General features: G+C 60.3%; 103 protein-coding genes and 2 tRNA genes (1 of these 105 only partly in view). 50 read left to right on the forward strand and 55 right to left on the reverse strand.

Annotated features, from left to right (window positions below):
• A protein-coding gene (locus tag NW822_RS06640) for an ABC transporter ATP-binding protein (protein WP_414360343.1) crosses the window boundary here: on the forward strand, positions 1-309 show its 3' portion. It extends 531 nt beyond the left edge of the window; the window shows 309 of its 840 coding nt (coding positions 532-840); its start codon lies beyond the left edge, outside the window; its stop codon occupies positions 307-309.
• Between the two features lie 42 nt (positions 310-351).
• Here the strand turns inward: NW822_RS06640 and NW822_RS06645 are convergent, their stop codons facing one another.
• From NW822_RS06645 to NW822_RS06660, 4 genes are all read right to left on the reverse strand, one after another.
• The gene (locus NW822_RS06645; protein WP_414403927.1) at positions 352-1,800 is read right to left on the reverse strand and encodes a hypothetical protein; all 1,449 of its coding nucleotides are present in this window, start codon (positions 1,798-1,800) and stop codon (positions 352-354) included.
• A gap of 30 nt (positions 1,801-1,830) precedes the next feature.
• Positions 1,831-2,937, reverse strand: a complete 1,107-nt coding sequence (gene argC / locus NW822_RS06650) for an N-acetyl-gamma-glutamyl-phosphate reductase (protein ID WP_414360349.1) — start codon at positions 2,935-2,937, stop codon at positions 1,831-1,833.
• A 240-nt stretch (positions 2,938-3,177) separates the two neighbouring features.
• On the reverse strand, positions 3,178-3,906 hold the full coding sequence (locus NW822_RS06655; RefSeq protein WP_414360352.1) for a 2-phosphosulfolactate phosphatase family protein: 729 nt from the start codon (positions 3,904-3,906) through the stop codon (positions 3,178-3,180).
• Positions 3,906-4,679, reverse strand: a complete 774-nt coding sequence (locus NW822_RS06660) for an ABC transporter permease (RefSeq protein ID WP_414403928.1) — start codon at positions 4,677-4,679, stop codon at positions 3,906-3,908. Before NW822_RS06660 ends, NW822_RS06655 begins: the two co-directional genes overlap by 1 nt.
• A gap of 62 nt (positions 4,680-4,741) precedes the next feature.
• Here NW822_RS06660 and purS point away from each other — a divergent pair, with 62 nt between their 5' ends.
• Entirely contained in the window at positions 4,742-4,993 is a 252-nt protein-coding gene (purS, locus tag NW822_RS06665) for a phosphoribosylformylglycinamidine synthase subunit PurS (RefSeq protein ID WP_414360356.1), read from the forward strand.
• Positions 4,994-5,072: 79 nt separating this feature from the next.
• The gene (purQ, locus tag NW822_RS06670) at positions 5,073-5,750 is read left to right on the forward strand and encodes a phosphoribosylformylglycinamidine synthase subunit PurQ (protein ID WP_414403929.1); all 678 of its coding nucleotides are present in this window, start codon (positions 5,073-5,075) and stop codon (positions 5,748-5,750) included.
• On the opposite strand, the gene NW822_RS06675 is transcribed toward purQ, so the two are convergent.
• The 3 genes from NW822_RS06675 to psbB all read right to left on the reverse strand — a co-directional run bounded on the left by NW822_RS06675 (position 5,751) and on the right by psbB (position 8,031).
• Positions 5,751-6,158 (reverse strand): response regulator, encoded by a 408-nt coding sequence (locus tag NW822_RS06675; protein ID WP_414403930.1) that lies wholly within the window; start codon positions 6,156-6,158, stop codon positions 5,751-5,753.
• Between the two features lie 146 nt (positions 6,159-6,304).
• A complete protein-coding gene (locus NW822_RS06680; protein WP_414360364.1) occupies positions 6,305-6,403 on the reverse strand; it encodes a photosystem II reaction center protein T in 99 nt (32 codons plus the stop codon).
• A 95-nt stretch (positions 6,404-6,498) separates the two neighbouring features.
• The gene (gene psbB / locus NW822_RS06685; protein WP_414360366.1) at positions 6,499-8,031 is read right to left on the reverse strand and encodes a photosystem II chlorophyll-binding protein CP47; all 1,533 of its coding nucleotides are present in this window, start codon (positions 8,029-8,031) and stop codon (positions 6,499-6,501) included.
• A 353-nt stretch (positions 8,032-8,384) separates the two neighbouring features.
• Here psbB and NW822_RS06690 point away from each other — a divergent pair, with 353 nt between their 5' ends.
• The 3 genes from NW822_RS06690 (at position 8,385) to NW822_RS06700 (ending at position 10,976) form a co-directional block, all read left to right on the forward strand.
• The gene (locus tag NW822_RS06690; protein WP_414403931.1) at positions 8,385-8,681 is read left to right on the forward strand and encodes a 2Fe-2S iron-sulfur cluster-binding protein; all 297 of its coding nucleotides are present in this window, start codon (positions 8,385-8,387) and stop codon (positions 8,679-8,681) included.
• Between the two features lie 78 nt (positions 8,682-8,759).
• Positions 8,760-8,867, forward strand: a complete 108-nt coding sequence (gene psbM, locus NW822_RS06695; protein ID WP_414403932.1) for a photosystem II reaction center protein PsbM — start codon at positions 8,760-8,762, stop codon at positions 8,865-8,867.
• Positions 8,868-9,140: 273 nt separating this feature from the next.
• On the forward strand, positions 9,141-10,976 hold the full coding sequence (locus tag NW822_RS06700) for an NAD(P)H-quinone oxidoreductase subunit F (RefSeq protein WP_414403933.1): 1,836 nt from the start codon (positions 9,141-9,143) through the stop codon (positions 10,974-10,976).
• A gap of 3 nt (positions 10,977-10,979) precedes the next feature.
• Here the strand turns inward: NW822_RS06700 and metH are convergent, their stop codons facing one another.
• Entirely contained in the window at positions 10,980-14,630 is a 3,651-nt protein-coding gene (metH, locus tag NW822_RS06705; protein WP_414403934.1) for a methionine synthase, read from the reverse strand.
• A 591-nt stretch (positions 14,631-15,221) separates the two neighbouring features.
• Here metH and rpoD point away from each other — a divergent pair.
• Positions 15,222-16,427: an RNA polymerase sigma factor RpoD gene (gene rpoD / locus NW822_RS06710; protein ID WP_414360378.1), complete on the forward strand. Its 1,206-nt coding sequence runs from the start codon at positions 15,222-15,224 to the stop codon at positions 16,425-16,427.
• Between the two features lie 64 nt (positions 16,428-16,491).
• A complete protein-coding gene (gene cobS / locus NW822_RS06715; protein WP_414360381.1) occupies positions 16,492-17,265 on the forward strand; it encodes an adenosylcobinamide-GDP ribazoletransferase in 774 nt (257 codons plus the stop codon).
• 31 nt (positions 17,266-17,296) lie between these two features.
• Here cobS and NW822_RS06720 read toward each other — a convergent pair whose 3' ends face one another.
• Positions 17,297-18,229: a bifunctional riboflavin kinase/FAD synthetase gene (locus NW822_RS06720; RefSeq protein ID WP_414403935.1), complete on the reverse strand. Its 933-nt coding sequence runs from the start codon at positions 18,227-18,229 to the stop codon at positions 17,297-17,299.
• Between the two features lie 20 nt (positions 18,230-18,249).
• Positions 18,250-18,735, reverse strand: coding sequence for a CGLD27 family protein (locus NW822_RS06725; RefSeq protein ID WP_414403936.1), 486 nt, complete (start codon positions 18,733-18,735; stop codon positions 18,250-18,252).
• 132 nt (positions 18,736-18,867) lie between these two features.
• On the opposite strand from NW822_RS06725, the gene NW822_RS06730 reads away from it, so the two are divergent.
• Positions 18,868-19,878 carry an FHA domain-containing protein gene (locus NW822_RS06730; protein ID WP_414403937.1) on the forward strand — a complete coding sequence of 337 codons (1,011 nt, stop codon included), beginning with the start codon at positions 18,868-18,870 and terminating at the stop codon, positions 19,876-19,878.
• A 221-nt stretch (positions 19,879-20,099) separates the two neighbouring features.
• Here the strand turns inward: NW822_RS06730 and NW822_RS06735 are convergent, their stop codons facing one another.
• Complete coding sequence (locus NW822_RS06735; protein WP_414360390.1) at positions 20,100-20,321, reverse strand: hypothetical protein; 222 nt, start codon at positions 20,319-20,321, stop codon at positions 20,100-20,102.
• Entirely contained in the window at positions 20,321-22,177 is a 1,857-nt protein-coding gene (locus NW822_RS06740; protein ID WP_414403938.1) for a S8 family serine peptidase, read from the reverse strand. Before NW822_RS06740 ends, NW822_RS06735 begins: the two co-directional genes overlap by 1 nt.
• A 219-nt stretch (positions 22,178-22,396) precedes the next feature.
• Between NW822_RS06740 and NW822_RS06745 the strand changes: the two genes are divergently transcribed.
• The 3 genes from NW822_RS06745 to NW822_RS06755 all read left to right on the forward strand — a co-directional run bounded on the left by NW822_RS06745 (position 22,397) and on the right by NW822_RS06755 (position 25,159).
• Positions 22,397-23,209, forward strand: a complete 813-nt coding sequence (locus tag NW822_RS06745; protein WP_414403939.1) for a TPM domain-containing protein — start codon at positions 22,397-22,399, stop codon at positions 23,207-23,209.
• A 95-nt stretch (positions 23,210-23,304) separates the two neighbouring features.
• Positions 23,305-23,377: transfer RNA gene (locus NW822_RS06750), tRNA-Thr, on the forward strand.
• 168 nt (positions 23,378-23,545) lie between these two features.
• Positions 23,546-25,159: a DUF6930 domain-containing protein gene (locus tag NW822_RS06755; RefSeq protein ID WP_414403940.1), complete on the forward strand. Its 1,614-nt coding sequence runs from the start codon at positions 23,546-23,548 to the stop codon at positions 25,157-25,159.
• A gap of 204 nt (positions 25,160-25,363) precedes the next feature.
• Here NW822_RS06755 and fni read toward each other — a convergent pair whose 3' ends face one another.
• The 3 genes from fni to atpC form a co-directional block, all read right to left on the reverse strand.
• Entirely contained in the window at positions 25,364-26,434 is a 1,071-nt protein-coding gene (fni, locus tag NW822_RS06760; RefSeq protein WP_414403941.1) for a type 2 isopentenyl-diphosphate Delta-isomerase, read from the reverse strand.
• 92 nt (positions 26,435-26,526) lie between these two features.
• Complete coding sequence (gene thiL / locus NW822_RS06765; protein WP_414403942.1) at positions 26,527-27,546, reverse strand: thiamine-phosphate kinase; 1,020 nt, start codon at positions 27,544-27,546, stop codon at positions 26,527-26,529.
• 101 nt (positions 27,547-27,647) lie between these two features.
• Positions 27,648-28,055 carry an ATP synthase F1 subunit epsilon gene (gene atpC, locus NW822_RS06770; RefSeq protein ID WP_414403943.1) on the reverse strand — a complete coding sequence of 136 codons (408 nt, stop codon included), beginning with the start codon at positions 28,053-28,055 and terminating at the stop codon, positions 27,648-27,650.
• A gap of 243 nt (positions 28,056-28,298) precedes the next feature.
• Here atpC and NW822_RS06775 point away from each other — a divergent pair, with 243 nt between their 5' ends.
• The gene (locus tag NW822_RS06775) at positions 28,299-28,928 is read left to right on the forward strand and encodes a Crp/Fnr family transcriptional regulator (RefSeq protein WP_414403944.1); all 630 of its coding nucleotides are present in this window, start codon (positions 28,299-28,301) and stop codon (positions 28,926-28,928) included.
• Between the two features lie 5 nt (positions 28,929-28,933).
• Here NW822_RS06775 and NW822_RS06780 read toward each other — a convergent pair whose 3' ends face one another.
• Positions 28,934-29,596 carry a Uma2 family endonuclease gene (locus NW822_RS06780; RefSeq protein ID WP_414403945.1) on the reverse strand — a complete coding sequence of 221 codons (663 nt, stop codon included), beginning with the start codon at positions 29,594-29,596 and terminating at the stop codon, positions 28,934-28,936.
• 132 nt (positions 29,597-29,728) lie between these two features.
• Complete coding sequence (locus NW822_RS06785) at positions 29,729-30,553, reverse strand: creatininase family protein (protein ID WP_414360801.1); 825 nt, start codon at positions 30,551-30,553, stop codon at positions 29,729-29,731.
• 141 nt (positions 30,554-30,694) lie between these two features.
• Between NW822_RS06785 and NW822_RS06790 the strand changes: the two genes are divergently transcribed.
• A complete protein-coding gene (locus tag NW822_RS06790; RefSeq protein ID WP_414403946.1) occupies positions 30,695-31,105 on the forward strand; it encodes a hypothetical protein in 411 nt (136 codons plus the stop codon).
• On the opposite strand, the gene NW822_RS06795 is transcribed toward NW822_RS06790, so the two are convergent.
• A complete protein-coding gene (locus NW822_RS06795) occupies positions 31,102-32,364 on the reverse strand; it encodes an aspartate aminotransferase family protein (protein ID WP_414403947.1) in 1,263 nt (420 codons plus the stop codon). The two genes, NW822_RS06790 and NW822_RS06795, sit on opposite strands and share 4 nt — an antisense overlap.
• A gap of 77 nt (positions 32,365-32,441) precedes the next feature.
• Here NW822_RS06795 and cysC point away from each other — a divergent pair, with 77 nt between their 5' ends.
• The 3 genes from cysC (at position 32,442) to lspA (ending at position 33,899) form a co-directional block, all read left to right on the forward strand.
• Positions 32,442-32,972, forward strand: a complete 531-nt coding sequence (gene cysC, locus NW822_RS06800) for an adenylyl-sulfate kinase (RefSeq protein WP_414360414.1) — start codon at positions 32,442-32,444, stop codon at positions 32,970-32,972.
• Between the two features lie 97 nt (positions 32,973-33,069).
• Complete coding sequence (locus NW822_RS06805; RefSeq protein WP_414403948.1) at positions 33,070-33,294, forward strand: hypothetical protein; 225 nt, start codon at positions 33,070-33,072, stop codon at positions 33,292-33,294.
• 113 nt (positions 33,295-33,407) lie between these two features.
• The gene (lspA, locus tag NW822_RS06810) at positions 33,408-33,899 is read left to right on the forward strand and encodes a signal peptidase II (RefSeq protein WP_414403991.1); all 492 of its coding nucleotides are present in this window, start codon (positions 33,408-33,410) and stop codon (positions 33,897-33,899) included.
• 9 nt (positions 33,900-33,908) lie between these two features.
• Here lspA and NW822_RS06815 read toward each other — a convergent pair whose 3' ends face one another.
• A complete protein-coding gene (locus tag NW822_RS06815) occupies positions 33,909-34,748 on the reverse strand; it encodes a carotenoid biosynthesis protein (protein ID WP_414403949.1) in 840 nt (279 codons plus the stop codon).
• 340 nt (positions 34,749-35,088) lie between these two features.
• Here NW822_RS06815 and NW822_RS06820 point away from each other — a divergent pair, with 340 nt between their 5' ends.
• Entirely contained in the window at positions 35,089-35,937 is an 849-nt protein-coding gene (locus NW822_RS06820; RefSeq protein ID WP_414360421.1) for a M23 family metallopeptidase, read from the forward strand.
• Between the two features lie 288 nt (positions 35,938-36,225).
• Here the strand turns inward: NW822_RS06820 and NW822_RS06825 are convergent, their stop codons facing one another.
• The 3 genes from NW822_RS06825 to NW822_RS06835 all read right to left on the reverse strand — a co-directional run bounded on the left by NW822_RS06825 (position 36,226) and on the right by NW822_RS06835 (position 39,122).
• Entirely contained in the window at positions 36,226-36,843 is a 618-nt protein-coding gene (locus NW822_RS06825; RefSeq protein WP_414360424.1) for a hypothetical protein, read from the reverse strand.
• A gap of 119 nt (positions 36,844-36,962) precedes the next feature.
• A complete protein-coding gene (locus NW822_RS06830) occupies positions 36,963-38,051 on the reverse strand; it encodes a polysaccharide deacetylase family protein (protein WP_414403950.1) in 1,089 nt (362 codons plus the stop codon).
• Between the two features lie 78 nt (positions 38,052-38,129).
• Entirely contained in the window at positions 38,130-39,122 is a 993-nt protein-coding gene (locus NW822_RS06835) for an NAD(P)/FAD-dependent oxidoreductase (protein WP_414403951.1), read from the reverse strand.
• A gap of 185 nt (positions 39,123-39,307) precedes the next feature.
• On the opposite strand from NW822_RS06835, the gene NW822_RS06840 reads away from it, so the two are divergent.
• The 3 genes from NW822_RS06840 (at position 39,308) to gyrB (ending at position 42,943) form a co-directional block, all read left to right on the forward strand.
• Positions 39,308-40,282, forward strand: a complete 975-nt coding sequence (locus tag NW822_RS06840; protein WP_414360429.1) for an SPFH domain-containing protein — start codon at positions 39,308-39,310, stop codon at positions 40,280-40,282.
• Between the two features lie 11 nt (positions 40,283-40,293).
• The gene (gene rimM, locus NW822_RS06845) at positions 40,294-40,839 is read left to right on the forward strand and encodes a ribosome maturation factor RimM (protein WP_414360432.1); all 546 of its coding nucleotides are present in this window, start codon (positions 40,294-40,296) and stop codon (positions 40,837-40,839) included.
• A gap of 175 nt (positions 40,840-41,014) precedes the next feature.
• The gene (gene gyrB, locus NW822_RS06850; RefSeq protein ID WP_414403952.1) at positions 41,015-42,943 is read left to right on the forward strand and encodes a DNA topoisomerase (ATP-hydrolyzing) subunit B; all 1,929 of its coding nucleotides are present in this window, start codon (positions 41,015-41,017) and stop codon (positions 42,941-42,943) included.
• A gap of 6 nt (positions 42,944-42,949) precedes the next feature.
• Here the strand turns inward: gyrB and NW822_RS06855 are convergent, their stop codons facing one another.
• Together NW822_RS06855 and NW822_RS06860 are read right to left on the reverse strand one after the other, a co-directional pair.
• Positions 42,950-44,179: an ATP phosphoribosyltransferase regulatory subunit gene (locus NW822_RS06855; protein WP_414403953.1), complete on the reverse strand. Its 1,230-nt coding sequence runs from the start codon at positions 44,177-44,179 to the stop codon at positions 42,950-42,952.
• A 48-nt stretch (positions 44,180-44,227) separates the two neighbouring features.
• Complete coding sequence (locus NW822_RS06860) at positions 44,228-45,313, reverse strand: isochorismatase (RefSeq protein ID WP_414403954.1); 1,086 nt, start codon at positions 45,311-45,313, stop codon at positions 44,228-44,230.
• A gap of 146 nt (positions 45,314-45,459) precedes the next feature.
• Between NW822_RS06860 and NW822_RS06865 the strand changes: the two genes are divergently transcribed.
• The 3 genes from NW822_RS06865 (at position 45,460) to rpsD (ending at position 48,797) form a co-directional block, all read left to right on the forward strand.
• Positions 45,460-46,821 carry a nicotinate phosphoribosyltransferase gene (locus tag NW822_RS06865; RefSeq protein ID WP_414403955.1) on the forward strand — a complete coding sequence of 454 codons (1,362 nt, stop codon included), beginning with the start codon at positions 45,460-45,462 and terminating at the stop codon, positions 46,819-46,821.
• A gap of 108 nt (positions 46,822-46,929) precedes the next feature.
• On the forward strand, positions 46,930-48,066 hold the full coding sequence (gene gmd, locus NW822_RS06870) for a GDP-mannose 4,6-dehydratase (protein WP_414403956.1): 1,137 nt from the start codon (positions 46,930-46,932) through the stop codon (positions 48,064-48,066).
• 119 nt (positions 48,067-48,185) lie between these two features.
• Positions 48,186-48,797 carry a 30S ribosomal protein S4 gene (gene rpsD, locus NW822_RS06875; RefSeq protein ID WP_414360444.1) on the forward strand — a complete coding sequence of 204 codons (612 nt, stop codon included), beginning with the start codon at positions 48,186-48,188 and terminating at the stop codon, positions 48,795-48,797.
• Between the two features lie 39 nt (positions 48,798-48,836).
• On the opposite strand, the gene NW822_RS06880 is transcribed toward rpsD, so the two are convergent.
• The 3 genes from NW822_RS06880 to NW822_RS06890 form a co-directional block, all read right to left on the reverse strand.
• On the reverse strand, positions 48,837-50,312 hold the full coding sequence (locus NW822_RS06880) for a TolC family protein (RefSeq protein ID WP_414403957.1): 1,476 nt from the start codon (positions 50,310-50,312) through the stop codon (positions 48,837-48,839).
• Between the two features lie 121 nt (positions 50,313-50,433).
• Entirely contained in the window at positions 50,434-51,426 is a 993-nt protein-coding gene (locus NW822_RS06885; RefSeq protein ID WP_414403992.1) for a heme o synthase, read from the reverse strand.
• Between the two features lie 52 nt (positions 51,427-51,478).
• Positions 51,479-52,471 carry a COX15/CtaA family protein gene (locus NW822_RS06890; protein WP_414403958.1) on the reverse strand — a complete coding sequence of 331 codons (993 nt, stop codon included), beginning with the start codon at positions 52,469-52,471 and terminating at the stop codon, positions 51,479-51,481.
• 389 nt (positions 52,472-52,860) lie between these two features.
• On the opposite strand from NW822_RS06890, the gene NW822_RS06895 reads away from it, so the two are divergent.
• The 3 genes from NW822_RS06895 (at position 52,861) to NW822_RS06905 (ending at position 56,327) form a co-directional block, all read left to right on the forward strand.
• The gene (locus NW822_RS06895) at positions 52,861-53,856 is read left to right on the forward strand and encodes a cytochrome c oxidase subunit II (RefSeq protein ID WP_414403959.1); all 996 of its coding nucleotides are present in this window, start codon (positions 52,861-52,863) and stop codon (positions 53,854-53,856) included.
• A 56-nt stretch (positions 53,857-53,912) separates the two neighbouring features.
• On the forward strand, positions 53,913-55,619 hold the full coding sequence (gene ctaD, locus NW822_RS06900; protein WP_414403960.1) for a cytochrome c oxidase subunit I: 1,707 nt from the start codon (positions 53,913-53,915) through the stop codon (positions 55,617-55,619).
• Positions 55,620-55,715: 96 nt separating this feature from the next.
• The gene (locus tag NW822_RS06905) at positions 55,716-56,327 is read left to right on the forward strand and encodes a cytochrome c oxidase subunit 3 (protein WP_414403961.1); all 612 of its coding nucleotides are present in this window, start codon (positions 55,716-55,718) and stop codon (positions 56,325-56,327) included.
• A gap of 100 nt (positions 56,328-56,427) precedes the next feature.
• Here the strand turns inward: NW822_RS06905 and holA are convergent, their stop codons facing one another.
• Positions 56,428-57,405 (reverse strand): DNA polymerase III subunit delta, encoded by a 978-nt coding sequence (gene holA, locus NW822_RS06910; RefSeq protein WP_414403962.1) that lies wholly within the window; start codon positions 57,403-57,405, stop codon positions 56,428-56,430.
• Between the two features lie 630 nt (positions 57,406-58,035).
• On the opposite strand from holA, the gene NW822_RS06915 reads away from it, so the two are divergent.
• The 9 genes from NW822_RS06915 (at position 58,036) to NW822_RS06955 (ending at position 68,807) form a co-directional block, all read left to right on the forward strand.
• Positions 58,036-59,412 (forward strand): IctB family putative bicarbonate transporter, encoded by a 1,377-nt coding sequence (locus NW822_RS06915; protein ID WP_414403963.1) that lies wholly within the window; start codon positions 58,036-58,038, stop codon positions 59,410-59,412.
• A 107-nt stretch (positions 59,413-59,519) separates the two neighbouring features.
• Positions 59,520-59,858, forward strand: a complete 339-nt coding sequence (locus NW822_RS06920) for a P-II family nitrogen regulator (protein WP_414360465.1) — start codon at positions 59,520-59,522, stop codon at positions 59,856-59,858.
• 129 nt (positions 59,859-59,987) lie between these two features.
• Positions 59,988-61,394: an ammonium transporter gene (locus NW822_RS06925; RefSeq protein ID WP_414403964.1), complete on the forward strand. Its 1,407-nt coding sequence runs from the start codon at positions 59,988-59,990 to the stop codon at positions 61,392-61,394.
• 96 nt (positions 61,395-61,490) lie between these two features.
• Positions 61,491-62,198: a 2-C-methyl-D-erythritol 4-phosphate cytidylyltransferase gene (gene ispD / locus NW822_RS06930; RefSeq protein WP_414360469.1), complete on the forward strand. Its 708-nt coding sequence runs from the start codon at positions 61,491-61,493 to the stop codon at positions 62,196-62,198.
• Positions 62,199-62,253: 55 nt separating this feature from the next.
• Positions 62,254-63,048, forward strand: a complete 795-nt coding sequence (gene cobM / locus NW822_RS06935) for a precorrin-4 C(11)-methyltransferase (protein WP_414403965.1) — start codon at positions 62,254-62,256, stop codon at positions 63,046-63,048.
• A gap of 73 nt (positions 63,049-63,121) precedes the next feature.
• The gene (locus tag NW822_RS06940) at positions 63,122-64,852 is read left to right on the forward strand and encodes an ABC transporter permease (RefSeq protein ID WP_414403966.1); all 1,731 of its coding nucleotides are present in this window, start codon (positions 63,122-63,124) and stop codon (positions 64,850-64,852) included.
• An 18-nt stretch (positions 64,853-64,870) separates the two neighbouring features.
• Positions 64,871-66,214, forward strand: a complete 1,344-nt coding sequence (locus NW822_RS06945) for a nitrate/sulfonate/bicarbonate ABC transporter ATP-binding protein (RefSeq protein ID WP_414360475.1) — start codon at positions 64,871-64,873, stop codon at positions 66,212-66,214.
• Positions 66,215-66,939: 725 nt separating this feature from the next.
• The gene (thiC, locus tag NW822_RS06950) at positions 66,940-68,307 is read left to right on the forward strand and encodes a phosphomethylpyrimidine synthase ThiC (protein ID WP_414360478.1); all 1,368 of its coding nucleotides are present in this window, start codon (positions 66,940-66,942) and stop codon (positions 68,305-68,307) included.
• A gap of 107 nt (positions 68,308-68,414) precedes the next feature.
• Positions 68,415-68,807, forward strand: a complete 393-nt coding sequence (locus NW822_RS06955) for a VOC family protein (RefSeq protein ID WP_414360481.1) — start codon at positions 68,415-68,417, stop codon at positions 68,805-68,807.
• 45 nt (positions 68,808-68,852) lie between these two features.
• Here NW822_RS06955 and NW822_RS06960 read toward each other — a convergent pair whose 3' ends face one another.
• The 9 genes from NW822_RS06960 to trpB all read right to left on the reverse strand — a co-directional run bounded on the left by NW822_RS06960 (position 68,853) and on the right by trpB (position 79,165).
• The gene (locus NW822_RS06960) at positions 68,853-70,256 is read right to left on the reverse strand and encodes a phosphoglucomutase/phosphomannomutase family protein (RefSeq protein WP_414403967.1); all 1,404 of its coding nucleotides are present in this window, start codon (positions 70,254-70,256) and stop codon (positions 68,853-68,855) included.
• 125 nt (positions 70,257-70,381) lie between these two features.
• Entirely contained in the window at positions 70,382-71,281 is a 900-nt protein-coding gene (gene fabD / locus NW822_RS06965) for an ACP S-malonyltransferase (protein ID WP_414403968.1), read from the reverse strand.
• Between the two features lie 18 nt (positions 71,282-71,299).
• Positions 71,300-72,307, reverse strand: coding sequence for a beta-ketoacyl-ACP synthase III (locus NW822_RS06970; protein ID WP_414403969.1), 1,008 nt, complete (start codon positions 72,305-72,307; stop codon positions 71,300-71,302).
• 5 nt (positions 72,308-72,312) lie between these two features.
• Positions 72,313-73,395 carry a phosphate acyltransferase PlsX gene (gene plsX, locus NW822_RS06975; protein ID WP_414403970.1) on the reverse strand — a complete coding sequence of 361 codons (1,083 nt, stop codon included), beginning with the start codon at positions 73,393-73,395 and terminating at the stop codon, positions 72,313-72,315.
• A 513-nt stretch (positions 73,396-73,908) separates the two neighbouring features.
• Positions 73,909-75,312, reverse strand: a complete 1,404-nt coding sequence (gene radA / locus NW822_RS06980; protein WP_414403971.1) for a DNA repair protein RadA — start codon at positions 75,310-75,312, stop codon at positions 73,909-73,911.
• 89 nt (positions 75,313-75,401) lie between these two features.
• A complete protein-coding gene (gene aroC / locus NW822_RS06985; protein ID WP_414360494.1) occupies positions 75,402-76,538 on the reverse strand; it encodes a chorismate synthase in 1,137 nt (378 codons plus the stop codon).
• Between the two features lie 71 nt (positions 76,539-76,609).
• On the reverse strand, positions 76,610-77,350 hold the full coding sequence (locus tag NW822_RS06990; RefSeq protein WP_414403972.1) for a pantothenate kinase: 741 nt from the start codon (positions 77,348-77,350) through the stop codon (positions 76,610-76,612).
• A complete protein-coding gene (locus NW822_RS06995) occupies positions 77,340-77,543 on the reverse strand; it encodes a hypothetical protein (protein WP_414403973.1) in 204 nt (67 codons plus the stop codon). The genes NW822_RS06990 and NW822_RS06995 overlap by 11 nt, the downstream gene beginning before the upstream one ends.
• 362 nt (positions 77,544-77,905) lie before the next feature.
• Entirely contained in the window at positions 77,906-79,165 is a 1,260-nt protein-coding gene (trpB, locus tag NW822_RS07000) for a tryptophan synthase subunit beta (protein ID WP_414403974.1), read from the reverse strand.
• 1,013 nt (positions 79,166-80,178) lie between these two features.
• On the opposite strand from trpB, the gene NW822_RS07005 reads away from it, so the two are divergent.
• From NW822_RS07005 to NW822_RS07015, 3 genes are all read left to right on the forward strand, one after another.
• A complete protein-coding gene (locus NW822_RS07005) occupies positions 80,179-80,727 on the forward strand; it encodes a hypothetical protein (RefSeq protein WP_414403975.1) in 549 nt (182 codons plus the stop codon).
• The gene (locus NW822_RS07010) at positions 80,727-82,274 is read left to right on the forward strand and encodes an Hsp70 family protein (RefSeq protein WP_414403976.1); all 1,548 of its coding nucleotides are present in this window, start codon (positions 80,727-80,729) and stop codon (positions 82,272-82,274) included. Before NW822_RS07005 ends, NW822_RS07010 begins: the two co-directional genes overlap by 1 nt.
• Positions 82,275-82,467: 193 nt before the next feature.
• Positions 82,468-83,844: a 1-acyl-sn-glycerol-3-phosphate acyltransferase gene (locus NW822_RS07015; RefSeq protein WP_414360507.1), complete on the forward strand. Its 1,377-nt coding sequence runs from the start codon at positions 82,468-82,470 to the stop codon at positions 83,842-83,844.
• A 430-nt stretch (positions 83,845-84,274) separates the two neighbouring features.
• Here NW822_RS07015 and NW822_RS07020 read toward each other — a convergent pair whose 3' ends face one another.
• The 6 genes from NW822_RS07020 to psbE all read right to left on the reverse strand — a co-directional run bounded on the left by NW822_RS07020 (position 84,275) and on the right by psbE (position 86,044).
• Positions 84,275-84,388, reverse strand: a complete 114-nt coding sequence (locus NW822_RS07020) for a photosystem I reaction center subunit VIII (protein ID WP_414360509.1) — start codon at positions 84,386-84,388, stop codon at positions 84,275-84,277.
• A 38-nt stretch (positions 84,389-84,426) separates the two neighbouring features.
• Positions 84,427-84,897 (reverse strand): photosystem I reaction center protein subunit XI, encoded by a 471-nt coding sequence (locus NW822_RS07025; RefSeq protein WP_414360511.1) that lies wholly within the window; start codon positions 84,895-84,897, stop codon positions 84,427-84,429.
• Between the two features lie 312 nt (positions 84,898-85,209).
• A complete protein-coding gene (locus tag NW822_RS07030; RefSeq protein ID WP_414360513.1) occupies positions 85,210-85,329 on the reverse strand; it encodes a photosystem II reaction center protein J in 120 nt (39 codons plus the stop codon).
• Between the two features lie 125 nt (positions 85,330-85,454).
• Positions 85,455-85,580, reverse strand: coding sequence for a photosystem II reaction center protein L (locus NW822_RS07035; protein WP_414360515.1), 126 nt, complete (start codon positions 85,578-85,580; stop codon positions 85,455-85,457).
• Between the two features lie 6 nt (positions 85,581-85,586).
• A complete protein-coding gene (psbF, locus tag NW822_RS07040) occupies positions 85,587-85,730 on the reverse strand; it encodes a cytochrome b559 subunit beta (protein ID WP_414360516.1) in 144 nt (47 codons plus the stop codon).
• A gap of 68 nt (positions 85,731-85,798) precedes the next feature.
• On the reverse strand, positions 85,799-86,044 hold the full coding sequence (gene psbE / locus NW822_RS07045) for a cytochrome b559 subunit alpha (protein ID WP_414360519.1): 246 nt from the start codon (positions 86,042-86,044) through the stop codon (positions 85,799-85,801).
• 318 nt (positions 86,045-86,362) lie between these two features.
• Between psbE and aroB the strand changes: the two genes are divergently transcribed.
• Both aroB and NW822_RS07055 read left to right on the forward strand, forming a co-directional pair.
• Positions 86,363-87,487: a 3-dehydroquinate synthase gene (aroB, locus tag NW822_RS07050; RefSeq protein ID WP_414360522.1), complete on the forward strand. Its 1,125-nt coding sequence runs from the start codon at positions 86,363-86,365 to the stop codon at positions 87,485-87,487.
• Positions 87,488-87,532: 45 nt separating this feature from the next.
• Entirely contained in the window at positions 87,533-88,540 is a 1,008-nt protein-coding gene (locus NW822_RS07055; RefSeq protein WP_414403977.1) for an aspartate-semialdehyde dehydrogenase, read from the forward strand.
• On the opposite strand, the gene NW822_RS07060 is transcribed toward NW822_RS07055, so the two are convergent.
• Both NW822_RS07060 and NW822_RS07065 read right to left on the reverse strand, forming a co-directional pair.
• Complete coding sequence (locus NW822_RS07060) at positions 88,537-89,316, reverse strand: hypothetical protein (RefSeq protein WP_414403978.1); 780 nt, start codon at positions 89,314-89,316, stop codon at positions 88,537-88,539. The genes NW822_RS07055 and NW822_RS07060 overlap by 4 nt on opposite strands.
• Before the next feature lie 10 nt (positions 89,317-89,326).
• Positions 89,327-89,449, reverse strand: a complete 123-nt coding sequence (locus NW822_RS07065) for a hypothetical protein (protein WP_414403979.1) — start codon at positions 89,447-89,449, stop codon at positions 89,327-89,329.
• A 285-nt stretch (positions 89,450-89,734) separates the two neighbouring features.
• On the opposite strand from NW822_RS07065, the gene NW822_RS07070 reads away from it, so the two are divergent.
• Both NW822_RS07070 and NW822_RS07075 read left to right on the forward strand, forming a co-directional pair.
• Entirely contained in the window at positions 89,735-90,508 is a 774-nt protein-coding gene (locus tag NW822_RS07070) for a ZIP family metal transporter (RefSeq protein WP_414403980.1), read from the forward strand.
• Between the two features lie 47 nt (positions 90,509-90,555).
• The gene (locus tag NW822_RS07075; RefSeq protein WP_414403981.1) at positions 90,556-91,338 is read left to right on the forward strand and encodes an alpha/beta hydrolase; all 783 of its coding nucleotides are present in this window, start codon (positions 90,556-90,558) and stop codon (positions 91,336-91,338) included.
• Here the strand turns inward: NW822_RS07075 and NW822_RS07080 are convergent.
• The 3 genes from NW822_RS07080 to murC form a co-directional block, all read right to left on the reverse strand.
• Complete coding sequence (locus tag NW822_RS07080) at positions 91,304-92,083, reverse strand: DUF3598 family protein (protein WP_414403982.1); 780 nt, start codon at positions 92,081-92,083, stop codon at positions 91,304-91,306. The genes NW822_RS07075 and NW822_RS07080 overlap by 35 nt on opposite strands.
• 139 nt (positions 92,084-92,222) lie before the next feature.
• Complete coding sequence (murB, locus tag NW822_RS07085) at positions 92,223-93,203, reverse strand: UDP-N-acetylmuramate dehydrogenase (RefSeq protein WP_414403983.1); 981 nt, start codon at positions 93,201-93,203, stop codon at positions 92,223-92,225.
• Positions 93,204-93,267: 64 nt separating this feature from the next.
• Complete coding sequence (gene murC, locus NW822_RS07090; protein WP_414403993.1) at positions 93,268-94,665, reverse strand: UDP-N-acetylmuramate--L-alanine ligase; 1,398 nt, start codon at positions 94,663-94,665, stop codon at positions 93,268-93,270.
• Positions 94,666-94,970: 305 nt separating this feature from the next.
• Here murC and NW822_RS07095 point away from each other — a divergent pair, with 305 nt between their 5' ends.
• The 3 genes from NW822_RS07095 (at position 94,971) to NW822_RS07105 (ending at position 98,131) form a co-directional block, all read left to right on the forward strand.
• Positions 94,971-96,119, forward strand: a complete 1,149-nt coding sequence (locus tag NW822_RS07095; RefSeq protein WP_414403984.1) for an ABC exporter membrane fusion protein — start codon at positions 94,971-94,973, stop codon at positions 96,117-96,119.
• Between the two features lie 8 nt (positions 96,120-96,127).
• Positions 96,128-97,306 (forward strand): ABC transporter permease DevC, encoded by a 1,179-nt coding sequence (devC, locus tag NW822_RS07100; protein ID WP_414360542.1) that lies wholly within the window; start codon positions 96,128-96,130, stop codon positions 97,304-97,306.
• 87 nt (positions 97,307-97,393) lie between these two features.
• Positions 97,394-98,131 (forward strand): DevA family ABC transporter ATP-binding protein, encoded by a 738-nt coding sequence (locus NW822_RS07105; protein ID WP_414403985.1) that lies wholly within the window; start codon positions 97,394-97,396, stop codon positions 98,129-98,131.
• Here NW822_RS07105 and NW822_RS07110 read toward each other — a convergent pair.
• Both NW822_RS07110 and alaS read right to left on the reverse strand, forming a co-directional pair.
• Complete coding sequence (locus NW822_RS07110) at positions 98,128-99,102, reverse strand: GDP-L-fucose synthase family protein (protein ID WP_414360548.1); 975 nt, start codon at positions 99,100-99,102, stop codon at positions 98,128-98,130. The two genes, NW822_RS07105 and NW822_RS07110, sit on opposite strands and share 4 nt — an antisense overlap.
• 55 nt (positions 99,103-99,157) lie before the next feature.
• The gene (gene alaS, locus NW822_RS07115; protein ID WP_414403986.1) at positions 99,158-101,827 is read right to left on the reverse strand and encodes an alanine--tRNA ligase; all 2,670 of its coding nucleotides are present in this window, start codon (positions 101,825-101,827) and stop codon (positions 99,158-99,160) included.
• Positions 101,828-102,086: 259 nt separating this feature from the next.
• Between alaS and NW822_RS07120 the strand changes: the two genes are divergently transcribed.
• Positions 102,087-103,730 (forward strand): protein kinase domain-containing protein, encoded by a 1,644-nt coding sequence (locus tag NW822_RS07120; RefSeq protein ID WP_414360553.1) that lies wholly within the window; start codon positions 102,087-102,089, stop codon positions 103,728-103,730.
• Between the two features lie 9 nt (positions 103,731-103,739).
• Here the strand turns inward: NW822_RS07120 and NW822_RS07125 are convergent, their stop codons facing one another.
• Positions 103,740-104,216 (reverse strand): hypothetical protein, encoded by a 477-nt coding sequence (locus tag NW822_RS07125; RefSeq protein ID WP_414360556.1) that lies wholly within the window; start codon positions 104,214-104,216, stop codon positions 103,740-103,742.
• A gap of 48 nt (positions 104,217-104,264) precedes the next feature.
• On the opposite strand from NW822_RS07125, the gene NW822_RS07130 reads away from it, so the two are divergent.
• The 3 genes from NW822_RS07130 (at position 104,265) to NW822_RS07140 (ending at position 106,080) form a co-directional block, all read left to right on the forward strand.
• Positions 104,265-104,338 (forward strand) — tRNA-Asp (locus NW822_RS07130).
• 85 nt (positions 104,339-104,423) lie between these two features.
• Positions 104,424-105,485 carry a histidinol-phosphate transaminase gene (locus NW822_RS07135; protein ID WP_414360558.1) on the forward strand — a complete coding sequence of 354 codons (1,062 nt, stop codon included), beginning with the start codon at positions 104,424-104,426 and terminating at the stop codon, positions 105,483-105,485.
• Positions 105,486-105,591: 106 nt separating this feature from the next.
• The gene (locus NW822_RS07140; RefSeq protein ID WP_414360561.1) at positions 105,592-106,080 is read left to right on the forward strand and encodes an Hsp20/alpha crystallin family protein; all 489 of its coding nucleotides are present in this window, start codon (positions 105,592-105,594) and stop codon (positions 106,078-106,080) included.
• A 34-nt stretch (positions 106,081-106,114) separates the two neighbouring features.
• Here the strand turns inward: NW822_RS07140 and NW822_RS07145 are convergent, their stop codons facing one another.
• The 4 genes from NW822_RS07145 to NW822_RS07160 form a co-directional block, all read right to left on the reverse strand.
• On the reverse strand, positions 106,115-106,897 hold the full coding sequence (locus NW822_RS07145) for an S-adenosyl-l-methionine hydroxide adenosyltransferase family protein (RefSeq protein ID WP_414403987.1): 783 nt from the start codon (positions 106,895-106,897) through the stop codon (positions 106,115-106,117).
• 63 nt (positions 106,898-106,960) lie between these two features.
• Positions 106,961-107,713, reverse strand: a complete 753-nt coding sequence (locus tag NW822_RS07150; protein WP_414360566.1) for a response regulator transcription factor — start codon at positions 107,711-107,713, stop codon at positions 106,961-106,963.
• Positions 107,714-107,883: 170 nt separating this feature from the next.
• Positions 107,884-109,254: an FIST N-terminal domain-containing protein gene (locus NW822_RS07155; RefSeq protein WP_414360568.1), complete on the reverse strand. Its 1,371-nt coding sequence runs from the start codon at positions 109,252-109,254 to the stop codon at positions 107,884-107,886.
• A gap of 87 nt (positions 109,255-109,341) precedes the next feature.
• Positions 109,342-109,754 (reverse strand): M23 family metallopeptidase (locus NW822_RS07160; protein ID WP_414403988.1); only part of this gene is annotated, 413 nt, incomplete at its 5' end.

The raw sequence follows: 109,754 nt of genomic DNA on the forward strand, positions 1-109,754 counted from the left end.
CCCTTTGGGGCTTTGGATGCCATCACCAAAGAAGAACTTCAGGAGGAGCTGCTGCGCATTTGGGAGGAACATCGCTGCACAGTTTTGATGATCACCCATGACATTGACGAGGCACTGTTTTTGGCCGACCGTTTGGTCTTGATGACCAGTGGCCCTGCGGCTACCATCGGGCAAATTATCTCTATTCCCTTCCCGCGTCCTCGCGACCGCGAGCGAATGCTTGAGGATCCCCAGTACTATCGCCTGCGCAACTCCGTCCTCAGCTACCTCTACGGGCACGAGGCCAACCCTGAGGCGGCCCACCTGTGACTATGCCCTCAGGTAGAGGCTCTTTGGCCAAGAGGGTAGGGATCAGTCGTCTAGGGGCTCTATCTTGGGATCCAAGCTCTTGGCAGTCAGGCGCAAGGCTTCCGCCTGATCCATCACCCGCGGCGCTTGCACTGCCGTCTCAACCCCCTGGCGATAGCTCTCCCACAGAGGCATTTCCGGGTAGGTCTGCTGCAATTCCTTGATTTCATCTAGCAGAGCCTCCAGCCAGCCAGCCGTGCCCCAGGTGAGCAAAAACTGCAAGGGATTCCAGAGGTTGAGTTGCCGCCCCAATTCGTTGAGGCTTTCGTTGCGAAGGGGCGGATCGAAGATGTCGGCCACCGTCATCAACTGGCGCCCCAGCAGTGGCCTGAGGGTTGTCTCAGCAGCCTCTACGACGGCGGGAAGGGCGGCTTGGATGCGCTCGGGACTAGGAATGTGCCGGGCCTGGGGCAAAGCTTGCAGCAGCAATTCCAGTCGTCGTTCGGCTTCTGCTGACTCCAAAGCCGCTTCTAGGGTGGTGCCCACGCTGAGAAACACTTCTCCCGTCAACAGCCGCACTGCATCGATAACCAAGTGGTACAGCGGGGGGATCACCAGCTTGATCCACTCGCTCTGGAACAACTCCCGCAGCCGCCGCGCCAGATACTCCCCCACCTGCGTGGTTTGGATCCCCACTTGGGTGAGGGAGAGGTACCAGTCGGGCGGGGATCCCTTGGGATCCAGCCACTGGCGCAGGGTTTGCCATTCCTCTTCGGTGAGGGCAGTTCGCCCCTGTTTTAAGATGCTGCGCCGCAGCTTGCCCTCGGCATTCAAGAGCTTGCGCAACTCTGGTGTACCCAGCAACGAGAGGGCGCCTGCGGATCCCACGCTGCCGACCTCGACGGCAATGAGGGCGGCCAAGAGGGCGGCCGAGGCTTTCACGTGGATCTCGCCGCTTTTGTCCATGACCAAAGGTAGGCGGCTGTTGCCATAGGCCCGCAGGCTCATTGCCACCAGGGCGGAGCGCTGCTCAGCAGTCAACACCCCTGCCCAGGCAGGGATGCCGTTGGTTTCTGCCCTGGGATGGGTTGGCTCCTGCAGGCTGTGATAGAGCAGGCTGGCCACCCAGGCTCGGTCGGCGGCCCGTTCCAGAGAGCCGATGACCACCTCCCATTGGCTGGGGTTGAGCAGAGGCAAAAGCGCCTGCAGTTCTTGCTGGAGGGGCTCTGGAGAGGTTGTGGCTCTGGCTTTGTCCAGAGTTGCCTGTAGCCGATCCCTTGCTTCGCGGCACAAGCCACCCCACTCCAGTTGCAAACGAGCTAGGGTCTGCTGCACTGTTTCTTCGGAGCGTCGGGGCAGCTCCTGCCAGCCCGCCTCCAGTTGCCGCCACAGCTCCTCCCAGTTTAGATCCCCAGCTCTGGCCCACGAAGGTGGAGAGTTCGCCGGCGCAGCGGATGGGGCAGCGCTGGGATCGAGATTGGGGGAGAAGACGGGATCCGAAAGCTCAGGCATGGGCACCTCAGGGAATTACCGGCATTATAGCTAGGGGTAGAAGGCAAGCCGCGGCAAACCCAAGGTTTCCGGCCACCCCATCATCAGGTTGAGGCATTGCACCGCTTGCCCGGCTTGCCCTTTCATGAGGTTGTCGATGACCGACAGGACAATCACCCGGTTGGTGCGAGTATCCACCTCCACCCCAATCATGCAGGTGTTGGTGCCAGCCACCCACTTGGTTTGCGGATAAACGCCGTGGGGCAGTACCTTAACCCAGGGGGATTGGCGGTAGAAGGCGTTGTAAATGGTGATGAGATCCTCGCCCACCAGACCAGGATCCCGCAGGTTGGCGTACAAGGTCACGTGGATGCCCCGCACCATTGGCACCAGGTGGGGCGTAAATTGCACAGTGATGGGGGTGTGGGTGAGGTCGGAGCAGGCCTGCTCGATCTCGGGTGTGTGGCGGTGTTGGGCCACGCCATAGGCACCCAGCGAGCTGTCCACCTCGGCAAAGAGGGATCCCAGCTTGGGGGTGCGGCCCGCCCCGGAGACGCCGGACTTGGCATCGAAAATCAAGCTGTCCAGCTCCACCAACCCTTGCCGCAGCAAGGGGGCAACTGCCAGAAGGGAGGCCGTGGGGTAGCAGCCGGGGCAGGCTACCAGTTGGGCTTGGGCAATAGCCTCCCGGTAGAGTTCCGGCAGCCCGTAAACCGCCTGCTCGTTGGCCTGGCGGTAGGCAGGGCTAGGCCAGTTGGGATCCGTCTGCCCCAGGCGATACCAGGATTGGTAGGTGGCCAGGTTGCGAAAGCGGTAATCCGCCGAGAGATCTAGGACTTTGCACCCCTTGGCCAGCAAAGGCGGCGCTAGGTCTGCCGCCAGGCCATTGGGCAGAGATAGAAAGACAACGTCGCTGCTAGCGGCAATGGCCTCCACATCCACTGGCTGAATGGTCAGATCAACCGCCTGCGCTAGGTGGGGGTAGAGATCCCCGTAGCGCTTGCCGGCGCTGTCTTGACCGGCCAGGTAGGTAATCTGCACGCCGGGGTGTTCGCTAAGCAGCCGCACCAGCTGCACCCCTCCATACCCGGAGGCCCCGACGATGGCAACGCGGACGGGATCAGTGGGAGGAAGAGAACGAGGCGCCGTAGTGGCCATGGGGGCTGCCTGCACAAAATTGACGGCTTGCCTTACTATTTATCGCATTTGTCTATCCCAGTTGCCGCTGCATTGCTTGAACCCGCCTGGGGGTCACTCGACTCCGAAGGCCCTTATTCGACCGCCGCTAAAACCAGGAGGAGAGGTTTGTCTTTGGAGAGGCGTTTCACGGTTGACCCCGGGAGTAGGGCAGGAGGGGCCGCCGGCTTCGACTATTGCTGCCGAGACACCCCAGGCCAGCTAGCCGGCGAGGGTCAAAACGCCAGGCTGAACCTGCCGGGGCACCACTGAGAGCCGATCCAACTCGGCACAGTAGGCCAGATCGCTGTCGTTTTCGGGGCTAATTGCCAGTAGCCGCTGTCCATGGCTGGAGCGCCGCAGCAACCCCAACAGGTCGTCCTGCCAGGTTTGGTACACAGCCAGGGCGGCCACTGCTTCGTCGTTGCCCAACTGCTCCCACGAGCAGCCCAGGCAGTGCAGAATGGCCCCCGCACAGGCAGTGTCTTCCAAAGCAAAAGCCCCTTCCCAGCCGGATCCCACCAGCCACACCTCGGCAAAAGCTCCTCGCCTGAGGAACTCCACCACCGCTCCCACGTTCACCAGGGCCGCTGTGAGCACCACCGGGATCCCTTCCAAGCGCTGAAGGGTGCGGGTGCCGTTGGTGGTACTCATCAAGATGCGCCTGTTCCGCACACGCTCAGGGGTGTATTCGCGGGGGGAGTTGCCCAGATCGAACCCTGCCACTGCTTTGCCGCCTCGTTCCCCCGCCAAGAGCCGCTTGGAGGCTGGCCAGCTCTGGCTGGCCGCTTGCAAGGACTGCAAATCGGCAAACACTTGAACGGCCTCTGCCCCTGCAGCTAGGGCTGTGGCGATGGTGGTGGTGGCCCGCAGCACATCGATGGCTACCGCACAGGCTGGGATCCCTGACGGCGGCACTTGCTCAGGGGTATGGAAGTGGAAGAATCGCATTAGAACTCACGCCGGGCAAACACCACCACCGTCAAAATGAGCAGCAAGACGGTGTAGATCAGGCTGTAGAGCGCATCACCAAGGAGCTGGGTGGGCGGGGGGATTTGGCCGTAGACGGCGGCATCCCTTAGATTGAGGCGCTCCAGATCGGGCAAGACCAAGTAAATGACCTCAAACACCTTGCCAAAACCTGCCTCTTCCACCAGCTTGCTTAACTGCAGCAGGGCGCGGCTGGCGTGGCCCATGATGAACAGGGCAATTGTGTAGAGGGTGGCCAAAATCGGAGAGGTAAAAACTCCAAACAGCAGCGCTGCCGCCACAATCAGCACCAGTTCCAGAAAGGTGAAGACGGTTGCCCAGAGAACCGCCCAGGGGGAAATGGGGGCCTGCACCACCAGCAGGCTCAGCAAAAAGATGGCCGTCATCATTACTAGCAGCACCGACAGCAGCACCGACAGACCCAGGTGCTTGCCGACGATGAACTCCGCCCGGCTCATAGGCTTGGCAATCAGCACATAGACCGTGCGCCTTTCGATTTCTTTGTGAACCATTCCCGTGCCAACGAAAATAGCCACCACCAGCGCCAGAAAGTGAATGGCAGCTAGGCCCAAATCGGCAATGATTTTGTGGTGGGCTTGGTTGGCTACCTGGGGGATGAAAACGATGGCCCCCAGCATGGCCACCGCAAACACCATCACCAGATAGAGAATGCGATCCCGAATCGTTTCCCGGAAAGCGTTGTGGGCAATGGCCAGCACTCGCGCCACATCCATAGACTTAGCCCGAAGGCAGGGACAATCAACTGTACACTTGTAGCAAATCCAGCCCTTATTCTATGCAGTTCCAGGCCCAGATCCAGATTCACCTCCGCCCCTCGGTCCTTGATCCTGCCGGGGCTGCTCTCCAGGCTAGCTTGCACCAGTTGGGGCACACCCAGGTGCAGGGGGTGCGCATTGGCAAACACATCCAACTGCGGCTAGAGGCCCCTGACGCCGAGAGTGCCCGAGAGCAGGTGCACCAGCTGTGCCATCAACTGCTGGTCAATCCGGTAATCGAGACCTATCAAATCCAAATAGATCCTGTTTGAGAGGTCCAGCCTCTTCTGGAGGAGCTCTCTAGCGTTGCTCTCACCACCTTTTTGTCTCTTCTGCCAGCAAGGGATCCCCATGACCAAGGTAAGGTTTGGCATTGTCGTTTTCCCCGGCTCCAATTGCGACCGAGATGTAGCTTGGGTAACCCGCGGCCTCTTGGGCTGTCCGACGCGACTCATCTGGCATCGGGAAGCCGATTTGTCAGGGCTGGATGTGGTGGTGCTGCCAGGGGGCTTCAGCTACGGGGATTATCTACGAGCCGGGGCGCTGGCCCGTTTTGCGCCAGTGATGGGATCCCTGGCCGAGCACGTAGCTCGGGGGGGCTATGTCCTGGGCATTTGCAACGGCTTTCAGATCTTGACGGAGGCGCGCCTGCTGCCGGGGGCGCTGGTGCGCAACGCCAACCTGCACTTTATCTGCGACCGGGTAGGGATCCGCGTGGAGCGGCAAGATCTGGCCTGGACAAAGGCTTACCCCTGCGGAGCCACCCTAACCTTGCCCATTGCCCATGGAGAAGGCCGCTACGTTTGCGATGGCGATACCCTGAAGCAGCTGCAAGACCGGGGCCAGATTGTCTTCCGCTACCATCCCATCGCCCCCAACGGCTCGGTGGACAACATCGCCGGTATCTGCGACCCCAGCGGCCGCATCCTTGGCCTGATGCCCCACCCGGAGCGAGCAGCAGATCCCGATTTGCCAGGGCGGGACGGGATCCCTTTTTGGCAGTCCATCGTAACCAGTCTTGCCAGTTGACTAGGACTGCTGGGCCTGAGCCAACACCTGGCGCACTTGGTTGACCATCCCCTCGTGATCCACCACTGGCTTAGCAATATAGCCATCCGCTCCGCTCTGGGCCAAAAAGGCCTCGCGGTCGCCGCGCATGGCATGGGCCGTTACCAAGAGGATGGGGATGGAGCTTGTTCGGGGATCCCCCTTCAACAGTTGGGCAATGCGGATCCCATCCACTGCCTCGCCACGAAAGGTGCTCTGGGAGAGGGAGACATCCAGCAAGATGACGTCTACTTCCCGGGCTTGGGCCAGCTGCAGGATCTGCTCTACGTCCTGGCTGTGAAGAACCTCAAACCCGCCCCGCCGCCGCAGCACCTTCTCGAAAACACGGGCATTGGCTGGATCATCCTCCACCAGCAGCACCTTCGCCATTTTGGATCCCAGCTTGCACCACCCCAAACGAAGTGTAGCAATCCCCCGCTCCCTGTCGAGGCAACTGCCCTCGCCCAGGGATTTGAGCGGCCCCCTCCCCTACCCTTAGACCCTAGGGAAAAGCTGGAGAAATCCCTCCAGCAGGTTTACTTCTTAGGGATCTTGGGGGTCTCTCGGAAAGCAACAGCAAAAAACAGAAGGCCTAACGTCAAAAACAGGATAGCAGTGTAGGTGATAGTCTCCATACAGCCTCCAAGCGACTTTCTCCCTACTCTTTTGGAGCCGCCAGCACCCCCTCCCCAAAGGGAAGCAGAGTGCTGGCGGCTACGTTGGGAAAGCTTTAGGCTTCTTGCACTTTGCGAGTGGTGGGATCCCCCACTTTTTGGAAGACGCCGAATTCCACCATCTCCTCGCTCATGTTCGGGTCAATACCAGCGAACACATCCCGGAAGAGGGTGCGGGCACCGTGCCAGATGTGGCCGAAGAAAAACAGCAGGGCAAAAACTGCATGGGCAAAGGTAAACCACCCGCGGGGACTGGTGTGGAAGGTGCCGTCGGCCTTAGGCGTTTCTCGGTCAAACTCAAAGAGCTGACCCAACTGGGCCATACGGGCGTACTTCTTAACCGTTGGCGGGTCGGTAAACACCTGGCCATCCAGCTTGCCGCCGTAGAACTCCACAGTTACGCCCACCTGCTCAAAGCTGTAGCGCGATTCGGCCTGGCGGAAGGGAATGTCGGCCCGCACCACACCATCGGCATCTCGCAGGATTACAGGGAAAGTCTCGAAGAAGGTGGGCATGCGCTGCACAGTCAGCTCCCGCCCCTCGCGATCCCGGAACACTGGATGGCCTAGCCACGCAATGGCAATGCCATCCCCTTTGTTCATGGGGCCAGCCCGGAACAGGCCACCCTTGGCTGGGTTGTTGCCTATGTAGTCATAGAAAAGCAGCGACTTAGGCAGAGAGTTGTAGGCCTCGCTAAGGGTCATCCCAGCTTCCACGGCGGCATTGACGCGCCGGTTAATTTCCTGGTTGAAGTAGCCGGAATCCCATTGGTAGCGGGTGGGGCCAAACAACTCGACAGGAGTGGTGGCACTGCCGTACCACATGGTCCCCGCCACTACAAAGCCAGCAAAGAATACCGCTGCCAGCGAGCTGGAGAGCACGCTCTCAATGTTCCCCATGCGCAGAGCCTTGTAGAGGCGTTGGGGTGGGCGTACTGTAATGTGGAACAGACCGGCAATAATGCCCACGATCCCTGCGGCAATGTGGTGGGCTACTACCCCGCCAGCGTTGTAGGGGTTAAACCCTGCCGGCCCCCACTCCGGCGCCACCGGCTGCACATGCCCTGTTGTGGCATAGGGGTCGCTTACCCACATTCCTGGGCCAAAGACCCCCGTCAAGTGAAACGCGCCAAAGCCAAAGCAGAGGATCCCGGCCAGGAGCAGGTGGATCCCAAAAATTTTTGGCAAGTCCAGAGCTGGCTCGCCGGTACGGGGATCCCGGAACAGCTCCAGATCCCAGTACACCCAGTGCCAGCAGGCAGCCAAAAAGAGTAACCCGGAAAGAACAATGTGGGCAGTGGCTACTCCCTCAAATGTCCAGAAGCCCGGGTTGGCAACGCTCTCGCCATAGATGTTCCATCCACCCCACGAGTTAACCACCCCCAGCCGCACCATAAACGGCATGACGAACATGCCCTGACGCCACATTGGATTCAGGACCGGATCTGAGGGGTCGAAGATGGCCGTCTCGTACAGCGCCATCGAGCCCGCCCAGCCCGCTACCAGGGCAGTGTGCATTAGGTGTACCGCAATTAGGCGGCCTGGATCATTCAGTACAACAGTGTGGACCCGATACCACGGTAGTCCCATAAAACTTGCTCCTCCACGTTTTCAACACCTGGGCGATATCCCGTCCAAAAACGAAGTCAACTCTCCAGCTGGGTCCTGACCTGAGCAGTCCCTTGCACTTTGAGGGGTGCCATGCCCAACTCTCCTAGGGGCGCACCCACTGAGAGTATCACTTGCGGAGTTTCCCTCCTGGAGTCTAACAGTATAGAACGCAACCAACCTGAGGGGCCTCAGGCAGGATGCCCCTTTATTTGGCACCATCTTCGCCGATCTCTCGCCAAAGATTAAAAACTTGACTTAAGATGTAACAATACTTAGCAACATCGCTCCGCCTCGGTTAACCTGAGGAAGGCGTTGGGGTTTTTGGCAAGGCTATGGCAACGATCCGCTTTGTTAACGAGAACCGGGAGATTGTCGTCGCGGAAGGGTCGAACCTCCGCCTGAAGGCGCTGGAGAACCAGATCGACCTCTATAAGATGGTGGCCAAGCTGCTTAACTGCGGCGGCAACGGCCAGTGTGGCACCTGTGTGGTGGAGATTGTCGAGGGGGCGGAAAACCTCTCGCCCCGGACAGAGGCAGAAAAGCGCAAGCTCAAGCGCAAACCCGAGACCTATCGCCTTGCCTGCCAGACGAAGGTCTTGGGGAACGTTGCAGTAAAGACCAAGCCCTAGAGCCAGCTGGCCCCCTTGGGCAGGGCGTACCGGAGGATGGTATGCTAGCTGCCAGTTGGGTTTGCAGCGTGGGCAGCGATGGAGACAAACTACCTAGGTCTCTTGGCCACTATTTTGCTCATTTTGGTACCTTCCATCTTCCTGGTGATCCTGTACGTACAGACTTCTAGCAAGTCGGAAAACTAATCAGGCAAGCTTTGGCCACCTGGCTGGGGTAGCCGAGGCTAGGTAAGCTTGGCCTACTAAGCCCCCAAAAAGCTACTTGACAACAACCGACTAGGAAAGGTCCTCAAAGGCAGAGGCAGGGAGTTTTCTAAGCTCATTGGAAGTCTTTTTCTATCGAGTTCATCGGTAAGCTTAATTTTCATCCCTCCTAGTTTGCCGCTAGGATGCTTTTAAAGATTTGGCAAAGCCCAGCCAACCCTGGGTTGAGGCAAGGTCCCTACTGGAAGGAGGGCTATGAGTTTGGACGGGCTGGTCACAACTGCATGGTTAATTCCCCTTTATGGGTTGTTGGGGTGGTCAGGAGCACTAATTTGGTCCCCCGGGATTACCCGCCGTACGGGGCCGCGTCCAGCAGGGTATCTCAACGCGCTGCTGACGCTGGTGGCCTTCCTGCACAGTGTGGGAGCCCTCGTGGCGATTTGGGATCAGCCGGCCCAGGTGATTCGGCTGCCCTGGCTGAAGGTGGGGGATCTGGTGTTGGAGCTCCCCCTACAGGTGTCGTCGGTAACGCTGGGGGCTTGCGTAGTAGTGACAGGGCTAAACCTGGCGGCTCAGATTTATGCCTTTGGATACCTGGAAATGGACTGGGGCTGGGCGCGGTTTTTCTCCTTGCTGGGTTTTTTTGAAGGGGGGATGTGCGCCCTGGCCCTCTGTGACTCCCTATTCTTTAGCTACGTCCTTCTGGAGATTTTAACCCTGGCTACTTACCTGTTGGTGGGCTTTTGGTATAACCAACCGCTAGTGGTGACGGGGGCTCGGGATGCTTTTTTAACTAAGCGCATCGGCGACCTGCTGCTTTTGATGGGGGTGATTGCCCTCTACCCCCTGACAGGCTCCTGGGAGTTTAAGGACTTAACAGCTTGGGCAGAGGCGGTGAAAGCAGGAGCTGTTCCTGTGGATCCGACCCTGATTACCCTAGTGGGGCTGGGGCTGCTGGCTGGCCCTGTGGGCAAATGCGCCCAGTTCCCTTTGCACCTATGGCTGGATGAGGCGATGGAGGGGCCGATCCCAGCCTCAATCTTGCGCAATGCAGTGGTGGTGGGCACGGGAGCTTGGGTGTTGATTCGCTTGCAACCCCTCTATGAGCTTTCTCCAACGGTGTTGCAAGTGATGCTAGCAATCGGCGGGCTAACAGCGGTAGGCGGAGCCTTCGTGGCGCTGGCCCAAATTGACGCTAAGCGAGCCTTGTCCTACCTGGTGAGCGCCTACATGGGCCTAGTCTTTGTAGCAGTGGGCACTGGCCATATCCAGCAAGCCTATGAGCTGCTGCTAACCTATGCGCCAGCAATGGCCTTGCTGGTGATGGGGCTGGGTATGGTGATCTGGAACAGCATTACCCAAGATCTGCGCTACCTGGGAGGCCTGTGGTCGCGGCGGCCCATTTCTGGTCTGTGCTTTTTGACAGGGATGGCCGGTATGGTGGCCCTGCCGCCTTTTGGCTGCTTCTGGGTGTTGACAGATCTGTGGCAGCAGTTGGCCCAAGCGGGGCAAGCCCTGTGGGCAGCAGTAGTGCTGGTTACCAACGCGGTGACAGCGCTGGGCCTAACCCGGGTATTTGGCCTGGTTTGGGGGGGAAAGCCGCAGCAGATGAGCGAGCGTTCCCCGGAGGTGCACTGGCCGATGATGTTGCCCAGCACGGTCACCATGGGAGTGACCCTCCACATCCCGATGATCCTCGCGGCTCTGGATCTCATCCCTACCCTAGAAGGGATCCCCGTGGGAGTAATGACAGGATCCAGCTTGGTGGGCATCACCTTAGGCGCTTGGCTGTACCTACCGCGGGAGCGGCAGCCAGTGAACTGGGCTTTCTTGGCCGATTGGCAGGATTTGTTGGCCAACGATTTCTACACCCCCAAGCTCTACCGCGCCAGCGTGGTGTTTGTGGTGGGCCTCATCTCTAATGTCACGGCTCTCTTCGATCGCTACGTAGTAGACGGCTTGGTGAACTTGACCAGCTTGGCCGTGCTGGCGGGCGGACAAGTCTTGAAATACACCACTTCCGGTCAGTTGCAGGCGTATGTGCTGACCATTGTGGTGGGGGTGGCGCTGCTGAGTTGGCTGGTTCTCTAGGGCCTAGGTACTGAAGTAGCGGGCTGCCGGGTGGTAGGCGACGATGGCGGTGGTGGACTGCTCGGGATCCAACTGCTCGCTTTCGTCCATCCTTAGGCCAATGCGCTCAGCCTGGAGCAGCTGCAACAAAACCCGTTGGTCGGCGAGGTTGGGGCAGGCAGGATAGCCGAAGCTGTAGCGAGAGCCGCGGTAGCCTTGACGGAGGATCTGGCGAATGTCAGGGCTGTCCTCGTGGCCGAACCCTAGCTCCCGTCGGATACGGGCGTGGCACCACTCTGCCAAGGCTTCTGCCAGGGTGACGGTCAGGCCGTGGAAGTAGAGGTAGTCCGTATACTGGCCTTCAGCAAAAAGGCGCTGGGCGTGGGCCGTGGCCTCTGGTCCTAGGGTAACTGCCTGCATGGGGAAAACATCCACCAGACCGGTGGAGCAATCGGCGAAGAAGTCGGCAATGCAGAGGCGCTGGCCGCCCTTTTGGCGGGGGAAGGTGAAGCGGGCCAGCTCCCGTACCTGGGGAGAAAGCTGGGGGCGCTCGACGGTTGGCAGTTGGAAGTAGGTGGTAGAGTCGGTCTCTAGGGCAAACAGCTCGGGGAAGCTGGCCGGGTCGAAGAGGATTAACGTATTCCCTTGCGCCTGCGCCGGGAAGTAGCCATAGACCACCTGTGGGTGCAGCAGGTCTTCGCTTAGGATCCGCTCCTTCCAACGCTCGATCACCGGCTCCACCTGGGTAGCAAGAAACTGGGCAAATTCCTCAGCTGACTGGTCGCGCGGCTTGCGGATCTGCCACTGACCGGCCACCAGGGCCTGCTTGTCGATATAGAAGAAGACCTCTGGCCAAGGGATCTGGTCGGAGGCAAGAACTTTGGATCCCCAGAAAGGCGGGATGGGCCGCTCGGTATCGAGAGTAACCGCTTCGGAGCGACGGGTGTCTGCCCCGCCATCGCCAGCTGAGACCGCAAGGGCAGGAGCAGCGCCCACAGGGGTCTCCTGGGGAGGTGGGGTGGGATCCATTTCCTCTGGGGCAGGAGCAGCCCCTTTCTGGCCGTCGACTGGCTGCTCCAAGTTATCCAGAAAACCCAGCCGGTCATCCCAGCGCCCGGCCGCCTTAGCCTGCATCAGCCGATCCATAAAGTGCAAGTCGGTAAAGGCATCGCGGCCATAGATGACCTGGCCCTTGTAGGTTTGGCGGCAGTCTTCTTCCACAAAGCGGCGGGTGAGGGCAGCTCCCCCCAAAATGACAGGCACAGTGATGCCCCGCTCGTTAAAAACTTCCAGGTTTTCTTTCATGAACGCAGTTGATTTGACCAAGAGGCCGCTCATGGCAATGCAGTCAGGCTTGTACTTTTCATAGGCCTCGATGATGTTTTCCACCGGCTGCTTGATGCCCAGGTTAATCACCCTGTAGCCGTTGTTGGTGAGGATGATGTCCACTAGGTTTTTGCCGATATCGTGGACATCCCCCTTGACAGTGGCAATCAAAAGGGTACCCTTGCACACCTCCCCGCCCACCTTTTCCATGAAGGGCTCTAGGTATTTCACCGCCGCCTTCATGGTTTCTGCCGACTGCAGCACAAAAGGCAGTTGCATTTTGCCGGCGCCAAAAAGCTCCCCCACCTCCTTCATGCCGTCGAGCAGGAAGGTGTTGATGATTTCCAGCGGGGAGTACTTCTGCAGCGCCTCTGCCAGCGTTTCCTCCAGGCCCATGCGCTCCCCGTCGATGATGTGCCGCCGCAGGCGCTCTTCCAGCGGCAGCTTGGCCAGGGATCCGGCAGCGTGCAGCTCCTGGCTAGAGACCCCTGCAAACAGCTCCGTCAGCCGCGCCAGGGGATCGTAGGTGCAGAGGCCCTCAGCGTCAAACTGCCGCCGATCCCAAATGAGATCCCGGCACACCTGCTGCTGTTCTTCCGGGATCTTGCTTAGGGGCAGGATCTTGGCGGCGCTGACGATGGCAGTGTCCAGCCCGGCCTGGCGGCACTCGTGTAAAAACACAGAGTTCAAGACCACGCGGGCTGCTGGCGAGAGCCCAAAGGAAATGTTGGAGATACCCAAGAGAATGTGGGCTTCGGGGAAAGCCTGGCGGATGCGGCGGATGGCCTCCAGGGTAGCTGCCCCGTTGGCCCGGTCCTCCTCCATCCCCGTGGAAATGGGCAAGGCCAGCGGGTCAAAGAAAATCTCGTAGGGCGGGATCCCGTACTCAAGCGCCTGGCGATAGGCCCGCTCGGCAATCTGAAACTTCTTCTCGGCGGTGCGGGCCATGCCCTCCTCGTCGATGGTGCCGATAACTACACCGGCGCCGTAGGTCTTGGCCAGCTCCAACACCTTGAGAAAGCGCTCTTCCCCATCCTCGTAGTTGGTGGAGTTGAGCAGGCACTTGCCTCCGGCCACCTTGAGGCCGGCCTCCATCTTCTGCCAGTCGGTGGAATCCAACATCAGGGGAAGCGGGATCTGGGTCACCAGCCGCGAGACCAGCTCCCGCATATCCCGCACCCCATCCCGGCCTACGTAGTCCACGTTCACGTCGAGGATGTGGGCTCCCTCCCGCACCTGCTCACGGGCTATGGCCACTAAGCCCTCCCAATCTTCGGCGGTGAGCAACTCCCGCACCTTCTTGGAGCCGCTGGCATTGAGGCGCTCGCCGATGATTAAAAACGAGTTGTCCTGGAGGTAGGGCTGGGGGGAGTAGATCGAGGCGGCAGCCGGGAGGCGCTCAACGGCACGGCGTTTGGGCCGCAACCCCTGAACGGCTGTCACCAGGGCGGCAATGTGCTCTGGGCGGGTGCCGCAGCAGCCCCCCACCACCGCCACCCCCAGATCCCGCACAAAGTGCTCCAGGTGGAAGCGCAGCTGCTCCGGCGTTAGCTTGTAGTGGGCCTTGCCGCCGATGTTTTCCGGCAGGCCAGCGTTGGGGATGCAGGAGATGGGAAAGGGGGAATGGCGGGAGAGGTAGCGGATGTGCTCGGCCATTTTGTCCGGCCCGGTGGCGCAGTTGAGGCCCAGCACATCGATGGGGTAGGGCTCCAGGATGGCCAGCGCTGCCCCAATCTCGGTGCCCACCAACATCGTCCCCTGCACCTCAAAGGTCAGGGACACCACCACCGGCAGGCGGATCCCGCGCCGGGCAAACTCCTGACCCGCGGCCACCAGCGCCGCCTTGGTCTGCAGAATGTCTTGACAGGTCTCGATGATGAGCAGATCCACCCCGCCGTCGAGGAGCCCCCGCACCTGCTCCTTGTAGGCAGCCCGCATTTCGTCAAAGCTGATGTGCCCCAGGGTGGGCAGCTTGGTGGTGGGGCCAATGGAGCCGGCCACAAAGCGAGGCTTTTCCGGCGTCGAGAACTCGGTGGCTACCCGCTTGGCCAGCCGCGCTGCCGCCACGTTGAGCTCGTAGGCTTTTTCCGGGATCCCGTACTCGGCCAAGACAATCGAGGTGGCGCCAAAGGTATTGGTTTCGATGACGTCAGCCCCCACCTCTAGAAAGCTCCGGTGGACATGCTCCACCGCCTCCGGCTTGCTCAGCACCAGGATCTCGTTACAGCCCTCTAGCTCCGGCCCGCCAAAATCAGCTGCCGTCAGGTTCTGGGCCTGCAGGGAGGACCCCATCGCCCCGTCGAAGACAATCACGCGTTCCTGGAGGTGCTGTAGGAAGGGATGGGTCATAGGCCTCACGGCTTAGCCAGGGATCAAGGTGGATTAAAGCCTGATTTAAGGTAGCATTGAGCCACTTCCCTGGACTAGCAGGGATCCCTTTGGAAGCGGCGGGACAAAGTTTAGATTTTCTTCACCTGCCCCGTTGCTGTTTCCCCAAGGGCGGGCTAATTTAGGGAAGACATTTTGGTGTGAACGGCTACAGTTGCCTGCAGGGACTGCCAGCAAGGTCTCTTGCCGGTTGCTGTAGAAGGCTCCTTCCTCTAGGCGTTGGGAGGGCTCTCGCCCTCTCAGGAAGTACCCTGCCCTGCGCCAGGAAGAGCAAAAGCACGCCTCCCCCATTTCGAGGCGGCCGCCTATTGAGGGAGTTTTGCGCCAGTTTCGTTAGACCCCATGAGCCCCAGCTGTTGCGAGCCTGACCCAAGCCCTCGGCTGTCTAGAAGCGGGCCAGCTTGCCTAGTGCAAGCGGGGCCTAGGGCTGCGGAACTCGACGCCCTTGACCTGGCGTCCTGGGCTGCAGAGGAGCGGGGATTTTTTGCCTTGGCGTCTAGAATCTCTTAGTCGCCTCCACTGGTCTGTGATTAGCGTCACGAGGAACTCAGCATGGTTCAAGCAAAGGAGTTGGTGAAGTCTGGTCAGACGGCTCTTCTCGACCCGGATCTGGAAAGCTCTGCTTCCATCCCTCTGGATGCAGACAATGGAGCAGATCCCCTCGAGTTTGAACTGGATGCCAGTGACCCTGAGGCTTTTGATGAGGAGGAGGGCGACGAAGAATCCCTCGAAGAAGAGGATGAAGCTATTGCTGCCAAGGGCCACGCAAGACGCAGATCGGCCAGCAAGAAAAAGCTCTACACCGACGACTCGGTTCGCGTCTATTTGCAAGAGATTGGGCGCATTCGCCTACTGCGGCCCGACGAAGAAATTGAGCTAGCGCGAAAAATTGCCGATCTGCTGGAGTTAGAGCGGGCCCGGGAAGCGGTTTTCGAGCGGATGGGCCTCTGGTCCAGCCCCGAGGAGGTGCCGGAAACCCTGTGGGCAGAGGAAGTCAAAATGTCCTTGCCAGAATTTCGGCGGCGCCTCCACCAGGGGCGGCGGGCTAAAGAAAAGATGGTGCAGTCCAACCTGCGGCTGGTAGTTTCCATTGCCAAAAAATACATGAACCGGGGCCTGTCCTTTCAGGACCTGATCCAAGAGGGATCCCTAGGCCTGATCCGGGCAGCCGAGAAGTTTGATCACGAAAAGGGCTACAAGTTTTCCACCTACGCCACCTGGTGGATCCGCCAGGCCATCACCCGCGCCATTGCTGATCAATCCCGCACCATTCGCCTGCCGGTCCACCTCTACGAGACCATCTCGCGCATCAAGAAGGTTACCAAGCAGCTTTCCCAGGAGTTGGGCCGCAAGCCTACCGAAGAGGAGATTGCCACTCGCATGGAAATCACCATCGAGAAGCTGCGCTTCATTGCGAAGTCGGCTCAGCTGCCTATTTCCTTGGAGACGCCTATTGGCAAAGAGGAGGACTCGCGGCTGGGAGACTTTATCGAGTCCGAGGGAGAAACTCCTGAGGAGCGGGTGGCCAAGATGTTATTGCGGGAAGATCTAGAAAGCGTCTTGGCAACCCTCACCCCTCGTGAGCGGGATGTGTTGAGGCTGCGCTATGGGCTGGATGATGGCCGCATGAAAACCCTGGAGGAGATTGGCCAAATCTTTAACGTCACCCGGGAGCGAATCCGGCAGATTGAGGCCAAGGCTCTGCGCAAGCTGCGCCATCCCAATCGCAACAGTGTATTGAGGGAGTACATCCGCTAGCTGGGTCTAGTGGAACTGCTTTCCCGAAAATCCTCGGAGGCTAAACTTCACTAAGGACAAGCCAGTGCGGCGCTTCTGGGCAGCTCTCCTTTTCTACACCGCCTTGCCCCTGGGACAGACAGGGGAGCTTCAGTTTGAGGGCATTGCCGCCTGGCTGCCGGCGGTGGGTTTGCTCCTGGGTGGGATCCTCTTGTTGGCCTCCCTCCTGCTCCAGGTGTTTCCGCCTGGGGTACGGGCAGCTTTACTGGTAGCGCTGTGGGTGGTGCTAACCGGGGGGCTGCACTTGGATGGGGTGGCTGATACCGCCGATGGCTTGGCGGTCAATATCCACAAAAGCTCGGCCAACCCAGAGCAGTTCACCCGCAATGCCCACCGCCTACAGGTAATGAGCGACAGCCACACAGGAGCCTACGGAGTGCTGGCTCTGGGGCTGGTGCTGCTCCTGAAGTTTGCTGCCCTAAGCAGCCTGCAAGTCTGGCCCCTCCTACTCGTGGTGCCAGCCTGGGGTCGCTGGGGCCAGTTACTGGCCATCGCTTTCTACCCCTATTTGCGGGAGCAGGGATCCGCCCGCTTCCTTAAGGACTCCACCTCTTGGCCGCGATCCCTCTGGCCAGGCACCCTCCTCCTCTTGGTTACTACGGCAGCTCTGGGGGGAACTGGGATCTTGGCCTGGCGGCCCCTCCTCCTCTGGACCCTGGGCTCTGCTCTGGGAGCCCTGGCGGTGGGCCATTGGCTCTACCGCCAATTGGGGGGACACACGGGGGATACCTACGGGGCCACCGTGGAGTGGTCGGAGACAATAGCCCTGCTGTGGGGATCCCTGCTCCCGCCCTCCTAGTCCCCCTTTCTTTGGGGCCGGGGGGAAGGCCTTAGAGCAGACCCACCTGCTCAGCCAAGCCCAATTGTTGGCGGGCCACTTGGCAATCCTGCTGGATTTGGTGGATCAAGTCCGCCACACTGGGGAAGCGCTGCTCTGGACGGATAAAGCCCCGCAGCGCCACCCGCACCTCCTGCCCGTAGAGATCGCCCGTCCAATTCAACAGGTGCACCTCAACCGTGTGCCGCCACCCCCCAAAGGTGGGACGATAGCCAATGTTCATCACTCCCGGCAGGTCTCCTGCGGCAGCGGGCACCTTCACCCAAACGCTGTACACGCCGTTGCGGGGCAAGAACTTCTCGGGTGGCAAGCGCAGATTGGCGGTGGGAAAACCCAGCTCTCGCCCCCGGCGATCCCCTGGCACCACCTCTCCAATGAGCTGATAGGGGCGACCCAAGAGTTCTGCGGCGACTGCCACTTCCCCTGTAGCCAGGGCAGCACGAATGCGGGAGCTGCTTACCCGCTCCCCGTTGAGTTGCACCTCCGGGATCACCTCTACTGGAATACAGCACTTGGATCCCCAGGCCTGCAGGGTTTGGGCGTTGCCGGCGCGGCGGTGGCCAAAGCAAAAGTCCCAGCCCACGCTGAGGTGGCGAACGTGCAACCCTTGTTCAAGAATTGTCTGGATGAAGTCGGCGGGAGTCTGGCGAGCCAAGGCAGGGGTGAAGGGAAGCAACACCACCTGCTCAAAGCCCAGCTGGGCCAATAGAGCCAGCTTCTCCGCCGGCGGCGTGAGCAGTAGGTGCTTTCGGCCTGTCAGCACCTCTTGGGGGTGAGGATGAAAGGTAAGGACGGTGCGCACCCCCCGTCGGGACGCTCGAATTGGCTGCAGTACCCTTTGATGGCCCAGGTGCAAGCCATCGAAGTTCCCAATAGCAACGGCAGTGGGCCGCAAGGTTTGAGCCAAATCAGAAGTTACATGCACCGGGCTCCCCCTGGCTCTTCCTACCAGAGTGGCCAAAGCAAGGCCGCCAGTCCACTTAGCCCAACCACACTCCACAAGCTGCGTCGTAGGCGCTGCAGCACCGGCTCAATTTGATAGTGGACGATTAGCCGGTGCTGAGCTAGCTCCTCTTCCGATTTGACGTACATTGCCCCGTCGTACCAGCCGCTTTCTTCGTAAGGGATCCGCGCCTGCGCCAAGCGCCGCCGCACGTACGCCCAGCCCAAGTAGAGGTGGAGCAGCAGTAGGCCCAGCAAGGCATTAGCTCCCAGCACCCCTGCCAAGGTGAAGTGGCCCCAATCGCCTGCAAAGCTGCCCCAAACCAGGGGCCCAACCCCTACTGCCAGCGCTCCCCACACTGCTAGGAGCCGCTGCAAGTAAGGGATCCAGGCCAGGGTTGGCCAACGAAAAAGAACAGCTTCCCTCAGCTCGGCATATTGCCGCAGGGGCTGCTGCTCAGCAGGAATGGGATGGGAAGGAGCCGCCATAGGGCCTTAACGTATCTACACAACATGATACTCCTCGGCCTGAGGCCCGCCAAGCCCAGCCTGGCTGCGGTTTAGCCGCAGGGGAAAGGAGTATCGTATTAGAGTGTGGTTGCCTTTCTTGCCTCTCCTACCATGAGCCTCCCAGGCGAACCTGCTGCTACCTCTGCTCCCTATGTGATCCTAAGAGAGCCAGACGGCAGTCAGAGGAAGTACATCCTTGCCGGAGCCACAGCTTGGACGCTGGGGCGCGATGAAGGCAACGCCATTGTCCTTAACGATCCCAGTGTCTCCCGCCAGCATGCCCTGCTGCAGTACTTAGATGACCACAGCATTTATCTCATCGATCTGGGCAGCCGCAATGGCTCGTTTGTCAACAATCGCCGCATCAGCATTCCCACGCTGCTGCAAGACGGGGATCGCCTGACCCTGGGCCAATCCCAGCTTGAGTTTCACAGCGGATCCCTGGCCAGCCCAGAACCCGGCACTGCTGGCAAGCCCTCCGACACCCTGGTGCTGCAGACCCGCTGGCTAATTTCGGTGGCCGTAGTTGACGTGCGCGGTTACGGACAACTAACCCAGCAACTGGACGAGCGGCTACTTTCCCAGGTGATGGGCGAGTGGTTCCGGCAGGGCGGCGACATCATCCAGCAGCATGGAGGTAGCGTCGATAAATACATTGGCGACGCCATCATGGCTGTCTGGTTCCATGCACCCCATGCGGATCCCTTGCCAGCTGACCAGGTGGAGCTCAAGCTCGACGTGAAGTCGGTCTTGCAGGCCCTGGTGAAGCTGTTCCAGATGACCGAACAACTGAACAGCGAGTTCCCCCTGCCCTCTCCCCTGCGTCTGGGAGCAGGGGTCAACACCGGCCCAGCCATCGTGCGCCAGGTAGGCAACACCAGTCGCCAGGAGTACACGGCTTTGGGCGATACCGTCAACCTGGCCTTTCGTCTGGAAAGTGCCACCCGCACCCTCAACACTGACCTGGCCATCAGCCAGAACACTTATGCCTACTTGACCCAACAGCTGGCTCAGGTGGCCACTTGCTTTTCCCAGGAGGTAGTGGAGCTAAAAGGGTATGCCCACCCGCATCAGGTGTACTGCTGTGATGTCCGCTCTCTGCAAGCGCTTCTTGCTCCCTAGACCTAGGGGGAAAGCCGCTGTCAAGCTCCTGAGCGCGGAGCTAACTAGCTACCGGTCTGGAGAGGGCCGCTAGGAAGATTCGGCAGCGCAGGATCTGCAGGGCAGGCCCGTCGCCTTACTCCAATTGGCAGGGGGCCAGCCTGGAGGGAGCCGCCCAGTAACTCAAAGGCAGAGGCTGCCTTGCGGGGGATCCCTGGGACATTTGCTCGGGGCTGTAACGGCTAAGGCTGGGTCCGGAAGCTCTTTACCTCCAGGACCGGCCCCACCTGGGCCAGCGTCACCACCTCCTCCTTAACCTGCCCTTGAATGGTGACCTGCAGTCCTTCCTGCAGCAGCTCCTTGGGGGCGCGGAAGAGAGCGTAATGCTGGCCGGAAGGGAGTGTCAGCACCCACACCCCTCCTTCGATATCCAGGAACTGGATGGTACCGCTGTACTCTTGCATCACTTCCTCAGGGCCAAACCGCTGCTGCTGGGCTGCGACTCCAGGATGGCTTGCGCTCCTAAATAGGCCAAGCCCAGGCAGAGCAAACCATTGAGGAGCAAGAAGGAGCGCCCCAACCAGGCAGAGGATCCAAGCCATAGTACCCCCTCATAGAACAGGGAGCTGGACAGGAGCAGATGGGAAGCCATGCCAATGGAGAGGCCGACGACTGCCCAGCGCCAGCGCCGATGTCCCAGGAGGAGCACCATCAACAGGCCAGGGATCACCACGCTGGCAAACAAGGGGTTCAGGGCGTTGGTCTGGGCCAAGGCGGTGCCCAGCTCTGGCAGGGAGCTGCCCAGCAGTTGTAAGGGCCAGCGGGGGAAACCGACGATGGCCAACCCTTGCAGGGGGAAGAGGCCAGCGCTGCCCAGGAGGATCCCTGCTACCAGCGGCACCGTCGCCGGTACAGGCTTGGGAGCCAGCCACCAGCGAATCAGCACTAGGATGATGTAGCCGCCCACCACCATCACCAGCTTAGGCACCAAGGCAATGGGGCCGCCGTCAAACCAGAAGCGCGGGTTGAGGTAGCCATTGTTGTTTAGGTACTGGAGGAAGTCTTTTAGCCACAGCACCAGGGGGTTTTCCTCCTGCTGACCCCTGGCTCGGGCCAGGGCTCTGGCTGCGTCCAGAAGGCCAGCGCCGTAGAAGTTCTGTTTGTCCCCGGGCACGGGGGCAGCCGACATCTTGAGGATGGCCTCCACCTTGTCCGGGTCTTTAATGCCCTGCGCCTGGATCAGGGCCGCTACGCCAGCCACATGGGGGGCAGCCATGCTGGTGCCTTGGAAGTAGGCAAAGATGGGCTCGTCGGGGTTGCGGCGGTTGATGGTCTGCTGCAGGATGCCGTACTCAGGGTGCTCGGGAGTCTTAGCCCCACCAGGAGCGGCAATATCCACGCCAACCCCGTAGTTGGAGTAGGGAGCTTTGCTGCCATCAGGGCCGGTGGCGGAAACGGCAATGACATGGGGATAGCGAGCCGGGTAGCTTACCTGGTTGGAGTTTTCGTTACCAGCAGCTGCAACTAGGGTCACTCCCTTGCTGTGGGCGTAAGCTACCGCCTCTTCCATCAGTTGGGCGGAGGCACGACTACCCAAGCTGAGGTTGATGACGGTAGCGCCATGGTCAACCGCATAGCGGATCCCTTCCACCACATCCGAGAGGGAGCCAAAGCCGTTGGCATCCAGCACCCGCACCGGCATGATCTTGGCCTTGAAGGCGACCCCGGCCACGCCTAGGGCGTTGTCGGTGGATTGGGCGATGGTGCCCGCCACGTGAGTGCCGTGGCCATTGAGGTCGCTGGGATCCTCATCGTCATCCACAAAGTCGTAGCCCTGCACAAATTCGGTTTGGGCCAGATCTGGCACCCGTGTTACCCCGGTATCCACCACGGCTACCGTCACCCCTTCTCCCTGGGAAACGTCCCAGGCTGCGGGCATGCGGATGGCCCGCAGGTTCCACTGCTGGGAATAGAGGGGATCGTTGGGCACAAAAGCGGCCTGGAACTGGTAGTTGGGGTGGGCATACTCAACCAGGGCTTCCCGCTGAAGCCGCTGGATTAGCCGTCGTGTAGCTCTGGGGTGAGTGGCATCCCCATTGGCTAGGTAGATAACCTCTTGGCGGGCAAAGGCACTGTTGCTGCTGGGTTGCAGCGTTAAGTTGTACGCCTTGGCAAGGGCAGCAATCTCACTGGGAGTGGCTGTGTTGACAAAATTAATCACGATGCTGTCGTAGGGAGGGGATCCCTCGCCGCAGGCCGTCAACAGCAGGGCCATGAGGCCAGCGCAGCAGAGACCCAACCAGCGTCTAAGTTTCATCATGCACGCCCTCGGGATCCAAAAAAGTTGTTGCCACCAGTATGCCCTCTAGGTGGGCAATTGACCAGGAAGGCGCCTGCTGATCCTCTTCCCTGCAGCTGCCTAGAAAGACCTCCCTCTGGCTGAATGTTGGCTTCCAGGGCATGATGGATCTGTAAGAGCTTGAAACACTTCTTAATATCAGTTTTCAGGATCTCGGCATTTGTAAAGAGAGGGAGCAGCATGAACATCCAGTGGCAAAGGATACTTTGCATCGGTGTGAGCTTTTGCCTGGGGCTGTGGATTGGGCTGGGTGGGGGATCCCCGCTCTGGGCCCAGCCTGCGCCGGCAGTAGTGCCGATGGAGTTGCCTCAGCCGCCTGTGCCGGTCTTGGATTTGGCGGATCAGTTGACCAGCAGTCAGGAGGCCCAATTGGCCGAGCATCTAAACCAGCTGGAGAAGGAAACCGGCTGGAAGCTGCGCGTGCTAACCCAGTTTGACCAAACCCCAGGCCGCCAAGTGAAGGAGTACTGGGGCCTAAATGAGCGCAGCGTTTTGATGGTGGCCGATCCCAGGGGAGGCAACTTGCTGGCCTTTAACGTGGGGGATGCGGTGCGGGAGATCCTGCCGCGCACCTTTTGGATCGAGCTGCAGTCTCGCTTCGGCAACCAGTTCTATGTGCAGGAGCACGGCGCCCAGCAGGCCATTCTGGAAGCGGTTGATGTTTTGGAGCGCTGTTTTCGCCAAGGCGGTTGCCGGGTAGTGCCTGGGCTGCCGCAGGAGCAGTGGATCCTGACGCTGATTACCTCTATCCTGGGTGGGATCGTCTTTGGGTTCGCCGGCAAGCCCCGCCACGCGGAGGAGGTGTTTAACTGGCGTTGGGCTTTGCTGATTTCTCCCCTCTGGTTTATTTTGTTTGGGGCCTTTGGCCTCGGCCCCGTGGTTACCCGCACTCGGGATTGGCTGCCGGTGGTGCGCAATATCTTGGGCTTCCTGGCAGGAGCTTTGGTCATTTACCTAGCTCCCATTGCCCAGCCGGCGCCAGATCGCCAGTAACTTCCCTTCCCTCTTCCTGCTCTCCGCTAAATCCCCCCTGCTGGCAGGCAGGGGGCAATCTGCCAGAAAAGTGCTACTATGGGTAACTGAAGCTTGCTGATGTAGCTCAGTTGGTAGAGCACTCGACTTGTAATCGAGCGGTCGTCAGTTCGAATCTGACCATCAGCTTGGTGTTTCTGCTCTTTACCCAAGTCTGTTTGGCCCCTCTCCCTAGGGGGAGCCCAGCCTCTCTAGGGTCGGTTAGATTGGCTGGAGGGGTACCCCTGTCGAAGGAGAGGGTCAGCCCCACCCAGGGCAGCCACCTAGCCTTTGGGTTGTTGTTGTCTCGGGAGGTCTATGTCGGGTCTGCCAGCTGCTACGGTTCGTCGATTGCAAAAGCTACCCCAGATTCCTTCCGTGTGGGAAGGGGATCGCCACCGCCTGCCAGGCTCGCTAGTCGTTGGCTCCCAGACTTTTTCCAGCTTGGCCGAGGGGGAATGCATTCTCTGGGTGGACGGCGTCCAGGGGGTGGTGAGAGCTATGGAGGTGGTGCCTGCCGGCTCTGGCATGGAACCCATAGTGCGGGCCTTGATCGCGGCCATGGAGCGGCCCAATGGGGCCTTGCCGGCCCGTCCCCAGAAAATCGTCGTGCGCGACCGCGAGGTGCAGTTTTTCCTGCGCGGCATTCTGCACGAGCTGAATATCAAAGTGGAATACCAGCCAGAACTGCCGCTGATCGAGGAGATCCTGCAGAGTTTTGCTGAGGCTCAGGGGCAGATCCCACCACCTCTTCCAGAAGACTACGCAGAACTCGTGGCTGGCAAAGCCCTTGCCATCTGGCAGGATGCTCCCTGGGAGTATCTAGAGGATCACCAAATTCTGGCTATCGAGCTGCATCACTGGGACATCGAAACCCTCTACGTCTCGGTCTTGGGGCGCTCAGGAAGGGAGTATGGAGTGCTTTTTTATCGCTCCCTGTCCTCCCTCAAACAGTTTCGCCAGCAGGCCGGCCAAGTGCCCACTCCTGAGATGGAGGAAGCCTTTCTGAGGCAGGACTGTCTCTACCTCACCTTTCAACCTCGCCATCCCGAACTAGAAGACCTGCCAGACTTGGACTTGGCAGAACTGGATCCCGAGGAAATTGAGCCGAATTTCGGCACTATTCACCCGCTAGAGGGCTTGCGCGTTACTTTACAGGAAGAGGAGGCAGCGACCTTGGCGGTGGCCCTGGAGGCCTTGCATCGCTTTTTAAAGCAGTACCGCCGCAAGCTGGAAAAGGGCTTTCAGCCGTGTCAGGGGCAGTATTGCCTTCCCAATCCCCAAAGGGAGGGGGAAACCCTGCCCGTGCAGGTGCGCACCCTACCCGACGTAGCGGCAGAGCTGCTGGCGCTAGAAGCGGAGGACGAGAAACCCACCCAAGCCCTGCTCCGAGATGATCTGTTGCCTGAGGGAGCACAGCTGGGTCTGGGGCTGCTGCCGTGGGCCACGGTGGAGGTATTGCGCCGCGCAGGGCAAGTGCATCCCTTGCCGCAGAGCAAGCTGGTGCAGAGGGGGGAAGGGCTGCCGGTAGTGATTGTGCGCACCTCCCGCTCCAAGGCCAAGCAATTGATTGAAAATCTGCGCAGTGAGGGGGGCCCCCAGGGGGTGTGTTTCAATACGGGAGTGGATCCCTTCGATGGCCATCGCTACGAGCTGGAAATTGTCCAAACAGGCAACTGCGACCTGCACTTGTTTGGTGAATTTCCCGAAGACGATCCCGCCCACTCGATGGCTCGCAAGCGCTGGGAGCGGCGTTGTCGCGATACGGGAGGTTGCTGCGGGCTGGTGATAGCCATGGGGGCCAATTCCCAGCAGGCAGAGCTGCCAGTGCACCACATTTTGGCCCTGTTTGAGATGCAGGTCCTCAGCCCCAAGCGGTTAGGACTAGGTCCAATGGTGCGCGTTAGCCGACACAGCGGAGTAGCTTGGTAGCCCTCCGTCCCGCTAGCGCGAGCAGTGCGGGGCGGAAAAGCCTTCGAGCCACTTGAGTTGCTTGGTTACTAAGCAAGCACCTACCCTGGTAAAGACTCGGACAGGGCTGTAAGGAACAAGTAAGCGGAACCTCAAGGCTTTGCCTCTAGGAAGCGCCCTTGCAAGTCCGTCCGTGGACTAAGAAACGCTTGGCAGCGGGAGGGGTTAGGGAGTTATCGGGGGCAGCAGATCCCAGGTATCCTGCCGGCGGAGGGGGGCTTTTCGGAGCTGGGCCAAGTTGGCGGAGCCAGTGCAAAAAGCAGCAATCCTCAGCTCTTCAATCACGGCGCGGAAACTCTCCACCACCGCCCGTGCTTGCCCTTGGGAGACAGCTTGCAGGGCAGGGGCGCCTATGCCTACCACATCGGCGCCTAGGCGGATGGCCTTGGCCACCTCGATGCCAGTACGGATGCCGCCGCTGGCCACCAGAGGCAAGTTGGGGAGAAGGCGGCGGATCTCCAGCAGGGCCAAGGCGGTGGGGATCCCCCAGTCCCGAAAGCTGTGAGCAATGCGTTTCTTAAAGGGATCAGTCTGGCGATAAGCCTCCACTTCGCTCCAACTGGTGCCGCCTGCCCCCGCTACGTCCAAAGCGGCCACGCCACACTCGGCCAGCCGTTGCGCTACTTGGGCACTGAGGCCATTGCCAACTTCCTTGACCAGCACCGGCACCGGCAATTGGGCCACCAACTGCTCGATGCGGCGGTAGAGATTGCGCCAGTCGGGATCCCCCTGAGGCTGGACCGCTTCCTGGAGCGGGTTGAGGTGCAAAATAAGCCCATCTGCCTCAATCATCTCCACAGCCCGGCGGGCCTGCTCCAGACCATAGCCGTAATTCAGCTGCACAGCGCCTAGGTTGGCTAGCAGCAGAATATCCGGGGCCACCTGGCGCACCTGGTAAGTCCGGGCCAGCTCTGGGTGTTCCAAGGCTGCCCGCTGGGATCCCACCCCCATGGCAATGCCCAGCTCTTGAGCGGCAGCCGCCAGGTATAGGTTCAGCTCCCGGGCAGTATCTGTCCCCCCGGTCATGCTGCTAATGAGCAGCGGGGCCTGGAGGCGCTTCCCCAGAAATTGGCAACTGAGATCGATCTCCGGCAGCAGCAGCTCCGGCAGGGCCACGTGCTCGAAGAAAAACCGCTCAAATCCGGTGCGGATCCCTTTGGCCGTTACATCCTGCCGCAAGACAATGTCCAGGTGATCCTGCTTACGCTCAGAGATGGAAAGGGAAGCCTCGCTCATGGTTGAAAATCCCTACTGACGCAGCTGGTTTACTTGTTGATTGTGAACGCAGAGCGGCCCAGCTGCGCCAGCTTGCAACTTCTCCGACCCACTCAAAAATGCTGGAAGGCCTGCTGGCGGCCGAGGATCTGGCCGTTATCTAGCCACACCGTCCCCTGCGGATCCCAGCCGGTGACTTCCCCAATCCAGGCTGCCCCTGGCAACTTTTCCAGCAGGTACTGAGCTAGGGAGGGCTCGGCGCTGAGGAGCAGCTGGAAGTCTTCCCCACCGTAGAGGGCCCACTCGAGGGCTTGGGCCGGAAAGGCCTGCCGCAGAGCCTCTGAAATGGGGATCCGCTCCGCCTCGATCCTCGCCGCTACCCCACTGGCCTGACACACCTGCACTAGAGCATCGGCTAAGCCATCGCTAGTATCCATGCCGGCAATGCGCATAGGGTCAGGGATCGCTTCTAGAACTGGCAACAGGTCCAGGCGGGGGCGGGGGTATTGGTGGGCCGCAATCAACTGCTGCCGCTGGGCTGCCGGGGCTGCGGATCCCTGCTCAGGGTGAAGCAGCAACTCCAGGCCAGCCCGTGCATCGCCATGGGGCCCGGTGACGATAAGCCAATCGCCCGGCTGAGCCCGCTTGCGCTCAACAGCCCGCCCTGGCTGCACCGAGCCCAGCGCCGTAATGGCCACAAACCGCTGTGGGGAGCGGCACAAATCCCCTCCCACCACTTGGCATCCCCAGGAGGTGCAACAAGCCTGTATCCCCTGGTAGAGCTCCTCCACCCAGGCCACGGGTGTAGAGGCTGGCAAGCCCAGGCCTACAACCAACGCGTGGGGGCGAGCTCCCATCGCCGCTAAGTCCGACAAATTGGCGGTTACCGAGCGCCAGCCCACGGCATGGGGCGGGGTGGTCAAGTTGCTGAAGTGAACTCCTTCCACCAAGACATCGGTGGTTACCACCAACTGGCCTTTGGGAAAAGCCAACACTGCTGCATCGTCCCCCACCACTTGCTCGGGACAGTAGCGCTGCACCACCTGCAATAGCCCCGCTTCGCCAATGGCTGAGATTGGAAGGGGAGAGGGACGGGGAAACTCCTCAGAGGAATCAAGCCTTTGCGGATACACTTAGCTGGAAGAGTCTTGAAGACCCTACTTTGCAGACATCCAGACAGGCGGCTTTACTGAAAGCCAACTCTTGCCAAGGGGTAGCTTTTCGGCGCCATCCCCTAGCTTTTGTGACCCATTTCGGCAGCTTGGAGTAAAGCCCTGGCCCGTTGCTGCTCCAACTTAGCCTGCAGGAGCTCCTGCTTGTCAGTGCTAGTGTTCAAAACTTGGTTGGCCTTCTCCAAAAGAGCTTGGGCCGCAGCCTTGTCGACTTGTTCTCCCCGCTCGGCCCGGTTGACCAGAACCGTTACCTCATTGTTTTCCACTTCTGCAAAGCCACCCATCACAGCAATGGCCACCCACCTGCCGTCGGCCTTAATCCGCATCACGCCGTTGCCGATGGCTGTTAGCAGGGGAGCGTGGTTGGTCAGAATACCCAGTTGGCCTGAGGTGGCAGGGAGGATCACTTCCTCAGCGGGGGCATCCCAGACAATGCGGTCGGGAGTGAGCACGCGAACCATCAGCGTCACGGCAAGTCTCCTGCAGCTAGCTGTTCCCATCCTACTGGATTGCGGTTGCACCCAGCTCTGCTCTTAGCCGAGCGCAAGACTTAACCCAAGCATAACCTCCTCTTTACTTCATCTGGAAAGGCAAGCAGTAAAGTGTAGTCGAGAACACGGATTGGCTCTAAGGCCAACCTCTTGCCCTCCCTCAGCAGGGGAAAGGCCGCTAGCCAAAGTCAGAGTTTGCCCTAGCAGCAGCGAGGCTAGCCCATGAGACCTGAAACGACGCCCAACCCCTGGGTCAAACAAGAGCGTCAGCTTCTGGAAGACCTCTACCGAGGCCGCAGCCTCTCTTCCTACAGCCCTCGCCAAATCATTCCTCTGCCGCCCGAAGAGTGGGTGGTTGTGTGTCGAGGCGTGGTGCAGCTGAGTACTGTCTATACCAATGGAAGTGAGGCCATTTTGGGCTTTGCTGGCCCCTCCATGCCCCTGGGATCCCCGCTGACGAGGTTGGATCCCTACCAGGCCAAGGCCTTGACTGCAGTCGATGTCTTGCGGCTGTCGTCAGCCGAGGTGGAAGCCTCAGAAACCCTGAGCCAGGGGCTGCTCAAGCAGTTGGTGCGGCGACTGCGCCAAACCGAAGCGCTGCTGGCTCTGGCTGGGCGGCGGCGGGTGGAGGAGCGGCTGCGCCAGTTGCTGGTTCTGCTGGCGGTGGAGTTGGGATCGCCGCTTTCAACAGGGGTGCGCCTGCAGGTGCGCCTTGCCCACCAAGACTTGGCCAACACCATCGGCACTACCCGCGTTACCATCACCCGTCTTTTGAACCGTTTCCGCCAGCAGGGCTGGATCGCGGTGGACAAAAACCGTCATCTCATCATCAAGCTGGCCCAAACACCCTGATGGCTTTAAGCCTGGCGTTGGAGCTGTTGCAGGAGCCAGTTGGCGGCAGCAGTGTTAGTCTGGCTGGCCAGGCGTTCCAGAGCCTGTTCAAGCAGGGCTATCGGCAAGCCTGCCAGCACCTGTGACTGGGCAATGGCCCGATAGCGCCCATCCTCGGCCAGGGCAAAGGCAAAAACACGCCGCCCCTTGACGTCAATGACCCAGTACTCAGGAATGCCCAGACTGGCATAAAGCTGCTTCTGCTCGTCCAGGTCGAGAGCAAGGGTAGTGTCGGCAATCTCGCCCACCAGGTCAGGGGGTCTTTGGAAACGCAAATCAATCCGCCGCGGCTCGCCAGCTTGGTACCTGGGGATGTTCTCCCCTTTGTAGAGCACTAGGTCAGGGGCACAGGCATGGGTTTCTGGGTACTCAATCAGACAGCGACCGTAGGACTGCAGGGGCACATCCGGGTGGAGAAAGGCCCAAAACCCAAAAATGATGGTGATGAAATCGCTGACGGAGGCGTGCTCTGGCCCTTCTTTGCCCATGTTGACCCACAGCCAGCCCTGGTAAAAAGAAATCTTCTGCCAGTCCAGGGTGGGATGGTTGCAAATGGTCAGGTAGTCCTGCCAAGTGGCGTCGTGCCGCTCGAGGATAGGGGGGGTGGCTGGCTTTGAGGCAAGAACCATCGCTCTCCCCTCACAGGGCAGGGGAACTTCCCCTCAAGCCTATCACCCGTCCTGGCAAAGTCGCTGCTTCCGCTCCTACAGAAGCAGGCTGGGCTGGCCAGAAGCCTCACAAGGAGACATCAGCTGGGATCCCTACCTTGGCAGCGGGTCTTTGCGCCAAGCCTGGGGCTGTTGGAACTTGTACAGATCCCGGATCAGCCGCACCCAGCCATCAGCCATAGACTCCACCAAAAGTTTGCCTTTTTCCGGCGTGGCGGCCGTGGCATCCCCCAGGACACCACTCCGGCTGAGGTCGCGAGTTGTCCAGGCAAAAGAGATCCGCCCTTCCAGACTAATCAGGCTGTCTTCCGGCAGATCCTGAGGGTACTCGCAGACCAAGCGGTCAGTTCGCACTGTCTCGGGCAACAGGTACATCAGCATGCTGGTCTCGCCATCGCCAGCGTGAATGCCCAATTCCCGCTCTTTTTCCGTCATCAGCTCCTGGCCTTGGTGGGGAACGCGCCAGACGGAGATGGGGAAAAGGAGGAAATCTTCGTACTTCTGGTGCAGGTCGCGGGCCACAATCTGCAGCACCTCAGGTTGGCCACCGTGGGAGTTGAGGAACACCAGCTTGCGAAACCCGGCCCGGTAAATGCTTTCAGCCACTTCGGTTAGCAGGGCCATCAGGGTTTGGGCTGAGAGGGTGATGGTGCCTGGGAAATGCCAGTGCTCGTTGGCCTTGCCATAGCACTGGGTGGGCAGAACGTAAGCGGGGATCTCCGGTTCCAGTTTTTCCATAGCCCGCCCGATGATTGCCGTGCCGATGCAGGCATCCACCACCAAGGGCAGGTGGGGCCCATGCTGCTCGATCGAGGCTACGGGCTGGATGATCACCACCTTCTCTTTGTTGGGCATGGCCTGGATCTCCGTCCAGGTCAGGTAGGGAAAAAAGCGGTGGGGCGGGATAAAGGTGTGCATCATGGCGGGATCCGTCCAAGTCTGCTAAAGAAGCTACCTGCCACCATGCCACAAGATTGGCGATCCCCTCGCAGAACCCGAGAAGACGTAAGATCCGGTGGAGTTTGTCTCGTTCGTTCCTCAGGGAAAGCCTGCCGTCCCATGACGCTATGGCCCTGTCTGCCTGCTCAATGTGGCTCCAGTGAGGAGCCCCCCCTTAGAGGACGTCCTCTGCCGGCTGGGACAGAAGTAGAGAGTGCCCCCACCTCGCCCCGCCGCCTTCTAGCTCTGCCGGGGCCGCAAGCCACGCTCTATGGGGAGCTGATTCAGGTTTCTCGTCACCCTCTTAAGGCGGGATCCCCAGCCCTCCTCTGGGTACGGCCCCTATTGCTCCAGCAGGGATCCCAAGTGTGGAACCTGCGATCCACCTCGGACTTGCTCTGGCCGGCTGACGGCTTTGTTGCGGCCTACGCCGAGGAGGTACTGCCCCTGCTCGAGCAGGCCAGGGATCCCTTGCCCCATGAGGCCCGCCAGTGGCTGCAGATCTTCTTGCAGCAGGTCTGGCAGAGCTAGGCTTTCAGGGACTCCGTTCCGCTGTCGCCAACGGCTAAGCTCTGCAGAGCCGATTCCAACCGCACCAGCGCCTCGTCAATCTCCTTTGGCGTGACGATCAAGGGGGGCACAAAGCGCACCACCTGGGATCCTGCTGGCACCAGCAGTAGTCCCTGCTCCAGGGCCGCCCTGACCACCTCAGCCGCCGGGATCCGCAGAACCAGGCCCTGGATCAGGCCCCAGCCGCGCACCTCCTGCACAAGCTGAGGGAACTGCTCCGCCAAGCGGGATAGACCCTGGCGCAGATAGTCCCCCGTCTGCTGGGCATTCCACACCAAGCTCTCCGCCATTAGGGTGTGGCAAACCGCCAAGCCCACCGCACAGGCTAAAGGATTGCCGCCAAAGGTGCTGGCGTGATCCCCCGGCTGAAACACGGCACAAAACTCTTTGGCCAAGAGGGCGCCAATCGGGATCCCACCCGCCAAGCCCTTGGCCAGGGTAAACACATCCGGCTCGATTCCCAGGTTGCAGTAGCCCCAGAGCCTGCCGGTGCGGCCCATCCCCACCTGCACCTCATCCAACATCAGCAGAATGCCCCGCTCACTGCAAACCCGGCGCAGCCACTGGAAGTAGGCGGGATCCCCTGGCACAACCCCTCCCTCCCCCTGCAGCGGCTCCAGGAGCACGGCACACACCCGCTCGCCCCAGCGCTCCAGCACCGCCGCCGTACCCTCGATATCGTTGTAGGGAACGTAATCAAAGCCGGGCACCAAGGGAGCAAAGTCTTTCTGGTACTTGGGCTGGCCGGTGGCCGTGAGGGCAGCCAGGGTGCGTCCATGAAAGCTGGCCTGGGCGGTGAGGATCACCGGATCTTGGATCCCGCGCACCGTATGGGCGTATTTGCGGGCCAGCTTGATGGCGCCTTCATTGGCTTCTGCCCCCGAGTTGCAGAAAAACACCTTGTCAGCACAGGAGTGCTGGGTCAGCCATTGGGCCAGTTGCGCCTGGGGTCGGTTGTAGTAGAGGTTGGAAACATGGTGCAACTGTTGTGCCTGCTGGGTGAGGGCCTGAATCCAAGCAGGGTGGGCATGTCCCAGGGTGCAGGTAGCAATGCCTGCCACAAAATCCAGGTACTCCCGCCCCTCCTCATCCCAAACCCGGCAGCCTTCCCCCCGCACCAAGGTCAAAGGGTAGCGAGCATAGGTGGACATCACATGCCGATTGAACAGCTCGGCGGTTGTCGCGGATCCCAAGGTGGCATCAACGCTTAGCGGCGGCATGGCAGAGGGACAATAGGCAGTGCTTTGAGTGTATCACTCTGGCCGGGGATGATATTCTGGCAAGGAGATCCACACCCATGGGGCGACGGGGGGTAACAGTCTGGTTTACGGGGCTAAGTGGGGCAGGCAAAACCACCCTCAGCTGCGGCGTGGCCCAGCAGTTGCAGGCTCTGGGGCTGCCGGTGGAAGTGCTCGACGGCGACCTGGTGCGGCAACACCTCACCAAAGGGCTGGGGTTTAGCAAAGAAGATCGGGATGAGAATGTTCGCCGCATTGGCTTTGTGGCCGAGATGCTGACCCGCCACGGGGTAATCGTGCTGGTGTCAGCCATCTCCCCCTACCGGGCCACCCGGCAAGAGGTGCGGCAGCGCATCGGCAACTTCATCGAGGTCTTTGTAGATGCCCCCCTGGAGGTGTGCGAGCAGCGCGATGTCAAGGGCCTCTACCGCAAAGCGCGGGCAGGGCTCATCCAGCACTTTACCGGCATCGACGATCCCTACGAGCCGCCGGAATGCCCGGAGGTGGTGTGCAAAACCGCTGAGCAAAGCATCTCTGAGTGTATTGAGCTGGTGATGCACAGCCTAAAAAGCCGCGGCTATCTCCCTTAGAGCTCTCGCTTCTTGGGGCAAGCGTGAACCTGGCGGATCGGGGATCCCTTGTGGGAAGATGTAAACAAGCATTTCGTTGCTAAGAAGCAAGGTAGCTATGGCAGTTATTCGTGGCGGACGAACCTCTGTGCTGCGGGGCAGTAGCGAAGGAAACCCTGCCAAGTTTCTGGAAATGGCCAGCTCTCTAATCAACCTCCGCACCCGCCAAGGCAGTGGCAAAAAGGTTCAAGATCGCTCCTCCTACGGCAAAGCAGGCAACCCCCAAGAGTTTCTGCAGATGGCCATCGAGTTGCGTCAATCCCTAGAGCAACGGGGACGGTAGCCATTTCCCTAGGCTAGGGATCCCCGTCCGGCTAACCTGGCCGGGCGCTTTTGTTTTTGCTCTTTGACTTCAGGCTCTGCAGCTCCTTAGCCACGGGGAAGAATAAGCAGCCAATCTTGGGGGGTGCAAGCAACATGCAGAACAAAGGCTTTTGGCTGGTCGGGATCCTGGGGGTAACCCTGGATCAGGTGACCAAGCGCTGGGCGGCGGAGCGGCTGCTGCCGGGCCCGGAAATCCAGCTATGGCCAGGGGTATTTCACCTCACCTACGTAGAAAACACCGGCGCTGCCTGGAGCCTGTTTGCCGACTCGGCGCAGCTTCTCAAATGGGTCTCGCTGGGGGTGGCAGTAGCCCTGGCGCTTCTAGCCCTGCGCAGCAGCCTTAGCCTTTGGGAGCAGGCAGGCTATGGTCTAGTCTGGGCAGGAGCAGTGGGGAACGGTATCGACCGCTTTCTCAACGGCTACGTAGTGGATTTTTTCAATTTCGTCTGGATTGGCTTCCCCGTGTTTAATCTCGCTGACGTGTGCATCAACCTCGGGGTGGCCTGCCTAGTTGTCAGTCTATGGCAGGGCGGACCAAAGAAATCCCTGCGCAAATCCGACTAAGCTGCCTATTTACCCCCACCCAATGCTCTTTCCCTCAGCCTGGGAAGGGGAGGGGGGAGCTGGCGGTGCACTCCACCACAACCCCAGAGCTGGCCCCAATCCCAGGAGCAGACCCAACCCCGCCGGCGCGACAATACCTGATCCCAAGCTCATCAGCAGGGCAAAGGCAAAATTGGCTCCATAGAGCACCAGTGGCCCCAGCAACTGGCGGCGGTTGAGGACAGGCTGATCTTTTCCCCAGAGGAGGTTGGCTACAGTCATGAAGGCCGCCCCTGTCAGCATCCAACCGCCGAAGTTTTGCAGCGGCATGCCGAAGAAAGGCCCCGGTTGAAGCCACATCCAGAAGGGAATGGGGCCGCGGGTCATGGCGGGATCTAGCACAAAGTCCCAGGCAGTGAGCAACAGCGCCCCCAACAGGATGGCCTCGAAGTGAATTAGCCAGTGGCGCCCTGCCTGCAGCGCCACCCGTGCCAACAGGTAGGCCGATAACCCCACATAGAACCAGGACAAGGGGATCGTAAAAGGAACCAAGCCGGCAATCTTGTAGCCCAGGCCGCTGAGGTAGCCGTAGTTGCCAAAGGGGATCCCCGTGCTGGTGCCCAGCAGCTCGCTAGCGAGGGAGATGCCCACCGCCGGGATCAAAAACATCAGCAAGCGTCGCACCCCAAGGAGGCGGGATCCCATCAGAGCTGCTGCCAGCGCCCCGAACACCATGTAGGCAACGCCGCCATTGCCCATGCTCCAGGAGAAGGCCTGTAGACCAATAGGGGGCAAACTGGCCACCCACTCAGGATGCGGTACTACCCACAGTAGGCCCACCAGCCCGAAGAGCAAGGAGAGAAGGTGCAAGCCTAGCGCTAGGGCTTCCAACCACCGCCAGATTGCTCCCGACCCAAGGAGAACACCTCGCCGGTGAGAAAACTGGAAAGGCAGGCTAACAAGGACACTAGAGGAAGAGGATAACAGCCAACGCATGAGAAGCTCCCGCAGGGTGGTTGGTCAGAGCTGCCTCGCCTCCCCTAAGCTTGGGCAGCGGCTGAGGAGAAAAGCAGAACGCAGTACCCAAAGCAAACCGCCTGGCCTGCCCAGGGTATTCCTGTTGATATTTTGCTGCCTGTTGTATCAATTTGTAAACATCCTGCCTGGTTTTCCCTTCCCTTCCTCCTGGGCAGGGGAACCCCTAGGGGGAGTGTACGCCCAGTTGAGCCGGGCTGTGGAGCGCCGGGACTGGGCGCAAGCCTTGCGCTTAGTGGATCTTTTGCTGCAGCAGTTGCAGGATCCCGCTCTACGTCAGGATCTGGAGAGCTATCGGGGGCAGTTGGAGAGCTATCATCGTGCTCAGGGGGATCCGCCACCACTCCAGTGGCCGCTTTTGCACAAGCCCTTTGTCGGGGAGTTTCCGGTTACCAACCTCTTCGACCACGATGTGCCTCTGAGGGAGGGAGACGGCAATGGGCGGTTTGTCAGCGGACAGGGCCAGGTTTGGACCCCCAGTCCCCAGCACCCCTGCGGCAAAAGCGATGGCCACGCCGGCTACGACTGGGCCATGCCGGTAGGCACTCCCATCCTGGCCGCTGCTGCCGGGCGGGTTACCGTGGCGCGCCCAGAGCCAGAGTTTTTCTGCCCCAGCCTAAGCCGTCCCGTCAGGGGGCTGCGGGTGCGCATCCTGCACGAAGGGGGATCCCCTGGCGGGATCCGCCTGGAAACCCTCTACGCTCACCTTAGCCAAATCTGGGTACACGAGGGGCAGAGGGTGGCAGCTGGAGAGGAGATTGGCCTGTCAGGGGAAAGTGGCTGTGCCAGTGGGCCCCATCTCCACTTTGAGGTGCGCCGCCTTGACCAAACCAATTCCGGCGAGCCCGCCCCCGTCGATCCCTACGGCTGGTTTGGGTCTGACCTCGATCCCTGGAGCATCCATCCCCTGGGAGCCGAGAGCCCCTTTCTTTGGCAGGTGGGCCAAGCCCCCAGCCTGGGATCCTGTTGGCCGCTTCAACAGCTCCCTGGTCATCCTCCCCCGTCTGGAGACCCAGCGGAGTAGCTTGGTAACCCTCCGTCCCGCTGGCGCGAGCAGGGCGGGGCGGAAACCGGACAGTGCTGGAAGTCAAAAAGTAAGCAGAACCTTGGGCTCTGTCTTAAGGAACTGTCTAGGGGCGTCTTGATAACGCCTTTACGAGTTCATCTGCGGACTGCATCCCCCAACTAAGGACTACGTCCCGCTTCGCGATTAGTTGGTGGGAGTGTCAACCCTGATCTCTCTCCCTGAGGGAGAAGAGCTAGGGGACAGCCTTGCGGCAATTTGGCCTGGGGGTCTTAGAAGGGAGGGAGGCTAAAGATCGCGGCGGACGAAGCCATCTCTCTCCCACTGGTAGAGCGTAGCCCGCAAGTCGCGGCTAGCTCCCGCAACACTGGAGAGAATCAGGATCCCTTGGGGAGTGACCCGCAGGCTGGCGTTGGCTAGATCCGTTACACTCAGCAGTGGCACCAGCCCTTCAGGGCGGTGTTCCAGGATCAAGACCGACCGCAGCAGGCTAATACCCCCTCGCTCGGTGAGGAGCACCAACTTAGGCTGAGGGCTAGGGGTAATATCGGTGCGCAGCTGAGCCTCAATCAGCCGCCCTGGGATCGGCTCAGCCGTGTGGAGCAGGCGAAAATCGTATCCTCCCTGATGTCTGAAGCTGAGGACGCGCACCACCGGCTCCACTGTCGGCTGCCGCTGGATTTCAAACACGGCCACCACATCCTGACGATCGGAAGCGGTGAGGCTGGCCGCAAACAGGCGCAGGTTTTCGCCGCGATTGCCGCGGATGAACTCCCACCAGATGGATTGACGAAATAGGGCAACAACTCCTTCGCGCGCGCTGCCCCCCTCAGAAACAGCCGGCAACAGCGGAAGCAGCGGCTGGGGGTAGGCAGAGTGAACAGCAAGCGGTAGCGCCAGAGCCAAGGCCGCTCCCCAACTTATCCGAGCCCAGCAATCCAAGGGCTTTCGCATACTTCCCCACTCCTCGACCCTAAGACTCTAAGAGATTGCCCGGTTTTTCTAAGAGACAGTTGGCGGTTTCCTCAAGCAGGATCTCTAGAACTGGGCCAGGGCAAAAAGCGATAGCCTGCCTCTTCAACCGCAGCAACGATATCTGGCAAAGCTTCTGCAGTATGGGGCCAGCGGTCGTGCAGCAGCAAAACCAGGGGTTGTTCAGAGGCTTTCATCACCGACAACTGGGATCGAACCCGCTCCAAAAGCTGGTCTGCTGTTTGGCCAGCATAGGCATCCTCGGGACTGAGGTTCCAGTAGAGAACCCGATACCCTGCCTGTTCCAAAGCGCGACGTAAAGCAGAGTTTAGGCGAAAACCGCCCGGTGGGCGAACCACTAGTTGGGGATCCAAGCCCAACCTCTTGAGCAGTTGGGTTGTCTGATCCACCTCGGCATAGAATATCTCGTCGCTGCTGTAGAGGCGTCGATAGTCGTGAGTAAACGTGTGGTTGGCTATCGTGTGGTGGTGGGTTTGAATAGCTTTGGCCAGCTCTGGAAAGCGAGAAACGTGATTGCCGATGAGAAAGAATGTAGCCGGCACTTGTAGCTGATCCAAAACTTGCAAAAGGCGAGGTGTGGACTGAGGCCAAGGTCCATCGTCAATGGTGAGAAAGGCAGAGCGAGGTGGCACTTCCAACAAAGGCCCCAGCGCCTCTTCCAAAGGCAGTTGCAAAGGCCGGCTATTTTCCAGCGGATCGAGCAAAGTGGGATCCGCTGTCCAGCCATGCTGCAAAAGGACCTCTACCTGGGCAGGTGCAGGGGTGATCAGCAGGCGCCCAGTCTGTTCGTCTCGGTTGCCCCAGCTCAGCCGATAGGGCAGCCCCGCAGCAACTTCAACCGTTGTCGAGCGGGTGATGACTGCATAGGGAATATCAATTAAATAATGCCCGTTCACCCGCTCTTGGTGAACCCAAGCAGCAGAAGGAGCCGATAGATAAACCAGCAGGTCTTGGGGATTGCTGCCGCGCACAACGCGAACGCTCTCGATCGGGAGAATAGGATCGTATTCTGAGGTTAGAGTCAGGTTCAGATGAAAAAAAGACTGGGCCTCTACCGCGTAGTAATGCAGCCCTACTAATAGGAAAACCAAAAAAAAGATCGCCGCTTTCAGAGAATGCATGGGAATTGCTCGGGGCTTCGCAACAATTATAGGGCAGAAGACCATCCCAAACCCTCAAGAGGGTGGAATGAGCCCAAGCTAAGAGCGCAGGCGCTCTTCCCATTTACGAGCGGGCGAGGCCCGGCGGATGTCCCGCCAAATGGCGGTTGCAGCCAGCGCCCCGTCGGCAACGGCAATCGCCACCTGATTGAGGCCCTGCTTCAAATCCCCTACCGCGAAGAGCCGCGGATGGGTGGTGCGGCACCACTCGTCGGTCACGAGGTTTTCGCCCTGCCAGCGCAAATTGGGGATCCCTTTCAAATAGTCGTTGTGGGATTTGGCTCCCATGGCCACCAGGCCGGTGGTTGCCTCGATGTAGGTGCCATCCTCGAGCTCTACACCCCGCAGCTGGTGGTTCTCGCCCAGAAAGCGGCGAATGGGAGATTCGTAAAGGGGATAGCCGTGCTCGGCCAGTTTTTTGCGCATCTCAGGGCCAACCGAGCACAGGCCGTGGGTCAACACCGAGATATAGGGCGTAAACCAGTTGAGGACAAAAGCCGTATTAATTCGATCTTCTGAATTGACAATCAAAACTGCCTTCTGATCCCGCATTTCGTAACCATCGCAGATCATGCAGACATGAAGCGAGTAGCCTGCATATTCGTAGACATTTTGCATATCAGGCAATTGGGGCAAATAATCGATAATGCCCGTTGCTGCAATCAAATATTTGCTGCGAAAAACAGGGTAGATACTGTTGACTTTTCCCACTTTGACCTTGACAGCAAAAAGGTCTCCCTCATCTGTGACATCTTCCACAAAGCCCCCTAGATAGTCCACCCCCAAGCTGAGGGCGTGCTCCCTTCCCTGTCGCAACAGCTCTCGTCCTGGCGTGTTTGGCGGCAGGCCCAGATAGTTGCGCAAATCCTGCATCCAGAAAGAGCGGCCTCTGCCCTTTTCCACCACCAGGCAGCTTAAGCTGTAGCGGGCCAGGTAAATGGCTGCCGACAGCCCCCCTGCGCCACCACCGGCAACAATAACGTCGTAGATTTTGTTCAGGCCAACTTCTAGGTTCCTGCTGTCCAGTTTCATAGACGGGATCCCCCCACAAGCTTTCTACCGGATAAGATTGCGGCCCCAACAAGAAATCCGCAGCTCTAACTATCCTGTTCACGCCTCCCCTCTCTATTGAGGCTGAGGCGTGTCGAAGGGTGAAGGGAGCAGTCCCAGCAGCTGTCTAGAATGGGGGCTGAACCCTCTGTTAGGAGAAGAGCCCTATGCCTGGCATCTTAGCCGCCCTTGCCCTCATCTTTATCGGCTACCTGTTCAACTCGGTCAAGATCATCAGCCAAGGCTATGAAGCACTGGTAGAGCGTTTGGGGAGGTTTCACCGCAAGCTGACACCCGGGTTGCACATCATTTTTCCTCCCATCGACAGGATTGTGTTCAAGGAAACTATCCGCGAGAAGGTGCTGGACGTGCCGCCGCAGCAGTGCATCACCAGCGACAACGTTTCCCTGATGGCGGATGCGGTGGTTTACTGGCGTATCACGGATATGATCAAGGCCCGCTACGCCGTAGAGGATGTGCAGCGGGCTTTGGTGAACTTGGTGCTAACGGCGCTGCGGGCGGAGATTGGCCGCATGGACTTGGATCAGACCTTTTCCTCCCGCGCCGAGATCAACGCCCGCCTTCTGGCAGAGCTGGATGAGGCCACGGATCCCTGGGGGATCAAGATCACCCGCGTGGAAGTTAGGGATATTCAACCCTCCAAGACGGTGCAGGATTCAATGGAAAAGCAGATGGCTGCCGAGCGGGAGAAGCGGGCCGCCATCCTCAGGTCGGAAGGGGAGCAGCAGGCCAGCATTAACCAAGCGGCAGGGGCTGCCAAAGCCCAACTCCTGCGGGCAGAAGCCGAAAAACGGCAGCGACTGCTCTTGGCCGAGGGTACTGCTGAGGCCATCAGAACCATCGCCGCTGCCTTGCAAGAGCACCCCCAGGCGGCCAACGCCTTGCAATACCTGATGGCCCAAAACTACATCGATATGGGCCTCAAGGTGGGCAGCAGCCCCAGCGCCAAGGTAATCTTTATGGATCCCAATTCCATCCCCGGCACCCTGCAAGGGTTGCTTTCGATGGTGGACATCTCCAAAGTTAGCCAGGGATCCAGCTCCCCAACTTCCGAGGTCCCGCAATTGCGTACTTCGGCGGCGCCCTCGTCTAACCTTGAGATCCCTTCGCTTGATTCTTGAAAGTCAACGCCATGTCTGTAGATCCCGCTTGGTTGTTGGTGGGACAGGTGGTGGCCGCTCATGGCCTGCGGGGCTGGCTGCGGGTCAAGTGTTGGTCGGATTTTCCGGAGCGCCTCACCCAGCCAGGGCCCCGCTGGCTGCAGCGAGCCACAGACCCTGAGCCGCTGCTGCATTCCCTAGTTGAGGGGCAGTTTTTTCCTGGCAAGGGCCTCTACCTAGTGCGGCTAGAAGGGATTTCCAATCGGACGGCGGCAGAGGCTTGGGTGGGAGCTAAGGTGCTGGTGCCAGCTTCCCAGCGCCCGTCCCTGGGACCGGAGGAGTACCACTACCGCGATCTCATCGGCCTGGCCGTCTACCATCAGGGGCACCTGCTGGGGCATGTCTCGGCAATCTGGGCTGTCGGCCAAGATGTGCTGGAGATCTCCACCCCCGACCAGCGGCAGGTGTTGATCCCCTTCGTGAAAGCTCTGGTGCCGGTTGTGGACCTGGAAAAAGGTGAGCTGCAGGTGCAGCCGCCGCCCGGCTTGCTGGAGAGCTTCCTTGGCCAAAACAGATAACTCTCCTGCATCCCCTAGCCAAGTCGGCCCTCAGGGGCCGCTCTTTTGCCCTTCTAGGCTTTTGTGCTATCATGGCAGCGTATTTTGGGGGTACTGGCCCCACTCTGGCCTCAGAGGTCAATTTTTCCGGACTCGTGTTAGCGGGGCTGCGGTTGCTTTTCCACTGGGGTTGAAAATGACAGAAAACTACGGTGCAGAGCAGATCCAAGTTCTAGAAGGCTTGGAGGCTGTGCGCAGGCGGCCTGGTATGTACATTGGCTCTACTGGGCCGAAGGGATTGCACCACTTGGTGTACGAGGTGGTGGACAACTCCGTCGATGAGGCCCTGGCCGGCTACTGCGACGAGATTCAGGTTACCCTCTACCCCGATGGCTCGGTGTCGGTGCTGGACAATGGCCGCGGCATCCCAGTAGATATCCACCCCAAAACCGGTCAGTCGGCGTTGGTAACGGTCATGACCGTATTGCACGCCGGCGGCAAGTTTGGAGGAGGCGGCTACAAGGTCTCCGGTGGACTGCACGGCGTTGGGGTGTCGGTGGTGAATGCCCTCTCGGAGTGGTTGGAGGCCAGAGTCTGGCGGGAGGGCAGGGTTTACTTCCAGCGCTTTGAGCGGGGGGCGGCGGTGGGATCCCTCAAGTCCGAGCCGCAGCCGGCAGGGGCCCAGCGGCGGGGTACCGAGGTGCGCTTTAAGCCGGATGAGCTTATCTTCCCGGAGCGGGAGTTTGACTATGCCGTGCTGGCTGCTCGTCTGCGGGAGCTGGCCTATCTCAATGCCGGCTTGAAAATCATCTTTAGCGATCTGCGGCGGGATCCGCCTCAGCGGGAAGTCTATCAATTTGCGGGCGGCATCCGGGAATATGTGGCCTTTATCAACCAAGAAAAGACCCCCATCCACCCCGAGATCATCTATGTGCGCGGGGAGCGGGATGGCGTTGAGGTGGAAGCAGCCTTGCAGTGGTGTGCGGATGTCTACACCGACACGGTAATTGGCTTTGCCAACAACATCCGTACCACCGAAGGGGGCACCCACTTGGAGGGATTGAAGACTGCCCTTACCCTTACCATCAACAGCCAAGCCCGCAAGCTGAACAAGCTCAAAGAGTCCGACAGCAACCTGGCGGGAGAAAACGTGCGGGAGGGCCTGACGGCCATCCTCTCGGTCAAGGTGCCCAACCCTGAGTTTGAGGGGCAAACCAAAACCAAGCTGGGCAACACCGAGGTGCGGGGCATTGTCCAAACCCTTGTCTCGGAGGCCCTCGCGGAATATCTGGAGTTCAACCCCAACGTGGCGAGGGGGATCGTCGATAAGGCCATCCAGTCCTTCAACGCGGCCGAAGCTGCCCGCCGGGCCCGGGAGCTGGTACGCCGCAAGTCGGCTCTGGAATCTTCCACACTGCCGGGGAAACTGGCTGACTGCAGTTGCCGGGATCCGGCGGAGTCAGAGGTGTACTTGGTGGAGGGCGACTCGGCAGGGGGCAGCGCCAAGCAGGGACGGGATCGCCAGTTTCAGGCGGTGCTGCCTTTGCGGGGCAAGATCCTCAACATCGAGAAGGCAGATCCCGCCAAGATCTACAAAAACGCCGAGATTCAGGCCCTGATTACAGCGCTGGGCCTGGGGGTCAAGGGCGAGGAGTTCGATCCCAGCCAACTGCGCTACCACCGCATCATCCTCATGACCGACGCCGATGTGGATGGCAGTCACATCCGCACTCTGCTGCTTACCTTCTTTTACCGCTATCAGAAGGCCCTCTTGGAGCAGGGCTACGTCTACATTGCCTGCCCGCCCCTCTATAAGATTGAGTGGGGCCGCAACAACGTGCGCTACTGCTACAACGAGGCCGAGAAAGAGCAAGTCCTGCGCAGCCTGCCGGCCAACACCAAGTACACCATCCAGCGCTTCAAGGGCTTGGGGGAAATGATGCCAGAGCAGCTCTGGGAAACCACCATGAACCCGGCAACGCGCGTCCTCAAGCAGATTACCATCGAAGACGCCGCAGAGGCGGATCGCATTTTCACCATCCTCATGGGGGATGCCGTTGGCCCCCGGCGGGAGTTCATCGAGGCCCACAGCGGCCAGTTGGAGCTGGCGGCTCTGGATATTTGATTGGGATTAGTCCACGGGGGAGATGTGGTAGCTGCCATCGGCCTGCACCCAGGCAATCTCCGGGATCCGGCACTGGCGGGCATAGGCCTCGATTTCTTCGGGGGAGCGATCCAGCAGCTCCAGCTCCACCGCCTCTGACTCCCGCCAGCGGGCGGCCAAGGCCAGCGCTGCCGGGATCCCTGCCGGCACCAGCGGCACCACTAAGCGCCTACAGGCGGTTGCCCCAGGCTGGGGATCAGGGGGCAAAAGCCGCAGCAGGGTATCCGGCAGGAGGGTAAAGCCGATCCCTGGCTGCTCAACTTGCTGCGGACTGTAGAGGGCATAGAGCTGGTCGTAGCGCCCGCCTAGAGCAATGACCTCTCCCCCCACCACTGCCTGGAAGACAACGCCGGTGTAGTAGGCCAGAGTTTGCAGCAAGCTTAGATCCAGCACCACCCGCACCTGCTGGGCTTCCAGGATCTGGCACAACTGCCGCAGATCCCGCAACCGCTCCGGGGGCACAGGAAGCTGGGCAAGCTGAGGTAGGACCTGCTCAGGCTGGCCGCGCAATCCCAGAATCTGCAAGCCAATCTGGCGGGCCGCCTCTGGCAGAGGAGCCGATTCCAGGTAAACGTAGTCAAGCTGGGCAATGGCGCGGCGCACTGCTGCCTGGGCCTTGGGAGCCACGGCATTGAGCAGGCTCTCGGTCAGGCCCACATCTCCCAATAGCAGCGTCCAGCTGCGGATGCCAACAGCGCGCACGCAATCGGCCAAAAGCAGCAAGATCTCAGCGTCGGCCAACCATCCTCCCGCGCCAATGAGCTCCACCCCCGACTGGAAAAACTCCTGGCTGCTGTAGGATCCCTCCTCCCGCTGGCTGTTGCGGAAGACACTGCCGTGGTAATAAAGCCGCAGGGGCAGAGGCCCGCCCGCCAGCCGGGTAGCCGCTGCCCGCACAATGGAGGCAGTAAACTCGGGACGCAGCCCCAGCATTGTCCCTTCCCCATCCCGCAGTTGCAGCACGGCTTCGCCGCGGATGGATCCCCCCGCCAGCAGGGTCTCTAACCGCTCTAAGGTGGGGGTGATGATGCGTTGGTAGCCGTAGCGGCGAAAAACCTCGGTTAGTTGCGCCTCCAGCCTTTCTCGCCGCTGGACTTCCCGCGGCAAGAAGTCGCGGACGCCACTGGGGGGGCGTAGGGAACTGGCTTCAGGGCGAAGGTCCCGCAGCCACTCTGCACCGCCGGGGCAGTCGTACACAGGCCAACTCCGACAGGCTGTCCTGCCGCATCCTACCACTAGAGCAGATTAAGTCTCCTCCGCAAGAGGCCGGGGAAAGTCAGGCCACGTCCAGAGGGGATCGGTGGAACGCACCCGGTGCATCCCCGCTGCCGCAAAGCGGGCAAAGGCCGCCTCCGCCTGCTCGCTAAAGTCAACCACGCCGGGGATCACTACCGGCGAGGTGCAGTCTTCCAGAAGGTAGACCCTCCTGGCTAGGCTGGGATCTCTGGCCTGAATCTCCTGCAGTAGGTCGCTCACCGTCCAGGCAACGCAGTGGCTTTTGGCTTGGCCAGCTACAATGAGGGCATCAAATTCCAGGAGGTGGCGGATAAGGGATTCATTTTTCTCGCCGACGGGATCCCCCTCCGGCCCTGTCAAGACCTCCGGGCTGAGGGCAGAGTAATTTTCCGTCAGGGGGCTGGCCCCCTTGAGCTGGAAGCTGGGCTGGCTGCAGCGGGCAATGGCGTGGAAGAAGATCGCCTCCTCCACTGCCGGTACCAGGGCATGGCCAATCCCCCCTAGCATGGAATGGTAGGGCCAGACAATGAGAGGATATTTCCCCCCTTTCTCCAGTTGCTCGGCATAGTGGAGGGCATAGGCCTGCAGCCGCGTCAGATCCCCCTGGGTGAGGTTGGCGGCCATGGCAGGGTTGACCCGCCAGCGTCCTGAGCGAATCTCGGCTGCCGAGATGGCGGTAGCCGGCTCGGGATGGGATCCCTGGGCGTCTACCCAGAAGATGGGGTGGAAGATCTGCATCGCCGTGTGGGTGTCCAGAGTAGCCACGATCTGGGTGATGTGGGCAAGGTTGCGGTAGATGAATTGGCACAGGCGGCAGTTGTCCTCCACCGCCCCCAAGCCGCTGGGGCCGCCCACAAACAGCTCGAAGCCAGGAATGCAGAAGGTGTTTTGCACATCAATCAGCAACAGGCCCACCCGTACCCGATCGAATTCCGCCGGGGGAATGTGGTGCTCCTGGGCCCAGCGCTCTGCCTCTGGGGCCCGCTGCTGGTAGGGCACCCGCCAAATCTCCCCCACCCGCTCAGGAGCAAAGTGGGAGGGCACAGGCAGAGTTGACAGCACTGGCGGTGTCAAGGGTGGAGCGGGGGTGTCCATGGCACTTCCCGTAGCCAAGCTTTTGCTGCCTTGCAGGGTAGGGATCCCTGGCAGGCTGGACTTGCTACCATGGTAGCTCCAACTGGGGCAACGGCTTCTCTGCCTTTCCCCACGGGCGTTGCCTCTCTGGCTTACTTGAGGGTTCCATGGTAGACCCAAGCTTTTCCTCCCTGCAGCCCCAAGACTACGGCTTACTAACCGATCTCTACCAGTTCACAATGGCTGCCTGCTATGTGGGGGAGGGGCTGGAGAATCAGCCGGCGGCCTTTGAGCTGTTTGTGCGGCGCTTGCCTAGCGACTATGGCTACCTCATTGCCATGGGGCTGGCCCAAGCAGTGGAATACCTGCAGCAGTTGCACTTTCCGCCAGAAGCCTTGCAGGCACTGCGGGAAACGGGCATTTTTGCCGAGGCACCCCCGCGCTTCTGGGAGCTGCTGGCTAGCTGCCGTTTCGAGGGGGATGTGTGGGCAGTACCGGAGGGGACGGCCGTTTTTGCCAACGAGCCGCTGCTGCGGGTGGAGGCTCCTCTGTGGCAAGCCCAGCTGGTGGAAACCTACTTGCTGACCACCTTCAACTACCAAACCCTGATTGCCACTAAGGCAGCCCGCATGCGTGATGCGGCAGGGGACGAGGCCATTTTGTTGGAGTTCGGCACGCGGCGAGCCTTTAGTCCCCAGGCGGGCCTCTGGGCAGCGCGGGCAGCGCTGGCGGCGGGGTTCAATGCCACCTCCAATGTCTTGGCAGCTCTCAAGTTGGGGCGCAAGCCGGCGGGCACCATGGCCCATTCCCTCGTGATGGCCATTGCCACCCTCTCTGGCGATGAGACCCGGGCCTTTCAAGCTTTCCGGCGCTACTTTCCCCAAGCAGTTTTGCTCATCGACACCTACGATCCCATCCAGGGAGCGCGCACCGCAGCCCAGCTCTTTGCTGCCACCCCGCCAGATCAACTGGGATCCCGGGGGGAAATTGGCGGCGTGCGCATCGACTCGGGGGATCTGGAGGCCCTCTCCCGCCAGGTCAAGGCCATCCTGCCGCAGGGGGCGCCGGTGTTTGTTAGCGGTGATTTGGACGAGTACGAGATTGAGCGGTTGCACCACTCCCAAGCGCCCATCAGCGGCTACGGTGTTGGCACCCGCCTGGTTACCGGCGAGGGGGTGAACGGAGTGTACAAATTGGTGGAGATCAATGGGATCCCCGTGGCCAAGGCCTCCTTTGCCAAAGCCACCCTGCCAGGGCGCAAGCAAATCTTTCGCGGCCCCACAGGGGACTTGCTGGGTCAGGCTGACGAGACCCCGCCCCCTGGCTACGAGCCGCTGCTGCGCCAGGTCATGCACAGGGGCGTGCTCCTGGAACCCTTGCCCGACCTGGAAACCATCGCCCGCCGCAGTCGTGCCTCGGTGCTGCGCTTACCAAAGGAGGTGCGGCAACTGCGTCAGCCAGATCCCTGGCCGATGGCCCTGACCCCAGCCCTGCAGCAGGTTAAGGAGCGTTACCTCGGCTCTGTCTAAGCGGTCAGTTCCTGCGGAGAAGACGTGCCCTATAATTTTGGAGTTACAGCTCCCAGGTCTTGAGGGGAGCAAGGGGCTGAAGGTGGAAGTTCCTACGGGCGCAACCCCATGACCCAACGTGCCTTGATTACCGGCATTACCGGCCAGGATGGCTCCTACCTGGCCGAACTGTTGTTGCAAAAAGGCTACGAAGTCCACGGCATCATCCGCCGCGCCAGCACCTTCAATACTGACCGCATTGACCACCTCTACGTGGATGCCCACGACCCCAGCGCTAAGCTGTTTCTCCACTATGGGGATCTCACCGATGGCACCACTCTGCGCAGGATTTTGGAGCAGGTGCAGCCGACGGAGGTGTACAACCTAGGGGCCCAATCCCACGTGCGGGTAAGTTTTGATAACCCGGAATACACCGTCGATGCAGTAGCCATGGGCACCCTACGCCTCCTGGAGGCCATCCGCGACTACCAACAGCGCACGGGGATCCGGGTGAAGTTTTACCAGGCGGGCTCCTCGGAGATGTTTGGGCTGGTGCAGGAGATCCCGCAAAAGGAGACCACCCCCTTCTATCCCCGCAGCCCCTACGCCTGCGCCAAGGTGTACGCCTACTGGCAGACGGTCAACTACCGCGAAGCCTACAACCTCTTTGCCTGCAACGGCATTTTGTTTAACCACGAAAGCCCACGGCGGGGCGAGACCTTCGTTACCCGCAAGATTACTCGCGCTGTCAGCCGTATTGTGGCCGGCAAGCAGGACAAGCTTTACCTAGGCAACCTGGATGCCAAGCGGGACTGGGGCTATGCCAAGGACTACGTCGAGGGGATGTGGATGATGCTGCAGCAGCCCCAGCCGGACGACTACGTACTAGCTACTGGCGAAACCCACAGCGTGCGGGAGTTTGCCGAACGCGCTTTTGCTTTGGTGGGCATGCCCATTACCTGGCGGGGATCCGGACTGGAAGAACAGGGAGTCTACAAGGATCGCGTGCTGATTGAGATCGATCCCCGCTACTACCGCCCCACAGAGGTGGATCTGCTGTTGGGGGACGCCTCCAAGGCCAAGCGGGTGCTGGGGTGGCAGCCCAAAGTAACCTTTGCCCAACTGGTGGAACTGATGGTGCTAGCCGACCTGGAGGCCATTGGCTTGGATCCAGATCCTATCTTGGGGGAACGGCGCACCCTCAACGGCCTACTCAGTGAGGATCGCGCCTTCATCCGTACCCAGTTGCAGCTTCGCCGTGACTAACGGCCGCGGCTCTTTTACCCCTTGCCCAAAAAAGGTGCTGAGAGCTTAATATAGGAGATCGCCAATTCTTTTGACGTTCTGCCCTTTATTTTTTCTGCTGCTTTTGGAGAAACGCCTGCATGTCTCGCTATACAGGGCCCCGCTTGAGGATCATTCGCCGTTTTGGGGGGCTTGACCTGCCCGGCCTGACTCGCAAGCGCCCCAAAAACACCAACCCCCCTGGTATGCATGGGGCGGAGCGCAAGAAAAAGTCTGAATATGCCATTCGCCTAGAGGAAAAGCAAAAAGTCCGCTTTAACTACGGCGTGAGCGAGCGGCAGATGATCCGCTACATGCGCAAGGCGCGGCGCTCTAAGGGATCCACGGGGCTAGCTCTGCTCCAGCTTCTGGAGATGCGTTTAGACTGCATTGTGTTTCGCCTTGGCATGGCCCCAACCATTCCAGCGGCACGGCAGCTGGTGACCCATGGCCACATTGAAGTTAATGGTCGCAAGGTAACCATTCCCAGCTACGAGTGCAAGGTGGGCGATGTGATTACAGTTAGGAACAAGGAGTCCTCTCGCCGGCTGGTGGCTGCCTACGCCGAGTATCCAGGACTGTTTCTGCCGGATTACCTAGAGTTTGACAAAGAGAAGCTGCGCGGCCGCATTAAGGATCTGCCTTCGCGCGAGCAAATCTGTGCCCCAGTCAACGAGCTGCTGGTAGTTGAGTACTACTCCCGCAAGATCTAGGGATCCCAGCCCCCTTCTCCCGGAGGGAGGGGGAGTGAGTTAGAGGCTGCCGATGGCTCGCCGCAGTTGCGTTAGAGCACGGTTATAGGCAATTACTGCGTTGGCAAGATTGCCCCGAGCAGTAGTGAGGGCAGCCTCGGCGTTGATTACCTCTGTCTGGGTGCCCACACCCGCCTGCAGGCGCAGCCGCGCTAGCCGCAGGCTTTCTTCTGCTGAGGCAATTGCTACTTTGGCGGCGTCAATCTGTTCCCGGCTAGAGCTGAGGGTAAGGAAGGCCTCTTCTACGCTGCGTTGAATTTCATTCCGGGTGCTAATGAAACTACTCACAGCTACTTGGCCGTCGATCTCGGCTTGGCGAGCCTGGGCCTCCGCCTTTCCTCCGTCAAACCAGGTCAAGTTAAAATTGGCCCCAACTGAGTAGCCGACATCAAAACTGTTGCGGTTGGCCTTAAAGTCATTTACCGCGTCGAGACTAGCAAACAAACTAATTTGGGGACCGTTGCTAGCTTGGGCTAGGCGCAGGCGCGCTTGAGCTTGCTCCAGCTCTCGGCGTTGGCGCTCCAGCTCTTGGCGCTTGGCCAAGGCAGCAACAATGGTCTCCTCCAAGCTGAGATCCCACTCTCCCATCGGCTCAATAGGCTCTTCAGCTAGCACATCGGTGGGGCGGGGAAAGTTCAGGAGCTCAGCCAGACGACGACGGCTGAGTTGCTGGGCGTTTTGGGCTGCCAGCAAGGCTTGGCGGTTGTTGGCCAATTCCGTCTCCGCCTGGAGAATCTCAAAGCGAGTACCTACCCCAGCCCGCTCTCGGGCTTGGGCATCCCGCAGGGTGGCCTCAGAACTGGCAACCGCAGCCTGGCTAATGGCCACTCGGGCATCGGCGCTTTGGAGGTCATAGTAAGCATTGGCTACCGCTTGTTTCACTGTCTGCAGGGTTTGCTCCAGCTGCAGTTGGGCAAGGCGCAGAGCTTCCTCAGCCAGCTGCAGGTTTTGCGCCCTAACCCCGCTGTCGAAGGCCGTGTAGTCTAGCCGCACCACGCTAGCGGAGAGAGTGTGGGATTGGCGGCTGGGAGTGCCGCCGGGAGCAGGGGGCTCGCTGTACTGGTAGTTGGCGCGGCTGGAAAGGGTGGGAGCAAAAGCTGCTTGGGCCAGGGCTACACCCGCTTTAGCCCTTTCCACAGCCAGCCTTGCCTGCTGCACCGTCGGGTTTTGGGCAACGGCAATCTCGAGGGCCTCTTGTAAAGACAAGCCCTCCGTCCGCTCGATGCGCACTTCCAAAGGAGATTGAGGCACCACCAGGTCTTCAGCCCTAGAAGCTCCCTGCAGAAGCGAGGAGGGAGGGGCAGGGCGGGCTCCAGGAGGAGCGGCCAGGGTGGGAGGCGGGTCAGGGGTACGAATTGCTCGGCTATCCGGGAGGAGCGAGGTGGCAGAGTTAGGCGCCTCCGCTTGGGCAAAGGTAGACCCAGCCCAGAGCAGGCTAAACAGGAGGCTGCAGGGGGCAAACCAAGCAAGGGACAACCGGGATCCTGCCGCGCTGGCCTGGCACTGAAGCCAGCCCTTGGCGAGATGCTGCATACTCTCGTGCTGTTCTCAACATACCCATAGCAGTATTGCAGAAGGGAGGAGCAAAGATTGCCGGCTAGAGGGATCCCACCTCTGCCGGGTGGCTGGCCAGCGCTACTAGGCTGGTATAGATCCCCTGCAGGGAGGCAAGAGCTTGCTCCCAAAGGGCTTGGGTTAGCGACCACCTGTCCAACCCCATGGCGCCGCACAACAGCAGCAAGTAGAGGTTAGCAAAGGTGAAGAGGGAGGCTGCCCGCTGCCGGTTGTGCGGTTCCTGGAGCAACTGCACCGCTTTCCAAATGAGAAGGGATCCCAGCAGGGTTGCCACACTCAAGTAAAAGGATCCCAGCACGTGCAAAGGGTAAACCAGCAGTAGACTGACTGGCACCATTAGCAGGGCGTAGAGGAGAATCTGGGCGGCAGTTGGCCTTTCTCCTGCCACCACCGGCAGCATCGGCACCCCGGCGCGGGCATAGTCCTCTTGCTTTAAAATCGCCAAGGCCCAGAAGTGGGGCGGGGTCCACAAAAAAATAATGGCAAACATCACCCAAGCAGCCCAGCTCAGCTTGCCCGTAGCCGCTGCCCAGCCCACCAAAGGTGGGATTGCCCCTGCTGCTCCGCCGATAACAATGTTCTGGGGGCTGGAACGCTTCAGCCAGTGGGTATAGACCCCTACATACACCAGGATCCCTGCCATGGCTAAGCCAGCAGCCAGCCAATTGGTAAAGCAGGCTAGCACACCAAAGGACATCACAGCCAGGATCCCGGCAAACATCAGGGCATGTCGGGCCCGAATGCGACCGGAAGGCAGAGGACGGTGGCGGGTTCGCTCCATCATCCGATCAATATCGGCGTCGTACACCATGTTGATGATATTGGCTGCGGCCGCCGCCATCCCTCCCCCCAAGAGGGTGACACCAAACTTGAAGGGATCCGTATTGCCCGCCATCCACATCGCTCCAGCCGTGGTCATCAGCAAGAGGGCGATGATCTTCGGCTTCACCAACTGGCTATAGCTGCGCAAAACCTGCGCCAGACTTTGGCGATGGCCAAAAGGGATCCCTGTCACCGTGTTCTGACAAGGATCTGGACGGTAGGTTGGAAGGATATCTGCCATGGAACTACTCGCCGTTCATTTCTGTGGCTGCGGCTACCCCCCGAGGGATCCTTCCCCCAAGGCTGTTGCTCATCCGCCAGGCCAGCACCGTAAAGCCCAGCAAGCACGCCAGCAAAGCTGCCCCGATCATCTGGTGGGCTACCGTCAAGGGCTCCACCTGCAGCCGGTAGCGATAGGTGAGAATGCCAACCCCCACTTGCGCCAGCAAAAGGACTACGGATCCATGGCCCAGCCGCTTGAGAATTCTTGGGATCTGCTGCCGCCGCCAACTCGTAGCCACCGCCACCAGCAACACCGCCAGCGTGGCCGGAGCCACCCCTAGCAAGTGACTGTTCATCACTCCGCACAGTTCACCCGAAGCAAAGCACTGGTGTAACGCCCATTGGGAAGCCACCAAAGCCCCGAGAAGGCTCTGGACGTACACCAGCAGCACTGCCCCCAAGCCGAGCCAGGGCAAGTAGCCAACAGAAGCTCTCCCCTCCTCAGAGGGAGCGACGCTTGGCAAGGCCAGCCATCCCAAGGTGAGTAGCGTGGCAAAAAACAGCAGGCCCGTGCCCAGGTGGGCCGTCACAATGTCAAAGCGCAACAACTCCGTTACCGTCAGCCCGCCCAGGATCCCTTGGGCCACGACCAAGACAAAAGCCCAGCTCAGACCCCAGGGCAGCCAAGCGGGCAAAGCCTGCCGCTTCCGCCAGGCAAACCCCGTTAGCACCAGGGTGGCCAAGCCCACCCCGGCAGCCACCAGGCGGTGAAACCACTCTAGAAACACCTGCAGGTTCATCTGCTGCGTCGGCACCAGCTCTCCATAGCAGAGGGGCCAGTCGGGACAGGCAAGTCCAGCATTCATGACTCGAGTGGCACTGCCTAGCCCCATCAACAGCCAAGTAGCCGCCGCTAGGCCCAGCAGGGCTCGCCCCATGCGCAGGGAAAGCTCCCCAGGCGGCACGGGATCCGAAGCCGAAGAGGGGACGGGAGATGGAGAAATTGAGGAGTCCATTGCAGTTTGAAGAATCGAAATCTAGGGAGAGCAGTCCACAATTGGCACTCAAAAATGCGCGGAAGCAACAGTTAATAACTCGATCCCTCTAACCCCTTCCTATCCTGGGTGGTGCTTCTCTAGAGGCAGAGGGGAGACTCGCTTGCAACGAATCCTAAATGCAGCTTTGCAACTGGCGAAGGTTTTTAAGGATTTCTTTGGGCCAAGCTGCCCTTCCTCAGTAGACGTCGCCAACGCTCCGGCCGAAGATCCCGAAGAGATCCCTAAGATGGCCAATTCTCGCCGGCTCCTGGGACTTGAATGGAGATGAGTCTAAGCCTGCTCTGGTTCTGTTCCCAGAATCTGCTAGGGCAGGCACGTCGTGGTGGTAGCAGCGGGGAAAAGCAGCTGTGAGCGCGCTCAAGAATATCTTTTTGGTGGGGATCGGGGTGCTGTTGACCCTGGCCAGCCTCTGGTACGGCCAGAACCACCATCTGCTTCCGGAAGCGGCTGCCAACTCGGCTCCCTTGTTCGATAGCCTCTTCAACAGCACAATCACCCTCGCCACCGGGATCTTTTTGGTGGTGGAGGGAGTGCTCCTCTACTGTGCCTTTCGCTACCGTAAGCGGCGGGGCGATCGAGGAGACGGGGATCCCAACCACGGCAACGTGCTGCTGGAGATCGTCTGGACGGCGGTGCCGGCGGTGATCATCCTCTGGTTGGGCCTGGCCAGCCTCGATGTCTATCAGGCAGTGTATGGAGGCGCCGAGGTGGGCGGTCACGTCCACGCGGCCATGGCGATGGGGTCTTCCCAGGAGACGGAAGCAGGGGATCCGGGCTATGCTTACACTCCCGCGGTGCTGCCGGGAAAGGAGAGGGGTCAGCCAGATCTGGTTGTCCAAGTTCAGGGCATGCAATATGCCTGGATGTTCACCTATCCGGAATCGGGTTTGGTGGCCGGCGAGCTGCACCTGCCTCTTAACAAGCGGGTGCGCTTGAACATGACGGCTATGGATGTCAACCACGCTTTCTGGGTGCCGCAATTTCGCCTAAAGCAAGATCTCATCCCAGGCCGAGAGACTCACCTAGAGTTTGTGCCCACGCAGCTAGGAACCTATCCCATCATCTGTGCCGAGCTATGTGGCCCTTACCATGGAGTGATGGTGGCACAACTGGTAGTGGAGACGCCGGAAGAGTTCGAGCGCTGGCAGCAGGAGCAACTGGTGGCTGCTCGGGGCGAGAACAACGCGCTGGCCTTGGCTGAGCGCCACCCTCACCCACAATCTGCCTTTGTCCAAGTTCACCAGCAGCGTTTGGGCCTCTCGCCTGCTGATCTAACCTCCCTCAAACTGCCCAAGGACTCCGTCCCGCTGACGCGAACGGGATCCCTTCCCTCAGCGGGCTAGAGAGATCCCTTTCCCCTTGACGGACGTTCTGGTGACGCTAGGAGGAGCCTTTTGCCATGACCCAGCTACAGGACAATCCCACCTTTGCCGCTGCCCCCAAAGCCAGCCTGGAGCCTGCCGCCGAGCCCTGGTGGCGCTTTTTTACCTTCTCCACCGACCACAAGGTGATCGGGATCCAGTATTTGGTAACTGGCTTTTTCTTCTACTTGGTGGGAGGAGCGCTGGCTACAGCCGTGCGGGCCGAGCTGGCTACCCCTGAAGCCGACTTTCTTGGCTTTGAGCGCTACAACGGTGCCTTTACCCTCCACGCCACAATCATGATCTTTTTGTGGATTGTGCCGGCTTTGATGGGGGGCTTTGGCAACTACCTGGTGCCGCTGATGATTGGAGCGCGGGACATGGCTTTTCCTAGGCTAAACGCCGTCGCCTTTTGGCTAATTCCACCCAGCGGCCTTTTGCTGCTGGCCAGCCTCTTCCTCGAGGCCCCCTCAGCTGGCTGGACCTCGTATCCGCCGCTGAGCCTCATCAGTGGGAAGGTGGGAGAAGAACTCTGGATCCTAAGCATTTTGTTGGGCGGAACCTCTTCCATTCTGGGGGCCGTGAACTTTATTACCACCATCCTCAAGCTGCGCATGCCCGGCATGAAGATGGAGGATATGCCTCTGTTTTGCTGGGCGATGCTGGCTGCTTCCATCATCACTCTCATCGCGACGCCGGTTCTGGCTGGGGCGCTGATCCTGCTTAGCTTTGACCTGTTGGCGGGCACGGCCTTCTTCAACCCCAGCGGCGGCGGGGATCCGGTGGTGTACCAGCACATGTTCTGGTTTTACTCCCACCCGGCGGTGTACATCATGGTTCTGCCGGTGTTCGGCATGATCTCGGAGATTTTGCCGGTACATGCCCGCAAGCCCATCTTTGCCTACAAAGCCATTGCCTACTCCAGCTTGGCCATCTGCTTTTTGGGCTTGATCGTCTGGGTTCACCACATGTTTACCAGCGGTACCCCCGACTGGATGCGGGTGTTCTTCATGATTGCCACCATGGCCATTGCCGTTCCCACGGGAATCAAGGTGTTTAGCTGGCTGGCCACTCTCTGGGGCGGCAAGATCCACTACCGGACAGCCATGTTGTTTGCCATGGGCTTTATCTCCATGTTTGTCATCGGCGGCTTGAGCGGGATCATCCTTGCCTCGGTGCCGTTGGATATCCACGTCCACGACACCTACTTTGTGGTGGCCCACCTGCACTACGTGTTGTTTGGCGGCAGTGTGTTTGGCATCTATGCCGGCCTCTACCACTGGTTCCCCAAGATGACTGGCCGGCTGCTGAACGAGTTCTGGGGGCGGGTGCATTTTGCGCTAACCTTTGTTGGCTTCAACATGTGCTTTTTGCCGATGCACAAGCTGGGCCTAATGGGCATGCCCCGTCGCGTGGCTCAGTACGACCCGCAATTTGCCGACCTCAACTGGATTAGCTCGGTGGGGGCTTTCATTCTGGCCATTTCCACGCTGCCCTTCTTGGTGAACGCCATCTACTCCTGGGTAGCCGGGCCCAAGGCGGGAGACAACCCCTGGCAGGCCCTAACTCTGGAGTGGACAACTTCTTCCCCACCGCCTGCCCACAACTTCTACGGGGATCCCATCCTGCTAACTGGCCCCTACGACTACGGCCTGCACAGCAAGGAGACCTTGGATTACTTGGCCGCCCAGTTGCAGAGCTTGCGGGAGCTGGCGCTGGCTGAGGCGGAGCCTACTTCTTCTTAGCAGGGGACTTGCCCGCTGGGTATCCATCCTCTGCTCCCCAGCCATGTCGGTCTTGTCCTCAACCTCAAGAAGTCTTGCAATTCGAGCCATAGACCTATGCAAGGATCCCTCGCCTCTGATGCTCTTAGAGTTGGCCCTAGCCAGGTCCATGCCGCTCATGCTGAGCATCCAGATCATCGCGTTTTTGGTCTGCTGATGTTCCTGGTAGCGGAAGGCTGTCTGTTCTTGGGCCTGTTCATGGCCTATTTGGCCTACCGCCTCACGGCCCCAGTTTGGCCGCCGGAAGGGACGCCAGAGCGGGAACTGCTCTTGCCTGGGATCAACACGGCAATCCTCCTCTCCAGCAGCTGGGTTATCCACCAGGCCAAGCCTGCCATCCAGGCCAATAATGTCAAGGGATTGCGGCTGTGGTTTGCCCTCACTGCCCTGATGGGAGCCATCTTCCTGGCCGGGCAGCTCTACGAGTACAGCCACCTGGAGTTTGGCCTCACCACCAACTTGTTTGCCAGTGCCTTCTATGTCTTGACGGGGTTCCACGGGCTGCACGTGGCGGCGGGGTTGCTGTTTATTTTGGCGGTGCTCTGGCGATCCCTGAAGCCAGGCCACTACAGCGCCCAACGTCATTTTGGCGTCGAGGCTGCTGAGATCTACTGGCACTTTGTGGATGGGGTTTGGATTGTGTTGTTTATCCTGCTCTACTTACTCTGAGTCGCGAAGAGGGATCCCTCTCCCCAAGGCTGAAGGAGATCCCGGTCGAGCACGCTGTCCGTTAAATGGGCTCTGGGCGGAGTAACAAGGACAGAAAGGCTCAGGACTGTTGGAGAATGGCCACGGTCTGGATCAGAGCCTCTGGAAACACTTCTCGCTCCGGCTGACCTTGCTTGAGCTGATATTCCAGTTGTAGAAGTTGCTGCATCACCTTCAGCAGTGCTGAGCTTTTTAGGGATCCCACCTCTTTTTGTAAGAAATAAACCCGGTTGGGGTTGGCAATCTCTGCTTTTTGGGCAATGACTTTGGGATCCCGTTCCCCCTCTTCCAGCAGTAGCTTTACCCACAGCCAGGTGCGGAATTGGCCCACCAACACTGCCAGGATCTTAAGGGCCGGCTCGTTGTGATCCAGCAGATGGTTCAGGATCTGCAGGGAGCGATCCAAGTTGCCCTGGCGCAGGGAGGCGGCCAGTTGCAAGCTGTTGTAGGCGCTGGCAGGAACCAGGGCCTCGATTTGCTCAGGGGAGATGGGATCCCGCTGGCCTGCCGTAAAGAGGGCCAGCTTTTCCAGTTCCATAGCCAAACGGCGGGAATCGTTGCCCACGGCTTCCGCCAACTTCTGCGCTGCCTCTGGGCTGAGCTTGAGATCCCGCTGTCGGGCCTCGCGGTGTACCTGCTTAAGAATGCCCTCTTCGTCCCAGGGGGGCAGTTGGGAAAACTCGCGGACAATGGCCCTTTGCTTGAGGAGTTTGGTGGATTTGAGACGTTCATCCGGCTTGCTGCTGGTGGTCAAGACCAGATGGGTTGTGGGGGGTAAAGAGGCTAACGTTCGCTCCAGTTCTCTTACTAACTCTTCCGAACACTGCTGGGTGAGCGTTGTTTCCTCCAGCCAAACGAGGCGGGCATTGGATCCCAGAGGCGGCGTCATGGCCAGGTTCAGTCCGGCCAGGGTGGATTCCGGTGGCAGGCGATCGTAGTTAAAGGCGGCCCACTCAGGATCCAGCACCTGATCGCGCAGCTCTTGCACCGCCTGCAGGAGGCGATAGCTATCATCTCCCCAGTAAAGGTAGACGGGCATACTCCCCACGTCGCCTCAGCTTGGTCTCCAGCTTTTTTTCCGTAGTTTCTCTAGGCATTTACTTATGTTAATCAACTTGTCCAGGATCTTCCGAAGAAAGCCTGGCCGAGTTTCAGCTTTTTTTCTCTCTAAAAAGAGTGCCAGCTCTGCATGACTAGCTTGGCAAATTCTGTATTCCCACTGAAGAACTCTCGTCAATCTTCTCCTAAGCTGGGGTCAAAGCTGGAGCCAGAGGGAGGGCCGCAAGTAGATGGACACCATTGGCGAACTGGAGTTCAAAGTGCAGATTTTAGCGCGCTGCCTGGGATCCGCTTTGGGCTTGGGCCGGCCTACTCGTGTGCAAATTCATTATTGCAATTCCCCGCTTTTCAAAGCAGATCAGTCGGCAGCAGGAGTTCCCCCTTCCAGCTCTGAAGAGGTTAAGAGCTCCCAGCTCCAGCCGCTAGCCTCGGTTGCCTAAAGGGCACTTTGAGGTTGGTCGTGGCAGGGCTAGGAGCCAACTCTCGACCTAACGTGCTCCCGAAGCAGCTAGAGTCCGGAGGGATCCCGCCTGCCCTGACGTCCCTGCCCTTGGCCGCTGGGGAGATAAACTCGGAAGATGAGCGGAGGCAAGCGGGCTGGAAAGCGGCAATGGAACAAGCAAGGCAACTGTGGCAAGCTCTGCTGCTGCAGGATTTTCCTATCGATTCCTGGTGGCGGAGCAGCTTTTTGGGCCGCCTGTCGGGATCCCTGAAAAACTGGGGCCAAGGTAGCTTACTCGTCCAAGGCTTGGACGGGATTGGCTTGGGTCTGGTGTTGCTCTACTGGGTCTTTTCCTCCCAAAGCTCCACCGGCATCCTCGGCCTAATCCTACTGGCCATGGCGGCGCTTGTGGTCTTGGGCTGGCTGGTGGAAACCCCGACTGGGCTACCTGTCCATCTGCCCCTGGGCCTTTTCTGGGGAATTGCCACCCTGGCAACGCTCCTTTCGCCGGTTCCCTACGCAGCGCGGGATGGTTGGCTGAAGCTGACGCTTTACCTAGCCGGCTATCTGCTTTTGCATCGTCTGCTGCGCCAACCCCAATTCCGAGATGGGATTGTTGGATCCCTGCTCTTGGTCAGCCTGGGAATGGGGATCTACGGCCTGCGGCAGTACTTCTACGGGGCGGCCGAACTGGCCACCTGGGTGGATCCAGAATCGGGCTTGGCAGGCCTGACGCGGGTGTACAGCTATCTGCGCAACCCTAACCTGTATGGGGGCTACCTGGTTCCCCTCCTCCCCTTGGGGCTGGCTGCCATTTGCCTCTGGCCACGTTGGGGGATCAAGCTTCTGGTGGGGTTTACAACCGCCGTCAACCTTGTCTGTCTGGTGCTGACTTACAGCCGCGGTGCCTGGATTGGGGGGCTGGCAGCGCTGGGGATGATGGCCCTGCTGCTGGCCCAATGGTACACCCCCCGCCTGCCGGCCCGTTGGCAGCGTTGGACGGTGCCGGCTCTCTTGGGAGGGGGCGCAGCCGCGCTGCTGCTTGCCATCTTGACGGTACGCCCCTTGCGGCTGCGGGCTCAGAGCCTTTTTTGGGGACGGCTAGATACCAGCAACAATTTTCGCCTCAACGTCTGGGCGGCAGTGCTGGAGATGATCCGCGACTTTCCCATCTTGGGGATCGGCCCTGGTAATGTCGCCTTCAGCCGCGTCTATCCCCTCTACCAGCGGGGCAACTTCAGCGCCCTTGCAGCCTACTCGGTGCCGCTCCAGATTACCTTGGAGACGGGCTTAGTCGGATCCCTGGCTTTTGCTTGGTTCCTCCTGGTGCTCTGGGATCACGGCTGGAGAGGCTGGAAACGTTTACTTGCCTGCCGGGATCCCCAGGGCCTGTGGGTGGCGGCAGGTTTAGCAGCCTGCACCGGCATGATGGCCCACGGCCTGGTGGACACCATCTGGTACCGTCCCCAGGTGCAAATGCTGTGGTGGCTGGCCGTGGCTCTCATCACAGCCAACTTGGCTTCCTCGAAGCAGCTTTCCCTGTAATATGTTCTCGGGGTTGGCCCCTCGGCTCAAAACTGTATCTGGAGTTACAACTTGCAGGTGGCAGCGATGCTAGAAGTGAGCGGAGCTCTCTGGGGCAGAGACAGCCAATGAAAAAGATTGAAGCTATCATTCGGCCCTTCAAGCTTGATGAGGTGAAGGTAGCCCTAGTGAATGCCGGAATTGTTGGCATGACCGTAACGGAGGTGCGGGGGTTTGGCCGGCAGAAAGGGCAAACTGAGCGCTATCGGGGATCCGAGTATACAGTCGAGTTCCTGCAGAAGCTGAAGGTGGAGATCGTGGTTGAAGATGAGCTGGTGGATACGGTGGTGGAGAAGCTGATTGCAGCCGCTCGCACTGGCGAAATCGGGGACGGCAAGATTTTCATCAGCCCTGTCGAGAAAACCATTCGCATCCGCACTGGTGAAGTAAACCGAGATGCTTTGTAAAAAAGTTGTTTTTGGGGCCTAGGTTGCCTCTCTCCTCAGCCTCATCCTGGCTTGTTGAGGGGGAAAGTGGATTCTGTTTCATTTTTTGGCATTGCCAAAAGTAGCGTCTCTCTAGTTGAGCGAAAAAGCATGTCGACAACCATGATCCAAAGACTCAAAGGCCAAGTACTGCAGTGGCTCTGCCGACCCACTCAGGGGGGCTTAACTGCTGCTCTGACGATTTCACTAGTTTTCCTATTGGGTCAGGAGAGCGCCTGCGCCCAGGACGCGGAAGTCGTGCAGAAACATGCTGACACCGTCTGGACGCTGGTGGGGGCAGCCTTGGTGTTCTTCATGCAGGCGGGGTTTGCCATGGTGGAGACGGGCTTTACCCGCGCCAAGAATGCCGCCAACATCATGATGAAGAACTTGATGGACTTCTGCATGGGCTGTTGCGCCTTTTGGTTCATCGGGTTTGGTCTGATGTTTGGAGAAAATGCTGGCTTCTTTGGCAGGAGCTGGTTTGCTTTCAGTTGGCAGCAAGCCCACGAAGCAGGAGACTGGCCTTTTACGTTCTTCGTCTTCCAGATGGTGTTTGCCGCCACCGCTGCCACTATTGTTTCCGGGGCCATGGCGGAGCGCACCAAGTTCGTGGCCTACCTCATCTACTCTGTCGTCATCTCTGGGTTGATCTACCCCATCTCGGGGGGCTGGGCTTGGAATGGGCTGTTTGGCGACTACAACGGTGGCACCAGCGGCTGGCTGGAAGATCTGGGCTTCATCGACTTTGCCGGTTCGGGCGTGGTGCACCTGGTGGGGGGCGCTTCCGCCTTGGCCGGGGCCATGGTGCTTGGCCCTCGCATCGGCAAGTACGGCCCCAACGGAGAGCCGCGGGCGATTCCCGGCCACAACCTGCCCCTGGGGATGCTGGGAGTGTTTATCCTCACCTTGGGTTGGATTGGGTTCAACGCCGGCTCGACCACAGCCGCCAGCCCCGATATCGGCTGGATTGCCATGAACACGCTGCTAGCCGCTTCGGCAGGGGCCATTGGGGCGATGGTTACCTGCTGGGTGCATTTTGGCAAGCCGGATATGACCTTTGCCGCCAACGGGGTGCTGGCCGGCTTGGTAGGGATCACTGCTCCTTGCAACACTGTCCACCCTGTGGGAGCTTTGATCATCGGTTCGGTGGCCGGGATCCTGGTGGTCATCTCGGCGGTGATTTTGGATACGGTGCTGAAGATTGACGATCCGGTGGGGGCGATTTCGGTACACGGCACCTGCGGTATCTGGGGGGTGTTGGCAGCAGGGATCCCTTGGTTTGCCCACGCCAACTCAGGGGTGACCTGGGCGCAATTTGGGGTACAAGTTGTGGGCGCTCTAGCCTATTTCTTCTGGCCTTTCCTCACCTGCTTGATCCTGTTTTTGCTCCTCAAGGTAACCGTTGGCCTGCGCACCAGTGCCGAAGAGGAGATGGCCGGCTTGGATGTGGGCGAGCACGGTAACGTGGCTTACCCTGACTTTGTGACTGCTGCCGCCGAATTGGAGCAACCTTGAGCCTGTCGAACTGCGCTGGCAAACCTAAAGGGGGCCAGGCTCGGCCCCCCTAGCTCACTTGTCAACTAGAATGCGGCTGGAGGTTCTTGTCAATCTATGCACCTGTTGATCCCAGCAGCGGGCAGCGGCAAGCGGATGGGGGCGGCGGTCAACAAGCTGCTGTTGCCACTCTTAGGCCGGCCAATTTTGGCTTGGACGCTGGAAGCTGCAGCTCGGGCTTGTTCCATCGAGTGGATTGGGATTCTGGCCCAGCCCCATGACTGGCCGGCCATTGAGGAAATTGTGGCAACAACTGCTCCAGCCAAGCCGGTTCAGCTTTTGCCGGGGGGGGCAACGCGGCAGGAGTCGGTTTACAGAGGAGTTGAGTATCTCTATAGCCTAGGGACAGTAGAACGGGTGCTGATCCACGATGGAGCCCGCTGCCTGGCCACGCCAAACTTGTTCGATCGCTGCAGCGCTGCCTTGCAGCAGGTGGATGGCGTGGTGGCGGCGATCCCTGTCAAAGACACGATTAAAGTGGCCGAGACTGGCCCCAGCGGCATTCAAGTCCAAACGACACCGGAGCGCAGCCAGTTGTGGGCAGCGCAAACGCCGCAGGGGTTTCGCCTATCGCTGCTGTGGCAAGCCCATCGAGAGGCGCTGGCCAAGGGGTGGCAGGTTACTGACGATGCAGCTCTATTTGAGAAGCTAGGTTGGCCGGTTTACATCGTGGAAGGGGAGGAGTCTAACCTAAAGCTGACCACCCCCCTGGATGTGCTGTTGGCAGCGCAAATCTTGCAGCAGCGCCTCGATCCCGTCCGTTGAGCCAAGGCAGCTTTCTGCTGCTAGGATGCACGCTGCCGGAGGAAAAAGAGAGTGCATGCGCGAACCCACTTCGCCCTACTGGCCTGTTTACATTGTCGGCGCTGGGCCTGGGGATCCAGAGCTAATCACCCTGCGGGGTCAGAGAGTCCTCTCGCAGGCAGATGCAGTATTCTACACAGGTTCTTTGCTGCCGGAGGGAATACTGGTTCACTGTCGCCCTGGGGTTGAGGCCATCGACACACGCTCCCTCACCTTGGAGACGCTGCTGCCACAAATTGTGGAACGGGTCAGGGCGGGGCTGCGCGTAGTGCGGCTACAGGACGGGGATCCCTGCCTCTATGGCGCTTTGCACGAGTTACTGCTCCGGTTGGCTGAGGCGGGGATTCCCTTTGAGATCGTGCCGGGGGTGAGTGCCTTCCAGCTGGCAGCCGCTCGTCTCCAGGTGGAGCTAACGGTACCGGAGTTGGTGCAGACAGTTATCCTTACCCGCGCCAGCGGCCGGACCCGCGTGCCAGCAGCAGAAGCCCTGACCAGTCTAGCGGCTCACCGCGCCTCCTTGTGTCTGTACCTAAGCGCCCGCCATGTGGAACAGGCCCAGGCGGATCTCCTAGCCCACTATCCCGCCGATACCCCGGTGGCCATTTGCTACCGTCTGGGGTGGCCAGATGAGCAGATCTGGCTGGGATCCCTGGGAGAGATGGCTGCTCTTAGCCGGCACGCTGGTCTGGAGCGCACGGTGCTGTATCTAATCAGCCCTGCCTTGCAGGGCCTAGCAGGAGGGGGCTCGGCTCGCTCGCGGCTCTACAGCCCTGACCACGCCCACCTCTTCCGCCCCAAGTTCCGCTACTAGCCTCGCTAGGAATTCTAGGGCGGCGGTTGGGAAAGGGTACACTGAGGGGGAACGTCAGGCTGCGGCGGAAGAAATGCGGACTTTTCCTTCACCGGAGGTGCTTCGCCGGCAGCTGCCAGCAGGAGCTGCCGATGGAGCCATCATTCTGGGCACGCTGGTTCTCCTGGCAGGGGTAGCCCATGTGGGGGCAGGTGCTTTTGAGCAGTTTCAGCCGCCGGCCGTGGTGCCCCGCATTGACCTGGATCCGCGCAACCTGCCCTACTACGCCCTCCGCTCCACCCTGCGCATGTTTATTGCCCTTGCCTTTTCCACTCTTTTTACCCTGGTCTATGGGTATGTTGCTGCGAAAAGTCGCTGGGCGGAGCGAATTTTGATTCCTCTGCTGGACATCCTGCAGTCAGTGCCGGTGCTGGGGTTTCTCTCCATTACGGTCACCGGCTTCATTGCCCTTTTTCCTGGCAGCTTGCTGGGACTGGAGGCAGCTTCTATCTTTGCCATCTTCACCAGCCAGGTCTGGAACATGACCTTTTCCTTCTACCAATCTCTGCGCACTCTGCCGCAGGAGCTGGTGGAGGCCGCTACCTTGTATCGCCTCTCAGGCTGGCAGCGCTTTACCCAATTGGAAGTGCCGGCAGCAATGGTTGGTCTCGTCTGGAACGCCATGATGAGCTTTGGCGGGGGGTGGTTCTTTGTGGCCGCCAGCGAGGCCATCAGCGTACTCAACCAGGAGTATACACTGCCGGGGTTGGGATCCTATGTGGAAGCTGCCATCCAAGCAGAGGATCTGCCCAAGCTAGGGTGGGCGCTCTTGACCATGGCGGTGGTGATTCTGCTGGTGGATCAGCTCTTTTGGCGGCCTTTGGTGGCCTGGTCGGATAAGTTTCGCCTGGAGCAGAGCGCTGGCGCGGCTACCCCCGAATCGTGGCTGTACGATTTGCTAACCACAGCGCGGATCCCACGGCTGATTGGCAGGAGGCTTGCCCCCTTGGCAGAGAAGGTGGATCAGCTGTTGGCCTACCTGACCCGCCCCCGCTGGGTGGATCCCCCCAGCCCCGAGGCTGAGCGGCGCCGTGAGCGGCTATTGACCCAGCTTTCCTGGTTGACCATTGGGGGCCTTGGGGCCTGGATTGTCTATTTTGTGGCCACCACTGTCGGTTTAGGGGAGGTCATGCTAGCCTTTGGCCTGGGGATCCTCACCCTGCTGCGGGTCAGTGGGCTGTTGGTTTTGGCCACCGTGATCTGGACACCAATCGGGGTAGCCATTGGTTTTAACCCAGGCCTAGCAAAACTGCTGCAGCCCCTGGTGCAGTTTCTGGCAGCTTTCCCGGCCAATTTCCTTTTTCCTTTTGCCACCTTGTTTTTTATCCGCGCCCAGATCAGCCTTGAGTGGGGCAGCATTTTGCTTATGTCTCTGGGAGCGCAGTGGTACATCCTCTTTAACTCCATTGCCGGCGCCCAGAGCATCCCCACTGATTTGCGAGAAATGGCTATGAATTTGGGTTTAAAGGGATGGAAGCTCTGGCAAAAGTTAATTGTTCCAGGGATCTTTTCCGCCTGGGTTACTGGAGGAATAACGGCTAGCGGCGGGGCCTGGAATGCTAGCATTGTCTCCGAGGTTGTAACCTGGGGATCGACAACTCTGAAAGCTACAGGCCTCGGTGCCTATATTGCAGAAGCAACAGCAGTAGGAGATTGGCCGCGCATTACCTTGGGCATTGGCATGATGAGTTTGTTTGTGGTGGGCATCAATCGCTTTTTCTGGCGGCGGTTGTATCAATTGGCAGAAGAAAAGTATCACCTTTAATCCTTGAGGCTATCTCATATGAGTTCTGCAGCTTCTCCTGTTCTAATCGAGGTTGAGAAGGTCTACAAGCGCTTTCCTTTGCCGGAGGGCAAGGGCGAGTTTACAGTTTTGAGCCAGATTGATTTGCAAGTGCGGGCAGGAGAAGTTTTGGCTTTGCTGGGCCGCAGCGGCAGTGGCAAAAGTACTCTGCTGCGCATCATGGCGGGGTTGATCCCGCCTAGTGAAGGGCGGGTGTTGAGCAATGGACGTCCCCTGCGGGGCCCCAACCCGGATGTGGCCATGGTGTTTCAGAGTTTTGCTCTCTTGCCCTGGCTGACAGTGCAAGAGAATGTGGAGCTGGGGTTGAAAGCGCAAGGGATCCCGCGCGAGATCCGGCGGCAAAAAGCTCTCAAAGCCATCGACCTGGTGGGCTTGGACGGATTCGAGAATGCCTACCCCAAGGAACTGTCGGGGGGCATGAAGCAGCGGGTGGGCTTTGCCCGCGCCTTTGTCCTAGAGCCCAAGGTGCTGTTTATGGACGAGCCCTTCAGTGCCCTGGACGTGCTGACAGCAGAGAACCTGCGGGGGGAAATCGACGAGCTCTGGAACACCCAGGCCTTCCCTTCCCAGAGCATTCTCATTGTTACCCACAACATTGAAGAGGCGGTGTTTTTGGCAGATCGAGTGGTAATCCTGGGATCCAAGCCGGGGCGGATCCGGGGAGAGGTGAAGATCGACCTGCCGCGGCCCCATGAACGCACGGATCCTCGATTTAAGTCCCTGGTGGACTACATCTACGAGATCATGACCAATCCGGAGATCCCGGTAACCAGCGAGGTGGCTGCCCCCAGCCCGGTGAGCCCCAGGGCACCCTCTCCCTACGCCTTGCCCCTACCCCATGCGCGAGTGGGCGGGATCAGCGGTCTGCTGGAGCTAATCGTGGAATGGCCGCAAGGGCGGGTCGAGATTGCTGAGCTGGCCGAGCGGCTGCAACTGGCGGTGGATGACTTGCTGCCGATTTTGGATGCGGCAGTGCTGCTGGGCTTTGCTGAGGTAAGCGGCAGGGTGGTACAGCTCACTGAGATTGGCCAGGATTTTGCCAACACCACCATCTTGCGTAGTAAGGATCTCTTCCGGCAGCAGCTTTTGGCGCGGGTGCCCGTGTTTCGCAGCATCCTGCAGACTCTGGAAGAAAAAAACAGCCGCTCCATGCGGGCGGACTTCTTCTTGGATCTCTGGGATGAACATTTTCCTCCCGACGAAGCCGAGCGGCAGTTTGCCACGGCTATTGACTGGGGGCGCTATGCGGAGCTTTTTGAATACGATGCCTCAGAAGACCGGCTCTACCTGCCAGAACCAAGCGAGAGCCCTCCTGCGCAATAGCTCCTCCTCTCCCCAAAAACGCGGCGGGGAAGCTCTGTCCTCAAGAAAGGGTGACCTGGTACCGCAAAGCTGCCTAGACCTAGCAAGGCTTTGTCAAAGCCCCTGTCAGTCCGCGTGAGTTCTCTTCTTGGGGCTAGCGGCAACCCCCTGCCAAACGGAGTGGTGACACTCCCACCGACTAATCGCGAAGCGGGACGTAGTCCTTAGTCGGGGGACAGACACTGTCAAGACGCCCCCAGACGATCCCTTGGAACCCAGTCTCAAGGTTCCGCCTACTTGTTGACTTATAGCACTGTCCGGGTCTTTCAGCGGGGAATTATTGGCGAGCGACTCAAGGTCCGACTAAGTCCCGCTCACGCGAACGGGCTTTTCCGCCCCGCACGAATCGTGCTTTACCAAGCTACCCCGCTGTGTCCACCGGTGCTGGGGCAGAGGCCAAGGTGGGTGCTCTAGCTGGGGCGCTGTAGGCCAGACCCGCTCTCCTCTGTCTCCTGCAGGGGGGCCGTCGGCTTGTTACCGGTAGGGCTACGTTTGGCAGAAGGAATGGCTGTAGGGTAACCTACTCTGCCTTCCTCAAAGCTGCAGCCAGAGGGAAGGCCCCAATTTCCGAAAGTCCCAAAATTCGGTGATAGGATCACAGCACGCTGGGAGTGTCTGGGGGCTCCCATCCCCAGAACCTGATCTGGCTTATACCAGCATAGGTAAGTGAGCAGCGGAGTTAGGACATGCGCAGCGAATGGGTGGCCCGCCGTCGTGGGCAAGCAAACGTAACTCAGATGCACTATGCCCGCCAGGGCATCATTACCGAAGAGATGGAGTATGTGGCCCGCCGGGAGAAGCTGCCGCCGGAACTCATCCGCTCGGAAGTAGCCCGGGGTCGCATGATCATCCCCGCCAACATCAACCACACCAACCTCGAGCCGATGTGTATTGGGATCGCCTCCCGCTGCAAAGTCAACGTCAACATTGGTGCTTCTCCCACTTCCTCCAGCTTGGCTGAAGAACTGGAAAAGCTAAAGTTGGCTATCAAATACGGCGCCGATACTGTTATGGACCTGTCTACCGGCGGCGGCAATTTGGATGAAATTCGCACGGCCATTATCCAAGCCTCGCCGGTTCCTGTTGGCACAGTGCCTATCTACCAAGCTCTAGAAAGCGTCCATGGGAATGTCGAAAAACTCTCGGCAGAGGATATTTTGCACATCATTGAAAAGCAGGCTCAGCAAGGGGTGGACTACATGACCATTCATGCTGGGATCCTCATCCAACATTTGCCGTTGGTGCGCAACCGGCTAACCGGCATTGTTTCTCGCGGCGGTGGAATCCTGGCTCGTTGGATGTTGGCACACCACAAACAAAACCCGCTTTATACCCACTTCCGCGACATCATCGAGATCTTCAAGAAATACGACGTTTCCTTTAGCCTGGGCGATGCTTTGCGACCGGGATGCTTACACGATGCCTCTGACGAAGCCCAGATGGCAGAGTTGAAAACTCTGGGCCAGTTGACCCGTATGGCCTGGGAGCACGATGTGCAAGTGATGGTGGAAGGGCCGGGGCACGTGCCAATGGATCAAATTGAGTTTAACGTGCGCAAGCAAATGGAGGAGTGCGACGAGGCTCCCTTCTACGTTTTGGGGCCACTGGTTACTGATATTGCTGCCGGCTACGACCACATCAGCTCCGCTATTGGGGCGGCCTTGGCCGGTTGGTATGGGGCGGCAATGCTCTGCTACGTCACCCCCAAAGAACACTTGGGTTTGCCCAATGCAGAGGACGTGCGCAACGGCCTCATTGCCTACAAAATTGCCGCCCATGCCGCCGATATTGCCCGCCATCGTCCCGGGGCCAGGGATCGCGACGATGAGATGGCTAGAGCCCGCTATAACTTTGATTGGAACCGGCAATTTGAGTTGTCTCTAGACCCAGAGCGAGCTCGCGAATACCACGACGAGACCTTGCCGGCAGATATTTACAAAACGGCAGAGTTTTGCTCGATGTGTGGGCCCAAGTTCTGCCCTATGCAAACCAAACTGGATGCAGAAGCCTTAAACGAACTGGAGCACTTCTTGGCCAAACAGCCAACGGGATAAGCCCTCCAGGGGCAAGTTGTTGCTGGGGAAAGAGGGAATCCCTTGCCCAGGCTATGCTGGGCTATAGGGAACTCTGATGGTTGGTTGGGTTAACCAGAGAGGAGGATATGGCACTTAAGCAACTTGGACATGTGGCCATCCGTGTAGGGGACATCTCCAAAGCGGTGGAGTTCTACGAAAAGTTGGGAATGGTCAATGTCTGGAAGGATCCCGACTGGGCCTACATGAAGGCTGGGGACGACGGGCTGGCACTCTTGGGGCCGGGCTACCGGGCGGCAGGGCCCCACTTTGGCTTTGTCTTCAGCACCAGGGAGGAGCTGGAGGAACAGCATCGCCGCCTGCAAGCCCAAGGGATCCCAGTGGGCGAGATTCACACCCACCGGGATGGCACCGCCTCCTTCTACGGCAAGGATCCCGATGGCAATCTGTTTGAGTTTTTGTACGAACCGCCGGGCTGCTTTGACCCAGTCAAAGCCGAGACAGCAGAAGCAACTGCTTGAGCTGGCGGCCACTGGCGGGGAAAGCCAAGGAGGGGTGGGACTCCCTCAAGCAACTTGGGCAAGCAGGCCGGCTGCCCAGTCCAGCAGACGGTCGACTGCTTCTGGGGTTTTGGCTTCGGAGTACAGCCGCAGCAGAGGCTCGGTGCCGCTACCCCGGATCATCACCCAGCTGCCGTCGGCCAGGGTAAATTTATGGCCGTCGCGATGAAAATGCTTGATTACCTTCTGCCCCAAAATCTCAGATGGGGGATCCTTCTGTAGCTGTTGGAACAGCTGCGTTTGTTGGTTTTGATCCTTCAGGTGCAGGTCGCGGCGCTGGTAAACCGAGCTAAACCCCTCCCGTTCCTGCAAAGCCCGGTAAAGGGCGCTTAGATCTTGTCCGGTTTCGGTAACGGCTTCGATCAGATACAGGGCAGAAAGCAGGGCATCCCGCTCGGGGATATGGCCCAGATAGCCGATGCCGCCCGATTCCTCTCCCCCCAGCAACACCTGGGTGCTTAGCATGCGCTCGGCAATGTACTTAAAGCCCACGGGCGTTTCCGTAACCGGCAAGCCATAGCGCTTGGCCACCTTGACAAACAGCTCCGAGCCGCTGATGGTTTTGACAATTTCCCCCCGCAAGCCGCGCCGCCCCGCCAAGTGGTCAATTAGGATGGGGATGAGCACCTGGGGGCTGAGAAAATGACCTTGTCCGTCGAGGGCGGCAATGCGGTCAGCGTCGCCATCGAAGACCAGCCCCATTTTGAGGGGGGCGGGATCCGCCGCAATGATCTGGGCAGAAGCTTGCAGGTTTTGCGGCAGCGGCTCAGGGGGAAATCCCCCAAACAAAGGATCTCGCCGTGCCTGCAACTCGATGACTTTTTCCCCTAACAGGCGGCTGAGGCCACCGGCGCCGGAGCCAAACATGACATCCACCCAGATCTTGGCCGGGGAGCTTTTGAGCTTTTCCAGATCCACAAAGCAACTGAGCTGATCCAGGTAGCCGGGCCAGGGATCCCAGGTGTGGATGGGGGCAGAGTTGGATCCCAGGGGCTGGAGGTGGTGCAGCTCCTGCTCGATGGCGGCAGTGACCTCTGGAGGCACGGAGCCGCCAAAGCCGCCCTTGACCTTAAGGCCGGAATAGTGGGGCGGGTTGTGGCTGGCGGTGATCACCAAGGCGCCGTGGCAGCCCCGCTCTTTGGCTCCCCAGCTGAAGGCTGGCGTTGGGGCTACACAGGCTGAAAGGTAGACGGGGATCCCCAAGCGAGCCACCACCTCAGCGGCGTGGGCGGCAAAGCGTTCGGAGAGAAAGCGGTTGTCGTAGCCAATCACGATCCCTTCGCCAGGATAGGTGCGGGCCAACACCTGGGCACTGGCCTGGGCGGCAAGGGCCAAGTTCTGAAAGGTAAAGCCGTCGGCAATCACGGCTCGCCAGCCGTCGGTGCCAAAGCGAATGGAGTTTCCGACCATGGTTTACCAAAATCCACCCCGCCCACATATAGCACGGAAGGATCCCCTCCAGACCAACTCAAACCAGATTGAGCCCCTGTCCCAGCGCTCTGGGCTGCTGTTGGGAACTCCAGGGGGCGGGAGTTTTATTCGCTGCTCTTGAGAAGCTGGGATCCCCCGTAGTCGCTGAGGCTGCTAATAGTGCGCCGTCCCAAGCTGGGCACTGTCCGCCTCACCAGGCCGGTCAGCACGTTGCCAGGGCCAATTTCCCACACCTCTTGGACGCCGTCGGCCGCCATCTGCAGCACCGTTTCTCGCCAACGCACCGGAGAGGTCATCTGGGCCAGCAGCGCCTGTTTGAGAACCTGGGGATCGCGGCTGGCAGTGGCGGTGCAATTGCTGTAGACCGGCACCCGCGGTGTCTGAAAGTCAACTTCGCGCAACCTGTGGGCAAACTCTTCTGCTGCCCTCTGCATGAAAGGAGAGTGGAAGGCGCCGCTGACGTTGAGGGGAACGGTGCGCTTGGCCTGCAACTGCTCACAGACAGACTGCACCCCCTTTACAGAGCCGCTGATCACCACCTGCTCCGGGCTGTTGTCGTTGGCAATGGTAACGTCGGGGGTTATCTGGCAGAGGTGCTCCAGCTGAGCGCGGTCAAACCCAATCACCGCTGCCATGCCGCCAGGGGGATCTCCCGCCCGCTCCATCAGTTGGCCTCGCAGCGCCACCAGCCGCAAGCCGGTTTCAAAGTCAAACACCCCGGCAGCATAGAGGGCGCTGTACTCGCCTAGGCTGTGGCCGGCTGTACAGGCGGGAGCCTGCCCCTGGGCATAGAGGTAGTCACTCAAGAGGGCCGACACGGTAAACAAGGCCGGCTGCGTATAGCTGGTCTGGTGGATCTGCTCTTCTGAGAGGGCCAACGGATCCCACCCCAGCACCTCACGCGCCAAAGCCAGCTTCTGGGCGGCCCCTGGCCAGTCCTGTAAATCCCTTCCCATGCCCACCCGTTGGGATCCCTGGCCGGGATAGATCCAGGCAATGGTCATCAACCACCTCTCCTTAACTCATCTGCCCCAGCGAAAGACAATGGCTCCCCAGGTGAGGCCGGCGCCAAAGCCTGCCATCACCCCCAGATCCCCAGGGCCAAACCGCCCTTGAGCAATCCATTCGGCCAGGGCGATAGGCACCGAGGCCCCTGAGGTGTTGCCGTAGCGCTCCAGAACACTGGCCACCTGCTGGGTAGGCAACTGCAGGCGCTTGGCCACGGCATCGAGGATGCGCTGGTTGGCCTGGTGGATGAAGTAGCCTTGAACTGCCTCAGCTGGGATCCCGGCCCGAAGGAGGGCTTTCTCGATAATTTCCGGCACCGCCTGGACAGCAAACTTATAGACCTCGCGGCCGTTCATCACGATGGGACAACAGCGGTACTGTCCCACCTGCAGGGATCCCACCAGGGGCTTAGCCTCGGTGGCCATGGCCAAGCTAAGCAGATCGCTGCCCTTGCCATCGCTGCGCAGCTCAATGCTGAGGATCCCATCAGCTCCTGCTTCTCCCGCCTCCAGCACTACTGCCCCTGCCCCATCCCCAAACAGAACGCAGGTGGTGCGGTCTGTCCAATCGACGGTGCGGGAGAGCACATCTGCTGCCACCACCAGGGCCCGCCGGTACAGCCCGGTTTGTAGAAACTGGGCGGCGGTGGCCACCGCAAACACAAACCCTGTACAGGCTGCCGTCAGATCAAAGGCCACTGCCCGACTTGCCCCCAGGGCTGCCTGCACCCGTGGGGCCGAGCCAAAGCGATCGACGGCAGTGGAAGTAGCCAGCAGAAGCAAATCTAGCTCCTGCGGCAGGATCCCAGCGTGATCTAGAGCAGCTCTTGCCGCCTGAGCCGCCAGATCCACCACGCTCTGCTCAGGGGGCAGGATGCGTCGCTGGCGAATGCCGGTGCGGGGCCAAATCCACTCGTTGGAAGTTGCAACAATCTGGCTGAGGTCGTCGTTGCTTAGGCAGGGATCCGGCAGGGCAGCCCCCACCCCCACTAGGCGTACGCTTGGGAGGCCAGTGCTGGGCATGGGCACTACCCTTCCCTCCGCTCCAGGGATCCCAAGAAGGGGCCGGAGGTAGAGCCGCTCCGAAGGCTCACAGGGCGCTGCCCAGCACTGGCTTGAGATTCGCGAGTATCGACCATTTCCGCCTGCAGCCGCTGCAGGACTTTCTGCTCTGCCGCCTCTTTGGCTAGGCGAATGGCGTGGTACACCATTGGCGCCTTGGAGCTGCCGTGGGTGATAACACAGATGCCGTTAACCCCCAGCAGCAAGGCGCCGCCGTACTCCACATAGTCCATGCGCCGCTTGACCTGCTTGAGGTTAGGTTGGAGCAGCCAGCAACCCAGCTTGCCGCGCCAGCCCCGCGGCAGCTCTTCCCGCAGCACCTGGGTGATCACTTGGCCAACACTCTCAGCAAACTTGAGCAGGGCGTTGCCGACAAAGCCGTCGCAGACCACCACGTCAAAATTCCCAGTCAACACGTCCCGACCCTCGGCATTGCCAGCAAAGTGGATCCCTGGCAACTGGGCCAGGCGCTGGTGGGTGGCCAGGGCTAGATCGTTGCCCTTGTTGGGTTCCTCACCGATGTTGAGCAGGCCCACCCGCGGCCTCTCAATCCCCAGCACGCATTGGCAGTAGAGGGATCCCATGCGGGCAAACTGCTCCAAAAAACGGGGCCGGCAATCCACATTGGCGCCCACATCCAGCAAAAGCACCGGCTTTCCCTTGAGGGTGGGCAAAAGAGCAGCAATGGCTGGGCGGTCGATCCCGGCCAGGCGACCCAAGTTGAGATAGGCCGCCGCCATGGCAGCACCCGTGTTGCCGGCAGCCACCACTGCATCTGCCTGCCCAGCGCGCACCTGCTGCATGCAGACATTGATGGAGGCTTTTGGCTTTCGGCGCACCGCCAGCGGTTCCTCGGCCATGCCCACCTCTTCCTCAGCAGGCACAAGGGTAACCTTGGGAGGCAGGGGCCTGGGCAAAAAAGGCTCAAGAGCCTCTGGCCGACCAACCAGCGTGATCCCCACCCGCAGCCGCTGCTGGGCCAGTAGGGCGCCCTTGACAATCTCCTCGGGAGCGTAGTCGCCCCCCATGGCATCAACTGCAATTTGCACGAGCCGACCTCACCCTGGAACCCTTCTAAATAAGCAAACTTCGCGGACCGCCGCTGCTCCTTTGGGATCCCGCCAGCCGCGAGGGACTACCGAATTCTACCAAAAAACCCGTTCCCCAGCCCCGGCCTCTGGCTACGCCGAGTCAACCTAGACAGCCTAGCGCCCCCTCCTGGGGTGGCCTTGCACCCTCCAGCAGGAGAGCAGTTAGCTACGTACCGGTGACGCGAACCTGTAGCCCCTTTGTCAGAGGAAAAGCAGCTAGCGCTCTGCCTGGGCGTTCAAGCGGGAGACAACCAGGTACACCACAAAGAGAAACAGGGCTAGCAACGCCATAGGTCGATCCTTGGTCAGCATCTTTCGCCAGTGTCTGTAGGATAGGGTGCCCACCCGATCAGGAATTGAGTCGCCGTCCTTACATAAATGCATATTACTGTATAACACTATAGAGATATGCCATTCTCCCGCAGGTTGGTTCTCGGCGGAAGATCGACTGCCAACCTTGGCGATCCCCTCTCACTGGGTAGGCTCGGAGCTGGGCAGAGCCACCAGCAGGGCCTCCAGCAGCCGCTGCACCCGGCTGAGGCGCAGGCCAAAGTCGGCCAAAACGGGGCTGTTGGGGATGATGGCGTGGCGGAACCCCAGCTTAGCGGCTTCCTTGAGGCGCTGCTCCAACTGCGGCACCGGGCGCACCTGCCCCCCCAGGCCCACCTCGCCAATCAAGACCGTGAAGGGATCCAGCTGGCGATCCCGGAAGCTGGCGGCCACGGCCACCGCCACCCCCAAATCGGCAGCCGGCTCCTCCACCTGGATGCCGCCGGCAGAGGCGATGTAGGCATCGTATTTGGAAAGCGGGATCCCCACCCGTTTCTCCAGCACCGCCAAGATCTGCAGGAAACGGTTGAGCTCGAGGCCGGTGGCGGTGCGGCGGGGGAAGCTGTAGCTGGTGGGGCTGACCAGGGCCTGCACCTCGACCACCAAAGGGCGGGTGCCCTCGCAAGCGACGATGGTGGCCGTTCCTGGCGTGGCTTGATCCCGGCTGCTCAAAAAAAGCTGCGAGGGGTTGTCTACCTCCCCCAAGCCAGAGGCGGTCATCTCGAAAACGCCGATTTCCTGGGCTGCCCCAAAGCGGTTCTTGACGGCGCGCAGCAGGCGGTGGCTTTGAAAGCGATCCCCCTCGAAGTACAAGACGGTGTCCACTAAGTGCTCCAGCACCTTGGGCCCGGCCAGGGATCCATCCTTGGTAACATGGCCAACGATGAGCAGGGCCACCCCCAGTTTTTTGGCCACCCGCATCAAGAGGCTGGTGCATTCCCGCACCTGGGAGACGGATCCCGGCGCTGAGCTGAGCTGCCCCCAGAAGATGGCCTGAATGCTGTCGATGATGGCCACCTGGGGCTGCAGAGCCTGGATCTCAGCCACAATGGCCTCTAGCTCGGTCTCGGCCAGTAGGTAGAGCTGCTCGCTTTCGGACTCCGTCCCGCCGAGGCGATCTGCACGCAGCTTAATCTGTTGGGCTGATTCCTCCCCCGACACGTACAAGACAGGTCCGCCCTTGGCTAGATGAGCAGCAGTCTGCAGCAGCAGGGTGCTTTTGCCGATGCCCGGATCCCCGCCGATCAACACCAGGGATCCCGGCACGATGCCGCCCCCCAACACACGGTCAAACTCGCCAAAGCCCGAGGAAAGGCGGGGGTGGCGATCCAAGCGCACCTGAGTAAGAGGGAGGGCTGCCTGGGGGATCCCGTTGCCGCGGCCGCGCGGGGGGACAAGACGCTGCGGTGGCGCAAACTGGGGGGAGGGAGCGACGACCACCTCCGTCAGGGTATTCCAGGCGCCACAGTTGTTGCAGCGGCCCAAAAACTTGGGATAGCGCTCGCCGCACTGGCTACACTCCCAGACGGTTTTGGCCTTGGCCATGAGCAGGGATCCCGCCTCTTTCTCAGGCTACAAAGACTCAATCCCGCTGGCGCAATCAGGATCTCCGCAAGGGCTCCGACCGGCTGCCGCTAGCTGGGGGACATAGGAACGGCAGGCATGGGCACCTCTGGCAAGACTAGGGATCCGCACTGGGCGTGGTGGCGCAGCAGATGGTCACAGAGCACCAAAGCCACCATCGCCTCTACCATCGGCACCGCCCGCGGCAGCACGCAGGGATCGTGGCGCCCCCGCGCCACCAAGACCGTCTCCTGGCCGTCGAGAGTGACCGTGTTTTGAGGCTGGCGAATGGTGGCAGTGGGCTTGAAGGCCACCCGCAGGACGATATCTTCCCCGTTGCTGATGCCCCCCTGGATGCCGCCGGAGCGGTTGCTGCGGGTGCGCCAGCCGCTGGGGGTCATGTAGAACTCATCGTTGTGCTGCTTGCCCGTCAGGTAGGTGCCGGCAAACCCCGAACCAATCTCAAACCCCTTGCTGGCCGGCAGCGACATCACCGCCTTGGCCAGGTCGGCTTCTAGCTTGTCAAACACGGGGCAGCCCAGCCCGCGGGGCACATTGCGGGCCACGCACTCCACCACTCCCCCGAGAGAATCTCCTTCCCGCGCCGCTGCTTCGATTTTCTCAATCATCGCCGCCGCCGCTTCTGGGTTTGGGCAGCGGACGATGTTGGCTTCCACCTGCTCGGCTGTTACTGAGCTGGGATCCACCTGCGCCTCCACGTCTTGGACCCGCTGCACATAGGCCAGGATCTCCACCCCTGCCGCCAGACGCAGGATCTTCTTGGCAATGGCCCCAGCGGCCACCCGGCCAATGGTCTCCCGCGCCGAGGCCCGTCCTCCCCCCTGCCAGTTGCGGATGCCGTACTTAGCCTGGTAGGTGGCATCAGCATGGGAAGGGCGAAAGGTGGTGGCCATCTCGCGGTAGTCCTGGGGGCGGGCGTCCTGGTTGCGCACCAGGATGTGGATGGGTGTGCCCAGCGTAAAGCCCTGGAAAACCCCGGAGAGGATCTCGCAGCGATCCGCCTCCTGGCGCGGCGTGGTGATGGAACTCTGGCCGGGGCGGCGCCGATCCAGCTCCGCCTGGATGTCGGCCTCGCTCAAGGGCAGCCGCGGTGGGCAGCCGTCCACCACCACCCCCACCGCCCCCCCGTGGGACTCGCCGTAGGTGGTGACGCAAAACAAGACGCCGAAGGAGTTGCCGTTGGCCATGGGATCCCTGGGTTGCCGAAAGTTGAAAACCTGCCCGCTTTGGAGAGGGTCTGACCCTTGAGGGACTGTTTTCATTCTGCACCAGGGAACTGCCGAGCAGCGCGGTGCAACTGACGACAGCCGGCGATCCCCCGCAACACGAGGTGGGGATCCCAGCGCAGCTCTGGGTCAAGGGGACGCAGGTGGGGGTAGAGCAGCTTGCCATCGCCGCCGGTTACTAGCAGGGGCCCCTGGGGAAAGCGGCGCCGCCAGTCGGCGATGAAGTCCTGCAAGCCGGCCAGCAGGGTGTAGAGAATGCCGCTGCGGATGGCAGCCCCCGTGTCCCTAGCCCAGCGGGGGGGCAAGGGATCCGCCGCCTCCCACTCCGCTTTGGGCAGGCGGGCGGTGTGGTCAGCCAACGCCTGCGCCTGTAGCCCTAGGCCGGGCAGGATCGCCCCCCCCACCAGGGATCCCTCCGGGTCAGCCCCCGTCAGGGTTAGGGCGGTGCCGGCGTCGATGACCAAACAGGGCCAGCCGTAGTGGATGCCGGCAGCCCAGACGGCCAGCGCCCGATCCAGCCCCAGGCTGGGGTAGGGATCCCGCAGCGGCACCTGGGAGAGCTCAAGGCAATGCACCCACGGGGATCCCGGCGGCAAAGGGGCGGAGCCAACGGCAGCTAGCCACAGCTCCGTCTCTTCCGGCCAGGACAAAGGCTGGTGGGCAGGGAACTGTTCCACCTTGACCAAGGTCTCCCCCACAAACCAGCCCCAGCGCACGTGGGTGTTGCCCAGCACCGCGGCTAGCCACCGGTCGGGTTGGGCCTCAAAACTCATGCAGCAGCTCCGCCTCCCCGCAAAACAGCTCCACCGGCTGATCCGCAGGGATCCCGGCTAACTTTTTGGCGGTGGAAAGCTGCCATTCCGTTGTCAGGGCTTCTCCGGGCAGCAGCACCGCCCCCCGCGTCCCCACTCGGACAAATAAGCCCATGCGGGTGGGATCCACCTGCTCCAGCGAGGGGATGGCCACCTGGATGGACGCCGACTCCAGCTCCCCAGGTCGCAGGGGCGGGCAGCACCTGGCCAGTGGCGAAGTAGTGGGCGATGGCCTGCCGCGCCAGGGCCGGCAGCGTTAGGGACTCCGTCCCGCTTGCGCAAACAGGAAGGGGTGGCGGCTGGACGGGAGCAGGGATCCCTTCTTCCTCCCTGGGGCCGACCAAGGCGCCTGCCCAGGAAGTCGTGGCCGGGGACGGGATCCCGCCAACGCGCCCGGAAACCTCTGACCGGGATCCAACCAGCGGCACTAGCCCCGCCCCCAGAAACAAGGCCAGCAGGCCGAGCAATCGAATGACAACAGTGGACATGGGCAGGGATCCCCTTGCCAACCCAACTCTAGGCTAGGCTACGCCCCCGCTGCTGCAGGTACTGGAAAACGGTGTTCAAGTCCTTGTCGCCCCGCCCGGAGCAATTGACCACCACCCGCTGCTGGGGGCCAAGCTGCGGCGCCAAAGTCTTCAGGTAGGCCAGGGCATGGGCTGTCTCCAGAGCAGGGATGATCCCTTCCAGGCGCGACAGCAGCAGCAGCGCTTCCACCGCCTCGTCGTCGGTAACCGCGTAGTACTCGGCCCGCCCGATCTCTTTTAGGTAGCTGTGCTCCGGCCCTACGCCAGGGTAGTCCAGACCGGCGCTGATGGAATGGGCCTCCTGCACCTGGCCTTCCTCGTCCTGCAGCAGGTAGCTCATGGCCCCGTGCAAGACCCCAATGCGACCGCGGCTGAGGGTGGCGGCGTGGCGGGATGTGTGCAAACCCTCCCCGGCAGCCTCAATACCGATGAGCCGCACCTGAGGATCGCGGATAAACTCGTTGAACAGGCCCAGGGCATTGGAGCCGCCGCCCACACAGGCCAGCAGCACGTCCGGCAACCCTCCCCATTTCTCCTGACACTGCTGCCGCGTCTCCTGGCCAATGACATCGTGAAAGGCCCGCACCAGCTTCGGGTAGGGGTGGGGCCCGGCCACCGTGCCAATGACGTAGTGGGTGGTCTCCACATGGGTTACCCAGTCGCGGATGGCCTCGGAGAGGGCATCTTTGAGGGTGGCCGTGCCGGCTTCCACCCCGCGCACCTCAGCGCCCAACAGGCGCATCCGCTGCACGTTGGGGGCCTGCCGCTCCATGTCCAGCGCCCCCATGTAGATGACGCATTCCAGGCCGAAGCGGGCGCACACCGTTGCCGTGGCCACCCCATGTTGGCCGGCGCCGGTCTCGGCGATGATCCGCCGCTTGCCCATGCGCACCGCCAGCAGCACTTGGCCGAGGGCGTTGTTGATCTTGTGGGCGCCGGTGTGGTTGAGGTCTTCCCGTTTGAGGTAGATCTGGGGGCCACCGTAGTGTTCGGTAAGCCGCTGGGCAAAGTAAAGCGGGCTGGGCCGACCGACAAAATCCCGCAACAAGCTGTGAAACTCGGCGCGAAACTCGGGATCCTGCCAGTGCCGCTCAAAGGCTTCCTCCAGCTCCGTCAGGGCGCTCATCAGGGTTTCCGGCACAAAGCGGCCCCCAAACGGCCCAAACCGGCCCTGGGGATCCGGGCGCACCTGGGGGTCAAGGGGATCCCAAGCAACAGGATGGGCAGCAGCAAGAGGAGTTGAGGTCATGGCAAATCCGTTGGTGCGGGCTGGGCAGCCGGCAATAGGAGACAGGCCTCCCTATTTTACAAAAGTCGGAAACGCGGGAAGGCGACTATTTGCCGCCCTAGAGGGTGGGATCCCGCCAAAACCGGCTTTGAGTAGATGAGGCCGTCCGATTTCTGCAAGAGTTGCTCCAGCAAGAAGAGCAAAAGCGCATAGACGAGGAGTTGCGCCGCACTATGCCCTTTCTCAAAAGTCTCAGGGAGTGGCAGTCTTTTTGTCGTTATTGCTAGCTTTTGCACGGTGATGGAAAGCGCTGAAGGTCTTTTTGGGGTGGTGCATCCGTCCCGCTGACGCGAACGGCGTGTTGTTTGTTTCTCCCCCTGGAAGCAGTGGACAACTGCGCCGCCATCCAGCGAGCTAGAGAAAAAATTGAACTGCTGCGCTCCGGGCAAAACCTCGATAGCGACCGGCAGATTAACAAGCTGGAAACCCTTCCTTACTCTCCGAGTCGGGGGTGAGGGAGCAGGTTAGGACAAAGGAGCCTAGAATGGCCCCAGTTCTGAAAACCGCTGCTTGCCAGTCTCCTGGTGGGAAAAGGGACCCCGCCTCTAGCCTCACCCGCTCTTATCGCCTCGACTATCCGGCTGACTTTGTCCCCCAAGGGGAATCCGATAGCAGCGACGGCCAGGTCTTTGTCGGCGAAGAGGGGGCCGAGCTGCGGGTTTGGGGTGGGTTTTTCAAGCAACACCCGCCAGCGCCCTGCAAGAGGAGTTGCAGCGCAGCCGAGAAAGCCGACGCCGGGTTACCTCTCAAGTTGCCAGTCAGGATTTTTTCGGGGTCTCCGGCTACGAGCTAGGCAGCTTGCGGATTTTCTATCTCAAAAAGCTTGTCCGCCCCTCTCTAGAGGCCGGCTTTGAATTGGTCTATCTGGCCAGCCGGCGCGAGCGCTACGACCGGGATGGGGAAGCCATAGCCCGGTGGCTCCCTGACCCAGGCCCCAGTTGGGGCATGATCGTAGGGATCCCTGACAAAACCCAATGGCCGAGAGACCGCTGGACAGTTGGCTGCGGGAACGGATGCAAGCCGTTGGCCTTTCCTCATGGCGGGCCTTGCAAGCCCGGGCAGGGCTCAGCCGCCGCGCCCTCGAGCAGGTGCGCCAAGGGCGGTGGGGATCCCTGCGCCTGGAGCAACTGCAGAAGTTGGCTGCCGCTCTCCAGTGGGACGTGGGATCCCTGCTTGGCGGCGGAAGGGGCTCTGACAATGCAGAGGCAATCTTCTTCCTGCTGCAGCCGCTGCTGACCAGCTACCCCACCGTCCGCGAGATTGCCCGGCGCAAGCCGGATTGGCCGGCCCAAAACATGACGGCTCTGTTCCGGTCGCTGGATGCCCTGCTGCAGCAGTGGGGGTATGAAGCCATCGGCAGCCCTCTTGAATCTGTCCCCTTCGACCCGCAACTGCACCAGCCGGATCAGCCGGACATTCGGCCTGGGGATCCTGTCTATATCCGCTTTGTTGGCTACCGCTGCGGCGAACGCATTCTTTGCCCGGCCAAAGTTAGTCGCTCCCTGCCCGGAGGATTGAGCTGATGGCACCCGTCCCCAAAGCGACGCTGGCTATTGATTTTGGCACTAGCAATACGGTTGTGGCGGTTTGGGATCCTGGACAAGAAGCGCCCCGCCTGCTCAGCCTTCCCGGCCTCTCCCGCCCCGGTTACGCGGCCATTCCCAGCCTGGTCTACGTCAAGGGAAAAGGCCAGCTCTTGGTGGGGGAAACCGTGCGCGCCGGGCGGTGGGGAGCAGTGGATCCGCAGCGCTTGTTTCAGGGCTTCAAGCGGGATCTGGTGGCGGAGTTTGTCCCCCCGCCGCGAGTTCTCGATGGAGAGCGCTACGATGCCGAGAGGGTAGCCCAGGCTTTTTTGCAGGCAGTGATGGAAGCCATCCAGCAAGAATACCCGCAGCCGCAACAGGTGGTGTTTACAGCTCCCGTCGGCTCTTTTGAGCGCTACTTAAACTGGCTGCGGAGGGTGGCTGGGGATCCCATTCAGATTGTGGACGAGGCCACGGCTGCTGCCCTGGGCTATGCGGTTGACCAGCCGGGATCCCTTGTGCTGGTGGTGGATTTCGGCGGCGGCACCTTGGACCTCAGCCTGGTGCGCACCCTTCCCCCTCAGCCGGGCGACCCTGTCCTCAAGGCGGAGGTGATTGCCAAGGCCGACGCCTACGTGGGTGGGGTGGATATCGACATCTGGATTGCCGAATACCTGCTGGGGCAACTGGGGCTGAGCCGGCAGCAGCTGGGGGCCCTGAGCTGGATTACCCTTTTGGAGCAGGCAGAACAGCTCAAGATTACCCTTTCTACCCAGCCCAAGGCGGTGGGCAGTTGGTTTGACGACGAAGCCCTAACCGCCTATGAGCTGCAGTTGGATCGGCAGGTGCTGGAGGAGATTTTAGAAACCCACCAGCTCTTGGATCAGATCCGCCAGTGCCTAGACGAGGTGCTCCTCACTGCCCAGGCCAGGGGAGTGGGCAAAGGCCAAATTGAGCAGGTGCTCCTGGTGGGAGGCAGCTCCCAACTGCCGGCAGTCCAAGAGCTGCTCCGCTCCTACTTTGGCAAAAAGAAAGTCCGCTGCGAACGCCCCTTCGACGCCGTGGCCCTGGGCGCCCTGCAGGTGGGCCGCCAAGTTAAGCTGGAGGATCGCCTGCACCACAGCTACGCCATCCGCCTCTGGGATCCCTTGCAAAAAAGCTATATCTACTACCCTCTGTTTGAGCGGGGCAGCCCCTACCCCTGCCGACGCTCCGAGCCCTTGATCTTGCAGGTGGCCAACGATGGGCAAACCGAAATTCGCCTCGATGTGGGAGAAGTGGCTCAGGTGGCCCAAGCCGAGGTGGTTTACGACGAGCTGGGGCGCATGAGCAGCCGCCAACTCACTCGACAAACCGATTTTCGATCCCTGGCCCCCGGCGCCGAGCCGGCTTGCCTGGCCCGCCTGCAGCCCCCAGGCCGCGCAGGAGAAGATCGCCTCAAGGTGGAATTTGCCGTCGATGCCTCGCGGCGGCTGCTGGCCACTATCTTCGACTTGCAAACCCAGCAGCTTTTGGTAGAGGCCCAGCCCGTAGCCACCCTGAGTTAAAGAAAGGCACTTAGCCTCTTATCGCACCAAAACCCAAACAGCTGACCCTCCTCCCCTCTGCCTGAGGGAGAGGGGCTGGGCGCTTGGCTTGGCGGCAAAGGGTCCTATGTTTGTTTGAAAAGACTATAACCCGATCGGTTGGATGGAGATTTGTTGGGCCTAGCTTGAGCAATTCAGTATTTGAGAAAAAGCCTTGTTTCCACCACCACCCCCCTCTTTTGCCCGTCCCCCCCTGGACTTTATCCCGCCGGCCTACAGCCCCTGGGTGCTGCGGCTTGTCCACGGGATCCTGCCGCTGCTGTTGCGGCTGAGGGTGCGGCCCTGGCTTCCTTCCGGCATTGCCAAAATCGAGGCTAGGGGCGTGGAGACCCTGGCGCAGCTCTACCACCAGTTTCAGGCGGGCCAGATCCGGCTGATCCTCGCTTTCCGCCATGTGGAGGTGGATGACCCCCTGGTGGGCCTCTACGTGCTCTCTCGCCTGGTGCCCCAGGCTGCCCGTCGCCAAGGGATCCCCCTCCGCAAACCCATTCACGCCCATTTTCTCTACGACCGGGGCATGCCTCTTTGGGGAGGCGAGTGGCTAGGGTGGCTTCTGTCTCGCCTGGGCGGGATCCCTGTGCACCGGGGACGGCGGGTGGATCGGCTGGCGCTGGCGGCGGCGCGGCGCCTACTGCTGGAGGGCCAGTTTCCTTTTGGGATCGCGCCGGAAGGGGCCACCAACGGCCACAGCGAGCGGGTCAATCCTCTGGAGCCGGGAACAGCGCAGCTGGCCTTTTGGTGTGCCGAAGACCTGGCCAAAGCCGGTCGTTCGGAGAAGGTGGTTGTGGTGCCCATCGGGATCCAATACCGCTACCTGAAGCCTTCTTGGAAAAAGCTGGAGCGCCTGCTAAGCCACCTCGAGCGCCTCAGTGGCCTGACGCCGCCGGCGGCTCCCAAGCCTTCCGCAAACCGCCACTGGGCTCAGCGGATTTGTGGCCTGGCCCACCACCTGCTGGCCCAGATGGAAACGTTTTACGGCCTTCCCCCTCTTCCCTCTGGGGAGCCTTTCAACGCCCGCCTGGAGCGGCTGCTCCACACGGCGCTGCAGACGGCCGAGACCTACTTTGGCCTATCTCCCCAAGGGGATTGGAACAGCCGCTGCCGCCGCATCGAAGAAGCCGCCTGGACCCAGATCTACCGAGAAGAATTGCGGCATCCTGGATCCCTGGCTCCGCTGCAGCGGGGGTTGCTCGACTGGAAAGCCCAGCAGGCCACCCTCTACCTACAGCACATGCGCCTGGTGGAAAGCTGCGTGGCCGTGCAGGAAGAGTACTTGCTGAGTAAGCCTTCTTTTGAGCGGCTGGCAGAAAGTGCCCTGATCCTGTTTGATGTCTTGGCCCGCCTGCGCGGCGATCCCTACCCGGCCCGGCCTCGCCTGGGTTGGCGAGAAGTTCAGGTTACGGTGGGGGATCCCATCTGGGTGAGCCAGCGATGGGAACGCCAGTACCGCCAAGGCCGCCAGGAAGCCAGACAGGCAGTAGCCGAGCTAACTCAAGATTTGCAACTTGCTCTCGAGCGCATGATCTCTTGAAGCAGCAATATGCCTGGCTGGCACAGTTGCCTGTGGTAGGGATGCGGAGCCCTTTCTCCCGCTCCCCTCTCCCAGAGGGAGAGGGGCTGGGGGTGAGGGCGGATCCCCCTGGGAGAGCCGACTTTAGTCGGAGGAGTGTCAAGACCATCTATAAGCAATGGCTAGGCCAGTTGCTCCTTTGACGTAGTCAATGTCTTCGCGGAACTTTTTGAGCTTCTGCTTTTAGATTGCATAGGCAGCATCAAGGACGGTGGTAGGGGAGCTAAGACGCTTTGGAAGTTTCCCCTTCCCAAAGACAAGAAGACTCAACCTTTGCCGGGTACTGCCCTAGCTTTTGGGAAGACGGCAGCGGGGATAAAGGTCTCCCCAAAAAGCAAGGGATCCCTTCCCCAGGGATCCCTCTTCTAAGACCCATTGAGACTAGAACAAGTTAGTCGCGCTCAATGTACAAAAAGAGCACGGCCATGGCCACTGCCGGCAGCAGCCAACCGACAATGGGGACGAAAATCCAAGGAAGATAAGCAGCAGCGTAAGAACCGGTCATAGTTTTGCTCCTCTCCAGTGCCTTGACAAGCTTGACAACTAATTCACCAACCCTCGAAAGATGGCGTCGATCCCGGCAAAGTTCTCCAACAGGAAGTAGGCAGCAAACACACCGCCCATACCTCCCAAGAAAAATCCTGCCGTCAGATCCCCCCATCCACGGGCTGTAGATAGAGGATTGGCTCCCGGCGTTTCCGGCTTGTTTCCGAAGGTAACGCTGCCATAGGCGGACATGCAGGCGGTTCCCAGCAGCACCAGGGCCATCGCCGTGACCAGACCACCCAAATTAGCTGCCTCAGGATAGTCCCGCAGCGGGCCCACCACGATTTCCGGTCCCACTAGGAAATAGCCATGCGCCAGCCCAATCTCCAGCCCCCGCAACAGCGGCGACAGCCCAGGACGGTTGATGGGAAGATTGTTGAGGAACAGACGTGTAACAGGAGAGTCGCTAATCGGCGTCGAAAGGTGGCCCTCGCAGGGATCGTCGTTGAAGGTGCGAATGTAATCCATGTCCGAAGGTCCTGCCTGGAATTTTGGGATTCATTCTACGGGGCCTCAGTTCCCCTCTCAGCAGCCGCCATCCGGATCGTTAAAAAAGTTCATGCTTGCTTAACAGAGATATAGCCCCTCTCAACCCTCCAGGACATTGGTACCGTTTCCATTAGCCTCAACCCCTCTTCCCGCCAGAGCCCGACAGAAGCGGGATCTCCAGCTAGTCTACCGCCCAGGGATCTCCGTTCCGGCGGAAAACAAAAAAGCCTAACTGTTTTCAGCTAGGCCCATTAGCAAACCTGACACCACTACGCTGGGAGTTGGGTAGAACTAGAAGCCCGAGCCAAGGCCCACATAGGAGCCATAGAAGAAAAGCCCCACCACCGTAATCACACCCAGACCAACAACCACAGCCACTATCCACAGGGGAATCCTTGCCTGACTGGTCATAGCAACTGGCCTCCACAAGAAGTAGATCTTTAAGGAAAGCTACAGCCCCAAGGAGGGATGAAGGTAAGCCTACCTCCCTACCGCTTTTCTTCAACTGACTGTCAGAAGCAGAGATAACCTAAGCCTTAGTTGATAAAGTAGCTAGAAAACAACAGGCCAAGCACAAACACCAACAACAAGCCCAGGTAGAGGGAGGTGCGGTTTAGCTCTACCGGCTGGGTATTGGGGTTCCTTTCAGGTTGATCAGCCATAGGGTTTCACCGTTGAATAAACTGCATTGCAGCAATGGCTCCCAGAAAGAAGACCGTTGGGATCGCCAGCGTGTGTACTGCCAACCAGCGGACAGTAAAAACAGGATAAAAAACAGGCTCATCAGATTTGGTAGCTGGTTTAGTTGCCATCGCTCAGACCTCGCCTCTTAGGACATTACAAACCGCAACAGTTACGAAGCTGCTACCCTCGCCTTGCCCTAGCGCGTTAGCCTCTCCAGCTGCTCGAGAGCGTTGAAGCGGTCGCTTACAATTGGCAACTCCTGACGCTCTGCGGTGAAATACTCATTGGGGCGCGGCGTGCCAAAAATATCATAGGCTAGGCCGGTGCTAACAAAAAGCCAGCCGGCCAAAAACAAGGCGGGAATGGTCAGGGCATGAATAACCCAGTAGCGGACACTGGTAATAATGTCAACAAAAGGTCGCTCTCCGGTGTTGCCAGCCATGAAACTCCTCCCTGCGGTAAGGGCAAAGGCGCTTTTTGAACTTCTTGAGTCTATACCTCAATCATAAGGACTTCGAGGCCCAACTACAAGTTAAAGCCAGATCCCACCCTAACCTGCCGGGAACTCCTCCTGGAGCCAGGCAGGAGAAAACGTTACAAGCCAGCAGCCGGGGGCAGCCCAGAGCTAGGAACCTCACCGCAAAACCAACTGGCCGGCTCCCACCAGCAGGCCGTGAGCTCCAGCAAGCCAGTTAGGGAGGGGAGAATGGGAAGCAGCGGAACATGCCACACTGGATCCCATCTTCCAATAGCAGCGCCCATGGATCCCTGTCTAATCCCTGTCAAGCTTCCCCACAGCTCCTACGACATTCTCATCCAGTCCTCCGCAGGCCCTAGCGGCCACAGCCTCAGGCAGTTGGGATCCCAGCTGCGAGCTTTGGGGCTAGCCGGCAAGGTGCTGGTGGTGAGCCATCCGGGTATTGCCAAGCATTTTGCTGAAAAGTTGATGCAAGGGTTGCAACAAGCCGGGTTTGCCGCCCATCTTTTTCTGTTGCCCGCCGGCGAGCGCTACAAGACCCTGCGCTCGGTGGCCAAGATCTATGATGCTGCCTTGAGCTTTGGCCTGGAGCGCTCCTCCACCCTCGTGGCCCTAGGAGGCGGGGTAATCGGGGATATGGTGGGGTTTGCTGCCGCCACCTGGCTGCGCGGGATCCCTTGGGTGCAGGTGCCCACCTCGCTTTTGGCCATGGTGGATGCGGCCATTGGCGGCAAGACCGGGGTCAACCATCCCGGGGGGAAAAACCTAATTGGGGCCTTCTACCAGCCGCGCCTGGTGTGGATTGATCCAACGGTGTTGCAGACCCTGCCCCGGCGGGAGTTTACTTCAGCCCTAGCCGAAGTGATCAAGTACGGCGTCATCCAGGCTGCCGACCTGTTTGAGTTTTTGGAAGACCGGCCCAGGCTGAGCCGCTATGCCGACTTTGCTCCCGCAGATCTGCACTATCTGCTGCGCCGCTGTGCCGAGTGCAAAGCCTGGGTGGTGCAGCAGGACGAACGAGAGGGGGGCCTGCGGGCCATCCTCAACTACGGCCACACCCTCGGCCATGCCCTGGAAACTGTTACCGGCTACCGCCGCTACCTGCACGGGGAGGCGGTTGCCATTGGCATGGTGGCTGCGGGGGAGATCGCCCGTCGCCTGGGGTGGTGGAGCGCGGCTGAGGCCGAGCGGCAGCGACGCCTTATCGAAAGGGCAGGGCTGCCCAGCCACTGGCCCGCCGGGATCCCTTGGGAGGCGGTGCTGCAGGCGCTGCAGGCGGACAAAAAAGTCAAGCAAGGGCGGATCCGCTTCGTTCTGCCCCGCCGGATTGGCCAAGCGGAGCTGACCGATCAAGTCGAGCTGGCGGATGTGCAGGCCGCTCTGGCGGCGATGACGGCAACCTCTTGAGCCCTAGAGAGCCCTAGAATTAGGAAAAGCTGAGGACAAGAAAGCATGGGACGGCAACAACGGGTAGCCATCTTGGGGGCCACAGGGGCCGTAGGAATGGAGCTGCTGAAGCTGCTGGAAGAGCGCCGCTTTCCGGTGGCAGAGCTGAAGCTGTTGGCCTCGCCCCGCTCGGCGGGCACCTACTTGACCTTCAAGGGAGAACGGATCCCGGTGGAGCCGGTTTCAGAAGCGTCCTTTCGGGGTCTGGACCTGGTGTTGGCCTCTGCCGGGGCAAGTGTTTCCAAAACTTGGGCCAAGACCATCGTCGAGGCAGGGGCAGTGCTAATTGACAACTCCAGCGCCTTCCGCCTGGATCCCGATGTCCCCCTGGTGGTGCCGGAGGTCAACCCCCAGGAAGCCTTTCGCCACCAGGGGATCCTCGCCAACCCCAACTGCACCACCATCCTAATGTGCGTGGCCATCTACCCACTGCATCGCCACATCCCGCTGCGCCGCGTGGTGGCTGCCACCTACCAGTCCGCCAGCGGGGCCGGGGCCCGCGCCATGGTGGAGCTGGAGGAGCAAACCCGCGCCTACCTGCAAGGCCAGCCGTTGCAGCCGCAGGTGTTCCCCTATCCCATTGCCTTCAACCTCTTCCTCCACAACAGCCCCCTGCAAGAAAATGGCTACTGCCAGGAAGAGATGAAGATGGTCAACGAGTCCCGCAAGATTATGGGATCCCCCCACCTACGGCTGACGGCTACCTGCGTGCGGGTGCCGGTGCTGCGCACCCATGCCGAGGCCCTCAACCTGGAGTTCGAGCAGCCCTTCCCGGTGGAACAAGCCCGACAAATTCTGGCCCAGGCTCCTGGGGTGGTGCTTATCGAAGATTGGGAACGCAACCGCTTCCCCATGCCCATTGATGTAGCCGGCAAAGACGAAGTGGCCGTGGGCCGCATCCGCCAGGATATCTCCGAGCCCAAAGCTCTAGAGCTGTGGCTGTGCGGGGATCAGATCCGCAAAGGAGCAGCCCTCAACGCCATTCAAATTGCCGAGCTGCTTTTGAAGGACTAGTTCACCACCACTGTCCAAGTAACAGGCCCAGCCTGAACAGGAGCCGCCTCCGTGCTGTTCAACGTGACAGAGGGGTTGGGGTAAGAGTAGGTGCCGGCTGGTGTCAAGGCTACCGCGGTCTTGACAGGAATAGTGACTGTGCAGGTTCCGCCTACAGCCACTGACCCTCCGGTGAATTGAATGGTGTTCCCCCCCACAGTAGCTGTGAGAGTGGGGGAGCCGCAGGAAGGTGTAGGAGTCGGCGCACCAGCAACCTGCAAACCCCCAGACGGCGCTCCCGGCAAGGTGTGGCTAAAGCTCACGCCGGTCAAGGGTATAGCGGCGTTGTTGATGATGGTAAAGGTGAGCGTTCCAGTGCCGGTAACAGGGGCTGGGCCAATTGGTCCAAGCGGGTTAGGAGAAAAGGCCATGGTAAAGGTGGGAGCTGGCACCGTTACCGTCAGGTTGATAGCAGCAGCGGTAGCATTGGGCGCCTGGTTGCTGCTGAGGACTACCGCTGGGCTGGTCAGGGATCCCGCTGTGGTGGCCGTAACTTGAAGGTCTAGGCTGATGGTGCAACTGGCGTTAGCTGCTAACGAACCGTTGACCAGCAAGATGGAATTTGCTCCTGGCGGAGCGGCCACCGTCCCGCCGCAGCCGTTGTTCAAGTTATTGGGAGTGGCGACAATTAAGCCGGCAGGTAGCGGATCGGAGAAAGAGAGGCCGGTCAGCGGCAGGGCGGCTGTGTTGGTAATTGTGTAGGTCAGGGTTGTTTTGGCGGTGGGGCCGGCAGCCACTGAGGTGGGGCTAAATGCCTTGGCAAAAGTCGGAGCAGTCGGAGCCGGTGTTGGTGTGGGTGTTGGCGTGGGTGTCGGCAATATCGTCGTTCCGCTGCTTCCGCCGCCGCAGCAGCCGGCTAGCCCCAAGCAAACCCCTCCCAGACTACAAGAGTGGCAATTGCTGTTTTCCTCAGCTCAGTTCCAGAGGGCCTAGCACCAAGACGAGTTTATTGAAAGTGACGAAAAACATTGACACCTAGGTTGTCTGGTGCCTGGCAGGGTGACGAGCTCCAGAGCGGGGATCCGCCTACGACACTTGTGGGGAAGGTTGCAAGCTGCGCCTCAGCAGCCGGAGAGCCATCTTCAGCCGTCGAGGAGAAAGAGCCGGCGGATGGGGGAAAATTGAGAGGCATTGGGCCTTGACGGAGAGTGGCTTGTGCATCCAATTGCAACGGGATCCCTGGCCAGCTTTGTGGCCGGATTAGCAACGGGGCTGGGGGCTTTGCCGGCGCTGTTTCTCCCCTCGCTCTCGGCGAGGGTGCAAGGGATCCTGCTGGGGTTTGGGGGTGGGGTAATGTTGGCTGCCACCTCGTTTTCGCTGCTGGTGCCGGGCACCGAGGCGGCGCTGGCACTGGGATATTCCCAGTTGGGGGCGGCCGTAGTGATGGTGGCGGGCTTGTTGCTGGGGGCGATCTTCCTCGAGAGTGCCCACCAGCTTCTTCCCCACGAGCACTTCTTTAAAGGGATCGAAGGGGAGAACCGCGCCCATCTAAAGCGGATCTGGCTCTTTATCATCGCCATTGCCTTGCACAACTTCCCGGAAGGCTTGGCGGTGGGGGTGGGGTTTGCCACCGGCCAGGTCGGCGATGGGCTGGTGCTGACCCTGGGGATCGGCCTGCAGAACATGCCGGAAGGGCTGGTGGTGGCCTTGTCGCTGGCAGGCCAGGGGTACTCGCGGCTGTTTGCTTTTGCCATTGCCCTGCTGACCGGACTGGTGGAGCCCATCGGCGGCATCCTGGGAGCGACGGTGGTTTCTCTGGCGCAGTCCTTGTTGCCCTGGGGCATGGCCTTTGCTGCCGGGGCAATGTTGTTTGTGATCTCGGATGAGATCCTCCCCGAGTCGCACCGGCGGGGGCTGGAGCGGGAGGGCACCTTTGGCGTTCTCAGTGGGTTTGTGGTGATGCTGCTGCTGGATATTGCCCTGGGTTAAAAAGGGATCCTGTCCTGACCTGGGTCAAGTCTTGAGGCGAGGTTTTGATGCTGAGCAACGAGCCTTTTCTGTGGCGGGGATCAAGGGAGCACGCCTGCCTGCTGCTCCATGGGTTGGGGGGTGGCGTCTACGAGTTGCAGTGGCTGGCGGAGCGGCTGCTGGCAGCCGGCCTGACGGTGCAGGGGTTTAACTACCCTGGCCACGAGCGTCCAGCACCCCGCATGCCCCCTTCCCGCTGGACCGACTGGTACGGGCGGGTTTTGGAGCATTACCTAGCCCTGCGGCAGGAGTACCCGCGTGTTTCGCTGGTGGGGTTTTCCACCGGCTGCCTGTTGGCGCTGCACCTGGCCTTTGCCCATCCTGTCCACAAATTGGTGCTGCTGGCACCGTTTTTTGCCATTCGCCACCACTGGTACTATCTCTTTCGCCCGGAGCAGTACCTCCACAGCCTGGGCTGGCTCTTGGAAGATGTCCCTCGCTTTCGCCTAGCGATTCGGGATGGCGATGTCCGCGCTTTGGCAGAAAAAGTGGCCTATTTTCGCAGCTTCAATCTGACGGCAGTGCGCAGCGCCCTTGAGCTCATCGAGCGGGTCAAGGGGGAGGTGGCCAGTGTCCAGGTTCCCACCCTCATCCTGCAGCCGCGCCAAGATACGGTGGTGGATCCTGAACAAGCAGCGTGGCTTTATCAAGAACTGGGATCCGCCCAGAAGAGCCTGCATTGGCTGGAGCACTCCGACCACATTCTCACGTTGGACTGTGAGCGGGAGACGGTGTTTGCCCAGGTCTGCGCTTTTCTCACCCAGGATCCCGCTCCAGCCGGATCAGCGTAACCCGTTGCCAGGCGCCACGCTCATCGTAGTCGCGCACCAAGTGCAGCAGGTGGCGGCCTTCCGGCCCTTCCGGAAACCAGCCAAGGCTGACAGAAAAGCGGCGATCCCGATGCAGGGTAGGGATGGGCAAGGGATCCGGCCCGCCAATCCATAGCCCTCCCGGCAAGGGATCCCAGGGGCTGATCCAGTCTGGTTCTGAAAAGCACACCTCAGTTTCGCTGAGCAGGCTGTCAGGGGCAGAAAAGCTCTGGGCGATCCCCCGCCATCGCCCTTGCAGGGCTAGGCTTAGTTGCGCCTTGGTAAGTGAGGGAAAGTTGGCAGCAAGATCCAGCGCTTGGCCGCGCTGCTCCAAGATGACAGTCACCCCCACCAAGCGGCCCTGGGCGTCCCATTGTTGCACCAGCCGCGCCTTGCAATCCCCCCAGAGGAAGCCCTGCTCGACGGCAAAATCGCCAAATGGTGCCAATTGCAGCCGCCCGTTGGAAAAGGAGCCATCGGGGAAAAAGCGCAAGCCGGGCGAGAAATCCTGATAAACCCAGCTCTGGTGGCTTTCTGGGGTAGGGGATCCCTCTAGGGGGTAGTAGGCATTGGTTTGGCGGATCCCGCCCAAATCCAAAGCTTCAAAGGTGATGAGGCTGCGCTTTTGGCCCACCCGCTCCCAACCATGAGCCGTGGGTCGGTAGTTGGAAAAGAGGCCCTGCCACGTTCCTAGGTGCAAAGCTAGACACTGTCTCTGGGTTTTCATAAAGCGATGGAACTGTTGCGGACGGGGAAGGGGAGTACTCTCTCTTTGGCTCGCCGCTTGCCTATGGCTTGGCTAGCTCTGGAGTGGGTGGCAACCCCCAGGGGCTCCTTCGAAGCAACCATTGCGGGGTACTGGCCCTCTAACCAGTTTCCTCAAAGGAGCCTAGAATCCGTACTTCTGGCTCCAGAAGTATTGACCACTGCTGATAAACCTTTTCCTGCGCCAGGCGAATCAGGCGATAGATGTCGCTGGCGCTGGCCTGGCCGCAATTGAGGATGAAGTTGGCATGGCGCTCGGAAATCTGGGCCCCGCCAATCCGGTAGCCCTTTAGACCGGCCTGCTCAATTAACCAGCCGGCAGGGTAGGTTTCGGGGTTGCGAAAGACGCTGCCACAACTGGGTAGATGGTAGGGCTGAGAGCTGAGACGCTGGTTGAGGTTGCGCTGGGTTTCCCACTGCACCTGGGCTGGATCCCGGCCTGGGATCAACTGCAAGGTTGCCCCTATAACCGTCCAGGGCAAGTCTTGCAGGCGAGAGCGGCGGTAGCCAAATTGCAAGGCAGCAGGTTCCAAGCGGCAGGGCTTCTGGTCTTCATCCAAAATCTGCACCTCCACCAGCACATCCGCCATGGCGCGCCCGTGGGCGCCGGCATTCATCACCACCGCTCCCCCCAGCGTGCCTGGGATCCCAATTGCCCATTCCAAGCCGCTCCAGCCCTGCTTGGCAGCTACCCGCGCCAGGTTGACCAAAGGTTCTCCGGCAGCGGCCCAGATCCTTCCCCCCTCCAACAGTTGCAGCCCGCGCAAACGCCGGGTGTGGATAACTAGCCCCCTCAACCCCGCATCGCTGATGAGCAGGTTGCTACCTGCCCCCAACAGGGTGACAGGGATCCCTTGCGTCCGCGCCCAGGCCAAGCACTGCTGCAGTTCCCGGTTGCTGCCGGGCTCACAATACCACTCCGCCTTGCCGCCCACGCGGAAGGTGGTTAGAGGAGCCAAGGGGATCCCTGGGCGAATCCGTCCAGACAGCAGCGCTGCTTGCTCCGTGAGGAGAAGCTCCTTGTCGCCAGGAAGGTCCGCGGCGTCAGACCCACAGGAGGGCACCACCGGAGCTGTCGTCATGATATCGATACCTTGCAAGCAGCCATCTCTTTAGCTAAAAGCTGGGATTTTTGGCTTGCCCGGGCTAGTCCCCCTCCGGAGCAGGCCGGAGCTGTTCCCCTACCTGGGCTGCATATGCCCGCATCGTAGCGGCTATCTGCTGATTGAGATCACCTGCACCCAAAAAGACAGCGAGATCTCCAGGCTGCAGAACAGAGGCCAACACCTGCGGCAATTGCGGCAAAGAAGACACATAGTGCACCTGCGGATGGTGCTCCGCCACCGCCACGGCCAACCGCAAGCTGTCAGAACGCTCCGGCGCCGGTTCTCCTGCCCCATAGGTGGGCACGATCACCACCACATCTGCCTTCTCAAAGCAGCAGGCAAAATCTTGGAATAGGGCAGCCAAGCGGCTGTGGCGATGGGGCTGAAACACGGCCACCACCCGCCGCTGCTGCAGCCGTGCTGCCTGCAGCGTAGCGCGAACCTCACTGGGATGGTGGGCATAGTCATCGATAAAAGTGACCCCGCCTACCTCGCCCTTGGCTTCAAAGCGGCGCTGCACCCCCCGAAACTGGGCCAGAGCAGAGGCAATCACGGGGAACTCCAAGCCCAACTGTCGCCCAACGGCAACGGCGGCCAAAGCGTTGCTGAGGTTGTGGGATCCCAGCACCTGCAGCTGGAGCTGGCCAAGGAGGGATCCCCTCTCCCAGATCTCAGCAGAGGTAAAATCCGCGGCGTAGACAATCTCCCGGGCCTGGTACTGAGCTTGGGGATGGCCAGCAATGCTGTAGCCCACATTCACCGCTAGATGAGCAGCCACGTTGGGGCAATCTAGGCAAGCCACCAGGGTTTGGCTCTGCTGCCCGTACTGCTGAAAGGCCCGGATTACCTGCTCCAGATTGGCATAGTGATCCGGGTGATCTAGCTCAATGTTAGTGATCACGCCAATCTTGGGGTAAAGCCGCACCAGCGATCCGTCCGACTCATCCACCTCGGCTACTAGGTATTCCCCCTGGCCCAGACGGGCGTTGCCATCCCAGGCGTCCATCTCTCCGCCAATGATTAAGGTGGGATCCCAGCCTGCTGCCAGCAGCACATAGCCAATCATGCTGCTGGTGGTGGTTTTGCCATGGGTGCCTGCTACACCAATGCTGGGGCGATGGTTAAACAGGGCAGCCAGTAAATCGGCTCGATGCCAAACCTTTAGTCCCTTGTCTAGAGCCGCTGCCAATTCCGGGTTGCTGGGGCGAATGGCACTGGAGTAGACCACCTGGGGATCCCCAACCAGCCCCTCCGCTGTGTGACCTTGAATAACGCGCACCCCCAAAGCTTCTAGGCGGCGAGTGCGATCATTAGCAACAATATCTGATCCGGAAACGCGAAACCCTTGCTTAGCCAAAATGTAGGCCAAAGCGGACATCCCAACCCCCCCAATCCCCACGAAGTGATAAGCCGAAAGGGAGGAGTTCGAGGGATCCAAACCTTGCCCAAGCAGAGATGAAGACGGAGCACGCGCCGAGATGACGGGATCTTCTCCCCCGACTGTCTCTACCATTGCACCTTTCCCTCACTCCTCGCACACACCCAGAACAAAAGCTGCTGCCTGTTAGAGGCTTAGGCAAGCCAGATCATATCAGCAGTTCTTTGCCTTCTGCAGCAAAGCCTGAGGCAAATGAGCTGCTTAAAGGTGTGATCTCGAACTTGACACATCTGTCTACTAAGCTTTATATTTCTTAAAAACAGGGTAGCCGTGGCCTTGAAGTTGACGGCAAAATGAGCCCCCGAGTGCTGTGGTTACTGCTAGGAGCTGGGCTGGCCGGCTGGGTAGCGCTAGCTAGCTTCGGGTTAAGCAAACAAGCAGCTCCTCAAGAAGCAACGCCGCCAGCAGCAACTCCGGCAGGGGCCAAGCCAACGTCGTCAGCCAGCTATGTTGGAGCTCTGGGCCGCCTAGAACCAGAAGGAGAAGTCATCCGCGTTGCTGGCCCTCCCGGCGAACGACTGGGGGAGCTGTGGGTAGCCGAAGGGGAGCGGGTGGTGGCCGGGCAAGTATTGGCTCGTTTGGAAAGCTACAGGGAGCGCTTAGCAGAACGGGAGTATGCTGCTGCTCAACTGCAAGAAGCCCGCGCTCGTCTAGAGGCTGAGACCCGCTTTGGCCAGGCTCAAATTGAAGAAGCACGCACTCGCCTCAAACGCCTAGACGAACCGCAACAGTTGCAGATCCGATCCCAGGAGGCAGTGGTGAAGCGCCTGCGGGCGGAGCTAGCCGATGCAGAGGCTAACCTGGCTCGCTTTCAGGCTCTCTGGCAGGAGGGGGCTATCTCTCAACAGGAACTCGATCAAAAGGCTCTTCTGGTGCGGCAGCGCCAGGAGGACTTGCAGGCTGCCGAGGCCACTCTCAACCAACTGCGCATAGCCCGCGAGCAGGATCTGCGCAACGCCCAAGCCCAGGTGCAGGCTGCTGAAGCGGGGTTGAGGCGGGCGCAGGCACAAGTGCAGCTGCAGTCTTTAGTCCGCAACCTGGAGCTGGCGGAAGCCCGCCTAGAGCGCACCCTCATCCGTGCTCCCCGCGCTGGCCAGGTGCTGAAAATCCACGCTCGGCCAGGGGAGATCATCACTGCTGACAAAGGGATCCTCGAGCTGGGCAACACCGACCAGATGATGGTGGTGGCGGAGGTCTACGAAACCGACATCCTGCGGGTGCGGCCCGGACAACGGGCCACCATCAGCAACCGCGCGCTGCCAGAAACCCTGCAGGGCCGGGTGGAGCGGGTGGGCTTGCAAATTGGCAAGAAAGATGTGCTTAACACTGACCCTGCTGCCGATGTGGATGCTCGGGTGGTGGAAGTGTACATCCGCCTGGATCCAGAAAGCAGTGCCCGCGTAGCTGGCCTGACCAACCTGCAGGTGGATGTGGCCATCGAGGTCGAGGGGTAGAGGGAGCGATGTCCAGCCTGTTTGGTATTCTTGGGCACCGCATCCCCCTAGCCTGGCTGCAGTTGATGCGGGAGAAGATCCGCCTGCTGGTGGCCATTGCAGGCATTACCTTTGCCTGCATCCTTATGTTCATGCAGTTGGGTTTCCAGGACAGCCTGCTGGAGAGTGCCATCCGCTTCCATGTTGCTCTCAAGGGGGAGATCTTCCTAGTCAGTCCCCAGTCCAACGCCCTCATTGCCATGAACCCCTTTTCCCAGCGGCGGCTCTATCAGGCGTTGGGCTTTGAGGGAGTGCGAGCCATCTCGCCAGTGTATTTGGGCTTTGCCCTCTGGAAAAACCCCGAGACCCGTCGCACCCGCAGCATTTTTGTAGTGGGAGTGGATCCCTCTGCCGACCTGTTGGATTTGCCAGGGCTGACCCCCGAGGAGCTGGAGGAGACTAAAAAGATGGACGTAGTGCTCTTTGATCGCCGCTCCCGCAGCGAGTTTGGTCCGATTGCCCAATGGTTTGAGGAGGGACAGGAGGTGGTTACCGAGGTGGGGAACCGCCGTGTCCAGGTGGGGGGCCTGTTTGAGATGGGAGCCACCTTTGGCGCCGACGGCACCATCCTTACCAGTGACCTCAATTTCCTGCGCATTTTTCCCCAGCGCGAGCGTGGCCTGATAGACATTGGCGTGGTGCAACTCCAGCCAGGGGTAGATCCCGAGCCACTGCTAGAGCAGATGCGAGCTTTGCTGCCGGAGGATGTGCGGGTACTCTCGCGGGCAGAGTTTATTGACATGGAGCGGAGCTATTGGGAGGAAGGCACGGCTATTGGCTTTATTTTTGGTCTGGGGGTGGCCATGGGCTTTATCGTCGGCATTGTTATTGTCTATCAGATTCTCTATACCGATGTCTCCGACCACCTAGCAGAGTATGCCACCCTCAAGGCCATGGGCTACACCGACACCTATCTGTTGGGGGTAGTACTTCAGGAGGCTCTTTTGCTGGCTGTCTTGGGCTACATTCCCGCTTTTGCCCTAGCAGTTTTGCTCTACGATTTGACAGCCAATGCCACTCTCTTGCCTATTGCCATGACCTTCAACCGAGCAATGTTGGTCCTAGGCTTAACAGTGAGTATGTGCTTTATCTCAGGAGCAATTGCGGTACGACGGCTGCGGGCTGCTGATCCTGCTGATATTTTCTAGCAGTTCTGGCTACTGCTGCAGCAACAATCTAGAGGATGGCCTAGTTAGTGATTTGTCAATGCAAAGTTCTGGGATTTTGAGCTTCCTATGCTAACTTCTCTTCTTCATCAAGCTGCTCCCACTCCTACTCAAAATACTGCTGAGCCAGTGGTCAAAGTCGAAGGGCTAAACCACTATTTCGGAGAGGGATCCCTGCGCCGGCAAGTGCTTTTTGACATCAACTTTGTTCTGCAGCCGGGGGAGATTGTGTTGTTGACTGGCCCCTCTGGCTCCGGCAAGACCACGCTGCTCACCCTCCTGGGAGCCTTGCGCTCGGTCCAGGAGGGCAGCTTGCAGGTATTGGGGCAGGAGCTGCGGGGAGCCAAGCCCAACACGCTTGTCCAGGTCCGCCGTAAAATCGGGTATATTTTTCAGGCCCACAACCTGCTGCGCTCCCTGACGGCAGCCCAAAATGTGCGCATGGCCCTGGAGCTGCACAATGGCCTTTCTTCCCAGCAAGCCCAACAGCGGGCAGAAGCGATGCTGGCGGCAGTGGGCCTCGGGGATCACGTCCACTACTACCCAGAGCAGCTTTCGGGAGGGCAAAAGCAGCGGGTGGCCATTGCGCGGGCCCTGGTCAGCCACCCCAAGCTGGTGCTGGCGGATGAGCCAACGGCATCCCTGGATAGCAAGTCGGGCCGCGAGGTGGTGACCCTGATGGAGAAGTTGGCGCGGGAGCAGGGTTGCACCATCCTGATGGTGACCCACGACAACCGCATCCTTGATATTGCCGACCGGGTGCTGCACATGGAGGATGGAAGGCTGGAGAGCCAGCCCCTTGCCTAGTTTGCCCCGTTGGAGGCGTGGCGGCGGTACCAGTCGATGGTGCGCTGCAGCCCTTCCCGCAGCCCCACCTTGGCCACAAAGCCTATCCTCTCGCGGGCCTTGGAGACATCTAGGCAGCGGCGGGGTTGGCCGTTGGGCTTGTCCGTTTGCCAGCGGATCTCGCCGCGAAACTCCATCAGCTCGCAGATGAGGGCAATGAGATCCCGAATGGAGATCTCCTCGCCCGTGCCCAAATTCAGGGGCTCAGGGCTGTTGTAGAGCTGAGTGGCCAGGAGAATACCCCGGGCCGCATCTTCGACGTAGAAAAACTCGCGGGTGGGGCTGCCATCTCCCCACACCTCCACGTAGTTCTGGCCCCGCTGTTGGGCTTCATGCACCTTGCGGATCAAGGCCGGGATCACGTGGGAAGTTTCGAGATCGAAGTTGTCCATGGGGCCGTAGAGGTTCACCGGCAGGAGGTAGATGCCGTTGAAGCCATACTGCTGCCGGTAGGCCTGCAGCTGCACCAGCAGGGCTTTCTTGGCAATGCCGTAGGGGGCGTTGGTCTCCTCCGGGTAGCCATTCCAGAGATCCTCTTCCTTGAAGGGGACGGGGGTGAACTTGGGATAAGCGCAAATGGTGCCCACACAGACAAACTTCTCCACCCCGGCTAGATAAGCGGCGTGGATGAGCTGGGATCCCATGATCAGGTTGTCGTAGAAGAGCTCCGCCGGCTTGGCCTGGTTGAGGCCGATGCCGCCCACATGGGCCGCCAAATGGATGACGACATCTTGCCCCTGCACCACCTCTTGGCAGACTTCCCAGCGGCGCAGGTCGTGGGTGCGGGAGCGCGGGATCCGCACCTGCTCCGGCTTCACCCCCAGCACTTGCAACTGCTGCAGCACATGTTTGCCCAAAAAGCCACTCCCTCCGGTGAGCAAAATGCGCTTTTGGCTAAGGTCGATGGCACTGGACCAACTATTGGGCGTCATGGTGAGTGCGGAAAATTCCCGGCTTCCATTATGGGGCAGAGGGGCTGCTCCTCTTCTAACTGCTCGAGCTTGCAGGTTTCTGCGCTCCCTTTTCCAGCTCTGCCCGCAGCCGCTCCTGGGCCACCTGCAAGGCTTGCGCCAGTTTCTCGGGCTGCTTGCCACCGGCCTGGGCCAGGTTGGGCCGCCCACCCCCACCACCGCCAGCGAGTTTGGCAATCTCGCCAATAAAGGAGCCCGCCTTGAGGCCAAGTTGCTGAACCGCCGGGCTAAAAGCAGCTACGAAGCTCACCTTGCCCGCCTCTGGCACCGATCCCAGCACCACTGCCCCTTCTCCTACCTTGTGGAGCAGGTGCTCGGCGGCAACTTTGAGGGCCTCAGGGGGAGTGGCTCCCAATTCCGCCACCAAGATCCTGAGGTTCCCAACCGATACTGCCTGGGGCAAGAGCTGCTCTGCCTGGAGCAGGGCCAGCTGGCTGCGGGCCTCCTCAAGCGCCTTCTGGGTAGCCCTCAGCTCCGCCTGCAGAGCCGCCACCCGCTCTGGGATCTCCTGCGGCTTGGCCTTGAACTGGGCGCTTAGCTCCCGCACCACCTTGTCGCGCTCGTTGAGGTACTCCAGCACCGCTGGCCCCGCTACAGCCTCGATGCGGCGGATCCCGGCGGCTACGGCGGTTTCGGAGATGATCTTAAACAGGCCAATCTCAGCCGTGTTGCTGACGTGGGTGCCGCCACAGAGCTCCATCGACACCCCCGGAAAATCAACCACCCGTACCTGAGCGCCGTATTTTTCCCCAAACATGGCTATTGCCCCTCTGGCTTTGGCCTCTGCTAGGGGCAGGATGGCTACCTGAGCCGGATGGGCCTCGGCAATCCAGGTGTTAACCAAGTTCTCAACTTGCTCCAGCTCCTCGGGGGTAAGGGGACGCGAGAGGGTAAAGTCGAAACGTAGCCGGTCAAAGGCCACCAGGGATCCCGCCTGGCTGATGGAGGGATCGACCACTTTCTTGAGGGCTGCCTGCAGGAGGTGAGTGGCACTGTGGTGAGCCTGGGCGCGCCGCCGACAGGCCAGGTCAATCTGGGCCTGCACGGGATCCCCCACCCGCAGGATCCCCCGCTCCACCCGGCCAAAGTGGACAAACAGATCCCCCCGCTTTTGCACATCCTCCACCCGCACCAACACGCCCTCCCCGGCCAGGTAGCCGCGATCGCCAATTTGCCCCCCGGACTCCGCATAAAAAGGCGTGCGATCCAAAACCACCTGCACCACCTGCCCGGCCTCTACCTGAGGCACCGACTTCCCTTCCACTAGGAGCGCCTCCACCACGCCGCGGGCAGAGGACTGGCTGTAGCCGAGAAACTCCGTCTCGATTAAAAACTCAGCCAGCTCGTCCAGGGATCCCTGAGCCATGACATCGAGGGTTTGGTGGGCGGCGCGGGCCCGCTGCCGCTGTTTTTCCATCTCTTGCTCAAAGCCCTGGACATCCACGCTGAAGCCGTGCTCCTGGGCAATTTCCTGGGTCAGCTCCAAGGGGAAGCCATAGGTGTCAAAGAGCTTGAAGGCGGCGGCACCGGAGATCTGCTTTGGCGCGCCAGTGGCGGTAACGTCTGCAAACAGATTAAACAGCAGCCGTTCCCCCCGCTCCAGAGTCTTGAGAAACTGCTCCTCTTCCCGCTGCAGCTCGGCTTTGATCACCGCCTCCCGCTCCCGCACCTCGGGATAGGCCGCCTCCGCCAACTGGATGGCCGTCTCCACCACTGGCCAGGTAAAGGGCTCGCCGATCCCCAAGAGGCGCCCGTGGCGCACCATCCGCCGGATCAAGCGCCGCAGCACGTAGCCCCGATCCACATTGGAGGGGATCACCCCATCGGCAATGAGATGCATCACCGCCCGCGCGTGATCCCCAATTACCTTGAGGGAGACTTTCTGCTCAGGGCTGGCCCGGAAGTAGTCCACCTGGGCAATCTCGGCCGCCTTCTGCACAATGGGAAAGATCAAATCCGTCTCGTAGTTGTTGGGGACTCCCTGCAGCACCTGAGCCAGCCGCTCCAGCCCTAGGCCAGTGTCAATGTTTTGCTTGGCCAAGGGGCTGAGGCGGCCCTCGCTGTCCCGGTTGAGCTCCATGAACACCAGGTTGTAGATCTCCAAGAAGCGGGAGTCGTCCCCCAGGTCAATCTGCTCATCCCCCAGCTCTGGCTTGAGGTCGTAGTAGATCTCGGAGCAAGGGCCGCAGGGACCAGTGGGGCCGGCAGCCCAGAAGTTGTCCTCCTCCCCCATGCGCTGGATGCGGTGGGGCGGGATCCCTATCTCCTCGCGCCAGAGGGCAAAGGCCTCCTCATCTTCTTGAAAGACGCTCACCACCAGGCGCTCCGGCGGCAGGCCAAACACCTCTGTTAGCAGCTCCCAGGCCCAGGTGATGGCCTCCTTTTTGAAGTAGTCGCCGAAGCTAAAGTTGCCCAGCATCTCGAAAAACGTGTGGTGGCGGGCCGTCCGTCCCACCTTCTCAATGTCGTTGGTGCGCACGCATTTCTGGGCCGTTGTAACCCGCGGATAGGGTGGCTCTTGATGCCCCAGGAAGATGGGCTTGAAGGGCAGCATGCCGGCAATAGTCAGCAGCACCGTGGGATCCTCCGGCACCAGGGAGGCGCTGGGCAGTACCTGGTGGCCCCGCTGGGCGTAGAAGTTTAGAAAAGCCTGCCGGATAGCGGCACCGGAGAAGGATGGAGACATGGCCAAGGCGAAGAGTAACTGTATTCAATTCTAGGTTTTTTGTTGCTAGAGCAGTTGAACCCTCGGGGCCTGGATTTTGCCGGCACCACCTGTCAAGGCAGCAAAATCTATGCGATTTCTCCGCTTGAGCTCGCGTGGGCAAACGCTAGGATCAGCCTGTTGGAACCAGATGTGGGTCTAGGCTAGATGTCTAACGCGCTTGCCCCCCCAGCGGCCCCGTCTTGGTTACCTAGAGGTCACCGGTAGCCTTTGGAGGGGTATGCTCACCTGCTATTGTCTCAATCCTGACTGTCTGCAGCCAGAAAATCCGCCGGATGCTTCCATCTGTGCCTCCTGTGGCCAGCCGCTGCTAGTGCGCAATCGCTACCGGGCCTTCAAGCGCCTGGGGCAGGGGGGATTTGGCGCCACCTTCTTGGCCCGCGATGAAGACCTGCCCTCCAAGCCTTGGCGGGTGATCAAGCAGTTGCGCCCGGTGGGGAATTCGCCCCAACTGGCCAAACTGGCAGAGGAGCTGTTTAACCGCGAAGCCAAGGTGTTGGAGCGCCTGGGGGAGCATTCGCAAATCCCCAGGCTCTACGCCCACTTCCAGGAAGGTGGCAAGTTTTACTTGGTGCAGGAGTTTATCGAGGGGATCACCCTCGCCCAGGAGGCGCGGCGCAACGGGCCCTTTTCTGAAGAACAAGCCCGGCAGGTGATGCAGGAGGTGCTGCTCATCCTCAGCTATGTCCACAGCCACAACACCGTCCACCGCGACATCAAGCCGGCCAATCTCATTCGCCGCAAAGAAGATGGCCGCTTGGTGCTGATTGACTTTGGGGCGGTGAAGCAGCTGGGGCCAGGCCATGAGGCCCAGGAAGAATATACAGCCATCCGCTCGCTGGGCTTTTCTCCCCCAGAGCAGGTGGCCGGTCAAGCAGTAGGCCCTGCCAGCGATCTCTACGCGCTGGCTGCTACCTGTATTAACTTGATGACTTTAGAGTCGCCGGCCAAGTTTTACAACCACCAGACTGGCCAATGGGATTGGTCGGATCGCCTGCAGCTTAGCCCTGAGTTCGACGCCATTTTGCGCCGCATGCTGCAGCCGGCCATCAGCCAGCGCTTTGCCACGGCTACTGAGGTGCTGCGGGCTCTACAGGGGATGGAAGAGAGCTCGCCTTCCTCGCCAATCCTCCTGCCTCGCTCTCCGTTGACTACCGCCTCCAGCCCCTTGTTAATCTCCGACCATTGGGCCAGACGCCGCTCAACCTCTCCCCCCCTGCCCCAAACAGATGGACTCTCGCCTACACCGCTCCCTCGGCCCGGCGCGGGAGGCCTGCTGCCCGGGGGATCTGCTCCCCCTGGTTTTACCCAACTCGGCCCCACCAGCCGCATCACCGGCAGTGGGCGGATGAGGCCGGCCACCCCGCCGCGGCTGCCGTCTCTGGCGGGGGCAGATCTGCGGGGCAAGTCCTTTGCCAACCAGAACCTGGCCGGCTATGACTTGCGCTGCGCCGATCTGCGGGGGGCTGATTTTTCAGGAGCCAATCTGCAAGGGGCAGATCTGCGCGGCGTCCGCTTCAACGTGCCTCAGCCCGGCTGGCTGCGTCTTCTAAACCGGCTTCTTGGGTCAGCCCGAACCCTGGGCGGGATCTTAGCAGGCCTGGGAGGGCTCCTGGGAGCAGGCGGCCTAGCGTTTTTGCTCGTTCATTTTACCGCGCGCAATGTGGTCTATGCCCTAGGGGCAGCCGGGATCGCAATGGTAGCGGCCAGCTCGGTGCTTTGGTCTGTAGGCAGCAGCACCTTCCTGCTGCGCGAGGAAGGGGGCAAGCGCTTTACCAACTTCTCCAAAGCCGATCTGCGGGGGGCCCAGATGGAGGAGAAGTTGCGTAGGTTTGCCCGCCGCCAGGGGGCTCTCTTGGACTGAGGTTCCGCCTTAGGCTAGGGGTGGAGGAATGACCTGGCGCAGGGCTTGGTTGATCTGCTCCACCAAAAGCCGACAATTGACAGCTTTCCCTTGCCGCCGCTCCCCCGCCTGGTCGTAAAAGACAATGCCTTCGGCGCGGGAAAACCCCAAAGACAGCAACAGCAGCTCCAAAACCTGGAAAGAGGCGGCCTCCAACTCCGGTGCCTGCTCCCGCAGCTCTGCCAGGGTTGCCTGGGCATCTTCCAGATGGCCAAAAGCCGGGATCCAAAGATGGCTGATGGGCTCCGTTCCAGGAGAGGTTTCCACCAGTCGTGCCGTTAGCCAGCCGCCATCGGGATAGCGCAAGATGGTGTACTGCAGGTGATCCAAATGTTGGGCCACCTGGGTCAGCACCGACGCCACCTGCTGCATTGCTGTGGCCGGGATCCCGTTCTGCGGGGCTGCCTCCACTAAGGTTGCGGCCTGGGCCGCTAGACTAGGTACCATGATTGACAACCATCCTTATCTAGGTCAGAATAGGTACTTGTAGCTCCTGGGGCTGTAGTTCAATTGGTTAGAGCACCGCCCTGTCACGGCGGAAGTTGCGGGTTCGAGCCCCGTCAGCCCCGTCCAGATTAGAAACACTCTAGCTTACTTTGGCAAAAAGGTTAGCCCTGCTATCATAGGTACCCTGCCCCGTCAGGGAGATCTGCCTTGCGGTATCTGCGCCCAGATTTGCTTCAGCTGCAGCCCTACGATGCTGGCCTGGCCACAGGGGCTGACAAGTTGGATGCCAACGAGTTCCCCTGGGATTGGCCGCCGGGCTTTAAGCAGAAACTCTCCCTTCTCTGGGAAAAGGAGATCCCAAGCAACCGCTATCCCGAGGCCCAGCAGTGGCGCCTCAAGCAGGCCATCGCCGCCTATGCGGGGGCAGCGCCTGAGCAGATTAGTGTAGGCAACGGCTCCGACGAGCTCATCCGATCCCTATTCATTGCCACCTGCCTGGGCGGAAGGGGCGGCATTTTGGTGCCAGAGCCTACCTTTTCTATGTACGCTATTCTGGCTGAGAGCCTGGGGATCCCGGTGGTGCGCGTGCCCCGCCACCCCGAAAGCTTTGCCCTGGATCTGGGGCGGTGCCAGGAGGCCATAGCCGAGCAGCGGGTGCGGGTGGTGTGTTTGGTGGATCCCAATTCGCCCACTGGCAATGGCCTAACGGCAGCTGAGTGGGAGTGGGTGGAAGGGCTGCCGGAAGAAATTCTGGTGATTGTGGACGAGGCCTATTTCGAGTTTAGCCAGCACACGGCCCTGCCCAAGTTGGCAGAGCACCCCAACTGGGTTATCCTGCGCACCTTCTCCAAAGCCTTTCGCCTGGCAGCCCACCGGGTGGGCTACGCCATTGGCCATCCCCAGCTCATCCAGGTGCTAGAAGCCATCCGCCTGCCCTACAACCTCTCGGCGATTTCCCAGTGGGCTGCCCGGCTTGCCCTAGAGCATGCCGAGGAACTTTTGGCCGACGTAGCCCTCATCCGTCAGGAGCGGGAAGCGCTTTACCAGGCCCTCCAGGAGCTGCCGGGGGTGCGGGTTTGGCCCAGCCAAGCCAACTTTCTCTACTTTCGGGTAGCCAACTGGGATCCCCAAGCGTTGCAGCAGGCCTGGCAGGAGCTAGGAACCTGTGTGCGCTGTACCGGCGGTGGGCTGCGCCTAACGGTGGGCACCCCTGAAGAAAACCAACGCGCTCTGGAGCGTCTGCGGCTGCTTTTACAGCCAGTGAGGTAAAGGGATCCCTCCCTACTGGGATCGGCTTGCCCTCCTTTGTAACAACAGCAGTCTTGGAGGATGGAAGTGGGTTTGGATCCCGCTCTTCCCAAACTTCTGGAGAGAAGTGGGATCCAAGCGCCATTGGTGGATGGCTTGGCTTACCCAAGGAGGCATCATGGAAATGGAATTGGTTTACTTCAGCCCCTTTGACCTTCCAAGGCAGCAGCGTTCCAGCGAGCGCCCTCGCCACTTCCTCACGGTGCCACTCCAGGTTTGGGAGAGCGGCGAAGCCTACACTGTCCAGGTGTGGGTGCCGGGAGCTGATCCGGAGCGCTTCCGCATCGAGACCACTGCTCAGCAATTGGCCATCAGCGGCGAGATTCGGCTGCAAGGCCCTGAAGGGGCCGAGTTGCTCTATCAAGAGGTGGAGCCACAGCCTTTTCAGCGCCTCCTCCGACTGGGCAAAGCTATTCAGCCGGAGAAAGTCTCGGCCACCTATCGGGATGGCATTCTCACCCTCACCTTGCCCAAAGCCGATGCCGCACGGGTTGTCAAAGTCCAGGTGGGCCCCACTGCACCGGAAGCTGTGACGGTGGAAAGCCAGCCTGCCTAGGCTCTCCCGTTGCAGGGGGAGAGGGGTGAGGACGCTAGCCAGCCCACTGCAGGCGCACCTCCTCCCCTACTTTGAAAGCGAGGCTACGGCTGGCGTTGCCGCGGTTTTGCACAATCTCCACCCAGCCCGAGCTGCCCACCAAGGCCAGCAGCTCGCCTTCCCTTCCGTCGGCAAAGGTGGTGGCAGAGCGGATGGGGAGGCCTTTGATCCAGGCGCTCCAGCGCCGTCCCTCCACCCACTGACCCGGCAGATTGGTGATGCCATTGCCAAAGTGGTCGATGGCCTGGATGATACCCCGGCAGCCGTTGCTCTCCAGCTGCGGTGGCGGCCAGTCCCAGCGAACCAGCTCGGTCACGTCTAAGGGATCCCCCAGTTCTGCCAAAGGGATCCCGTTGGCCAAGTGGGCCGCCACAGGGGCAAAAATGTCCCGCCCGTGAAAGGTACGGCTGGGAGAAGGAGTGCGCCAGTAGCGGGGTCGGTTGAGTTCCACCGCAGCCAGAGGTGGGGATTGCTCCAAAACGCCGCTGAAGAGACCATTGTCAGGGCCGACCAAATAGCCTCTTTCGGTTTGGATGGCCACCGCCCTTCGGCTGCTCCCCACCCCCGGATCTACCACCGCCAGGTGAATGGTTCCAGAAGGTAAATGGGGATAGGCCGTCATCAGGGCAAAACGGGCCGCTGCCACGTCCTGGGGCGGGATCGCGTGGCTGAGGTCGATAAACTGAACCTGTGGCGCGATCCCCCAAATCACCCCCTTCAGAATGCCGACGTAGGGATCCTGGAGACCAAAATCCGTGAGTAGACTAATGATTTTCATGGGCGGGCCAGGCAGCGCTTGCTTACCTTCCTACCGGCAACTGCCCCTGCTGTGGGGGCACCCTCATGAGGAGGAGTCTTTTGCCAGCTCCGGCTGGGACGGAAGGGGCTCGGCAATGTTGGGCAACTCTAGGCAATAGCCTGCCCCGTAGACAGTTTTGATGTACTGAGGGTGGCGGGGATCCGGCTCCAGCTTGGTGCGCAGGTGGCGGATGTGGACACGGATGGTTTCGATGTCATCGTCGGGATCGTAGCCCCATACCTCCTTGAGGATTTCACTGGGGGAAACCGTCTGGCCGTGCCGCTGCAAGAGGCAGTGGAGCAGGTCAAACTCCAGGTGGGTGAGCTTAATGGTTTTGCCAAACCACACCGCCTCAAACCGCTCCGGCACCAATGTCAAGGGGCCATAGGTGAGGATCTCGCCGTGCTTAGCCGTCTGAGGGATGCGATCGGCACGGCGCAGCAAAGCCCGTACCCGTACCAGTAGCTCCTGCACCTCAAAGGGCTTGGTCAGATAGTCGTCAGCACCGGCGTTGAAGCCCTCGATCTTGTCCTGGGTTTGGCCAAGGGCGGTAAGCATCAAAATGGGAATGTCGCTGGTGCGTTCGTCCCGCCGCAGCCGTTGGCAAACCGTTAGTCCATCCACTTGGGGTAGCATTAGGTCGAGAATGATGAGATCGGGGAGAACTTGCAGAGCTAGCGCCTGCCCACGAACTCCGTCAGTAGCCTTGACAACTTCGTAGCCCGCCAACTCCAGATTGATACGTAGAATATCTAGGATTGAAGGATCGTCCTCAATGATGAGTATGCGAGCCATAGATGGTTGCAGCCCAAACTCGGATAAAACGTTTTGTTAAAGGCGCTAACAAAGAATTGAGGCTTTCCACCTCAAAGTTTACTGAATTCTACATCCATTGCAGCAGGCAAGCGAGGCTGGCATAGCCTCCAGTTGAGGAGTACACCTAGCTCGGCCTTCTAGGGCCTTGCTTAGGAACTGGCTCCCCCGCCAGAGGGAAGCCAGCAGGCGGGCCGGAAGATACCAAAGCAGGAAGTGTAGCCATGTAAAAAGGTGGATCCCCCCACTGGGCCAATCTCCCCGTTGCAAAAAAAGCCCCCCAATGGCACCTCTCCCAGGATTTCTCGAAACTGCTGCGAGTCAAAGTTGGGGACGCCATATAGCCCCTTGCCTCGCCCCAAACAGGCGAACATTAGCGCCCCACAAGGCTGCGGGCTTAGCTGGGAGGAACGTTCTGAGGCAGAATTTCGCCCCAAGTTGCGTTCAAAGCAATAGCGGCTGAGAGCCCACCGCAGGTCCTCTGCCGAGGCCTGGGCATCCCGCAGATGAAACTGCACTGTCTGGCCGGAGCGCACCCGATCCCCAATGGCTATGGCTCCCACTCGCGGGTCAACGCCGAGGATTACGCGAATGAGAAAATCCCCTGGTGTTGGATCCGCCTTAAACTCATCCATCAGCAAGCCAATGAAGAGGGCGTGGCGAGCCAACTGGCGATCCGCGGGGCTCAGGCGTTCGAACAAATCCTGGAGGACCGCTAGGGGCGGTCGCCCTTCCAAGCTGAGGATGACATTGCCCTCTGCTTCGGTAATGCGCAAGGGATCCCCAATGGGACGGCACCCCTGGGCCACCACTGCCTCCAGCACCACGTTGCCGGAGAGCGCCAGCCCCACTGTGCCTTCCCGATACAGCTCGCAGCGGGGCGTGGGGGTACGTGCATCCAGCAAAAACAAAGCATTGCCCCGAGGACCGCGGCCACCGCTGGCCAATCCCCCCACCTTGACGGCGCCGGGATAGGCAAAATCTAGCCCCTGCAGCAGCTCGGAGATGCGGGAGGAAAATCCATCGGCTAGGAGCAAGAAATGGGGCTGGGCCTGCGGCGCAACCCCTACTTGCTCAACCCACGCCGAAGGAGGTGCATCCAAATCAGGCAGTTGATCCCCGCGCAGATGAAAGGGGTGCAGGGCCACCTCGGGCAGCACCGCCAAAGAAAGCGACAAAGCCGGCCCCTCCTCAATTTCCTGGCCGCCGCCAACAATGCCACCCCCTGAGCAGCCAATTAAAACGTCCACCTCGAGCAAGTCGGACAGCAAGGGCAGCACGCGAACGTACTCGCTAGCAAAGGCCGCTGACACAAATAGGATCCCTAAGTTGGGCCGTAGCGGCTGAGGGGGAAGGTAGCCAGTAAGCAGCCCCGGCAAGCTGCCGGAGCCCACCCCCTGCACCTGTTGCGTCAGGGCATTTTTCAGTTGAGCTGCCTGAAGTTGAGCCTTGGCTTCCTCCACCACCTGTTGCAGAGCTGCTTCCAGGGAAGGGAGCTGGGAGAGTGCGTTCGCCCACTGCATCGGTGCGTTCCTAGAGGTTGGGAGCTCGCTCTTTTAGGCTAGCAATTTATCCTCTGGACTGGCTGTTCTAGGCTGGCCCTAGGGGGATCAGGGCAAGTAGGGCAGGGGATTGACAGGCGCGCCTCCGCCAGGGCGGACTTCAAAGTGCAGGTGGGGTCCTGTGCTGTAGCCCGTGTTGCCCCGGCTCATGATGACCTGGCCCTGCTGCACGTACTGGCCCTCGGACACATAGATCTGGTGGCCGTGGGCGTAGCGAGTAACGATCCCGTTAGGATGGCGAATGTCCACGTAATTGCCGTAGCCATCTCCAGCGTTGCCGGCAAAGGTCACCAGCCCCTCCTGAACGGCTACCACCGGCGATCCCAGCGGGCCAGCGATATCGATCCCCGCATGGAAGCGACCCCGACGGTAGCCAAAGCCAGAGGTGACTTGCCCCGAAACCGGCCAAATGAAGCCGCTGCGGCGGGCTGGGGGAAGAGGCGGAAGAGAAGCTGCTGGCC

This window comes from Synechococcus sp. H70.2, from assembly GCF_047462275.1.
Taxonomy (GTDB): Bacteria; Cyanobacteriota; Cyanobacteriia; order Thermostichales; family Thermostichaceae; genus Thermostichus.

Bases quoted from the DNA above. Each gene is read 5' to 3' on its own strand.
- purQ (WP_414403929.1), top strand. From the start codon at position 5,073: ATGACCAAGGTAAGGTTTGGCATTGTCGTTTTCCCCGGCTCCAATTGC.
- NW822_RS06730 (WP_414403937.1), top strand. From the start codon at position 18,868: ATGAGCCTCCCAGGCGAACCTGCTGCTACCTCTGCTCCCTATGTGATC.
- gyrB (WP_414403952.1), top strand. From the start codon at position 41,015: ATGACAGAAAACTACGGTGCAGAGCAGATCCAAGTTCTAGAAGGCTTG.
- NW822_RS06990 (WP_414403972.1), bottom strand. From the start codon at position 77,350: ATGAGTTTTGAGGCCCAACCCGACCGGTGGCTAGCCGCGGTGCTGGGC.
- NW822_RS07080 (WP_414403982.1), bottom strand. From the start codon at position 92,083: ATGAAAACCCAGAGACAGTGTCTAGCTTTGCACCTAGGAACGTGGCAG.
- psbE (WP_414360519.1), bottom strand. From the start codon at position 86,044: ATGGCTGGCAACACCGGAGAGCGACCTTTTGTTGACATTATTACCAGT.
- NW822_RS07150 (WP_414360566.1), bottom strand. From the start codon at position 107,713: ATGGCTCGCATACTCATCATTGAGGACGATCCTTCAATCCTAGATATT.
- NW822_RS07145 (WP_414403987.1), bottom strand. From the start codon at position 106,897: ATGAAAATCATTAGTCTACTCACGGATTTTGGTCTCCAGGATCCCTAC.
- psbM (WP_414403932.1), top strand. From the start codon at position 8,760: ATGGAGACAAACTACCTAGGTCTCTTGGCCACTATTTTGCTCATTTTG.
- NW822_RS06970 (WP_414403969.1), bottom strand. From the start codon at position 72,307: ATGCCCAGCACTGGCCTCCCAAGCGTACGCCTAGTGGGGGTGGGGGCT.
- NW822_RS07030 (WP_414360513.1), bottom strand. From the start codon at position 85,329: ATGACCAGTCAGGCAAGGATTCCCCTGTGGATAGTGGCTGTGGTTGTT.
- radA (WP_414403971.1), bottom strand. From the start codon at position 75,312: ATGGCCAAGGCCAAAACCGTCTGGGAGTGTAGCCAGTGCGGCGAGCGC.
- ctaD (WP_414403960.1), top strand. From the start codon at position 53,913: ATGACCCAGCTACAGGACAATCCCACCTTTGCCGCTGCCCCCAAAGCC.
- alaS (WP_414403986.1), bottom strand. From the start codon at position 101,827: ATGTCTCCATCCTTCTCCGGTGCCGCTATCCGGCAGGCTTTTCTAAAC.
- metH (WP_414403934.1), bottom strand. From the start codon at position 14,630: ATGACCCATCCCTTCCTACAGCACCTCCAGGAACGCGTGATTGTCTTC.
- NW822_RS06915 (WP_414403963.1), top strand. From the start codon at position 58,036: ATGGAACAAGCAAGGCAACTGTGGCAAGCTCTGCTGCTGCAGGATTTT.
- NW822_RS06860 (WP_414403954.1), bottom strand. From the start codon at position 45,313: ATGGACACCCCCGCTCCACCCTTGACACCGCCAGTGCTGTCAACTCTG.
- NW822_RS07075 (WP_414403981.1), top strand. From the start codon at position 90,556: ATGCTGAGCAACGAGCCTTTTCTGTGGCGGGGATCAAGGGAGCACGCC.
- NW822_RS06920 (WP_414360465.1), top strand. From the start codon at position 59,520: ATGAAAAAGATTGAAGCTATCATTCGGCCCTTCAAGCTTGATGAGGTG.
- NW822_RS06835 (WP_414403951.1), bottom strand. From the start codon at position 39,122: ATGAAACTGGACAGCAGGAACCTAGAAGTTGGCCTGAACAAAATCTAC.
- NW822_RS06655 (WP_414360352.1), bottom strand. From the start codon at position 3,906: ATGCGATTCTTCCACTTCCATACCCCTGAGCAAGTGCCGCCGTCAGGG.
- NW822_RS06735 (WP_414360390.1), bottom strand. From the start codon at position 20,321: ATGCAAGAGTACAGCGGTACCATCCAGTTCCTGGATATCGAAGGAGGG.
- rpoD (WP_414360378.1), top strand. From the start codon at position 15,222: ATGGTTCAAGCAAAGGAGTTGGTGAAGTCTGGTCAGACGGCTCTTCTC.
- NW822_RS07120 (WP_414360553.1), top strand. From the start codon at position 102,087: ATGCTCACCTGCTATTGTCTCAATCCTGACTGTCTGCAGCCAGAAAAT.
- NW822_RS06840 (WP_414360429.1), top strand. From the start codon at position 39,308: ATGCCTGGCATCTTAGCCGCCCTTGCCCTCATCTTTATCGGCTACCTG.
- rpsD (WP_414360444.1), top strand. From the start codon at position 48,186: ATGTCTCGCTATACAGGGCCCCGCTTGAGGATCATTCGCCGTTTTGGG.
- NW822_RS06795 (WP_414403947.1), bottom strand. From the start codon at position 32,364: ATGCCGCCGCTAAGCGTTGATGCCACCTTGGGATCCGCGACAACCGCC.
- NW822_RS06700 (WP_414403933.1), top strand. From the start codon at position 9,141: ATGAGTTTGGACGGGCTGGTCACAACTGCATGGTTAATTCCCCTTTAT.
- NW822_RS06955 (WP_414360481.1), top strand. From the start codon at position 68,415: ATGGCACTTAAGCAACTTGGACATGTGGCCATCCGTGTAGGGGACATC.
- fabD (WP_414403968.1), bottom strand. From the start codon at position 71,281: ATGACCATTGCCTGGATCTATCCCGGCCAGGGATCCCAACGGGTGGGC.
- rimM (WP_414360432.1), top strand. From the start codon at position 40,294: ATGTCTGTAGATCCCGCTTGGTTGTTGGTGGGACAGGTGGTGGCCGCT.
- NW822_RS06740 (WP_414403938.1), bottom strand. From the start codon at position 22,177: ATGATGAAACTTAGACGCTGGTTGGGTCTCTGCTGCGCTGGCCTCATG.
- holA (WP_414403962.1), bottom strand. From the start codon at position 57,405: ATGCCCGTCTACCTTTACTGGGGAGATGATAGCTATCGCCTCCTGCAG.
- NW822_RS06905 (WP_414403961.1), top strand. From the start codon at position 55,716: ATGCAAGGATCCCTCGCCTCTGATGCTCTTAGAGTTGGCCCTAGCCAG.
- aroC (WP_414360494.1), bottom strand. From the start codon at position 76,538: ATGGCCAACGGCAACTCCTTCGGCGTCTTGTTTTGCGTCACCACCTAC.
- NW822_RS06940 (WP_414403966.1), top strand. From the start codon at position 63,122: ATGCGGACTTTTCCTTCACCGGAGGTGCTTCGCCGGCAGCTGCCAGCA.
- gmd (WP_414403956.1), top strand. From the start codon at position 46,930: ATGACCCAACGTGCCTTGATTACCGGCATTACCGGCCAGGATGGCTCC.
- NW822_RS06660 (WP_414403928.1), bottom strand. From the start codon at position 4,679: ATGGATGTGGCGCGAGTGCTGGCCATTGCCCACAACGCTTTCCGGGAA.
- murB (WP_414403983.1), bottom strand. From the start codon at position 93,203: ATGACGACAGCTCCGGTGGTGCCCTCCTGTGGGTCTGACGCCGCGGAC.
- thiC (WP_414360478.1), top strand. From the start codon at position 66,940: ATGCGCAGCGAATGGGTGGCCCGCCGTCGTGGGCAAGCAAACGTAACT.
- NW822_RS06725 (WP_414403936.1), bottom strand. From the start codon at position 18,735: ATGGCGGCTCCTTCCCATCCCATTCCTGCTGAGCAGCAGCCCCTGCGG.
- NW822_RS06645 (WP_414403927.1), bottom strand. From the start codon at position 1,800: ATGCCTGAGCTTTCGGATCCCGTCTTCTCCCCCAATCTCGATCCCAGC.
- NW822_RS07020 (WP_414360509.1), bottom strand. From the start codon at position 84,388: ATGACCGGTTCTTACGCTGCTGCTTATCTTCCTTGGATTTTCGTCCCC.
- psbF (WP_414360516.1), bottom strand. From the start codon at position 85,730: ATGGCAACTAAACCAGCTACCAAATCTGATGAGCCTGTTTTTTATCCT.
- NW822_RS07125 (WP_414360556.1), bottom strand. From the start codon at position 104,216: ATGGTACCTAGTCTAGCGGCCCAGGCCGCAACCTTAGTGGAGGCAGCC.
- NW822_RS06790 (WP_414403946.1), top strand. From the start codon at position 30,695: ATGACGCTATGGCCCTGTCTGCCTGCTCAATGTGGCTCCAGTGAGGAG.
- NW822_RS06675 (WP_414403930.1), bottom strand. From the start codon at position 6,158: ATGGCGAAGGTGCTGCTGGTGGAGGATGATCCAGCCAATGCCCGTGTT.
- NW822_RS07110 (WP_414360548.1), bottom strand. From the start codon at position 99,102: ATGACGCCCAATAGTTGGTCCAGTGCCATCGACCTTAGCCAAAAGCGC.
- NW822_RS07025 (WP_414360511.1), bottom strand. From the start codon at position 84,897: ATGGATTACATTCGCACCTTCAACGACGATCCCTGCGAGGGCCACCTT.
- NW822_RS06925 (WP_414403964.1), top strand. From the start codon at position 59,988: ATGTCGACAACCATGATCCAAAGACTCAAAGGCCAAGTACTGCAGTGG.
- NW822_RS06865 (WP_414403955.1), top strand. From the start codon at position 45,460: ATGGTAGACCCAAGCTTTTCCTCCCTGCAGCCCCAAGACTACGGCTTA.
- NW822_RS06755 (WP_414403940.1), top strand. From the start codon at position 23,546: ATGTCGGGTCTGCCAGCTGCTACGGTTCGTCGATTGCAAAAGCTACCC.
- psbB (WP_414360366.1), bottom strand. From the start codon at position 8,031: ATGGGACTACCGTGGTATCGGGTCCACACTGTTGTACTGAATGATCCA.
- NW822_RS07035 (WP_414360515.1), bottom strand. From the start codon at position 85,580: ATGGCTGATCAACCTGAAAGGAACCCCAATACCCAGCCGGTAGAGCTA.
- purS (WP_414360356.1), top strand. From the start codon at position 4,742: ATGCAGTTCCAGGCCCAGATCCAGATTCACCTCCGCCCCTCGGTCCTT.
- NW822_RS06785 (WP_414360801.1), bottom strand. From the start codon at position 30,553: ATGCACACCTTTATCCCGCCCCACCGCTTTTTTCCCTACCTGACCTGG.
- NW822_RS07055 (WP_414403977.1), top strand. From the start codon at position 87,533: ATGGGACGGCAACAACGGGTAGCCATCTTGGGGGCCACAGGGGCCGTA.
- NW822_RS07155 (WP_414360568.1), bottom strand. From the start codon at position 109,254: ATGCAGTGGGCGAACGCACTCTCCCAGCTCCCTTCCCTGGAAGCAGCT.
- NW822_RS06960 (WP_414403967.1), bottom strand. From the start codon at position 70,256: ATGGTCGGAAACTCCATTCGCTTTGGCACCGACGGCTGGCGAGCCGTG.
- ispD (WP_414360469.1), top strand. From the start codon at position 61,491: ATGCACCTGTTGATCCCAGCAGCGGGCAGCGGCAAGCGGATGGGGGCG.
- NW822_RS06945 (WP_414360475.1), top strand. From the start codon at position 64,871: ATGAGTTCTGCAGCTTCTCCTGTTCTAATCGAGGTTGAGAAGGTCTAC.
- cysC (WP_414360414.1), top strand. From the start codon at position 32,442: ATGGGGCGACGGGGGGTAACAGTCTGGTTTACGGGGCTAAGTGGGGCA.
- NW822_RS06775 (WP_414403944.1), top strand. From the start codon at position 28,299: ATGAGACCTGAAACGACGCCCAACCCCTGGGTCAAACAAGAGCGTCAG.
- NW822_RS06745 (WP_414403939.1), top strand. From the start codon at position 22,397: ATGAACATCCAGTGGCAAAGGATACTTTGCATCGGTGTGAGCTTTTGC.
- NW822_RS06805 (WP_414403948.1), top strand. From the start codon at position 33,070: ATGGCAGTTATTCGTGGCGGACGAACCTCTGTGCTGCGGGGCAGTAGC.
- cobM (WP_414403965.1), top strand. From the start codon at position 62,254: ATGCGCGAACCCACTTCGCCCTACTGGCCTGTTTACATTGTCGGCGCT.
- NW822_RS06780 (WP_414403945.1), bottom strand. From the start codon at position 29,596: ATGGTTCTTGCCTCAAAGCCAGCCACCCCCCCTATCCTCGAGCGGCAC.
- devC (WP_414360542.1), top strand. From the start codon at position 96,128: ATGTCCAGCCTGTTTGGTATTCTTGGGCACCGCATCCCCCTAGCCTGG.
- NW822_RS07105 (WP_414403985.1), top strand. From the start codon at position 97,394: ATGCTAACTTCTCTTCTTCATCAAGCTGCTCCCACTCCTACTCAAAAT.
- NW822_RS06830 (WP_414403950.1), bottom strand. From the start codon at position 38,051: ATGCATTCTCTGAAAGCGGCGATCTTTTTTTTGGTTTTCCTATTAGTA.
- NW822_RS06690 (WP_414403931.1), top strand. From the start codon at position 8,385: ATGGCAACGATCCGCTTTGTTAACGAGAACCGGGAGATTGTCGTCGCG.
- aroB (WP_414360522.1), top strand. From the start codon at position 86,363: ATGGATCCCTGTCTAATCCCTGTCAAGCTTCCCCACAGCTCCTACGAC.
- NW822_RS06680 (WP_414360364.1), bottom strand. From the start codon at position 6,403: ATGGAGACTATCACCTACACTGCTATCCTGTTTTTGACGTTAGGCCTT.
- argC (WP_414360349.1), bottom strand. From the start codon at position 2,937: ATGGCCACTACGGCGCCTCGTTCTCTTCCTCCCACTGATCCCGTCCGC.
- NW822_RS07005 (WP_414403975.1), top strand. From the start codon at position 80,179: ATGGCCGAGAGACCGCTGGACAGTTGGCTGCGGGAACGGATGCAAGCC.
- NW822_RS06890 (WP_414403958.1), bottom strand. From the start codon at position 52,471: ATGGACTCCTCAATTTCTCCATCTCCCGTCCCCTCTTCGGCTTCGGAT.
- fni (WP_414403941.1), bottom strand. From the start codon at position 26,434: ATGAGCGAGGCTTCCCTTTCCATCTCTGAGCGTAAGCAGGATCACCTG.
- NW822_RS07010 (WP_414403976.1), top strand. From the start codon at position 80,727: ATGGCACCCGTCCCCAAAGCGACGCTGGCTATTGATTTTGGCACTAGC.
- trpB (WP_414403974.1), bottom strand. From the start codon at position 79,165: ATGACCTCAACTCCTCTTGCTGCTGCCCATCCTGTTGCTTGGGATCCC.